The 115,343-nt window shown below is 36.0% G+C and carries 111 protein-coding genes, 1 other RNA gene, 1 riboswitch and 2 other annotated features (1 of these 115 running past the window's edge); of the genes, 15 read left to right on the forward strand and 97 right to left on the reverse strand.

Annotation, left to right across the window (positions count from 1 at the left end; translation table 11 throughout):
• From HCJ45_RS01565 to HCJ45_RS01595, 7 genes are all read right to left on the reverse strand, one after another.
• Positions 1-668, reverse strand: partial view of an Nramp family divalent metal transporter gene (locus HCJ45_RS01565; protein WP_187123825.1) — the 5' portion only. It extends 679 nt beyond the left edge of the window; the window shows 668 of its 1,347 coding nt (coding positions 1-668); it begins with the start codon at positions 666-668; the stop codon falls past the left edge of the window.
• A 111-nt stretch (positions 669-779) separates the two neighbouring features.
• Positions 780-1,451, reverse strand: a complete 672-nt coding sequence (locus HCJ45_RS01570) for an ABC transporter permease (protein ID WP_185348117.1) — start codon at positions 1,449-1,451, stop codon at positions 780-782.
• A 14-nt stretch (positions 1,452-1,465) separates the two neighbouring features.
• Positions 1,466-2,392 carry an osmoprotectant ABC transporter substrate-binding protein gene (locus HCJ45_RS01575; protein ID WP_185381154.1) on the reverse strand — a complete coding sequence of 309 codons (927 nt, stop codon included), beginning with the start codon at positions 2,390-2,392 and terminating at the stop codon, positions 1,466-1,468.
• A gap of 1 nt (position 2,393) precedes the next feature.
• Complete coding sequence (locus HCJ45_RS01580; RefSeq protein WP_185348121.1) at positions 2,394-3,050, reverse strand: ABC transporter permease; 657 nt, start codon at positions 3,048-3,050, stop codon at positions 2,394-2,396.
• 3 nt (positions 3,051-3,053) lie between these two features.
• Positions 3,054-4,247 (reverse strand): betaine/proline/choline family ABC transporter ATP-binding protein, encoded by a 1,194-nt coding sequence (locus HCJ45_RS01585; RefSeq protein ID WP_187123826.1) that lies wholly within the window; start codon positions 4,245-4,247, stop codon positions 3,054-3,056.
• Between the two features lie 301 nt (positions 4,248-4,548).
• Positions 4,549-5,109, reverse strand: coding sequence for an energy-coupled thiamine transporter ThiT (gene thiT, locus HCJ45_RS01590; protein WP_187123827.1), 561 nt, complete (start codon positions 5,107-5,109; stop codon positions 4,549-4,551).
• A 67-nt stretch (positions 5,110-5,176) separates the two neighbouring features.
• A riboswitch (TPP riboswitch) is annotated at positions 5,177-5,287 on the reverse strand.
• A 69-nt stretch (positions 5,288-5,356) separates the two neighbouring features.
• Positions 5,357-5,740, reverse strand: coding sequence for an MmcQ/YjbR family DNA-binding protein (locus HCJ45_RS01595; protein WP_185381153.1), 384 nt, complete (start codon positions 5,738-5,740; stop codon positions 5,357-5,359).
• Positions 5,741-5,879: 139 nt separating this feature from the next.
• Between HCJ45_RS01595 and HCJ45_RS01600 the strand changes: the two genes are divergently transcribed.
• A complete protein-coding gene (locus HCJ45_RS01600; RefSeq protein WP_185381152.1) occupies positions 5,880-7,481 on the forward strand; it encodes an ABC-F family ATP-binding cassette domain-containing protein in 1,602 nt (533 codons plus the stop codon).
• A 39-nt stretch (positions 7,482-7,520) separates the two neighbouring features.
• On the opposite strand, the gene HCJ45_RS01605 is transcribed toward HCJ45_RS01600, so the two are convergent.
• From HCJ45_RS01605 to HCJ45_RS01640, 8 genes are all read right to left on the reverse strand, one after another.
• Entirely contained in the window at positions 7,521-8,168 is a 648-nt protein-coding gene (locus tag HCJ45_RS01605) for a hypothetical protein (protein ID WP_185348139.1), read from the reverse strand.
• Positions 8,169-8,220: 52 nt separating this feature from the next.
• Positions 8,221-9,561: a dihydrolipoyl dehydrogenase family protein gene (locus HCJ45_RS01610; protein ID WP_187123828.1), complete on the reverse strand. Its 1,341-nt coding sequence runs from the start codon at positions 9,559-9,561 to the stop codon at positions 8,221-8,223.
• A 92-nt stretch (positions 9,562-9,653) separates the two neighbouring features.
• Positions 9,654-11,321: a ribonuclease J gene (locus HCJ45_RS01615; protein ID WP_187123829.1), complete on the reverse strand. Its 1,668-nt coding sequence runs from the start codon at positions 11,319-11,321 to the stop codon at positions 9,654-9,656.
• 19 nt (positions 11,322-11,340) lie between these two features.
• Complete coding sequence (dapA, locus tag HCJ45_RS01620; protein ID WP_185348145.1) at positions 11,341-12,222, reverse strand: 4-hydroxy-tetrahydrodipicolinate synthase; 882 nt, start codon at positions 12,220-12,222, stop codon at positions 11,341-11,343.
• Positions 12,223-12,236: 14 nt separating this feature from the next.
• Positions 12,237-13,448, reverse strand: a complete 1,212-nt coding sequence (gene dapG / locus HCJ45_RS01625) for an aspartate kinase (protein WP_187123830.1) — start codon at positions 13,446-13,448, stop codon at positions 12,237-12,239.
• A gap of 21 nt (positions 13,449-13,469) precedes the next feature.
• Entirely contained in the window at positions 13,470-14,513 is a 1,044-nt protein-coding gene (locus HCJ45_RS01630; protein ID WP_187123831.1) for an aspartate-semialdehyde dehydrogenase, read from the reverse strand.
• A 198-nt stretch (positions 14,514-14,711) separates the two neighbouring features.
• Positions 14,712-16,877: a penicillin-binding transpeptidase domain-containing protein gene (locus HCJ45_RS01635; RefSeq protein ID WP_187123832.1), complete on the reverse strand. Its 2,166-nt coding sequence runs from the start codon at positions 16,875-16,877 to the stop codon at positions 14,712-14,714.
• 129 nt (positions 16,878-17,006) lie between these two features.
• The gene (locus HCJ45_RS01640; RefSeq protein WP_187123833.1) at positions 17,007-17,615 is read right to left on the reverse strand and encodes a superoxide dismutase; all 609 of its coding nucleotides are present in this window, start codon (positions 17,613-17,615) and stop codon (positions 17,007-17,009) included.
• A gap of 306 nt (positions 17,616-17,921) precedes the next feature.
• Between HCJ45_RS01640 and HCJ45_RS01645 the strand changes: the two genes are divergently transcribed.
• The 3 genes from HCJ45_RS01645 (at position 17,922) to HCJ45_RS01655 (ending at position 19,888) form a co-directional block, all read left to right on the forward strand.
• Positions 17,922-18,719 (forward strand): DUF1189 domain-containing protein, encoded by a 798-nt coding sequence (locus HCJ45_RS01645; RefSeq protein WP_187123834.1) that lies wholly within the window; start codon positions 17,922-17,924, stop codon positions 18,717-18,719.
• Positions 18,720-18,863: 144 nt separating this feature from the next.
• Positions 18,864-19,571, forward strand: coding sequence for an AzlC family ABC transporter permease (locus HCJ45_RS01650; protein WP_187123835.1), 708 nt, complete (start codon positions 18,864-18,866; stop codon positions 19,569-19,571).
• Entirely contained in the window at positions 19,562-19,888 is a 327-nt protein-coding gene (locus HCJ45_RS01655) for an AzlD domain-containing protein (RefSeq protein ID WP_187123836.1), read from the forward strand. The genes HCJ45_RS01650 and HCJ45_RS01655 overlap by 10 nt, the downstream gene beginning before the upstream one ends.
• A gap of 82 nt (positions 19,889-19,970) precedes the next feature.
• On the opposite strand, the gene prsA1 is transcribed toward HCJ45_RS01655, so the two are convergent.
• The 16 genes from prsA1 to recO all read right to left on the reverse strand — a co-directional run bounded on the left by prsA1 (position 19,971) and on the right by recO (position 37,004).
• The gene (gene prsA1, locus HCJ45_RS01660) at positions 19,971-20,858 is read right to left on the reverse strand and encodes a post-translocation chaperone PrsA1 (protein ID WP_187123837.1); all 888 of its coding nucleotides are present in this window, start codon (positions 20,856-20,858) and stop codon (positions 19,971-19,973) included.
• A gap of 146 nt (positions 20,859-21,004) precedes the next feature.
• Positions 21,005-21,430 carry a transcriptional regulator ZurR gene (gene zurR, locus HCJ45_RS01665; RefSeq protein ID WP_003721950.1) on the reverse strand — a complete coding sequence of 142 codons (426 nt, stop codon included), beginning with the start codon at positions 21,428-21,430 and terminating at the stop codon, positions 21,005-21,007.
• Positions 21,411-22,289, reverse strand: a complete 879-nt coding sequence (gene zurM, locus HCJ45_RS01670; RefSeq protein ID WP_187123838.1) for a zinc ABC transporter permease ZurM — start codon at positions 22,287-22,289, stop codon at positions 21,411-21,413. Before zurM ends, zurR begins: the two co-directional genes overlap by 20 nt.
• Positions 22,264-23,037 (reverse strand): metal ABC transporter ATP-binding protein, encoded by a 774-nt coding sequence (locus HCJ45_RS01675; protein WP_187123839.1) that lies wholly within the window; start codon positions 23,035-23,037, stop codon positions 22,264-22,266. Before HCJ45_RS01675 ends, zurM begins: the two co-directional genes overlap by 26 nt.
• 144 nt (positions 23,038-23,181) lie before the next feature.
• On the reverse strand, positions 23,182-24,108 hold the full coding sequence (locus HCJ45_RS01680; protein ID WP_187123840.1) for a manganese-dependent inorganic pyrophosphatase: 927 nt from the start codon (positions 24,106-24,108) through the stop codon (positions 23,182-23,184).
• A gap of 15 nt (positions 24,109-24,123) precedes the next feature.
• A complete protein-coding gene (locus HCJ45_RS01685) occupies positions 24,124-25,017 on the reverse strand; it encodes a deoxyribonuclease IV (RefSeq protein ID WP_187123841.1) in 894 nt (297 codons plus the stop codon).
• A 15-nt stretch (positions 25,018-25,032) separates the two neighbouring features.
• Positions 25,033-26,340: a DEAD-box ATP-dependent RNA helicase CshB gene (gene cshB / locus HCJ45_RS01690; protein WP_187123842.1), complete on the reverse strand. Its 1,308-nt coding sequence runs from the start codon at positions 26,338-26,340 to the stop codon at positions 25,033-25,035.
• Positions 26,341-26,502: 162 nt separating this feature from the next.
• Positions 26,503-27,624, reverse strand: a complete 1,122-nt coding sequence (locus HCJ45_RS01695) for a Nif3-like dinuclear metal center hexameric protein (RefSeq protein ID WP_187123843.1) — start codon at positions 27,622-27,624, stop codon at positions 26,503-26,505.
• Positions 27,621-28,325, reverse strand: a complete 705-nt coding sequence (locus HCJ45_RS01700) for a tRNA (adenine(22)-N(1))-methyltransferase TrmK (RefSeq protein WP_187123844.1) — start codon at positions 28,323-28,325, stop codon at positions 27,621-27,623. The genes HCJ45_RS01695 and HCJ45_RS01700 overlap by 4 nt, the downstream gene beginning before the upstream one ends.
• A gap of 70 nt (positions 28,326-28,395) precedes the next feature.
• Positions 28,396-29,520 (reverse strand): RNA polymerase sigma factor RpoD, encoded by a 1,125-nt coding sequence (gene rpoD, locus HCJ45_RS01705; RefSeq protein WP_185334743.1) that lies wholly within the window; start codon positions 29,518-29,520, stop codon positions 28,396-28,398.
• A 95-nt stretch (positions 29,521-29,615) separates the two neighbouring features.
• A complete protein-coding gene (gene dnaG, locus HCJ45_RS01710; RefSeq protein WP_187123845.1) occupies positions 29,616-31,496 on the reverse strand; it encodes a DNA primase in 1,881 nt (626 codons plus the stop codon).
• A gap of 19 nt (positions 31,497-31,515) precedes the next feature.
• Entirely contained in the window at positions 31,516-31,956 is a 441-nt protein-coding gene (locus HCJ45_RS01715) for a YaiI/YqxD family protein (protein ID WP_185397651.1), read from the reverse strand.
• A gap of 189 nt (positions 31,957-32,145) precedes the next feature.
• Positions 32,146-32,970: a pyruvate, water dikinase regulatory protein gene (locus tag HCJ45_RS01720; protein ID WP_187123846.1), complete on the reverse strand. Its 825-nt coding sequence runs from the start codon at positions 32,968-32,970 to the stop codon at positions 32,146-32,148.
• Positions 32,971-33,004: 34 nt separating this feature from the next.
• On the reverse strand, positions 33,005-35,071 hold the full coding sequence (gene glyS, locus HCJ45_RS01725; RefSeq protein WP_187123847.1) for a glycine--tRNA ligase subunit beta: 2,067 nt from the start codon (positions 35,069-35,071) through the stop codon (positions 33,005-33,007).
• A complete protein-coding gene (gene glyQ / locus HCJ45_RS01730; protein ID WP_187123848.1) occupies positions 35,064-35,954 on the reverse strand; it encodes a glycine--tRNA ligase subunit alpha in 891 nt (296 codons plus the stop codon). The genes glyS and glyQ overlap by 8 nt, the downstream gene beginning before the upstream one ends.
• Before the next feature lie 67 nt (positions 35,955-36,021).
• Positions 36,022-36,196: a binding site (T-box leader), on the reverse strand.
• A 40-nt stretch (positions 36,197-36,236) separates the two neighbouring features.
• Positions 36,237-37,004 carry a DNA repair protein RecO gene (gene recO, locus HCJ45_RS01735; protein ID WP_187123849.1) on the reverse strand — a complete coding sequence of 256 codons (768 nt, stop codon included), beginning with the start codon at positions 37,002-37,004 and terminating at the stop codon, positions 36,237-36,239.
• Between the two features lie 136 nt (positions 37,005-37,140).
• Here recO and HCJ45_RS01740 point away from each other — a divergent pair, with 136 nt between their 5' ends.
• Positions 37,141-37,752, forward strand: a complete 612-nt coding sequence (locus HCJ45_RS01740; protein WP_185348882.1) for a DUF4352 domain-containing protein — start codon at positions 37,141-37,143, stop codon at positions 37,750-37,752.
• Between the two features lie 37 nt (positions 37,753-37,789).
• Here HCJ45_RS01740 and era read toward each other — a convergent pair whose 3' ends face one another.
• From era to lepA, 16 genes are all read right to left on the reverse strand, one after another.
• Positions 37,790-38,695: a GTPase Era gene (gene era, locus HCJ45_RS01745; RefSeq protein ID WP_185348884.1), complete on the reverse strand. Its 906-nt coding sequence runs from the start codon at positions 38,693-38,695 to the stop codon at positions 37,790-37,792.
• Complete coding sequence (locus HCJ45_RS01750) at positions 38,692-39,087, reverse strand: cytidine deaminase (RefSeq protein WP_185348886.1); 396 nt, start codon at positions 39,085-39,087, stop codon at positions 38,692-38,694. Before HCJ45_RS01750 ends, era begins: the two co-directional genes overlap by 4 nt.
• Positions 39,088-39,111: 24 nt before the next feature.
• The gene (locus tag HCJ45_RS01755; protein WP_185397647.1) at positions 39,112-39,507 is read right to left on the reverse strand and encodes a diacylglycerol kinase family protein; all 396 of its coding nucleotides are present in this window, start codon (positions 39,505-39,507) and stop codon (positions 39,112-39,114) included.
• Positions 39,485-39,970, reverse strand: a complete 486-nt coding sequence (gene ybeY, locus HCJ45_RS01760) for an rRNA maturation RNase YbeY (RefSeq protein ID WP_185348890.1) — start codon at positions 39,968-39,970, stop codon at positions 39,485-39,487. Before ybeY ends, HCJ45_RS01755 begins: the two co-directional genes overlap by 23 nt.
• Positions 39,971-39,987: 17 nt before the next feature.
• Positions 39,988-42,144, reverse strand: coding sequence for an HDIG domain-containing metalloprotein (locus HCJ45_RS01765; RefSeq protein WP_187123850.1), 2,157 nt, complete (start codon positions 42,142-42,144; stop codon positions 39,988-39,990).
• A 15-nt stretch (positions 42,145-42,159) separates the two neighbouring features.
• Entirely contained in the window at positions 42,160-43,119 is a 960-nt protein-coding gene (locus HCJ45_RS01770; RefSeq protein WP_185348894.1) for a PhoH family protein, read from the reverse strand.
• A 187-nt stretch (positions 43,120-43,306) separates the two neighbouring features.
• Entirely contained in the window at positions 43,307-43,753 is a 447-nt protein-coding gene (locus tag HCJ45_RS01775; RefSeq protein WP_185348896.1) for a GatB/YqeY domain-containing protein, read from the reverse strand.
• A gap of 19 nt (positions 43,754-43,772) precedes the next feature.
• Positions 43,773-43,946 (reverse strand): 30S ribosomal protein S21, encoded by a 174-nt coding sequence (gene rpsU / locus HCJ45_RS01780; protein WP_003719762.1) that lies wholly within the window; start codon positions 43,944-43,946, stop codon positions 43,773-43,775.
• A gap of 197 nt (positions 43,947-44,143) precedes the next feature.
• On the reverse strand, positions 44,144-44,911 hold the full coding sequence (locus HCJ45_RS01785) for a 16S rRNA (uracil(1498)-N(3))-methyltransferase (protein ID WP_187123851.1): 768 nt from the start codon (positions 44,909-44,911) through the stop codon (positions 44,144-44,146).
• The gene (prmA, locus tag HCJ45_RS01790; RefSeq protein ID WP_187123852.1) at positions 44,912-45,856 is read right to left on the reverse strand and encodes a 50S ribosomal protein L11 methyltransferase; all 945 of its coding nucleotides are present in this window, start codon (positions 45,854-45,856) and stop codon (positions 44,912-44,914) included. It lies immediately after the preceding gene.
• Between the two features lie 72 nt (positions 45,857-45,928).
• Positions 45,929-47,056: a molecular chaperone DnaJ gene (gene dnaJ / locus HCJ45_RS01795; protein ID WP_185397644.1), complete on the reverse strand. Its 1,128-nt coding sequence runs from the start codon at positions 47,054-47,056 to the stop codon at positions 45,929-45,931.
• Between the two features lie 141 nt (positions 47,057-47,197).
• Positions 47,198-49,039, reverse strand: coding sequence for a molecular chaperone DnaK (gene dnaK / locus HCJ45_RS01800; RefSeq protein ID WP_187123853.1), 1,842 nt, complete (start codon positions 49,037-49,039; stop codon positions 47,198-47,200).
• 32 nt (positions 49,040-49,071) lie between these two features.
• Complete coding sequence (grpE, locus tag HCJ45_RS01805) at positions 49,072-49,647, reverse strand: nucleotide exchange factor GrpE (RefSeq protein WP_185381133.1); 576 nt, start codon at positions 49,645-49,647, stop codon at positions 49,072-49,074.
• Positions 49,648-49,688: 41 nt separating this feature from the next.
• A complete protein-coding gene (hrcA, locus tag HCJ45_RS01810) occupies positions 49,689-50,726 on the reverse strand; it encodes a heat-inducible transcriptional repressor HrcA (RefSeq protein ID WP_187123854.1) in 1,038 nt (345 codons plus the stop codon).
• A 146-nt stretch (positions 50,727-50,872) separates the two neighbouring features.
• Positions 50,873-52,030, reverse strand: coding sequence for a radical SAM family heme chaperone HemW (gene hemW / locus HCJ45_RS01815; RefSeq protein ID WP_187123855.1), 1,158 nt, complete (start codon positions 52,028-52,030; stop codon positions 50,873-50,875).
• Between the two features lie 206 nt (positions 52,031-52,236).
• Positions 52,237-54,063 (reverse strand): translation elongation factor 4, encoded by a 1,827-nt coding sequence (gene lepA, locus HCJ45_RS01820; RefSeq protein WP_187123856.1) that lies wholly within the window; start codon positions 54,061-54,063, stop codon positions 52,237-52,239.
• 244 nt (positions 54,064-54,307) lie between these two features.
• Between lepA and rpsT the strand changes: the two genes are divergently transcribed.
• Positions 54,308-54,562 (forward strand): 30S ribosomal protein S20, encoded by a 255-nt coding sequence (gene rpsT, locus HCJ45_RS01825; protein ID WP_003726526.1) that lies wholly within the window; start codon positions 54,308-54,310, stop codon positions 54,560-54,562.
• A gap of 85 nt (positions 54,563-54,647) precedes the next feature.
• Here rpsT and holA read toward each other — a convergent pair whose 3' ends face one another.
• The 12 genes from holA to HCJ45_RS01885 all read right to left on the reverse strand — a co-directional run bounded on the left by holA (position 54,648) and on the right by HCJ45_RS01885 (position 64,458).
• Complete coding sequence (gene holA / locus HCJ45_RS01830; RefSeq protein WP_187123857.1) at positions 54,648-55,679, reverse strand: DNA polymerase III subunit delta; 1,032 nt, start codon at positions 55,677-55,679, stop codon at positions 54,648-54,650.
• Between the two features lie 133 nt (positions 55,680-55,812).
• Positions 55,813-58,035 (reverse strand): DNA internalization-related competence protein ComEC/Rec2, encoded by a 2,223-nt coding sequence (locus HCJ45_RS01835; protein ID WP_343068866.1) that lies wholly within the window; start codon positions 58,033-58,035, stop codon positions 55,813-55,815.
• A gap of 33 nt (positions 58,036-58,068) precedes the next feature.
• Positions 58,069-58,629 carry a ComE operon protein 2 gene (locus tag HCJ45_RS01840; RefSeq protein WP_185349339.1) on the reverse strand — a complete coding sequence of 187 codons (561 nt, stop codon included), beginning with the start codon at positions 58,627-58,629 and terminating at the stop codon, positions 58,069-58,071.
• Positions 58,630-58,700: 71 nt separating this feature from the next.
• Positions 58,701-59,306: a helix-hairpin-helix domain-containing protein gene (locus HCJ45_RS01845; protein ID WP_187123859.1), complete on the reverse strand. Its 606-nt coding sequence runs from the start codon at positions 59,304-59,306 to the stop codon at positions 58,701-58,703.
• A 104-nt stretch (positions 59,307-59,410) separates the two neighbouring features.
• Positions 59,411-60,142 carry a class I SAM-dependent DNA methyltransferase gene (locus HCJ45_RS01850; protein WP_187123860.1) on the reverse strand — a complete coding sequence of 244 codons (732 nt, stop codon included), beginning with the start codon at positions 60,140-60,142 and terminating at the stop codon, positions 59,411-59,413.
• A 59-nt stretch (positions 60,143-60,201) separates the two neighbouring features.
• Positions 60,202-60,558: a ribosome silencing factor gene (gene rsfS / locus HCJ45_RS01855; RefSeq protein ID WP_185349353.1), complete on the reverse strand. Its 357-nt coding sequence runs from the start codon at positions 60,556-60,558 to the stop codon at positions 60,202-60,204.
• Between the two features lies 1 nt (position 60,559).
• Complete coding sequence (gene yqeK, locus HCJ45_RS01860; RefSeq protein WP_185349355.1) at positions 60,560-61,138, reverse strand: bis(5'-nucleosyl)-tetraphosphatase (symmetrical) YqeK; 579 nt, start codon at positions 61,136-61,138, stop codon at positions 60,560-60,562.
• Entirely contained in the window at positions 61,125-61,691 is a 567-nt protein-coding gene (locus tag HCJ45_RS01865; protein ID WP_187123861.1) for a nicotinate-nucleotide adenylyltransferase, read from the reverse strand. Before HCJ45_RS01865 ends, yqeK begins: the two co-directional genes overlap by 14 nt.
• A gap of 17 nt (positions 61,692-61,708) precedes the next feature.
• Positions 61,709-61,999, reverse strand: a complete 291-nt coding sequence (gene yhbY / locus HCJ45_RS01870; RefSeq protein ID WP_185349359.1) for a ribosome assembly RNA-binding protein YhbY — start codon at positions 61,997-61,999, stop codon at positions 61,709-61,711.
• Positions 61,999-62,820 carry a shikimate dehydrogenase gene (gene aroE, locus HCJ45_RS01875; protein WP_187123862.1) on the reverse strand — a complete coding sequence of 274 codons (822 nt, stop codon included), beginning with the start codon at positions 62,818-62,820 and terminating at the stop codon, positions 61,999-62,001. The genes yhbY and aroE overlap by 1 nt, the downstream gene beginning before the upstream one ends.
• Before the next feature lie 19 nt (positions 62,821-62,839).
• Positions 62,840-63,940, reverse strand: a complete 1,101-nt coding sequence (gene yqeH, locus HCJ45_RS01880; RefSeq protein ID WP_187123863.1) for a ribosome biogenesis GTPase YqeH — start codon at positions 63,938-63,940, stop codon at positions 62,840-62,842.
• On the reverse strand, positions 63,937-64,458 hold the full coding sequence (locus HCJ45_RS01885) for a YqeG family HAD IIIA-type phosphatase (protein WP_185349364.1): 522 nt from the start codon (positions 64,456-64,458) through the stop codon (positions 63,937-63,939). Before HCJ45_RS01885 ends, yqeH begins: the two co-directional genes overlap by 4 nt.
• 162 nt (positions 64,459-64,620) lie before the next feature.
• On the opposite strand from HCJ45_RS01885, the gene HCJ45_RS01890 reads away from it, so the two are divergent.
• Positions 64,621-66,429, forward strand: a complete 1,809-nt coding sequence (locus HCJ45_RS01890; RefSeq protein ID WP_187123864.1) for a M3 family oligoendopeptidase — start codon at positions 64,621-64,623, stop codon at positions 66,427-66,429.
• Between the two features lie 35 nt (positions 66,430-66,464).
• Here the strand turns inward: HCJ45_RS01890 and HCJ45_RS01895 are convergent, their stop codons facing one another.
• The 6 genes from HCJ45_RS01895 to mltG all read right to left on the reverse strand — a co-directional run bounded on the left by HCJ45_RS01895 (position 66,465) and on the right by mltG (position 71,004).
• Entirely contained in the window at positions 66,465-67,169 is a 705-nt protein-coding gene (locus HCJ45_RS01895) for a 5'-methylthioadenosine/adenosylhomocysteine nucleosidase (RefSeq protein ID WP_187123865.1), read from the reverse strand.
• Positions 67,170-67,220: 51 nt separating this feature from the next.
• Positions 67,221-67,847, reverse strand: a complete 627-nt coding sequence (locus HCJ45_RS01900; RefSeq protein WP_187123866.1) for a DUF1510 family protein — start codon at positions 67,845-67,847, stop codon at positions 67,221-67,223.
• Positions 67,848-67,904: 57 nt separating this feature from the next.
• Positions 67,905-68,387: a transcription elongation factor GreA gene (gene greA, locus HCJ45_RS01905; RefSeq protein ID WP_185349368.1), complete on the reverse strand. Its 483-nt coding sequence runs from the start codon at positions 68,385-68,387 to the stop codon at positions 67,905-67,907.
• 190 nt (positions 68,388-68,577) lie between these two features.
• Positions 68,578-69,207, reverse strand: a complete 630-nt coding sequence (udk, locus tag HCJ45_RS01910; RefSeq protein WP_185349369.1) for a uridine kinase — start codon at positions 69,205-69,207, stop codon at positions 68,578-68,580.
• Complete coding sequence (locus HCJ45_RS01915) at positions 69,204-69,857, reverse strand: O-methyltransferase (protein WP_185349371.1); 654 nt, start codon at positions 69,855-69,857, stop codon at positions 69,204-69,206. The genes udk and HCJ45_RS01915 overlap by 4 nt, the downstream gene beginning before the upstream one ends.
• Positions 69,858-69,933: 76 nt before the next feature.
• On the reverse strand, positions 69,934-71,004 hold the full coding sequence (mltG, locus tag HCJ45_RS01920) for an endolytic transglycosylase MltG (RefSeq protein WP_185349373.1): 1,071 nt from the start codon (positions 71,002-71,004) through the stop codon (positions 69,934-69,936).
• 202 nt (positions 71,005-71,206) lie between these two features.
• On the opposite strand from mltG, the gene HCJ45_RS01925 reads away from it, so the two are divergent.
• Positions 71,207-71,833 (forward strand): DedA family protein, encoded by a 627-nt coding sequence (locus HCJ45_RS01925; RefSeq protein ID WP_185381125.1) that lies wholly within the window; start codon positions 71,207-71,209, stop codon positions 71,831-71,833.
• A gap of 45 nt (positions 71,834-71,878) precedes the next feature.
• On the opposite strand, the gene HCJ45_RS01930 is transcribed toward HCJ45_RS01925, so the two are convergent.
• From HCJ45_RS01930 to HCJ45_RS01955, 6 genes are all read right to left on the reverse strand, one after another.
• The gene (locus HCJ45_RS01930) at positions 71,879-72,181 is read right to left on the reverse strand and encodes a DUF1292 domain-containing protein (RefSeq protein WP_185349335.1); all 303 of its coding nucleotides are present in this window, start codon (positions 72,179-72,181) and stop codon (positions 71,879-71,881) included.
• Between the two features lie 14 nt (positions 72,182-72,195).
• A complete protein-coding gene (gene ruvX, locus HCJ45_RS01935) occupies positions 72,196-72,612 on the reverse strand; it encodes a Holliday junction resolvase RuvX (protein WP_185349333.1) in 417 nt (138 codons plus the stop codon).
• Positions 72,609-72,881, reverse strand: coding sequence for an IreB family regulatory phosphoprotein ReoM (reoM, locus tag HCJ45_RS01940; RefSeq protein ID WP_011702306.1), 273 nt, complete (start codon positions 72,879-72,881; stop codon positions 72,609-72,611). The genes ruvX and reoM overlap by 4 nt, the downstream gene beginning before the upstream one ends.
• Before the next feature lie 91 nt (positions 72,882-72,972).
• On the reverse strand, positions 72,973-75,612 hold the full coding sequence (alaS, locus tag HCJ45_RS01945; RefSeq protein ID WP_187123867.1) for an alanine--tRNA ligase: 2,640 nt from the start codon (positions 75,610-75,612) through the stop codon (positions 72,973-72,975).
• 306 nt (positions 75,613-75,918) lie between these two features.
• On the reverse strand, positions 75,919-76,614 hold the full coding sequence (locus tag HCJ45_RS01950; RefSeq protein ID WP_185349328.1) for an ABC transporter ATP-binding protein: 696 nt from the start codon (positions 76,612-76,614) through the stop codon (positions 75,919-75,921).
• A gap of 8 nt (positions 76,615-76,622) precedes the next feature.
• Positions 76,623-78,134 carry an ABC transporter permease gene (locus tag HCJ45_RS01955; protein WP_187123868.1) on the reverse strand — a complete coding sequence of 504 codons (1,512 nt, stop codon included), beginning with the start codon at positions 78,132-78,134 and terminating at the stop codon, positions 76,623-76,625.
• Between the two features lie 166 nt (positions 78,135-78,300).
• Between HCJ45_RS01955 and pieR the strand changes: the two genes are divergently transcribed.
• Positions 78,301-78,987 carry a two component system response regulator PieR gene (gene pieR, locus HCJ45_RS01960; RefSeq protein WP_187123869.1) on the forward strand — a complete coding sequence of 229 codons (687 nt, stop codon included), beginning with the start codon at positions 78,301-78,303 and terminating at the stop codon, positions 78,985-78,987.
• On the forward strand, positions 78,984-80,423 hold the full coding sequence (gene pieS, locus HCJ45_RS01965) for a two component system sensor histidine kinase PieS (RefSeq protein ID WP_187123870.1): 1,440 nt from the start codon (positions 78,984-78,986) through the stop codon (positions 80,421-80,423). Before pieR ends, pieS begins: the two co-directional genes overlap by 4 nt.
• A gap of 45 nt (positions 80,424-80,468) precedes the next feature.
• On the opposite strand, the gene recD2 is transcribed toward pieS, so the two are convergent.
• From recD2 to HCJ45_RS02000, 7 genes are all read right to left on the reverse strand, one after another.
• Positions 80,469-82,862, reverse strand: a complete 2,394-nt coding sequence (gene recD2, locus HCJ45_RS01970) for an SF1B family DNA helicase RecD2 (RefSeq protein ID WP_187123871.1) — start codon at positions 82,860-82,862, stop codon at positions 80,469-80,471.
• 25 nt (positions 82,863-82,887) lie between these two features.
• Positions 82,888-83,526, reverse strand: coding sequence for a tetratricopeptide repeat protein (locus tag HCJ45_RS01975; protein WP_185349337.1), 639 nt, complete (start codon positions 83,524-83,526; stop codon positions 82,888-82,890).
• Positions 83,527-83,576: 50 nt separating this feature from the next.
• Entirely contained in the window at positions 83,577-84,308 is a 732-nt protein-coding gene (locus HCJ45_RS01980; protein ID WP_187123872.1) for an alpha/beta hydrolase, read from the reverse strand.
• Positions 84,309-84,426: 118 nt separating this feature from the next.
• Positions 84,427-85,542 (reverse strand): tRNA 2-thiouridine(34) synthase MnmA, encoded by a 1,116-nt coding sequence (gene mnmA / locus HCJ45_RS01985; protein ID WP_185349318.1) that lies wholly within the window; start codon positions 85,540-85,542, stop codon positions 84,427-84,429.
• Between the two features lie 18 nt (positions 85,543-85,560).
• Complete coding sequence (locus HCJ45_RS01990) at positions 85,561-86,709, reverse strand: cysteine desulfurase family protein (protein WP_187123873.1); 1,149 nt, start codon at positions 86,707-86,709, stop codon at positions 85,561-85,563.
• 114 nt (positions 86,710-86,823) lie between these two features.
• A non-coding RNA gene (ssrS, locus tag HCJ45_RS01995) (6S RNA) lies at positions 86,824-87,019 on the reverse strand.
• A gap of 71 nt (positions 87,020-87,090) precedes the next feature.
• On the reverse strand, positions 87,091-88,374 hold the full coding sequence (locus HCJ45_RS02000; RefSeq protein WP_187123874.1) for a replication-associated recombination protein A: 1,284 nt from the start codon (positions 88,372-88,374) through the stop codon (positions 87,091-87,093).
• A gap of 147 nt (positions 88,375-88,521) precedes the next feature.
• Here HCJ45_RS02000 and cymR point away from each other — a divergent pair, with 147 nt between their 5' ends.
• The 4 genes from cymR to HCJ45_RS02020 all read left to right on the forward strand — a co-directional run bounded on the left by cymR (position 88,522) and on the right by HCJ45_RS02020 (position 91,303).
• Positions 88,522-88,944, forward strand: coding sequence for a cysteine metabolism transcriptional regulator CymR (gene cymR / locus HCJ45_RS02005; RefSeq protein ID WP_185349315.1), 423 nt, complete (start codon positions 88,522-88,524; stop codon positions 88,942-88,944).
• Positions 88,945-89,187: 243 nt separating this feature from the next.
• A complete protein-coding gene (locus HCJ45_RS02010; RefSeq protein ID WP_187123875.1) occupies positions 89,188-90,393 on the forward strand; it encodes an ammonium transporter in 1,206 nt (401 codons plus the stop codon).
• Positions 90,394-90,406: 13 nt separating this feature from the next.
• Entirely contained in the window at positions 90,407-90,772 is a 366-nt protein-coding gene (locus HCJ45_RS02015; protein ID WP_185380675.1) for a P-II family nitrogen regulator, read from the forward strand.
• A 150-nt stretch (positions 90,773-90,922) separates the two neighbouring features.
• Positions 90,923-91,303: a hypothetical protein gene (locus HCJ45_RS02020; protein WP_185347481.1), complete on the forward strand. Its 381-nt coding sequence runs from the start codon at positions 90,923-90,925 to the stop codon at positions 91,301-91,303.
• Between the two features lie 37 nt (positions 91,304-91,340).
• On the opposite strand, the gene aspS is transcribed toward HCJ45_RS02020, so the two are convergent.
• Both aspS and hisS read right to left on the reverse strand, forming a co-directional pair.
• Positions 91,341-93,116 (reverse strand): aspartate--tRNA ligase, encoded by a 1,776-nt coding sequence (gene aspS / locus HCJ45_RS02025; protein WP_187123876.1) that lies wholly within the window; start codon positions 93,114-93,116, stop codon positions 91,341-91,343.
• Complete coding sequence (hisS, locus tag HCJ45_RS02030; protein ID WP_187123877.1) at positions 93,117-94,400, reverse strand: histidine--tRNA ligase; 1,284 nt, start codon at positions 94,398-94,400, stop codon at positions 93,117-93,119. It lies immediately after the preceding gene.
• A gap of 62 nt (positions 94,401-94,462) precedes the next feature.
• Positions 94,463-94,689, reverse strand: a binding site (T-box leader).
• A 159-nt stretch (positions 94,690-94,848) separates the two neighbouring features.
• On the opposite strand from hisS, the gene HCJ45_RS02035 reads away from it, so the two are divergent.
• A complete protein-coding gene (locus HCJ45_RS02035; protein WP_187123878.1) occupies positions 94,849-96,132 on the forward strand; it encodes an N-acetylmuramoyl-L-alanine amidase family protein in 1,284 nt (427 codons plus the stop codon).
• 47 nt (positions 96,133-96,179) lie between these two features.
• Here HCJ45_RS02035 and dtd read toward each other — a convergent pair whose 3' ends face one another.
• The 17 genes from dtd to glpK form a co-directional block, all read right to left on the reverse strand.
• A complete protein-coding gene (gene dtd / locus HCJ45_RS02040) occupies positions 96,180-96,632 on the reverse strand; it encodes a D-aminoacyl-tRNA deacylase (protein ID WP_185347474.1) in 453 nt (150 codons plus the stop codon).
• A gap of 13 nt (positions 96,633-96,645) precedes the next feature.
• The gene (locus HCJ45_RS02045) at positions 96,646-98,862 is read right to left on the reverse strand and encodes a RelA/SpoT family protein (protein ID WP_185380670.1); all 2,217 of its coding nucleotides are present in this window, start codon (positions 98,860-98,862) and stop codon (positions 96,646-96,648) included.
• A gap of 203 nt (positions 98,863-99,065) precedes the next feature.
• Entirely contained in the window at positions 99,066-99,587 is a 522-nt protein-coding gene (locus HCJ45_RS02050) for an adenine phosphoribosyltransferase (RefSeq protein ID WP_187123879.1), read from the reverse strand.
• Complete coding sequence (gene recJ / locus HCJ45_RS02055) at positions 99,577-101,928, reverse strand: single-stranded-DNA-specific exonuclease RecJ (protein ID WP_187123880.1); 2,352 nt, start codon at positions 101,926-101,928, stop codon at positions 99,577-99,579. The genes HCJ45_RS02050 and recJ overlap by 11 nt, the downstream gene beginning before the upstream one ends.
• A gap of 105 nt (positions 101,929-102,033) precedes the next feature.
• Entirely contained in the window at positions 102,034-102,378 is a 345-nt protein-coding gene (locus tag HCJ45_RS02060; RefSeq protein WP_185347468.1) for a LapA family protein, read from the reverse strand.
• Between the two features lie 96 nt (positions 102,379-102,474).
• Positions 102,475-104,739, reverse strand: a complete 2,265-nt coding sequence (gene secDF / locus HCJ45_RS02065; RefSeq protein WP_187123881.1) for a protein translocase subunit SecDF — start codon at positions 104,737-104,739, stop codon at positions 102,475-102,477.
• Positions 104,740-104,811: 72 nt separating this feature from the next.
• Positions 104,812-105,123, reverse strand: a complete 312-nt coding sequence (locus HCJ45_RS02070; RefSeq protein ID WP_185347464.1) for a post-transcriptional regulator — start codon at positions 105,121-105,123, stop codon at positions 104,812-104,814.
• Positions 105,124-105,265: 142 nt separating this feature from the next.
• Positions 105,266-105,595 (reverse strand): preprotein translocase subunit YajC, encoded by a 330-nt coding sequence (gene yajC / locus HCJ45_RS02075; RefSeq protein ID WP_187123882.1) that lies wholly within the window; start codon positions 105,593-105,595, stop codon positions 105,266-105,268.
• Between the two features lie 32 nt (positions 105,596-105,627).
• Positions 105,628-106,767 carry a tRNA guanosine(34) transglycosylase Tgt gene (tgt, locus tag HCJ45_RS02080; protein WP_185347460.1) on the reverse strand — a complete coding sequence of 380 codons (1,140 nt, stop codon included), beginning with the start codon at positions 106,765-106,767 and terminating at the stop codon, positions 105,628-105,630.
• An 85-nt stretch (positions 106,768-106,852) separates the two neighbouring features.
• Entirely contained in the window at positions 106,853-107,881 is a 1,029-nt protein-coding gene (gene queA / locus HCJ45_RS02085) for a tRNA preQ1(34) S-adenosylmethionine ribosyltransferase-isomerase QueA (RefSeq protein WP_187123883.1), read from the reverse strand.
• Between the two features lie 3 nt (positions 107,882-107,884).
• Positions 107,885-108,892 (reverse strand): Holliday junction branch migration DNA helicase RuvB, encoded by a 1,008-nt coding sequence (gene ruvB / locus HCJ45_RS02090; RefSeq protein WP_185347456.1) that lies wholly within the window; start codon positions 108,890-108,892, stop codon positions 107,885-107,887.
• 15 nt (positions 108,893-108,907) lie between these two features.
• A complete protein-coding gene (ruvA, locus tag HCJ45_RS02095) occupies positions 108,908-109,513 on the reverse strand; it encodes a Holliday junction branch migration protein RuvA (protein ID WP_187123884.1) in 606 nt (201 codons plus the stop codon).
• A gap of 122 nt (positions 109,514-109,635) precedes the next feature.
• Positions 109,636-110,571 (reverse strand): L-lactate dehydrogenase, encoded by a 936-nt coding sequence (locus tag HCJ45_RS02100; protein WP_187123885.1) that lies wholly within the window; start codon positions 110,569-110,571, stop codon positions 109,636-109,638.
• A gap of 77 nt (positions 110,572-110,648) precedes the next feature.
• The gene (locus HCJ45_RS02105) at positions 110,649-111,374 is read right to left on the reverse strand and encodes a YebC/PmpR family DNA-binding transcriptional regulator (RefSeq protein WP_185347450.1); all 726 of its coding nucleotides are present in this window, start codon (positions 111,372-111,374) and stop codon (positions 110,649-110,651) included.
• Positions 111,375-111,483: 109 nt separating this feature from the next.
• A complete protein-coding gene (pheA, locus tag HCJ45_RS02110; protein WP_185347448.1) occupies positions 111,484-112,332 on the reverse strand; it encodes a prephenate dehydratase in 849 nt (282 codons plus the stop codon).
• Between the two features lie 67 nt (positions 112,333-112,399).
• On the reverse strand, positions 112,400-113,689 hold the full coding sequence (obgE, locus tag HCJ45_RS02115) for a GTPase ObgE (protein ID WP_187123886.1): 1,290 nt from the start codon (positions 113,687-113,689) through the stop codon (positions 112,400-112,402).
• A 145-nt stretch (positions 113,690-113,834) separates the two neighbouring features.
• The gene (gene glpK, locus HCJ45_RS02120; protein ID WP_185347444.1) at positions 113,835-115,328 is read right to left on the reverse strand and encodes a glycerol kinase GlpK; all 1,494 of its coding nucleotides are present in this window, start codon (positions 115,326-115,328) and stop codon (positions 113,835-113,837) included.
• Positions 115,329-115,343: the final 15 nt, after the last annotated feature.

Consider the following 115,343-nt stretch of genomic DNA (forward strand, 5'->3'; position numbering starts at 1 on the left):
TAAAGTATCGCTGGATTGGTTATGATTTCAGTTTGTGGAATAAATCCTTTGGCGATCGCTTGTACATCTGGGTGGGACATAATCATTTCCGCTCCAAAACAAACTAAAATGGTGACCATTAAGGTAATGACAATAACTTCGATGTAGCGAAAACCTTTGTGCTGCAAAAATAGGACAAGAAAAATATCTAGTGCTGTAATACAAACGCCCCAAATTAATGGAATACCAAATAATAAGTTAAGAGCAATTGCACTCCCTATTACCTCCGCAACATCTGTCGCAATAATCGCAAGTTCAGCTAAAATCCATAAAACAAATCCAAATGGTTTAGAAAAGCTGTCGCTAGAGGCTTGTGCTAAATCTCGCCCAGTAACAATACCTAATTTTGATGCCAGTGATTGTAATAAAATAGCTAAAATATTAGAAATTAAAATAACTGATAATAACGTATATCCAAATTCTGATCCCCCAGCAATTGATGTTGCCCAGTTTCCCGGATCTACGTACCCTACTGCAATAAGCGCTCCTGGACCCATAAATGCTAGTAATTTCCGGAAAAATTTCGCGTCCTTTGGTATTTTCACGGAATTATTTACTTCGCTCAAGCTGGGAGCATTCTGTGCTTTTCTCCAGCTTTCTTTTGTTCGTTCTGTTTTCTCTTTTTTCATGCTCCCTGACCTTCTTTCGTTTATGGTAAAAAGTTTACTACGGGAAACATTCTTTGTCAAATGAAAAAACACAACCTTTTAAAAAATAATAGGTTGTGTTTTTCAGTATGACTATAAGGCTTCTGTTAGGGTTTTTCGTTTGTTTTTCACAGGATTTAATTTACGTTCCAGCCAACCAAGTAAGAGGTCCGCTAAAATTGCCATAAATGCTGTTGGGATAGCTCCAGCAAGGATAATCGCTGTCCCATTCGTGGCATTTGTTCCCCGAACGATAATATCACCTAATCCGCCTGCTCCAACGAATGTTCCAATTGCAGCTACACCGATTGCGATGACTAATGCGTTTCGAATACCTGCCATAATAACAGATAATGCAAGTGGCATTTCTATTAACCGGAGAACTTGCCATTTAGTCATTCCCATTGCTTTACCAGATTCAAGAAGTGCCCCATCGACATTTCTAATACCTGTGTAGGTGTTTTTTAGAATTGGCAATAAAGAGTATAGGAATAAGGATAAAACAACAGTATTCGTTCCTAGCCCCATGACTAGCATTAAAACCGCAAGCATTGCCAGTGCGGGAATCGTTTGGATAATATTAGCCGTTTGAATAACCCAGCCAGCTAAACGTTTTTTCCTAGCAATATATACTCCGAGTGGTATCGCTACGATTGCTGCGAAAATAACTCCGTAAGCACTCATTAAGAAATGCCGCCAGAACTCTTCCATGACATAACTTCCATTTGTTTGATAATAGTCAATTAATTGGCTTAATGTGTCCATCTTTTGGCACCTCCTTAGTTTTTACCTTCAAAGTAATTATTTTTTTCTAGGAACTCTTTTGCTACAATAGATGGTTCTTTGAGTTCTCCATCTGCTGCATAGTTAAGTTTTTGCATTTGTTCTGTAGAAATTTTGCCTTTTAATTTATTTATAGTAGATTTTAATTCAGGGTGTTTTTCTAAAATTTCATCTGTTGCAAGCGCTGAAGCATCATAAGGTGGAAAGAATTTTTTATCATCTTCCAATAGTTTAAGGTTGTAAGTTGGAATCCGACCATCTGTAGAATAACCAAGCGCTACATCCATTTGTTTATTTTTTAGCGCTGTATAAATTAAGCCAATTTGCATCGGAAAGATTTTTTTGAATTCGATGTCATATGCATCAGAAAAAGCTTTATAACCATCTCCAGCACGTTCCATCCAAGAGTTGTCAACGCCAGCAGTTAGTTGGTCTTCCACTTTTCGCATGTCACTTACGGTAGATAAATTATATTTTTTTGCTGTATCTTGACGCACCATAAACACATAAGTATTAGCGAAACCATAGGAATCAAACCAAGTCTGTTGAAAACGGTCTTCAAAACCTTTTTGGACAGCTGCTAAGGCTTTATCTGGGTCTTTAATAGCTTCTTCCCCAAGTGGACCAACTAAATCTGTTCCAGTGTATCTTGTGGCTGTAATATCAACATCACCATTTAGCATTGCTTGATGTTGAACGATGGTGGAACCTAGGTTATTTACAATTTCTACTTTTAAGCCAGTATCATGTTCAATTAATTCTTTTAAAATATTTGATACGATTTGTGATTCTGTGGTGGCCATTGCACCAATTCGTATGGTATCTTTGGAACCTCCGCCAAGGCCAGGTAATGCACAGCTTGATAAGAAGAGCGAACTAGTTATAAGTAAAACGCTCACTAAAGCAATAAGTTTTTTCTTCATGTTATTCTCCCCCTTCCCGAGCTTCGCGGATGGCTTTAGGTGTTAAACGATACTCTAATTTTCCAAGTGCGAATTCTACTAAAAGGGCTAAAATAGTAACTGGGATAGCTCCACCGAGTATTAAATCAGGACGATATAAATTTAATCCGTTGAAAATAAAGTCTCCTAATCCACCTGCGCCAATATAAGAAGCAAGCGTTGCCCAAGCAATAACATACACAGCGGATAAACGAATCCCGGCCATAATAACGGAAATGGAGTTGGGAATTTCGACATTAATAATTAATTGCCAGTTGGTCATTCCCATGCCGCGCCCAGATTCAATCAAATTTTTATCTACACCTCGAACACCAATAAAGGTATTACGTAAAATTGGTAGTAAGGCATAAATAAACAGTGCGACAATTGCAGGTAGCGTCCCTACGCCAAGAAACGGAATAATAAACGCTAAAATAGCAAGCGATGGTACAGTTTGAAGTACACTAACAATACCAATAACAAAATTTGCTACTTTTGGAGATCTTGTTAGTAGAATACCGGTCGGAACAGCAACAGCGATACCTAAAATCACCGCAGAAAGAGAGATAAATAAATGTTGCCATGTTTGAACGAGCAAGTTATGGCCGTTTTCTTGAAAAAAAGTAACAATAGCGTCCATAGCTTATCCCTCCTGCTTCATTTCTGGTTCTGTCGTTTCGGAATCCGTTTGTTCCTCCTGATTTACTGACTCCGCGTCAAATGAACCCCAAATGGAATCATAGACTATATCAACTAAACTAGCTCGTGTTACAATGCCGACTAGTCGATTTTCTTTATCTACTACTGGAATGTATTTATAACCACGTTTTAAGATGCGCTGAACGGTATCACGTAGCAAAGTATCTTCATGTACATAAAAGACATTTTTCTCAATAATATCCATTACTGAGGTTGCTGTGCGGCGATTTAAATCAATTTGTTCTACATCAATAAATCCTTTTAATACATTTCCTTCATCTACTACAAGTAAAGTATCAACACGTTTTTCTTTCATAATTGTAATCGCTGCTTGTAATGATTTATCGGCTGTAATCGAAACTGGATTTGTATTCATAATTTGGGCAACTTGCGTGACATCTGGTTTTGCTTCGATTAAGCGATCTTTTCCAATAAAATCTTCTACAAATGAATTTGCTGGATTACGCAAAATAGCGTCTGGTGTATCAAATTGAACAATTTCACCAGCTTTCATAATAACAATACGATCAGCTAATTTAATAGCTTCATCCATATCATGAGTGACAAAAATAATTGTTTTTCCAAGTTCTTTTTGTAAGTTTTTAAATTCTTCTTGCAAAGAATCACGAGTAATTGGATCAAGTGCTCCAAATGGTTCATCCATTAAAATTAAGTTTTGTTCCGCTGCAAGTGCTCTTAGAACTCCGATACGTTGTTGTTGTCCGCCACTTAGTTCATATGGATAGCGATCTAAAAATTCTTCAGGTAAATCCACAAGTTTAATTAGCTCTTTAGCACGTTCTTGTTTTTTCTCTTCTGACCATTTAAGTAATTTTGGTACGAGGACGATATTTTCACGAATCGTCATATGTGGCATTAGACCGATTTGTTGAATAACATAACCGATAGAACGCCTTAATTTAACTGGATCTTCTGCCATAATGTCTTTATCATTTATGAATATTTTTCCTTCTGTAGGTTCAATAAGCCTATTAATCATCTTCATTGTTGTTGTTTTCCCACAACCACTTGGACCGATAAAACAAACAAATTCGCCTTTATCGATGTTAAGTGTTAGATCATTAACTGCTTTTTTGCCCCCTTTATAAGTCTTCGTTACGTGTTCAAATTTTAACACGCTTACACACCTCCATTTTTTTCTTTACCACTACCAAAAAATTGGCAATCAATAAATCTTTTCCCTAACTAGGATGATTGAAACTTTAAAATACAAAAAAACAGGTTAAAAACAAGTGATACATTCAAATGGAAGTCGCTTATGAGGTGTTTTTGTACATATGTATGTGGCTGGCGCTAAACTTCTATTCATCGTAAAAATGAGCATTATTATTAAACTGCTTAAGAGTATAACTTTTATTATAACATACTTATTTTTCGTAAAAAAAAGGTCTGCAAGCAAATGCTCACAAACCTGTTCCTTATTTTGGTAAGAATAGCTTAGGTGACGTTTTTAATAATATCGTAATAACTATTCCACTAACAGCTACGGTGGCAAGGCAAGTAGCTCCGTTCATTACTAGCGAAAATAATGCAGCACCCCAACCTTTAAAAGCATAAGCACCCCAAAATAAAACACCAGCAACATAATGCCAGAAATATCTAGCAACCCCACCAATAATCATAGTACCCCATGCCCACTGTATGGCTTTTTTTAGTTCTCCAGCTGTTAAATTACTCCGGACTTGCTTACTAAATACGCCACTAAAAGCAACAAAGCTAAAGGCGATAACATATTCAATCAATGCTTGAGACGGCATTAAAATATATGCTTTCCCAGTTAAGAAATGTAGTAACCCCCATAATAATCCGGCAAATCCCGCAGCCCAAAAACCTCGACGAATGGCAATCACATACATTGGTATCATTCCTAGTGAAATTGAAAAGCTTGATCCAATATCTAGTGGAATAAAGCTTAATACCATTGCAATTGCAGCAAAAATCGCACACTCCAGTAAAATAATCAATCGTTTGTTTTGCATAAAAAATAAACTCCCCTCTTCTTTTTGGTCAAAAACGTACCCCAGAAGAAAGCAGTTTCTATTGTTAGAAATGCAATCGCCACAATCCCTACGCTCGTATTAACGAACAGGTTCAAAGGGTCAGAATCCAAAAACATGCGGATTCAATCTCAGCTAAGAAGCCCCCCCTGTGGTAACGTCTATGAAATTAATTGTACAACCATTATTATAGCATGGCTTTGTTTTTTGTAAAGAATTTTTTCTTTTATTAGTCATTAGTAGAAAATCGTACGGTATTTTGTGCTTTTTTAGGAAGTTTTTGAAAAATAAGTTGATAACTATTTTGGATTAAAGCAAATTCTGTTTCTGCTTCTACATCATATTGTTCATTGATAACTAATGTAATCCAATGTTTTTTATTTAGATGATAGCCAGGTTTGATACTGTTATACTCATCGCGTAATTGGTCAATTCTTTCTGGTTGGCATTTTAGGCTAACATATAAATCTCCATGATACATATGAATAAGCGCAAAAATCTTGCCACCAAGCGTTAGCGCATGCATTTTTTTATCAAATGGAAATGTTTCCTTAGCTCCTTGCAAAGTTAAGCAAATAGCTACTTTTTCTTCTAGCATTTGTTGATAATTCATGCTACTTCCCTCCTTATTCTAGTATTATAACATTTATTTATGTGTGTATACTTTCTTTGCATCACTAACCGTGTTAAAATAGTAGTAATTGTGTTTTTTCTGAAATTAAGAGAAAACAACTTAGTATTGGAGGAAGAAAATGTTAACTGTAAATAATGTCGGCTTACGCTATGGCGATAAAAAGCTATTTGAAGATGTTTCTATTAAATTTTTACCGGGTAACTGTTATGGTCTTATCGGAGCAAACGGAGCTGGGAAATCTACTTTCCTAAAAGTTCTTTCCGGTGAGCTTGATTCACAAAGCGGAAATGTGCATATTGGTTCTGGTGAGCGTCTTGCTGTTCTTCGCCAAGATCATTTCCAATATGATGAAGAATTAGTTTTGAATACTGTAATTATGGGACATGAACGTCTATATAAAATTATGGACGAAAAAAATGCCATTTACATGAAAGAAGATTTTAGTGATGCAGACGGAATTCGTGCTGCTGAACTAGAAGGTGAATTCGCTGAGCTAGACGGTTGGGAAGCAGAATCAGACGCAGCTGTTTTACTTAATGGTTTAGGTATTTCAACAGAATTACATGGTAAATTAATGAAAGATTTAACTGGTGGAGAAAAAGTAAAAGTACTTCTTGCCCAAGCATTATTTGGTAAACCTGATATTTTACTATTGGACGAACCAACTAACCACCTTGATATTCGAGCAATTCACTGGTTAGAAGAGTTTTTAATCAACTTTGATAATACTGTTATTGTTGTATCACATGATCGTCACTTCTTAAATAAAGTGTGTACGCACATTGCTGATCTTGATTTTAGCAAAATTAAGCTTTATGTTGGTAACTATGATTTCTGGTATGAATCAAGTCAATTGGCGCAAACAATGATGGGCGATCGTAATAAGAAAAAAGAAGAAAAAATGAAAGAATTACAAGACTTCATTGCTCGCTTTAGTGCCAATGCATCTAAATCAAAACAAGCAACAAGCCGTAAAAAAATGTTAGAAAAAATTACACTTGAAGACATTCAACCTTCCAGTCGTCGTTACCCTTTCATTCAGTTTAAACCAGAACGAGAAGTTGGGAACGACCTTCTAACAGTAACCAATCTTTCTAAAACGATTGATGGTGTGAAAATTTTAGATAATCTTTCTTTCTCTATTAATCGTAATGATAAAGTGGCTTTAGTTGGTGATGATGAAGTAGCGAAAACAGTATTATTTCAAATACTTGCTGGTGAAATGGAGCCAGATGAAGGCAGCTATAAATGGGGAATTACAACCAGTCAAAGCTATTTCCCAAAAGACAACTCTGAGTTCTTTGAAGAAAATGATATGAGTCTTGTGGAATGGTTGCGTCAATTCTCTCCTGAAGATGACAGTGAAGCTTTCTTACGCGGTTTTCTTGGGCGTATGTTATTTAGCGGAGATGAGGTATTGAAGAAAGTTCGTGTCCTATCTGGAGGCGAAAAAGTGCGTTGTATGTTATCAAAAATGATGCTATCGGGATCTAATGTGCTTCTTTTGGACGAACCTACTAATCACTTGGATCTAGAATCTATCACAGCGTTAAACAATGGCTTAGAAGCTTTCAAAGGTGCGATAATCTTTGCTTCTCATGACCATCAATTACTACAAACAATTGCAACACGTATCGTTAACTTATCTAAAGACCAATTTTATAACAAAGAAATTTCTTATGATGAATATTTAAAAGAAGTTATGAATGTAACAGAATAAAAAAGTGTCCATACCCTTTTGATAGGATATGGACTTTTTTTATTTTAATTCTATTTTGTCAGTTTTTGTTGTAAGTGGTGTGGAAGAATCTTTAAAGTAACTAAGAAAACTATATGAAATCCAAGTAATATCAGAAACATTATCTAATTTTTCTACTGGGAAAACAATTTTTCCTTTGACAGTTTCTCCTGGCTGAACTTCAGTTTTCTCAAATTCCGATAATACCGCATCTCCTCCGTTTATTTCCATCTTATTAGTCTCAAGTTGTCCTTGATTTGGGTATGTTTCCAGTATTTTATCAGCATTATTCGTAATTTCCAGCGCTAACGTAATATTACCTGGAACTGATTTCCCTTCAATAGTTGAGTAAGTTTCTTTCTTTTCAACTGTAACAGAGCTGATTTTTTTCTTAAAATTATCTGCTGTATCTTCATAATTGATTTGATAGGTTTTTGTTTCTGTGGCAGTTTGGTTAGAGCCAGCAGAAGAATAATTAAATACATCATTTTGGACTTGCTGATAGTGTGAGAAACTAACAATAATACCAATGATTGAACCAACTAATAACAGCATTCCAGCACTAGTCATAATCGCGCCTATTTTTCGTTTAGCTGGGAAGAATAAAATCACAATTCCTGCGATAAAAATTAAGAAAGCTGCTATTCCGACAATAATCCAAAGTTCCATCTATTCTGCTCCTTTTATGCGAATTTCTCCCCCACTATACCATATTTGACGTTTAGTTCAAAGCAGTTAAATCACTTGCTGGAGATGGATATGCAAAAAGAACGGATTGTAAATCGGTTAATGTAAGATTTGCTTTCATTAAGAGAGCCATATAGTTAATCATATAATCTGCTTCTTCGCTTAGAAAATGTGCACCTTTTACCTGCTGCGTATTTTTATCGGTTATTATTTTTGCAAGTGCAAGTGATTCATTAGTTCGTTTATAGGTGTACCATTCTGTTGTGTCATGGCTTTTTATTTCATATTTGTCAGGTTGTTCTTGTGCTTCTGCTATACTAATACCAATGCTTGATAGTTTAGGGCTAGTGAATACAACACTTGGTATCGCTGGATAGTCTATTGCAACTTGTTTACCAAGAATATTTTCGGCTACAACTGCTGCTTCCATGCTAACAACTGGGGTAAGCGCTGCCCCATTGGATGCAGCAACATCTCCGCAAGCATAAATATGTGGATTATTTACAGTTTGCAAGTTTTTATTTACACTAATACCTTTTCTAGTATATTCAATCTGTGCATTTTCTAGGTTTAAATGTGCAATATTAGGCGCTCTTCCTGTGGCTCCAATAATTACATCTGTTCGAAGAGAAAAGGAATTTGGACCTGAAATTTCTAATGTATCTGCTTTTTTCTCCACTTTAGAAATATCTGTATCAAAATGAAAATGAACACCTTCTTCTTTCATTAATGAAACTAGCGCGGCAACAAAATCAGGATTGAATTTTTTTAGAGGTTTACTATTGTGATGAATTATATGTACCTCTTTCCCAGCAGCTAAAGCAATAGAGGCAAATTCAAAGGAAATATAGCCCCCACCAATAAAAGTGATACTGTCAGGGAGTTCCTGTAAAGACAAGAAATCATCACTTGTTTGGATATATTCGTTTCCAGGTATTTTCATTTTATTTGGTGCTGCTCCGGTAGCTAGGACAATATTTTTAGCTTTTAATATATCTTCTCCCACTTGTAATGTATTATTTGATTGGAATGCTGCTTTTCCAAAGAAAGTTTCGATTCCACTATCTTGAAAACTCCGCAAACGCTGCTCTGGAACATCTTCCACAAAGGTTTCTTTAAAAGCCATTAATTCAGTCCAACTTATTGTTGCAGCTTGTTTAATGCCTTTTCCACGTAAGCGTTTTGAAAAATTGGTAGCTTCTGCAGCACCAATAAGTACTTTTTTTGGATCGCATCCTCTAAGTACACAAGTTCCTCCCCAGCTACGTTCTTCTACAATAGCTACACTTAAACCTCTACTCCTAGTTTCAAAAGCAACCGTAGTTCCACTTGCTCCGCTTCCGATTACGACAACGTCATATGTATATTCTGTCAATTGAATCACTCCTTCTAAATTAGTTTTCCCGTCTATTTTAGTTTTAAACGAAAAAACTGCTGCACATTCATGTATGTACAACAGTTTTATTACTATACTTCCATAATGATTGGTAAGATCATTGGACGACGCTTGGTTTGTTCAAATAAATAGCGATTTAATTGATCGCGAATATCTTGTTTTAATTTAGCCCATTCAAACCCTGCTTCTTGTAAATTTTTCTCCACTATTTTTGTCACTACTTTGGATGACTCTTCAATTAAATGCTCGGATTCGCGCACATAGATGAATCCGCGAGAGATAATTTCTGGTCCAGAAGTAATTGTTTTTGTTTTTCGATTTAATGTTACTACTACAATAAAAATCCCATCTTCTGAAAGTAATTTGCGGTCTCTTAGGACGATATTACCAACATCTCCTACACCTAATCCATCAATGAGTGTATTACCAGAATATACACGGTTTCCGGCAGTCATTTTATCATTTTTATATTCTAGGATTTCTCCTTTACCAACGATAAATACATTTGATTTTGGCATGCCAACTTCATGAGCTAGTTTTGCATGACTGATAAGCATACGATATTCACCGTGAACAGGAACAAAATAACGTGGTTTTAGTAAATTTATCATTAATTTTAAATCTTCTTGACTCGCATGACCAGAAATGAAAAGTGTATTACTCATAGTTAAAACTTTTGCTCCAGCTTTATAGAGCATATCCATTGTTTTAGCCATCATTGTTTCAAGTGATGGAGATGGGGTTGTTGTAATATAAACAGTATCACCAGGTTTGATATTAAACTGTGGATGATTTCCTTTTGTCATCAATTGTAGGGATTGGATTGGTTCCCCTAAATTCCCTGTTTCGATAATCGTAATTTCATCATCATTATATTTTTTTACATCTTTTAAAGGAATGATTAAATCTTCCTCAATAATTATTTTATCTAAGCTACCAGCAATCTCAAAAACGCGTTCTAACTCTTTACCGACGATAGCTACTTTTCGTTTAGTTGCAACGGATGCATCAAGAACCTGTTGTAAACGAATTAAATTGGAAGCAACACAGGCTACAATGATTCTGCCATCTGCCATTCGAAAGGCATGTCTAATTTCCTCTTCAATCAAGCTATCACTAGAAGTAGTTCCAGGATGTTCTGCTTCAGAGCTATCAGATAATAAGGCAAGTACTCCTTTTTCACCAAATTCAGCAATATGGCTTAAATCTGATGCATAACCATCTTGTGCTGATTGATCAAATTTAAAATCTCCAGTGTAGATAATAGAGCCTTCGCTTGTTTCCAGTACAATCCCAACAGAATCAGGAATAGTGTGTGTTGTGCGGAAAAAAGATACATCAATTTTAGAAAATGATAAAGTAGTGTCCGCATCAACAATATGGAAATTTTTAAATCTTAGTTTACGATGTTCTTTTAGCGCAGATTTAGCTAGGGCAATAGTTAATTCTGTACCATAAACAGGCGCTTTTACTTTTTGAAGTAAGTAAGGCAGTGCGCCAATTGCGTCTTCATGGCCATGTGATAGGAAAATCGCTTTAATTCTATCTTTATTTTCTTCTAAATATTTAAAATCTGGGATAACAATGTCGATTCCCAGTAATTCATTTTCTGGGAACATTAAGCCAGCATCTAATATAAAGATATCTTCGTCTATTTCTACCACATACAAATTTTTGCCACTTTCATCGACACCGCCGAGTGGAATGATTTTTATGTTTTTCGCTTTTTTTATTGTCAAAGCGTAGACCTCCTTTGAACTATTTAGAAAGTCCTTCTAATATAGCTTGTAATTTCGTTCCTTGTGCAGCGTTTAAATCTACTAGGGGCAATCTAACTGGACCAACATTAACTCCTTGTTGGTTTAATAGATATTTTGTTGGCGCTGGATTTGGTACAGCAAAAAGTTCATTCATTAGTGGAAGTAAATTGCGATGAATACTCGCAGCTTTTTGAACGTCCCCTTTTTCAAATGCTTGTATCATTTCCTGCATTTCATTTCCAACAAGATGGCTTGCAACAGAAATAACACCATGTCCGCCAACTGATAATATTGGTAATGTTAAGCTATCATCACCACTATATACTAAGAAATCATCGGAAGTTCCAGCAATAATCGCACTAATATTATCTAAATTACCGCTTGATTCTTTTACCCCAATAATATTAGGTAGAGCAGCTAAACGAATAATTGTTTCTGGTTCAATATTTACAACACTACGTCCAGGAATATTGTAAATAACAACTGGTAGGTCAGATGCTTCTGCTACTGCAGCAAAATGAGCATATAAACCATCTTGATTTGGTTTATTATAATATGGCGCAACAATTAATACGGCATCAATTCCACCTAGTTCTGCTACTTCATTCGTAAATGCAATTGTTTCTGCTGTATTGTTTGAACCAGTACCAGCGATTAATTTTGCACGTCCATCATTTGTTTCAATAACTTGACGGAATAATTTTATTTTTTCATCATGTGATAAAGTGGGTGATTCGCCAGTCGTACCAGCAATTACTAAACCATCTGAGCCATTTTCGATTAAGTGGTTCACAAGATGATGAATTCTTTTTTTGCATACTTTATTTTTTTCTGGGTGAATTGGTGTCACCATTGCTGTAATAACTTTCCCTAAATCCATCTTTCTTTTCCTCCTTACTTAATTTCTAAACAAAATATGTCATGAAGGGCATTGACTGCCGAAATTAAGTCCTCTTCTCTTACTAATACCCAAATAGTAGTGTGACTATCCGCTGATTGTAAAATTGGTATATTTTTTTCAGATAATGCAGCTACTATTTTAGCTGTTACTCCAGGAACTCCAGTTATTCCAGCTCCAACAATAGAAACCTTCGCACAAGATTCACGGACATTTGTTTGTAAACCGGCTTCTGCTAAAAGTACCTTTACTAGTTGACGTTTTTCTTCTGGAACCGTGAAAACAACGGAATTCGTTGATATATTGATAAAGTCCAGACTTATGCCAGCATCTGCCAGTATTTTGAAAGCTAATTGTTGTGTTTTTACAGTGTCTGTTAAAATTGATACTTGTGTTAGATTTGTTACATGAGCCACTCCTGTTACCAAGCGCTCTTTGACATCAAAATGATCAACTTCATCTGCTAAAGACGTAACAAGTGTTCCAGTAGACTCTAAATAAGTAGAACGAATCCGCATTGGGATCTTAGCAGTCATAGCAATTTCTACAGCACGCGGGTGAATAACTTTGGCACCTTGATAGGCCATGTTGCTTACTTCATTATAGCTTACTCTTGGAAGTGAACGAGCATGCTCCACAATACGAGGATCTGCCGTCATCATTCCGTCTACATCAGTAAAGATATCAATATAGTCAGCTTGTAAAGAAACGCCAAGGGCAGCAGCAGAAGTATCGCTACCACCACGACCAAGTGTTGTAATATCGCCGTTCTCTGCCATACCTTGAAATCCAGCAACCACTGCAACATCAAGTGATTTAAGTGCATTTTGGATTCTAGCGGTATCCACTTTTGTAATTTTAGCATTTAGATGGTTACTTGAGGTAATAATACCTGCTTGGCCGCCAGAAAATGATTCGGCTTTAATATTTGCTTCTTTTAACATATTGGTAAATACTGAAGCAGAAATAGTTTCACCAACCGAAAGCAGTGTATCCTGTTCTCTAGCAGACAATTTTGTTTCCTTTGCACCAATCAATTCTAATAGTGTATCTGTTGCATAAGGGTCACCATATCGCCCAATTGCAGAGACTACAACCACAACTTTGTAGCTATCTTTAAGTGCACGTTTTATGTGATCAAATGCCATTAACCTAATTTTTTCATTTTGGACAGATGTACCGCCAAATTTTTGTACGATGATTTTCATTTCTTACACCTCAAAATAGCTTTAAATAATCGCTAATTTTACTAAACTTTCAGCGATTTGAATAGAATTCCAAGCAGCCCCTTTTAGTAGATTATCGGAAACAATCCACATATGGAAGCCTTTTGTGTCATCTAAGTCAGCACGAACTCGACCAACAAATACTTCTTTTTTTCCAGCGGCATAGATTGCTTGCGGATATAGTTGGTTGGCAGGATCATCTTCTAAAATAACTCCAGGAGCAGTTTTTAGGATGTTTTGAATAGCTGTAGCATTTACTCCTTCTTTGTCTACTTCAATATAAACACTTTCGGAATGTCCACTCACTACTGGAATACGAACACAAGTAGCAGCTACTTTCATGCTAGCATCTTCCATGATTTTTTTCGTTTCATTGATCATTTTCATTTCTTCGTATGTATAATCATTTTCCGTGAAAACATCAATTTGTGGTAGAGCATTAAAGGCGATTGGATAGTGTTTTTTATCCCCTTTTACTGGCATAATTTCAGGGGTGAATGCTTTATTGTCTAACACAGCTCTACTACCTTCTTGTAATTCTTGAATGGCACTTACTCCAGAACCAGAAACAGCTTGATAGGTGGAAACAATCACTCTATTTAAACCATAAGCTTTTCGAATCGGTTCGAGCGCTGTCACCATTTGAATTGTAGAACAGTTTGGATTCGCGATAATCCCATTATGTGAATGAAGTGCTTGTTCGTTTACTTCAGGAACTACCAACGGAACAGTCGGGTCCATTCGATATGCACTTGTATTGTCAATAACAATTGCTCCACGTTGAACAGCTTCTTTAGCTAATGCTTTAGAGACAGAACCTCCAGCACTAAATAAAGCAATATCAACACCTTCAAAACTTTCTGGTTTCGCTTCTTGAATCGTTATTTCTTCATCACGGAATGTTAATTTTTTCCCTGCAGAGCGAGCTGAAGACAAGAACGAAACTTGCTTTATCTTAAAAGTCGCCGCCTCTTCTAGTAATTCAATCATTTGAGTACCAACTGCACCAGTAGCGCCTACAACTGCGACATGATAACTTTTTGTCATTGTTTACAATTCCTCCTTCAAATTCATCCTCTTATCTCTGCATTAAAACAGAAATCTGGTTAATTTTACACTTACTTCATCATACCATAAAAGGAGCTATTTCGCAGTTTTTTATGTGTGTTTGCGTTTATTTTTTTAATTGTTTGTCAGTTTATATTAAAAAAAACCACTTTCGCAAAAATGAAAGTGGTTTTTTGGTTAATTTTCGGTTTGTTTTGACTGAGCTTCTGCTGCTTCTTTTTTGTTATTGATAGGTTGTTCTACTTTAGAATCGCTTTTATTTGCTTTTGCGCGTTCTTGTTTTAGTTCAAAATATTTATCGAATACTTCTTTGGAAATGGTCATATTCGTTTTGTGATCTGTACCATACGGACGATAAATCCAAGGAACAACAACGGATATAGCAATTTCTGGTTTTTTGACTGGTGCGTAACCTACAAACGTAGTATTCCACACACTAGCCATTTTATTTCCTTCTTTTGGTCCATCATAAAAGGCATCCGCAGTCCCTGTTTTACCAGCAACATCGTATTCGCTAGAAGTAAAGACTGTTCTAGCAGTACCTGTTGAACCATGTGTTACTTCATAGAATCCTTGTTGTACGGTTTTCATATCGCTCTCTGAAACGCCAATTTTGTTTAATACTTTAGGCTCATTCGAGGTTGCGAGAGTTCCGACAGTATCACCATTTGTACTTGGATTTCTAATTTCTTTTAACATACTTGGGGCAATTCTTGAGCCGCCATTAGCAATAGTTGAAACGTATTGTGCCATTTGTAGTGGTGTATAGGAATCGTATTGTCCAATAGCAAAGTCGAGAATTTTACCAATTGTTTGGTCGTCCCCTTTGTAACCAGTTTGTTCTCCTGGTAGGTCGATTCCGGTTTTTACACCTAGCCCAAATTGATTGTAATAATAACGCATATCATCAAAAGTACTTAATGGTGCTTTTAGCGGGCCGTTTGGAACATATTTAGCGCCCCCCATTTTCATAGCTACTTGATACATATAGGAGTTAGATGAAATTTCTAGTGCACCAATTGGATCAAGCGGTCGGTTCCCAGCTCCAGTTCTGTTAAACCAAGAACTCTTTGGTTTCGTTCCTTTTAGTGCAATTGGTTTATCAGTAAATACTGTGTCTTTTGTGATTGCACCATCCATAATACCGCCTAAGATGGTAGAGCCTTTCACTGCCGATCCCATGGCATATGCAGTTGTAAATGTCCCAAGCGAGTAGTCTTCAAATTTGCCTTTTTCGTTTAGTTTTTGTCCAGCAAGCGCAAGAACTTCACCAGAATATGGATCCATAGCAACAACAAAAGCACGATCAAATAAATCAGAACCGCCATATTGTTTTCCTTGTGAAATATTTTTACGCAAGATTTCTTCTACTGCTTTTTGGAACTCAACATCTACAGAAAGAACTAAATCTTTTCCTTTAGAACCTTCATATTTGCTGACTGTTTCAATAATATTCCCTTTAGAATCTAGTACGCTTTCTGATTGTGATTTTGATCCTGCAAGAACGCTTTCGTATTGTGCTTCTAAATAACTTTTACCTACACGATCATTGCGACTATACCCCTGCGATAAATAGTATTCCGCCTTATCTTTTGGTAAACCTTCTTTTGCACTAGATACGGAACCTAAAATAGAGCGTAATGTTTCATCGTATGTGTAATAACGATTCCAGTCTGTTGTTGTATCAACTCCTGGCAAGCTATCCATGTTTTCACTAACACGTGCAATTTCTTCATCAGTAACATCTTTATTCTTCACTACTGATTCAGTCATTGCATATCCAGTAGTCATTTTTTTATAGATGGTCGCCACTTTTAAGTCTTCTTTACTAAGACTGTCAATATCTGCTTGTGTAACATTGTCTACTTGAATCTTGTATGCTTCCGAAGCTTCTAGTGCTTGCTCCTTGGCAGATAGACGATTTAAAGACTCTGTTTGGTGTGTTAAAATCCAGTAATCTTGTAAATCACGCTCTGTTAATTTCTCTGGCTCAACAGTTATTAACTTTTCAAGCGTTTGAGCAACATGTAGCGTTTCTGATGTTTCTGTTTGCTGACTTCGTGTGTAAGTAATTGATTTAACCGCTGAATTTCCAACTAATAAATTGTAGTTGCGGTCATAAATACTTCCACGTGGAACATTTTTTGAAACAGTTACGTTATCTGTCTCTTCTAATTGCCGTTTGTACGTATCCCCTTGAACGATTTGAACAATACCTAATCGTAAAATTAAAACAGAGAATAATATAAAAATAATAAAGAATAGAATATTTAAACGTAATGGAATAATGGCGCGTTTTTTCTTAGTGGAATCTTTTTTCTTTTTTCTAAAATTTAGTTTCACGCATAGTTACCTCACTTTTCAATAATACCTTTCCCTATTGTAGCTGAAAAACCATCATTTTTCCACTGTAAGTTTATTAGAAATTCATTAGAAATAAAAAAAGACCCACCTAAGTGAGCCTTCTAGTTATTATTTTGCTGCGTCAAAGCGTTTGTTTGCTTCATCCCAGTTAATTACATTCCAAAATGTGTCAATATATTCAGGACGACGATTTTGGAATTTAAGGTAATAAGCATGTTCCCAAACATCTAAGCCAAGAACAGGAGTTTTACCTTCGCTAAGTGGAGAATCTTGATTAGCAGTTGAAACGATTTCTAGTTTACCGTTGTTCACTACTAGCCATGCCCAACCTGAACCAAAACGCGCTGCTGCTGCCGCATTGAATTTTTCTTTGAAATCATCAAATGTGCCAAATTCGCTTTCGATTGCTGCTTTTAAGTTACCAGTTGGAGCACCACCACCATTTGGGCTAAGAATAGACCAGAATAAAGTATGGTTAGCATGACCACCACCATGGTTACGTACAGCACCACGAATTTCTTCAGGAACACTATTTAAATTGGCAACTAATTCTTCTGCAGTTTTGTTTGCAAGGTCTGGATGTCCTGCAACTGCTTCATTTAGTTTTGTTACATAAGTATTGTGGTGCTTTGTATAATGAATTTCCATTGTTTCTTTGTCAAAATTCGGTTCCAAAGCATCATAAGTATAAGGTAATTTTGGTAATTCGTAAGTCATAAAAAATTCCTCCTCGGATAGTTTATTATTTATGTGAAAAGAAATTAGCTTATAAGGCGAAAGTTATAGAACCTATTTCCATAGAACTATGTAACACCTTAAATAACGTTTCTCTTTACACCATTTAGCCTACCACGACCTAGATATGCTTGCAATTTTTCTGCTTAGTGATGTTTCAATATTGATTTTGCAATCATTTCAAGCTATGATTAAGGTTAGGTGGAAAAGAACATCCTTTTGCACATACAGGTATCTTTTTCCCGAAAAACGAAAAGTTAAACCATTAGGCGAGGTGTTGAAAAAAGAATGAATATTTTTAAACGCTTCTGGAAAAGTTTATATTCCCCTGCGGATATTGCATCGTTCCGAAATGATAAAATCAGAAAAAGCATTGTCTATATCATCGTTTTATCATTTGTTACTTTCCTTCCATTAGCATACTTTACGAGTGTTACAACAAAAAATGCGTTAAAAGTTGGCGAAGAAACTATTACAAATGAAATTCCGGATTTCAAAGTGACAGACGGAAAACTTGTTTTAACAGATAGCCAAGTAAAAAACTTACCTATCTCTATCGATCAAGATCAATTACATATTTATTTTGATGCTTCTGGAACGCTTGATGAAGATGATGTGGATAATAAAATAGCTTCTTATGATAGTGCAGTTGCCTTTCTTTCAGATGGTATTTATATTACTGCTGCTGGGGTATCACAATCATTTAGCTATGAAACGGCTGGTATTAGTGATAAAGGTGATTTGGTTAACTTATATACATCAATTGAATCTCTCGCGAAGTACTTTATTCCTATCGCTCTACTAGTGTTATTTATTTTTACGTTAGGTTCCGTTTTCTTCCGAGTGGCACTTTATGCACTCTTTGGTTTTATATTATCAGGTTTTGGAAGAACTGGAATTGTTTTCCGCCAAAATTGGATGATGGCCTCTTACAGTATTACTTTAGCGGCTGTTTTCACAATGGTCATGGAAGCTCTACAAATAATTGTCCCATTTGGAATGGAAATTAATATGGTTGTTAGTATGATTTTTGTTTTCCTTGCGATCCGTTCTATTCCACCAAATGAAACAACACTAGAACAGTAAAAATGGACCACTTGTGCTTTTACAAGTGGTTTTTTTATTTGAATGAAGCTAATTTTAAGTGGTATGATTAAAAAATCAATGTTATCAATGAATGATTACATTGGATTGTTATAGCCGCATTTGTTTTGAGGGGAGAGATATTTTTTGGATAAAGAAGTGGAATTAAATTTTTATGATGGTGTAAAAGCTTGTTTACCAACTGTGTTAGGTTATGCTGGGATTGGTATTGCTGCTGGTGTAGTTGGAAAAGCCTCGCATTTAAGTGTACTTGAAGTAACTTTACTTGCAATTATTGTTTATGCAGGAGCTGCTCAATTTATTATATCTGGTTTATTATTATTACAAAGTCCAATTTCTGCTATTATATTTACTACTTTTTTAATTAATTCGAGACATTTTTTAATGGGAATGGCTGAAGCACCGCACTTTAAGCAATACTCTCTTTGGAATAATATTGGAATTGGTTCATTACTAACAGATGAGACATTTGGCGTTTCAATGAATCAGATTGGAAATAAAAAACCAGTGAATGCCAAATGGATGCATGGAATCAATGTGACAGCTTATCTTTCTTGGATTATTGCATGCATTGTTGGCGCATTTATTGGAAATTGGCTTCCAAATCCAGAAAAATTTGGGCTTGATTTTGCCTTATCAGCTATGTTTATAGGGTTGCTTTATTTACAAGTTATCAGTGATAAGAGTAAAAAAATTAGTACTAGCTTATTTGTTATGTTGATGGTTGCATTGTTTTTAGTAATTTTTATGCGATTTACGACACCTGAAATAGCTATTTTAATTGCAACACTGTTGGGTTGTTTGATTGGAGTGATAATAGAAAAATGGCAATAAGTACATATACATTATTTGTGATTATTGGTTGTGGAATTGTTACCTTTATTCCTCGAGTACTTCCTTTTATTTTTGTGCGCAAATTAGCCTTGCCTGATATCGTCATTCGTTTTTTATCTTTTGTTCCATTAGCAATTTTAACTGCTCTTTTTGTTCAAAGCTTGCTTACAACGAGTAAAAATGCTTTTCCAGTCATTAATATGGAAAATTTACTCGCATCTCTACCTACTATTATAACTGCTATTTTAACTAAAAATTTAATGTGGATTGTAATTGTTGGCATTGTTTCTATGGCAGTTATTCGATTGATTTTATAGAAAAACCCTTTACTGGCGTGTGTTTTTGACGGGAATCAAAGCCAGTAAAGGGTTTTTATTTATGGGTAGATCAGAAGTAAGCTTAATTGGATGTTGTGGTACTTGTTGTTTCCGTGCTAGTACTTGTATAATCAGAAAATGCGTCTTTTAAATCACTATCTTTTATATCTATGTTAGCTGCTTTTAATTCTTTTTTTAGGGCAGCAGTCATATTTTCAGAGGTTAGTTGTGATTCGATATAGGAAGCTTTTACGGCTGCTTTGTCTTTTGCATACGTCGTTTTATCGGTTTTCTTCACTAATTGAATTAAATGATAACCATAGCTAGATTTAACTATTTCGCTAACATCATTTGTATTCTCTAATGCATAGGCAGCTTTTTCGAATGTTTCATCCATTTCACCAGTACCAAATGGATCAAGTAGTCCACCATTTGTACTTGTTGCTGTGTCTGTCGAATATTCTTTTGCTAAATCAGTGAATTTTTCTCCATTTTTTAATTTTGTTTGTATTTCTTTTGCTGTTGCTTCGTCATCGACTAAAATATGGCGGACAGTAATATCCGGTTGCCAAGTTTTATAATATTTTTTTAGCTTACTTTCGCTAACATTCATATTTGCTTCTGTTGCTTTTTGAATAAGTAAATTATATTCAATATTTTCTTTAAAAGAAGTTTTCGTTAAATTACTTGAAGCAAGCGTTGATTCAAAAGAATCGCCATATTGTTCCTCGTATTTTTTATATTCTGCATTAACTTCTTTTTCTGAAACAGTGTATTTATCCTCTAGTATTTTTTTAAAAGTTAGTTGTTGCACGACCTCATTCCCATATGTAGCTTTCATCGCTTCATAAAGATCATCTTGTGTTACACTCCCAGCATCTGTTTTTACGACAGCGCTACTACCACATCCTGCGAGAATAAGTAATGTTGCTGTTATAACTGAAATAATCATTTTTTTTAATAGTGTCAAACTGTTCCTCTCCTTCTACTTTCGGCTACTTCTTACTTTAACGCTAAAAAGTGTCTAGAATGAGAAACAAATATGAAATAATTATGAACATTCTCGGCAAAATAAAAATGGTACGAGTTTCATAAAGTTCCTCGTACCATTCACTATTAAGAAGCTTGCAAACACTCTGGGCATTCACCATAAACTTCAAATTTATGACCATCAATCTGATAACCAGGTAATGCTTCTGTTAAAAAGTCCATTGGGCACATCATAATTTCTTTTGTTTTACCACATTTCATACAAATAAAATGATGATGATGATGCTCATGTGTACAAGCAAGACGAAAATTCCGCTCCCCAGAAAGATCCGTTTCTTCAAAAATACCTAACTCAACAAATAACGAGAGGTTTCGGTAAATCGTATCAAAACTTATTCCAGGAAAATCATCTTTCATATTTTCTAATACATCTTTGGCAGTTAAATATTTATTTTTGCGTGCTAATAAATTAATTAGAAATTCACGTTTATCTGTGTGTTTATAACCTTTTTCCTTCATTTTCATCAATGCTTCAGTTGCTGTAAGTCCCATTTTCTTCACCTCGATTAGCAATTAAGATTTTTTGACGTATTTTTTGGTATAGTATCGTGACGATTAAAATTAACACGGAAATAATAACGATTGCTCCACCTGGTGCTAAGTTTAAATAATAAGCAATAAATAGACCACCGATAACAGCTATTTCCCCAAATAATATGGATAAAAGAATTGTTTGTTTAAACCCTTTTGCAAGTCGAATTGCTGCGGCAACTGGTAATGTCATTAGTGATGAAATAAGCAAAATACCAACAATTCTCATGGAAGATGCAATAACAAGTGCAACTAAAACCATAAAAATAATATCAAATACTTTTGCTTTTAAACCAGAGACTTTTGCATATTCTTCATCAAAAGACAATAAAAATAGTTCTTTGTATAGAGATAAAATGACGATAAACACAATAATTGCTATTACAACAATTGTAAGCATATCTGTGCGACTAACGGCACTTACACTTCCAAATAAATAACTAAATAAATCTGTGTTAAATCCATTGGCAAGAGAAATAAAAATAACTGAAAAACCCATACCAGCGGACATTATTATCGGAATTGCTAGTTCTTCAAAATGTTTATATACAGTCCGTAATTTTTCCATTAATAAGGAGCCAACAACCGAAAAACCAAATCCAAGGTATAGTGGATTGAGTGTCGCAAGCGGTAAATACATTTTACTTAAAAATAAACTAACCGCAATTCCTCCAAGTGTCACATGGCTTAATGCATCTGCCATCAATGATAGCTTTCTAACTACAATAAAACTACCTAATAGCGGTGCAATGATCCCAATTACTAACCCCACTACAAACGTATTTCGGATGAAATCATATTGGAAAAGTGTCGCAATCAATACAATCTGCCTCCCTTCTACGCTGTTCTGCTAATATTTCAAGTTCTCGGTCTGCTAAATAATGTTGGTATTCATGGGCAGTACCATCAAACACAATTCGTTTATTAATACTAATTACATGATTAACGTAGGTGTTAACAGCCATTAAATCATGTGTCACTAATAAAAGTGTCATTTGCTCTGTTTGATTTAATTCTTGAAGTAGTTCATAAAATGCTTTCACATTCTCGACATCCACTCCGACTGTTGGTTCATCTAAAATAAGTAACTTTGGTCGACTAACTAATGCACGAGCAATAAAAACACGTTGTTGCTGTCCACCAGAAAGTTCACCAATATTTCGATGTAAATAATGCGTCATCTCTACTTTATTTAGCGCATAGTCAATGGCTTCTTTATCTGCTGTATTTAATGTTTTAAATAATCCCTTTTTTTTCGTTAAACCACTTGCAACCACTTCTTTGACAGTTGCTGGAAATGCGGAGTTAAACGCATTGGATTTTTGGGAGACAAAACCAATTTTCACCCAATCTTTAAAATCTGCTTGTTTTTCACCAAATAGCGAGATACTGCCTTGTTGTTTTTTTAGAACGCCTAAAATTAGTTTTAGCATAGTAGATTTTCCTGAGCCATTCGGACCTATCAAGCCGGTAAAACTGCCTTTCTCTACTTGAAAATGAATGTTTTCTAAGGCATGCTCTTTATCATAATGATAGCTTACATTATTAATTTCTATGATTTTATCCATTCATTTGCTCCTTTGGCAGTATTTGCTTGTCGCTTGTACTAGTATATAAAATAATTGCTTAAATGTAAATCGGAATAACTTCGAATTAAAAAAATCTACAAAAAACCTGGAAATGAATGGCGCTCATCTCCAGGTAAGTATTTATTATTTTGCAAAATTCTCTGTAAGAATAGGTACTACTTGTTTTTTACGAGATACTACACCTTGTAATGGTGCTTGGTTATCGATAAATTTAACACCATAGGCTTGCTCCACAACATTAGTTTTCTCACCGATAGCTATACCAACAGAATCATTAGTAAGAATGTTGGTAATTACAAATAAGTATAAATCTAATCCTTTTTCAGCAATAATATTTGTCATAAGTGCTTCTACTTCTGCTCTGCGACTTAAAACATCGTCTACATCAACCACATTAATTTGGGCGATTTCGACTTTATTATCATTCATATTAAATTCTTTTGCATCAAGTAATAATTCAGCGACCGTTTTTTTACTAACATCTGCGCCAGCTTTTAGCATATCCATTCCAAATGTTTGAATATCTACATCAGCAATAAGTGCTAATTTTTCAGCAGCTATTTTATCTTCTTTTGTACAGGTTGGTGATTGGAAAAGTAATGTGTCAGAGATAATTGCCGAAAGCATCAATCCAGCAGTTGATTTACTTACTTCTATTTCACTTTCGCGGAACATTTTTAAAAGTATGGTTGTTGTGCATCCAACTGGTTCAGCGCGATAATAAAGTGGATCGGCAGTTTCGAAATTGGCAATCCGGTGGTGATCAACAACAGAAATAACGGTTACGTCGGCAATATCATCTGCACTCTGTTGACGCTCATTGTGATCCACAAGCGCTACCTGTGAAACTTCATTTGCAACTGTTTTTACTAAACGAGGAGCTGTTACTTGGAAGTAATCTAGAACAAAAGCAGTTTCACTGTTAAGTTCCCCTAAACGAACTGCTTCAATATCTGCTCCTTGTGCTTTTTTTAATTCTGCATAACTAATGGCAGAACAAATCGTATCTGTATCTGGATTTTTATGACCGAATACAAGTGTTTTTGTCATTATTTTCGTCTCCTTTTAGTCATTTAAAATTTTGTTTAATAAATCCGGGTCAAATTCGCCACTTTTTAGCATGGCAATTTCCCGTTTGTAAGGCGGTTTTTTAGATGCTTTATCTTCACCAACATAAGGCGTTTCTAATATTTTTGGAATATCAGCTAGCTGTGGATGATGGACGATATAATGAAGTGCATCAAAACCGATATGGCCAAACCCAATATTGGCATGTCTATCTTTATGAGCGGCACATTCATTTTTGCTGTCATTTATATGTAGCACTTTTAAGCGATCAATGCCAATAATTTTATCGAATTTATTTAATACGCCATCAAAATCATTCACAATATCATAACCAGCATCATGTGTATGACAAGTGTCAAAAGTGACAGATAATAATTCATTATGAGTCACGCCATCAATAATTTGCGCTAATTCTTCAAATGTACGACCGCATTCAGAGCCTTTTCCAGCCATTGTTTCTAATGCGATTTGAACTTCTTGGTCATGAATAAGCGCTTCATTTAAGCCTTGAATAATTTGTTTTATTCCTTTATCAGCACCCTCACCTACATGGGCTCCGGGATGAAGTACCATTTGCTTAGCTCCAAGCGCACGCGTACGGGCTATTTCAGATTGTAAAAAGGTAACGCCCAACTCATATGTTTCTGACTTTACAGAATTACCGATATTGATAATATAAGGAGCATGAACGACGATGTCTGCCATATCATGAGCTTTCATGTGTTCTAAACCGGCTTCAATATTTAATTCTTCTATTGGTTTTCTTCGCGTATTTTGCGGAGCACCAGTATAAATCATAAACGTATTTGATCCGTAAGAAGCAGCTTCTTCACTCGCACCTAGAAGCATTTTTTTACCATTCATAGATACATGAGAACCAAGTCTTAACATAAATTCACTCCTCGTTTATCTTTTTTTCCGTCTTTCTCGACGTTTAATTTCGTTCATTTTATAGTTGATTTTCTTTTTATAATTTGGTTTTCCTTTTTGTTTTGCTTTTTTTCGCATACCAATTTCACGTGGATCTGCTGTTTCACGTTTTGCTTCACGTTTGGCACGGCGATTACGGTCTTCAAGTGTAACGAATTCTTTGTTTTTCCAATCGACATGTTTAAACTCAATGCCCATTTTTTCTAATTGATTGAGACGATCTTCATCAGCCGGCTCAAATAATGTTAAAGCAATACCGGAATGGCCAGCACGTCCTGTCCGACCTGTTCGATGGATATAAAAATCTAAATCGTCAGGTAGTTCATAGTTAACAACATGACTAATACCTTGAATATCAATACCACGCGCAGCTAAATCAGTTGCAACGACATATTGATAATCTAAGTTTTCGATTTGTTTCATTGTTCGTTTACGCTCACGTGGATTCACATCACCATGAATCTTGGCAACTTTTAATCCGCGTTCTGTTAAACCATTAGCCACTTCATCAGCAGTTGTTTTTGTATTGGTAAAAACAATAGCCAAATAAGGTTGCGAACCAACTAAAACATTTTTAAGTAAGTCTAGTTTATTTCGACTACGTGTCGCCATAATTCGATGTTCTACGGTTTTAGATGCAGCAACTTTTGGTTGAATATGCTCATAACGTGGATTTTCCATGTATTTGCTTAAAAATGGTTTTAGTTTTTGTGGAATGGTTGCAGAGAAAACAAGCATCTGCAAGTTAGCCGGCATTTTTCCAGCGATATGATCCACATCATTTAAGAATCCCATATCAAGTGTCATATCAGCTTCGTCGATTACTAATGTTTTTGCAGTGTGCACAAATAAAGCTTGCTCACGAATTAAATCATTAATACGACCAGGTGTCCCAACAATGATTTGTGGTTGTTTTTTTAGTTTATCAATTGCTCGTTGTTTATCCGTGCCACCAATAACAAGTTGAACAGCTAGTTCTTTCTCGCTGTATTTGGTTACTTTGCGAATTTCATTATAAATTTGTGTAGCAAGTTCACGGCTGGGTGCTGTAATAACAGCTTGTACGGCGTCTTTTTCTGGATTCACATTATTAATTATTGGCAAAATAAAAGTATGGGTTTTTCCAGTACCTGTTTGAGATTGGCCAATAATACTTTCACCTTTAAGAATCCCTGGGATGAGCTTTTGTTGTACTTCTGTGGGTTCGTAAAATCCTAATTTATCTATTGCAACCCCAATAAAAGGTTGAAAGCCAAATTGGTCAAACCTTGATTTCTTCGTCATAAAATATTTCCACTCCGTTCTATACCTAATTGCCATTATAGCACAGATTAAGTCATTCGTGCGTGCTATAAGACAACTTTATCAAAACAATCAAATAGCGTTTGGTAAAACAGAAAAATAAAGCTGGCTATTTCTTGATTTAATCAAAAATAGCCAGTTTTATTAGCAAAATTGAAAAGGATCAGTATTAACTTCCGAAACAATAAAATCCCCTTCATAATCTAAAATTTTAGCTTGTTCTTCCATTTTTTCTTTTAAATAGCCTTTCATTACTTTTTCAATGTTATGGCCAGGGTCAATTGTTGGTAAATTAATCGCCAGTAAATCATGTGCTGTGTGGTAATAAATATCTCCTGTTATATAAACATCTGCACCAGTTGCTTTCACTTGATGAATAAACTTGTTGCCATCGCCACCGATAATTGCTACTTTTTTAACAGTTGATTTTAAGTCACCAATAAAGCGTACATTCTCTACTGCATAAGCTGTTTTTAGTTTATCTATAAACGATACCATTCCAACTTTTTTTGGAAGGGTACCAACTCGGCCAATACCTTCTTTATAAGTTAAGTTTTCTAACATATACACATCTATTGCTGGTTCTTCATATGGATGAGCAATTTTAACAGCTTTTAGAATAGTTTCTGTTAAATGTTCCGGAAAAACAGCTTCGATTTTCACTTCAGGGACTTTCGTTAATGTTTCTTTTTTACCAATAGTTGGGTTTGCATTTACACTAGGTTTAAATGATCCTATACCGTTTACTTGAAAGGTACATTCTGTATACTCTGTACCAATTTTGCCAGCCCCATTATTAACAAGTGCTAAACGAACGGATTCCAGTTCATTCTCTGGCACATAAACAGCCATTTTGCAGTAGGGTTCTGTGTAGGTTTCTTCAATAATTGTTGTGTCTTGTAATCGTAGTAAATCTGCTAAAATATCATTAACACCGCCTTGTGCTACATCTAAATTCGTATGAGCAGCAAAGACAGTTATATCATGCTTAATCAGTTTCTTAATCATTTTTCCTTGTTGTGTTGTTGTGTCAATTTGTTGTGTAGGACGATATAAAAATGGGTGATGCGCAATGATTAAATCAATATTTTTTTCAATTGCTTCATCTACTACTTCTTCCAGAACATCTAGAGTAAACATGACTTTTCTTACTTTTCTAGATAAGTCCCCTACTTGCAGGCCGATTGGGTCACCTTCCATAGCTAATTTTTTAGGGGCGATTTTTTCAAGAATTGCAATATATTCATAACCATTGGCAACTTTCATTTTAGCACATCCTCTACTAATGCAATTTTATGTTTTAATTCATGGATTTTTGCTTGGTTTTCGTCTGATATTGGTTGGTTATTTGAAATGGTTTGGATAATGTTTTGCCAAGTGTTGGCTTCATGGCGCCATTTGCTTTTAAATATGGCACTTTGTTCTTTTAATAAACATGGGCCAAAAAAGATTTCTTGCGCTGTCCATTCTACTGATTCTTTGGAAGGTTGAAGAACAATAATTTCATAAATTTTATTATCTTCTCGTAAAATAGCTTCCGAGGTAATTGTCCAATTATTTTTTTCAGACCACTCTCTTAGTTGAAATGCTGCGATATTTGGTTGGAGAATCAGCTTAGTTACATTTGTAAGTTTTGCCGCACCTTCTTCTAAAATTGTCCGAATTAAAGTGCCACCCATCCCTGCAATTACAATGGTATCAATAGCATCATCAGCAGTAATTACCTCTAAACCGTTTCCTTTTCGAACATCAATTTGAGAAGTGAGGCCAATTGACGCGACTTGTTTTTGCGCAGATTTAAATGGACCTTCTACCACTTCTCCTGCTACCGCGAATGAAGCCATTTTATTTTTGATAGCAAAACACGGCAAGTATGCATGGTCGCTGCCAATATCAGCAATGCGTTCATTATTTGTTATGTATGAAGCGACTTTTTCTAGCCGCTTAGAAAGTTGTTCTTCATTCACTTTTTAATTCCCTACTTTCTGTTTCATTAAAAAGGCAGGAGAACGATTTGTCCTCCTGCCTGGTTATGCTTTATTCTAGGAAGTCTTTTAATTGTTTGCTACGGCTTGGATGGCGCAATTTACGTAATGCTTTTGCTTCAATTTGGCGAATCCTTTCACGTGTTACTCCAAAGACACGACCAACTTCTTCTAAAGTACGTGTTCGACCATCATCTAAACCGAAACGAAGACGAAGGACATTTTCTTCGCGATCTGTTAGCGTATCAAGCACATCTTCTAGTTGTTCTTTTAGTAACTCATATGCCGCATGGTCAGACGGAGAAGTAGCATCTTGGTCTTCAATAAAGTCTCCAAGGTGCGAGTCATCTTCCTCACCAATTGGCGTTTCAAGTGAGACTGGTTCTTGCGCAATTTTTAAAATTTCCCGAACTTTTTCAGTTGGTAAATCCATTTCTTCCCCAATTTCTTCAGGTGATGGATCACGTCCTAAATCTTGTAGCAAGGAGCGTTGAACACGAATTAATTTGTTGATAGTTTCTACCATATGCACTGGAATACGAATAGTTCTAGCTTGGTCAGCGATAGCACGGGTGATAGCCTGACGAATCCACCATGTTGCATAGGTACTGAATTTAAATCCTTTATTGAAATCGAATTTTTCAACGGCTTTCATTAGTCCCATGTTTCCTTCTTGAATTAAATCAAGAAATAGCATTCCACGACCAACATAACGTTTGGCAATACTTACTACTAGACGAAGGTTGGCTTCTGCAAGACGACCTTTTGCTTCAATATCTCCAGCCTCAATGCGTTTTGCTAAAGCGATTTCCTCATCAGCAGTTAATAAGTCTACTCGACCAATTTCTTTGAGATACATACGCACAGGGTCATTGATTTTTACACCTGGTGGTACACTCAAATCTGTTAAGTCAAAGGATTCGGTTTCCTCTTTAACAAGTTCTGTTTCATCTGGATCTTCATCATCAGCATCATCGGAAACTTCAATTCCTGCTTCGCCAACGTGTTCTAAATACTCATCCATTTGATCGGAATCTAATGTGAATGGAGCTAATCTGGCAGCGATTTTTGCATAAGTTAAAATCCCCTTTTTCTTGCCTTCCTCTATTAGGGCTTCTTTTACTTGCTCAACATTTAGTTCAGCAACTGGTTTTGTGTTTTGTGTTTTATCACTCATAACTGCCTGTATTCCTCCTTCCAAAAATGCCGCTAACCTTATTAAAAGGCCTCTCTTAGGTAATAATACCATCATTTAGCGGTTTTAAAACTTCTTTAATCCAATTGACCACTGTTTAATTGGCGATTGAGCTGGACGATTTCAAGCATCACTCGAATTTCGTTTTCTTTGTCATTATCTCGGTTGTATCCAGCGAGTTCTTGTTCCAGTTCTTTCTTCATTCGCTCTAACTTAAATCGTTTTAGACTTTTAATATAGTCTTCAAATTGTGCTCTGCCTTGTTCATCCGGGCTAACAACCATTTCAAGACTACTAATAAGCCCTTTCATTGCAATATCTTGCACGCTATCCATAAACTTATTGGGATCTGCTTCGTTACCTTCTGCAAAATAGCCAATCAAATGAATATAAAGCGTTTGATAGTTATCGTGGTAAAATTCTGTATCACCAAGCAATTGTTTAATTAACATAAAACTATCACGACTTTCTATCATTGCTTTCATCAATTGTTGTTCTGCTGTTGTGTGCGCTGATAACGTTTGTGTTGGTTGTTCAAAAGAAAACAGCATTTCCGAATTCTCTTGCGGGACAAGTCCCATAAAAGCGTCATCTATTGGTGGTTCATTATAGCTAGGTGTTTGACGTGTTTTTTGGTTTGTTTTAATTGATTGTTGTAGCTGTTGTTTTAAGGTCTCTATTGTTAATTCAAACTCATCAGCAAGTTGTTTTAAATATAGTTCTCGCTCTACTGCCTGATCAAGTTTAGCAATTTCCCGTAAACAATCATCAATATAAGCGATTTGATCTGTTTCATTTTGCAAATTACGTTCTCTTCGCAAATAATGAATTTTGAAAGCAGTCCAAGTCATTCGCTGTTGTTTATATATTTCTTTGAATTTATCAGCACCACTTGCACGGATAAAGTCATCTGGGTCTTTTCCAGCTGGTAATTGAAGGACAAATACATCTAATCGATTTCGCTCTACTAAAAGTGTCCCTGCTTTATAAGCTGCTTCTATTCCGGCTCTATCGCCGTCATAACAGATAATTGCACGACTAGTGAGCCTTTTAATTAAATCGGCATGTTCTTCGGTAAGACTTGTGCCCATCGAAGCAACCGCATTTTGAACACCAGCTTCTTCAGCCGAAATAACATCCATAAAACCTTCCATAAGGGTAATTTCTTCTTGTTTTCGAATTGCTTGTCTAGCTTCCGAAAAATGAAATAATGTACGCCTTTTATTGAAAATGGGTGTTTCTGGACTATTTAAATATTTCGGTCCATCATCCCGGTCGAATAGACGACCAGAAAATGCAATTATTTGGCCACGATCATTCGAAATTGGAAACATAATTCGATTACGAAAGCGGTCCACCATTTGACCATCATCTCGTTCTGATAAGAGACCTGCTGTATTCGCAAGTTGTAAATTCATCCCTCTTTTTTCTAGAAAGGATGTGATAGTTGCATGATGATTTGGTGCAAATCCAATTTGGAAAGCAGCCATCATTTGCTCGGACATACCACGCTCTTTTAAATAGGCAAGTGCAGTAGCCCCTTCTTCTGTCTCCATCAAAATGTAATGATAGAGTTTAGCAGTGAGTTGATGCATTTCCGTCATTTTGGATGTGTCTGAATTTTCTTTTGGTAAGTGCGCCGTGTCACGTTCTTCTGGAAGTTCAATAGCTACATCTAAATGACTCATATCCGCGACTTTTTTTACCGCTTCTACAAATGTTAATCCATCATGTTCCATTAGAAAAGAAAAAACATTTCCGCCTTTTCCGCACCCAAAACAATGAAAAATTTGCTTTTCTGGTGAGACAGAGAAAGAAGGTGTTTTTTCACCATGGAAGGGACATAAACCAGCATAATTACGACCTTGTTTTTTTAGTTGAACGTAATTACCAATAATATCGACAATATCCGCTTGATTCCGGACTTGATCAATTACTTCTTCAGGAATCCGCGCCATGTTGACAGTCAACTCCTATTTACTTATTTTGCAAAAATGTTGTCATTCGATCTTGAAATAATGACCTATCTTGATCACTCATTGCTTTTGGACCTTTACTATATTTGCCCTGTTGCCTATCTTTGGCATGTCTATAGCGAATATCTAACATTAATGACATTTCTTCTTCTCGGTAAAGCTCTCCGCGATTTGAAAAAACGTAGGTGCCTTTTGCAAGTAAAATGCTAGCAAGACCAATATCTTGTGTAACGATAATATCGCCTTTTTTTGCTATGTTCATCATTCGCATATCCGCCGACTCTTTTCCAGTATCTACAAAAATCCAATGCTCTCCATTTGTATTTAGAGAATAATGATTAAAGGAAGCTACAAAAATAACTTCTAATTGAAATTTTTCTGCAACTTGTTTTATTTCTGCTTTAACTGGGCAGGCATCCGCATCAACCAAAATTTTTGGCACACATTCCATCCTCTCTCCTAAAATCTCTGAAGACAAGTTAAAAAACGAGTTTTTAACCCGTTTTTTAATATATTATTCATAGATTCAGCATTTTATTCGCGATGTTAGATTATACGGGAAGAAGCTAATTTTTACAAGCTATTTTTCCCGTATAATATATATATTCGACACAAAAACCAAAAGTCCTTCTTATAATTCTAAATTTTCATCAACAATTTCACCAATATGGATTAAAATCTCATTTGCTGTCTCTTCAATTGCTTTATTAGTAACATCTAAAACAAAACAATTTAGTTTACTTGCGAGTTTATTGAAAATAGCTAGTTCTTCATCAATACGTTGATTACTCGCATAAGTACCCGCCCCTGGTAATCCAATGGAGATTAATCGTTCTTGTCTAATTTTAGTTAACTTTTGCTTACTAATTTTTAAACCTATAATTTTTTTAGAATCAATTTCGAATAGTTCATCAGGAATTTGCGCTTCTGGAACGATTGGAATATTAACGATTTTCACCCCTTTTAGCGCTAAATATTGTGATAATGGTGTTTTGGATGTTCTAGAAATACCAATTAACACGTAATCTGCCTGTAAAATACCACGTGGATTTCGCCCATCATCATTTTCTACGGCAAATTCAATTGCAGCCACTTTGTTAAAGTAAGCTTCATCCATCGAACGAACACGACCAGGTTCTGAAAGTGGTTTAATTTTGTAAGTTTCTTCTAACTGATTTAAAAGTGGACCAAATAAGTCAATAATTGGCACACCAAAAGCTTGCGCAGTTCGATTTAACTCTTCACGAACGCTTTCTAAAACAATTGTATGCACAATAATACCATTGTTTACAGCTACCAAATCAACTATTTCCTCAATCATATGAGCAGAGTCCACGTGGTGAAAACGATGAATGAATTTAGGTGTTTGACCAAACTGACTAAGTGCAGCTCTTGTTACCAGTTCGGCCGTTTCTCCTGTTGAATCGGAAACTACGTATACGGCTGGTTGTGTCATATACTCATCCTCCTCTTTTATCGATTTCTTTTCTTTATTTTACATTAATTTCATCCATTTGAGCAAACTCTTTAATAAAGCTTGCTAATTCAAAAAGTAGTGCAAGACGATTGTTTTTCAGTTCGATATTATCACTCATCACAAGTGTATTGTCGAAATAATCATCAATAATCGTTCTAAGCGCAGCAAATTCTTTTAATCGCTCTACAATTGTTAAATTGGCATAATTGCATTTTAGCTTTTCTAATGCATCAAAGAGCGCTTGTTCATATTCATTTTCAAATAATGCAGGGTCTACTTCTATGCCTTCCTCATGTTTTTTGGAAATATTTACCACACGTGTTAGGGCTTCTATTGTTGGACGGAACCAGTCGGATTCTACATGTTTATTAAGGATTTGCGCACGATCAACTAATTGTGGAATAACATTAGGATCTCCACCAATAACTGCATCAATAATATCATGACGAATATGGTGATTTTGTAAAACAACCCGCAAGCGATTTTTCAAGAAGGTTTGTACTTCTTTTTTCACTTCTTCTCCTGGAAGTTCGACTGCACCTTCTGCACGTTCCATATCTACAATGCGAGAAATAAGCTCAAGCACTGGAATATCCCATCCATTTGCTTGGATAATCCGCATTGCTCCAAAAGCACTACGACGTAAACCAAATGGATCAGCGGAACCAGTTGGAACGATATTCACACAGAAAAATCCTACTAAAGTTTCTAATTTGTCCGCAATCGCAATCAGAGAACCTAAATCAGTTTGTGGTAGCTCTCCTTCAGCTGAATTCGGTAGATAATGTTCGCGAATAGCTGTTGCAATCGCAGGTTTCTCTCCTTGTAATAAAGCGTATTTCTCTCCCATTATTCCTTGCAGTTCTGGGAATTCACCTACTACATTTGTAACCAAATCAAATTTGTAAATATCGGTTAAGCGAATAATATCTTCTTTGTCTTCTTCTTTCCAATATAAGTAGTCCGCAAGCATTAATGCCACTTTTTGAACACGTTTCATTTTTTCTGTTAACGTTCCTAGTTTTTCATGAAATACAATATTTGGAAGTTTAGCAACTGCTTCATCAATAGTCATTTTCAAGTCTTCTTGGTAGAAGAAATCGGCATCAGATAAACGAGCGCGCAGTACTTTTTCGTTTCCTCGAGCAACCGTTTCTAGATTTTCATGATTTCCGTTTCTAACTGTTACAAAATGTGGTAACAGTTTATCATCTTGACTGAAAACTGGGAAATAACGTTGGTGTTCTTTCATTGTCGTAATTAATATTTCTTCGGGCAATTCTAAATAAACTTTTTCAAAATTCCCTGCTAAAACAGTCGGATATTCAACTAAATTTGTAACTTCTTCTAGTAAATCATCATCATTTTTGATTTGCCAATTTTCTAGTGCTGCTAGTTCTTTTAATTGTCCGGCGATAGCTTCTTTTCGCTCTACTGCATCAACTACAACAAATTGTTCTAATAAAGCGTTTTGATAGTCGCTAGGTTGTGTGATTGTAGCGGTTTTTCCAAGGAAGCGATGACCACGAGAGCTATTACTTGTTGTTACACCAGTAATTTCAAATGGAATTATTTCTTCGCCAAACATAGCAATCAACCATTTGATCGGACGAATATAGCGTAAATCATTGGTACCCCAGTGCATACTTACAGGAAAAGTCATGCTTGTTACTACTTTTTGAAGCTGTGGTAGTAATGTAACAGTTTTTTCACCAATAATTTCTTTTTTTATATAAATGTATTCCACGCCTTTGATTTCGCGGAATGTTAAATCAGCAGGGTCAACTTGTTGGCTTCTAGCAAACCCTAATGCTGCTTTTGACCAATTACCTTCTTCATCTAAGGCAATTTTTTTTGCGGGTCCCTTTGCTTCTTCCACACGATTAGCTTGTTCTTCTGCCATATTCTCAACAAGAACAGTTAGGCGTCTTGGTGTAGAAAAAGTTTGTATATCGGAAAAAGTGATTTGCTTTTCATGAAGCCAATCAGTCATTCTTTTTTTTAGTTGTGTTACGGAGCTAGTCACATATTGCGCTGGCATTTCTTCTAAACCAATTTCTAATAGAAAATCTTTACTCATGACGTTTTCCTCCCTCTTCTTTGACTAATGGGAAGCCAAGTTTTTCACGTGATTCATAAAATGTTTTTGCGATACGTCTTGCCAAGTTTCTAATTCGACCGATATATTGGGCACGTTCTGTAACGGAAACTACCCCACGTGCATCAAGCAAATTAAATGTATGCGAACATTTTAAAACGTAGTCATATGCCGGAAAAACAAGTCCTTCTTGCATTTGGCGAGCCGCTTCTCTTTCATACGTATCAAATAAAGTTAATAGCATATCTGTGTTGGACGTTTCAAAAGCATATTTAGAGTTTTCAAATTCTGCTTGGAAAAAAATGTCACGGTAACTAATGCCTTCCGTCCATTCTAAATCAAATACATTTTCTTTATCTTGAATATAACTAGCTAAACGTTCCACTCCATATGTGATTTCAGAAGTAACAGGGGAACATTCCAGGCCACCCACTTGTTGAAAATAAGTAAATTGAGTGATTTCCATTCCGTCTAACCAAACTTCCCAGCCAAGTCCTGCACAACCTAGAGAAGGATTTTCCCAGTTATCTTCAACAAATCGAATATCATGTTCTAATGGATTAATTCCCAGTTTTTCTAGTGAACCAAGGTAAAGTTCTTGAATGTTATCAGGAGAAGGTTTCATCACTACTTGGAATTGATGATGTTGAAATAATCTATTGGGATTTTCTCCGTAACGACCATCTGCTGGACGACGAGAAGGCTCCACATAACCTGCTTTCCATGGTTCAGGGCCAATTGCTTTTAAAAATGTATATGGACTCATTGTTCCCGCACCTTTTTCCACGTCGTAGGATTGTAACATGATACAACCTTGTTCAGACCAATAATCTTGCAGTGTTCTAATCATTGTTTGTAAATTCATTTCTTCCACCTCCAGAATTAATTCAGACAATATAAAAACTCTCGTCTCTATATGCTGATTTAAAGCATATAGGGACGAGAGCTATCTCGCGGTTCCACCCTATTTGGAATTAAAGTAATTCCCACCTTGATTTCGTTGTACTCCAGAACGCCTTCACAAAAAGATAAATACTCGGCTCACACCAAATTCCGAATTCGCTTTAAATAGAGCTTTTTGTTACTATTTTCCTTCAATGTACCTATTAGTTGATATATTAAAAGATACTGTATTTTAGCCGAAAAGTCAATCATCACTATCTTTTTTTAGCATATTTTCCCATTTATTCATATCTCGTAAGAATTTGCGGCTTTTTAGATATAGTCCGGAATATTCATCATAATAAGTATCAATTGCTTTTTGTAACCATTCTTTTGTTTCTGGTTTTACATCAATATTACCTAATCTATCCAGTTGGAAAATAAAAAATAGCCGTAATAATTTCACTACATTTTCTGGCAAGTGCATGCGATAAGGGTCCTTATCAAAGCAGCGATGACAAATTATCCCATTACTCCGAGTAGAAAAATCGAAATGTCCGGTCGTTTCCCCGCAAATAGCACATTTATCCATTGTTGGATAAAGACCAAGTACCGGAAGCATTTTCATTTCAAAAATTTGCGTCAAAATTTGGGGATCATAGCCTTCATCAATATCACGTAATATTTGAAAAGTTAACTCATATAAATAAGGATTTGGTTGCCGTTCTTCCGTAGCTTTATCAAGTAATTCGCATACATAGGTAGCATATGCAGTCATAAAAATATCTTGTTGAATAGATGAGAAATTTTCGATTACTTCTCCCTGCTGGAGTGTACCAAGTCCATTTCCACCAAAAAAAGTAAAATAGCCATTTGTAAATAATTGTGTGACTGCGGCTAATCTACTTTTCGTTTTTTTTGCACCACGAGCCACCACACCAATTTTTCCGAATTCACGCGTATACATTCGAACAATTTTATCAGATTCGCGGTAACTAGTTTGGCGTATAACGATTCCCTCGCATTTTTCCATGTGGTTAGCCCCCTTTGCATTCGTCTTATTATATCATTTTCTAAAGGAATATGTCTTTTATTATTTTGCACTATCTTTCCTAGGTCAGCTATTGTAAAATAAAGAAAAAAGGTGAAGCAGAAAGGGAATTGATGTGATGAATTTTTTACTTATATTTGTTGGTTTATTCTTTCTTACATTCATAGGTTTTATTGTTGGGATTATACTACTTATTGTAAGGAAAGAAAAATGGGCTGGAATTATTGCAGCTGGCCTATCAATGGGAATTGGTTTTTATATTATACTAGGAGGTTTAAACCTGATTACCAGTAGTCTTTTGCAAAGTTTTAGTAATCCTTTCGCGTTTACTTATGATTTAGAAGGTTATGCAGATGACTATTCTGATGAATATTCCGATGACTTTGTTGATGATTTTATTAATGTAAAATATGGCGAAACTGTAACAATGACTGATGAAAGTTTAGTTACTGTCTACAAACCAGTCATGTCTCGCGAACAAACAGGTTATGATGTTTATGCTGTAAAAGTTAAAGTGGAAAATCCAAGTACAGAAAAAATAACTTTCTACTCAGATGATGTATCTTTATTTGATCTTGCGGATGAAGATTATGGAGAAGATGTTACAGAAGAGTATTTAGAAGAAACTATTAATCCAGGAGAAACAAAAAATTTAACACTATATTATGAAGTTTACAATTTTGGTCCATACGATGTGGAGTATGGCGATTACAATTGGACGGAACAGTAAAAAAATCCCGTACGCCATTTGGTGTACAGGATTTTTTTTAATATTCTTCTCTATCGAAACCATAATCTTGTAAATAATGTTCTTTATCGCGCCAATTTTTTTGAACTTTTACCCAAATTTCTAAAAATACTTTTGAACCAAGCAAGCGTTCAATTTCTTTTCTTGCGCGCATACCAATTTGTTTAAGCATTTGTCCTTGTTTTCCAATGATAATCCCTTTTTGAGTACTTCTTTCAACAATGATAGTTGCATTAATCGTTAGTTTTTCTGTTTTAGGATTTTTCTCAATACCCTCAATTACGACTGCAACGGAATGTGGTACTTCTTCTCTTGTTAATTGCAATACTTGCTCACGAATTAACTCGGAAATAATAAACCGTTCAGGATGATCAGTAATTTGGTCTTTCGGATAATACATTGGTCCAATCTCTAAGTTAGCATTCGTTTGGTCTAACAAATTAGGAACATTATTCCCTTGAAGCGCAGAAATCGGGATAATTTCTTCAAAATCTAGCAATTCTCGGTATTGTTCGATTAATTTGAATAACGCTTCTGGAGAAATTAAATCAATTTTATTTATTAATAAAAAGACGGGTGTTTGTACATTTTTTAATTTTTCAATGATAAATTCATCTCCACGACCAAACCCAGTAGATGCATCAATAACAAAATAAATTAAATCCACTTCTTGAAAAGTATTTAAAGCAATTTTTACCATAAAATCGCCTAGTTTATGTTTTGGTTTATGTATTCCTGGTGTATCAATAAAAACAATTTGTGATTCGTCTGTTGTGTAAACACCTTGTACTTTGTTTCTAGTAGTTTGCGCTTTATCACTCATAATTGCAATTTTTTGACCAATAATATGATTTAACAAAGTTGATTTCCCAACGTTAGGTCGCCCAACAATAGCTACAAATCCTGATTTAAATGGTTCACTCATAACATATCCTCCGATGCAAATGCGCCTGGTAAAAGTTCTTTCACTGTTACCGTCGCTGTTTTTCCTGTTAAATTTGTTAAAATTACTGGCATATCTGGTGCACAAAATTCACTAATGACTTGTCTGCATGCTCCACATGGTGAAACAGGTCCTTCTGTATCCGCCACAACAACTAATTGCTTGAAATCACGTTTTCCTTCTGATATTGCTTTGAAAATTGCTGTTCGTTCGGCACAATTGGTTAAACCAAAAGAGGCATTTTCAATATTGCAACCTAAAACTACTTCATCATCAGCTGTTATAAGCGCAGCCCCAACTGGAAAATTGGAATAAGGAACATATGCAAATTCTCTAGCTTGTTTAGCAAGCGAAATAAAATTATTTTCTTTCATTGAGCAAGTCACAATCCCTTCTTTTTATAAAAACATCTGGCAAAAGTATGGTATAAAAATAATTAAACCAATAAAACTAGCTACAACAGCTGCTAGTAACACTGCTCCTGCTGCAACATCCTTTGCTTTCTTTGCTTCATCTATATATTGTTCTGTAGCTACATCAACAGCCCTTTCAATTGCTGTATTGACCATTTCAAGTGTTAATACACCAAAGATGGAAAGTGTTAATAAAATCCATTCTGATTTAGTGACATGAAAGAAGAAACCACAAATAACAACGGCTAGCGCTGCAAATGTATGAAAACGCATATTCCTCTCTTCTAAAAAAGCTGTTTTTAGTCCAGTGAATGCATGCTGAAATGATTCTGCATAATTTTTACTACGTTTATACTTTCTATCTTTCAAGTCCATAAGCATCCAACACTTCTTTTTGTAAGCCAAACATAATTTTTTCTTCTTCTGGCTCCATATGATCATAACCAAGCAAATGTAGTAGGCCGTGAACTGCTAGAAATCCTAATTCTCTTGCTTTTGTATGTCCGTATTCTTGTGCTTGCTCTTCTGCTTTTTCAGTGGAAATAATAATATCTCCAAGCATTTTTGGTGTTTCTAAATCAAAATCATCCCAGTCAATTTCTGTTTCTCCTTCACCAAGTTCTTCTAGCGCAAAAGAAATAACATCCGTTGCTTGATCCTTATTTCGGTAGTCACGATTAATTTCTCGAATACCCTCATTAGTCGTAAAAGTTAAAGATAGTTCGGTTCCTTCATCAATTTTTAAATACTCTGCGGCAAATTGCAAAATATTTTCTACCAGTTTTTTATCGTCTGTTGGAAGTTCTTTTGTTTCATCTATTAAATCAATTTCTAAGATTGGCATTTTTTTGCCCTCCTCTTTTACTCTTTATCATCAGGATATTGAATTCGTTGATGGTATATTCCATTTAATGTGGCAATTAATGTATCACGAATCATTCTAATTTCTTTTATCGTAATATCACAATCTGTAAACTGATTATCAAGAAAACGATCTTTAATAATGCCATCAATAATTTCTGTTATTTTCGCCATAGTTGGTTCAGCGGCAGAACGCACTGCTGCTTCTACGCTATCAGAAATATTTATAATCGCAATTTCTTTCGTTTGTGGTTTTGGACCACTATAACGGTAATCACTCTCTTTTATGTCTGGATTGGTTTCTTTAGCTTTATAATAAAAATATTTTAGTAGTGTAGTTCCATGATGTTGTAATGCAATATCAATAATTGGCTGTGGCATATGATTCTCTTTTAAAATTTCCGCACCATCTTTTGTATGCGAGAGAATTATATCACGACTTTGTTCTGGTGTCAGCCTATCATGTGGATTAATTCCTTGTAGTTGGTTCTCCACGAAATATGGTGGTCTTAAAGTTTTGCCGATATCGTGATAAAAACAACCAACCCGAACGAGTAAACTATTTGCCCCAATTTTATCTGCACATGCCTCCGCTAAGTTGGCTACCATCATACTGTGGTGATAAGTTCCTGGTGCTTTCATTAAGATTTTTTTTAGTAATGGATGGTTTGGATTGGCAAGTTCTACTAAACGACTAGTAGTTAGCAACCCAAAAATCGTTTCAAATAATGGAATAATTCCTATACCTAAAATAAATGCTCCAAATCCGCCAACAAATGCATAACCAAGCGACATCACGGTAGAAAATTGCAAGAGCGAGTTGTTATTAATAAATAATAAAGTAAAGACATATCCCATATTAATTAACCCAACCATAAATCCAGAAAAGACAATGGCAGAACGTCTGCTATAATCACGTAATGCTACAACACTTGTTACACCACTTAATAAAATGAAAATGGTGATGCCGCTGGTGGAATCATTTTGGAAAACAAAAAGACTCGTTGCTGCGATATAAATAACACTTAAAAAGGCATATTTTTCGTTGAGCAAAATTTTAAGTATCATCGGAGCAAAGGCAGCTGGGAAAAGATAGGAAATATTAGATATTCCTTGGGTTTCTAAGAATAAAATAATCATAAGCATCACAAGTGACGTTACATAAACTGAAGAAAAAATAAGCATTGTCTGCATTTTTTTTGCTTTTGGTTGTGTTTGTTTTTTGGTGTAAAGAAATAGTAGTGCAGCTAACGCAATAATAAATACAGCAAAGCCAGCGTATTGTTTTATAGGCATTTTTTGATCAAGCAAATGTAACATATTTAATTGACGATAGGTTTCTCTATCCACAATTTGCCCTTCTTGCACGATAACCTGTCCTTGCAAGATTTTCACAGGAACAACTGCTTGTGAAGCTTCTTTGCGTCGGTCTTCTGTTTGCTCTTCGCTATAAGTTTCATTCGGTACAATGGCATAGGAAACTAAAGCCTTTGAAACGTTTTTATAATAGGAAGGTATTGCAGAAAGCTCAATATCATCGCGCGCTCTAATTTTAGCAGCATTAAGGTTTTCGTCACGAATATTGTCTTCCATTGTTTTTGCTACTTCTGTTGTAATAACTTCTTCCATCGTATTGAAATCTTTGCTATCAGCTTCAAGTAACGTGATAAAAATTTCATCCGAAAGATTGGAAGTGATTTTTTCAGATACATTACTAGATAATTTTGTTTTTAAGCTTTTTAGTTTTGTTTCAGTTGAAACTGGTGCTGGTGTGGGCTTATTTTCTTTTGCTGCTTTTTCTTTATTTTTAGTATCGGTCTCTTGTGCCTCTGTGTTCACTTCATTTACATATGCAAATAAACTTTTAATGAGAGCCACTCGATTTTGTCCTGTTTCACGATTGTAGACATAAACATCTTCCACATCATTACTAGCTTTTGTGCGTTCTTCTTTTGTTTTCTCGGTATCCTCTACGGTTTGTGGAGAACGAATTGTTTTTTCAGCAACTTGGAATAATTTGACATTATAAGACTCTGGTTTGGTCATTTGGCAAATAAGCAAATATGCTATGACAGCGAAACAAATTAGGAGTACTGGAAAAAGGTATTTCTTTCCATTTTCGATGTACCAATGTCTCCATTTTTTTGGTAACTTCACATCTTAGTCTCCTCTCTAACTTTGTTTCCCTTCATACGCTTTAATAATTTCAGCAACAAGAGGGTGTCTGACAACATCATGGTGTTCAAAATAAACAAAACCGATATCTTTTACATCTTTTAAGACTTGCTCTGCGTTAACAAGACCACTTGTCGCGCCTCTTGGTAAGTCGATTTGCGTCATATCTCCATTAACGATCATTTTAGAATCATAACCAAGTCGAGTTAAAAACATTTTCATTTGAGCGATGGTTGTATTTTGTGCTTCATCAAGAATAACAAAAGCATGATCAAGGGTACGACCTCTCATATAAGCTAGAGGAGCGATTTCAATGACGCCTCTATCCATTAATCGTGTTGTATGTTCTGTGCCAAAAATATCGTATAACGCATCGTATACAGGCCGCAAATAAGGATCTACTTTTTCTTTTAAATCACCTGGTAAAAATCCTAAACTTTCGCCGGCTTCAACAGCAGGTCTAGTTAATATAATTTTGCTGACATTGCCTTTTTTCCAAGCATCTACAGCCATAACAACAGCTAAATAGGTTTTCCCAGTTCCAGCTGGCCCGACTCCGAACACAATATCATGTTTTTTTATCATTTGAATATACGTTCTTTGGCCAAATGTTTTTGGTCTAATCGGTGTTCCTTTTGCATTTTTAGTAATTTCTTCTTCAAATAATGTATGGAAATATATCAGTGTTCCATTTTTTTGCATTTTTACAGCTTGCGCAATATCGCGTCCATCAATATGAATGCCGCGTTTCACTGTTAAGATTAATTCTTCTAAAACTGCTGTTGTGTGTTGGACTGCTTCTTCATCACCGGTAATTGACAGGGCTTCCCCTCGTGTAATAATTTTTACTTGAAGTAATTCTTCTAAAAGTTCTATATTCTTATTGTTAGTGCCGAATAAATCTTGGATATTAGTATCATCTGTTAATTCGACTATTTCATTAAATTCATTTAGCATTTGCTAACCCCTTCACCTGTTATAAGTGCCTTGTTTAGTTACATTATACACGAAACTTACGTAGTTGAAAAACGAAGCGATGATAATAAACGAATTCTTCATAAAAACAAACACAAAAAAACAGGAATCCCTCGTAAAATACGAAGGTATCCTGTTTTTTTACGTTTCAAAACTAGATTGAATTAGTTTATGAAAGATATTTTTTTACGAATTGGTTCACTGCACCACCATCAGCTTTGCCTTTTACTTTAGGCATAATAGCAGACATTACTTTGCCAAAATCAGCTTTAGTAGATGCGCCAACTTCATCGATCGTTGCTTTCACAATATTCTCAAGCTCTTCAGGAGTCAATTGTTTTGGCGCGTAGTCCTTAACAATGACAATCTCGGAACGGACTTTATCAGAAAGGTCGTCACGTCCAGCTTTTTCAAATTCAGACAGAGAATCTCTGCGTTGTTTGAGTTCGCGGGAAATAACGGTTACTTCATCATCCGAAGTAAGATCTTTCACACCTTGGTGAATTGCTTCGTTTTGTAAAGCTGCTTTCAACATGCGAATAACAGAAAGTTTTTCTTTCTCTTTATCGCGCATCGCTTGCTTCATATCTTCATTTAACTTGTCAAGCAGTGTCAACGAAATCATCGCCTTTTAATTAGAATTTGCGTTTTCTTGCTGCTTCGGATTTTTTCTTACGTTTTACGCTTGGTTTTTCATAAAATTCGCGCTTTCTGGATTCTTGCAAAGTTCCACTTTTGGAAACAGTACGTTTAAAGCGACGAAGAGCATCTTCAAGCGATTCGTTTTTACGAACTACTGTTTTTGACATCTCTCTTTCCCTCCCTCCGGCACTTACATGCACTCACTTAAATCCTTCATTTAAGTTCCAGAATAGGACATAACGGAAAATAAATTATGAATTATTCTGAAGTAATGCAGATAAGCATTCACTCATTAAAAATTATATACGAAACATCGGGCATCGTCAACATGAAATCGTTAACTTTCGCATAAAACTTTGAAATGTTAGCTGTTTTTATTTTTAGATAGATCAAAATAGAATGATGCTGCTGATAAAACATAAAGCGGAGCGGTTTCTGTTCTTAAAATTCTTGGTCCAAGTCCAGCAAGTTTTGTGTTTATTTGTTGCATTAATTGTAGTTCTTTTTCGCTAATACCGCCTTCAGGTCCAAAAATACATAAAACTGACTGTCCGGGTTGGATTGTTTGAAACAGATGAAAGAGCGTGCTATCCTCGCCTTCTCTAGCACTTTCTTCATATGCTGCGATAACATAGTCGTAATCAGCATGCATAGTTATTAAATCTTTCAAACTCGCTGCATACTGGACTTGAGGGATTACTGTACGGTGTGATTGTTCCGCTGCTTCTTGAGCAATTTTTTGAAGACGCTCTACTTTTTTGACGACTTTTTTTTCGTCCCATTTTACTACAGAACGTTCTGCTTTAAAAGGGACAAATTTGTGTGCTCCAAGTTCTGTGCTTTTTTGGATGATGAGTTCGAGTTTATCACCTTTTGGCAAACCGCTTGCAATCGTGATTTTAATAGGTAATTCTGTATCTTCAGTCAACCATTTGACTAGACTTAATAATACTTCATCCTCATTAATAGCTGTGATAGCAGCAATACAAGTTTTTTTGCTAGGAAAAACGATAAATACTTGGTCGGATACTTTCATTCGCATAACTCTTGTAATATGATGAAAATTTTCTCCTGCTATACTTAATGTGTCATGGTCATTTTCCAACTCATTTGCTACGAAATAACGCTGCATTTATTCCACTCCTCGTTTGGAAATAATCGCAACCCAGTCCCCTTGTTGCTCGATTTTTTCGATAATCAGTCCAGCGTTTTTTAATGCTTCTTCTACTACATCTGCTTTTTCTTTAATAATTCCGGAAGCGATAAAAATCCCACCTGGTTTAAGTGCCATATATACATCTTCAGGGAAAAGTAAAATGACTTCTGCTAAAATGTTAGCGACAACAATATCGACATTTGTTTTATTGATATCTTGGAGAAGGTTATTTTGTTTCACTGTAATAATATGTTCTGTTTTATTTAAACGAATATTTTCTTCCGCTGAGCGAGTTGCAATTTCATCCAGATCTGTTGCTAAAATTGACTTGGCGCCCAGTTTAGCACTAGCAATACTTAACACGCCAGAACCTGTTCCTACATCAATAATGACATCATCTGGCTGCATATAATCACTCAAAGCACGGATACAAAGTTGGGTTGTCGGATGAGTTCCGGTACCAAATGCCATTCCCGGGTCTAATTCAATAATTAGCTCATTTTCAGAAGGTGTATAGGATTCCCAACTAGGTACAATTGTAATTCTATCTGTAATTTGAACGGGATGGTAATATTTCTTCCAGGCAGTAGCCCAATCTTCATCATTTACATCATTTACTACGAATTGGAACTTCCCAAGTGGAATATCAAATGAAGTTAAATTTCTAAGCGTTTTTTCGATTTCTGGGATTTGCTCTACGAATTCTGTCGTTTTTAAAAAATAAGCTTTAATAATAACGCCATCTTCTGGATAATCTTCTCGTTTTAATGCATAGATTTCACCGAATTTATCTTCTCGTTCACGCAAAAAATCAGCTATATCTTCAATGGATACTCCCGCTGCTCCATATTCAGTAAGGACATTTGCAACAGGTTCTACTGCTTCGTTTGTTGTATGAACTTCAACTTCTGACCATTCCATTTTTTAACACTCCTTTAGTATGTAGAAAAGGTCGATGGTTGCTTTTCACACAACTATCGACCTCACCGTTCATCAATCGCCTTTAAAAGCTCGTTTCATTTTGTCAAAAAATCCGGATGTTTGCTCATCTACTTTATCTCCAGTAGTGGAAGCAAACTCACGTAGAATTTCTTTTTGTTTATCGTCTAATTTTTTGGGAACGATTACTTTGACAATGACATGTTGATCGCCAGTACCATTACCACGAAGATGTGGAACACCTTTACCACGCAGGCGGAAAGTCGTTCCCGTTTGTGTACCATTAGGGATTTTTAAACGAACTTTTCCGTGAACAGTAGGTACATCAATCTCATCGCCTAATGTAGCCTGTACAAATGTAATTGGTACTTCTACATAAATATCATCTGCTTCTCGTTCGAAAAATTCATCTGGAATGACCACAAATACAACATATAGGTCGCCACTTGGTCCACCGTTAATGCCAGCTTCACCTTCACCAGATACGCGCATTTGTTGACCGTCATTCACACCAGCCGGAACTTTAACTTTAATTTTCTTCGTTTTAGTTACACGGCCTTTACCGTGACATGTGGAACATTTTTCTTTAATTTCTTTCCCTGTACCATTACAGTATTGACATGTACGTTTGTTTACTACGCGGCCAAATGGGGTATTTTGTTCAACGTTGATAGAACCTTTCCCACCACAATGGCTACATTTTTCTGGTGAAGTACCAGGTTTTGCGCCAGAACCATGACAAGTATCACAATTTTCTTCGCGAGGGATTTCGATTTCTGCATCTTTACCAAAAATAGCTTCTTTGAATTTAAGACGCATTGTATATTGCAAATCGCTACCTTGTCTGGGTGCATTAGGATCTTGTTGTCGCCCTCCGCCACCAAAGAACGTATCAAAAATATCTTCAAATCCAGAGAATCCACCACTGCTATAACCACCAGCGCCACCGCCAAAACCTTGATTTGGATCTACATGACCATATTGATCATATTGCGCGCGTTTTTGGGTGTCACTTAAAACTTCATAGGCTTCAGATATTTCTTTAAATTTTTCATCGGCGCCTGCTTCTTTATTTATGTCCGGATGATACTGTTTGGACAGTTTCCGGTAAGCTTTTTTTATTTCGTCCGCTGAGGCGCTTTTGGAAACACCAAGCACTTCATAATAATCTCGTTTTGCCATCCGCCATCACTCCTGTCCATAATATATTTTATAGTCCTAACGTATTGTAACATTTGAAAGAGATGTTGTAAAAACTTTATTTCAGATAAAAAGCCAAAGCCACAGTAGACTTTGACTCATTATCCTTAGCTTTTTTTAATATTATTTGTTTTCTTTATCGTCGTCATTTACTTCTTCAAATTCAGCATCTACTACATCGTCATTTTGAGGAGCTTCTTGTCCTTCTGCACCAGCAGCTGCTTGTTGTTCTGCTGCAGCTTGTTCGTACAATTTAACAGATAGATTTTGAACGATTTCGTTTAAGCTGTCTGTTTTTTCTTTGATTACATCGAAATCTTCCCCTTTAAGGGCTTCTTGTAGTTCATCACGAGCTGCTTCTGCTTTTTTCACTTCTTCTTCGTCTACTTTGCCTTCTAGTTCTTTCAATGTTTTATCTACAGTGAATACTAATTGGTCAGCATTGTTACGAAGTTCTGCATTTTCTTTGTTCTTTTTATCTTCTTCTGCATTTGCTTCTGCATCTTGAACCATTTTTTCGATTTCTTCGTCTGTTAAACCTGAAGAAGATTTAATAACGATATTTTGTTCTTTACCAGTTCCAAGGTCTTTCGCACGAACTGTTACGATACCATTTTTATCAATATCAAAGGATACTTCAATTTGTGGAATTCCACGTGGTGCTGCTGGAATATCTGCTAATTGGAAGCGACCTAATGTTTTATTATCTTTCGCCATTGGACGTTCACCTTGAAGCACATGGATATCTACGGCTGGTTGATTATCAGCTGCTGTAGAGAATGTTTGTGATTTAGATGTTGGAATAGTTGTATTACGTTCGATAAGTGTAGTCATCACACCACCCATTGTTTCAATACCAAGAGATAATGGAGTTACATCAAGTAGGACAACATCTTTTACATCACCAGTGATTACGCCACCTTGAATTGCTGCGCCCATTGCTACAACTTCATCCGGGTTTACACCTTTATGAGGTTCTTTGCCTAATTCTTTTTTGATTGTTTCTTGAACTGCAGGAATACGAGTAGATCCACCAACTAAAATTACTTGGTCAATATCGCTTGCAGAAAGGTTTGCATCTTTTAACGCTTGACGAGTTGGTGCGATAGTACGCTCTACTAAGTCATGTGTTAATTCATCAAATTTAGCACGAGTAAGGGTTACTTCTAAGTGGAGTGGACCGGCTTCTCCAGCTGTAATAAATGGTAAGGAAATTTGTGTGCTTGTCACGCCAGAAAGATCTTTTTTCGCTTTTTCAGCAGCATCTTTCAAACGTTGTAGCGCCATTTTATCTTGGCTTAAATCAATGCCATTATCTTTTTTAAATTCAGCAACTAGATAGTCAATGATTTTTTTATCAAAGTCATCTCCACCTAATTCATTGTCACCAGCAGTGGAATGTACTTCGAATACGCCATCACCTAGTTCTAAGATAGATACGTCAAATGTACCACCACCAAGGTCAAATACAAGGATTGTTTGGTCTGTTTCTGTTTTATCCATACCATAAGCAAGTGCTGCTGCTGTAGGTTCGTTAATAATACGTTCTACTTCAAGTCCCGCAATTTTACCAGCATCTTTTGTTGCTTGGCGTTGTGCATCGTTAAAATAAGCAGGAACAGTAATAACAGCTTTATCTACTGTTTCACCAAGATAATCTTCTGCATAACTTTTTAGGTATTGAAGGATAATGGCGCTAATTTCTTGTGGAGAATAGTCTTTTCCTTCAATTGTTTCTTTATAATTGGTACCCATGTGGCGTTTGATGGAACTTACTGTATTAGGATTTGTAATAGCAGCACGTTTCGCTACTTCCCCTACTTGACGTTCGCCATTTTTAAAACCTACAACAGAAGGAGTAGTACGTGCGCCTTCTGGATTTGTAATGATTTTTGCTTCTCCGCCTTCTAATACTGCTACTGCAGAGTTTGTTGTACCTAAGTCAATTCCGATAATTTTACTCATTGTTATTTCCTCCTGTGAATTTAGTAAGATTTTTATTGGTTTACTTTTACCATGGATGGGCGAATTACCCGATCTTTTAATTTGTAGCCTTTTTGAAGTTCAGCAGTAATTTCATTGCTCGCTGCACTTTCATCGCTATCTTGCATAACTGCTTGATGGAAATTAGGGTCAAATTGCTCCCCAATAGCAGGAATACTTTCAATACCTTCTTTTTCAAAAGCGACAAGGATTTGGTTGTACACCATTTCCATCCCTTTTAAAATTTGTTTTACTTCTTCATGCTCAACGTCTGTTTGAAGTGCTTTTTCAAAACTATCAAGCGCAGGAAGTAAATCTTGGGCTAGACTTTGTGACCGATATTTTTGCTTAGCATCAAGCTCAGCAGCATGTCTTTTTTTGACATTTTCAAAATCGGCTTGCGTTCGCAAATAACGATTTTCCATTTCATCTAGCTTGTTTTCAAGTTCTAACATTTTTGCTTGATCTTCAGTTAAAGATTCTTCTTTCACTTCTTCTTCGGTTGAATTGTCTGATTCATTCAAAACATTTAATTCTTCTTGTTCGATTTCCTCAGCAAGTTTTTCTTTTTTGCTTTTTTTCTCAGACACATTTGCCACCTCCTGAAAAAACGGTTGCTTTTTCAGCCTTTCTATTTTTGGTTATCACGATAAAGTTTCGTTAACACATCGGTTAAATCTCGACTCATTACATCAACTAATCCCATCATACGGCTGTATTCCATTCTTGTTGGACCTAGGAGAACAATACCACCAACACGTTCCCCAGCGATATTGTAAGTTGCTGTAATGATACTACAATCTTCCATTAGACTATTATTGTTTTCTCGCCCAATTTTTACTTGTAAGCCATCCGGGATATCTCTGAATAGCTCATAAACATCTTGTTCTTCTTCCATCAAACTAAGCATTTCACGGACCTTATTAATATCATGAAATTCCGGCTGATTGAAAATGTTTGTTTTTCCACCAATATACACTTTTTGTTGACTTGCTTGAGCGAAAGAATCGGAAAAAACATGCATAAAGCTTTCATAATTTCTAACGTGTTTTTCGAGTAATTCTTTCACTTCCATTGGTATTTGTACTTTTAAATCATCCAGCGATAACCCAACTAATCGTTCATTTAGAATATTAACCATGCGCTCAATATCCGAAAGTGTTGTCCCTTCTGGAATCGTAACAAGATGATTATCTACATGCCCTTGATCAGTGATTAAAATAAGCATTGCTTGAAAATGATTAATTGGTACAAATCTAAAGCCACTTAAATGATTTTTTGTTGCTTCTGGTCCAAGCAAAATGGATGTGTAATTGGTTAAATCGGATAGCATTGAAGCCGAATTTTGAATTAGCCCTTCCATTTCGTAATAGTTTTCTGAAAAGAAGGAACGAATCATTTGCCTGTCAGATTTATCTAGTTTTTTAGGCTTAAGTAGATAATCGACATAAAAGCGATAACCTTTTTCTGATGGAACGCGTCCTGAGGAAGAATGAGTTTTTTCAATAAAACCATATTCTTCTAAAACGCCCATCTCATTTCGTATTGTAGCTGAACTGTAAGGTAAAGCTTTCTCTTTCAGCAGATTTTTCGAACCAACCGGCTGAATGGTCCAAGTGAAATGATCGATGATGGCACGGAAAATCAAAAGTTGTCTTTCAGTTAACATATCTATCACCTCTTTTAGCACTCAATAAGGTCAAGTGCTAAATACAAGTATAAATTTACCAAACAATTCCCGCTTAGTCAACCGAAAACACTCGATTTCAGACTAAAGTAGGATTGTTTGGTCAAAAAAGGTCAAATGGTGCGGTTTTAGAGAAATTCTTGAAAAACATTATTCCCTAAAAATCGTCCATTTCTCGTAAGCGCCACATTTTCTCTGTTATTTTCTAGCCAGCCTTTTTCCATTGTTTTTTGAATTGCTTTTGGAAAAATAGTTTCTAAATCTTGGCCAAATTTTTGGTAAAAAGCCATTTTGTCTACACCACGTACTTTTCTAAGCCCTAAAAACATTTCTTCTTCCATTTTTTCTTTTAATGTTAGTTCTTTTTGTTGAAAAATGGGTAGCTTGTTTTCTTGTAGTGGTTCCATATATTTTTTTATTGGACCAAAGTTGCTATAACGGGTATTTCCAATATAGCCATGTGCCCCTGCTCCAAAACCATAGTAATGTTCATTGCTCCAGTAAGTAATATTATGTTTACTCTGGAAACCTTCTTTGGCAAAATTACTAATTTCATATTGTTTTCGACCATGTTTTTCCATTTCATTTAAGAGTAAATCATACATATTTGCCTCTGCATCCTGTCCCGGAAGGAAAAGTTTCCCTTTTTGCATTAAATTATAAAAGATTGTTTTTGGTTCAATAATGAGTGAGTACGCGGAATAATGCGGCAAATCGAGTGCCAAAGCTTGATTTAAAGTGTCTTTGAAATCTGCTTCGGTTTGTCCTGGTAAACTAAAAATCAAATCAATGCTAACATTTTCAAATCCGACTGCGCGCATATTTTCTACGGATTGGTAGACATCTTTTACAGTGTGAATTCGGCCGATTTTTTTAAGTAATTCATTATTAAAACTTTGTACTCCCATGCTGATTCGATTAACACCATAATCTTTCATCGTTTGTAACTTACTAATCGAAAGGTCACCTGGATTCGCTTCGAAGGAAAATTCTGCTCCTTCCTTTAATGAGAAAATTTCTTGAACTGCTGTACAAAGTTTGGCAATTTGCGATTCGTTTAATGTAGTAGGCGTTCCTCCACCAACAAAAACGGTATCTACTGGCACAACACCCGTTTTATTCGCAGTTAATTTCATTTCTTTTATAAGTAAATTAACGTATTCGTCGACCGGTTGTCCTTCAAGGAATACTTTATTAAAATCACAGTAATAGCAAATATGTTCGCAAAATGGAATATGAATATAGATTGCAGACGAACTATTACTTGATTGGTTTTCGTTTATCATTATTATCAATTCCTTTAAAATTAAAATCCAGCTAGTTTTATTAAAATACTAGCGCCAATGTTCCATAGACAGTTTACCATATTTTTGTTTTTTTATGTGTAGAACAAACCAAGTGGCATGGGCTTTTTTGAAATGGCAACGAGTCTCTATATTAAAAGGGTTGTGTCTTGTGGCATATAGCCCAAAACGCAACCCTTCATTCTTTATTATTTGGTTTCGTCCATTTTTAGAATTGCCATAAATGCTTCTTGCGGAACTTCAACGGAACCGATTTGTTTCATTCGTTTTTTACCTTCTTTTTGTTTTTCAAGAAGTTTTCGTTTACGTGAAACATCGCCACCGTAACATTTTGCAAGTACGTTTTTACGGAGAGCTTTGATAGTGGAACGAGAAACTATTTTTGTTGCAATTGCTGCTTGAATAGGCACTTCAAACTGCTGTCTTGGGATGAGTTCTTTTAATTTCTCTACGATAATTTTCCCACGTTCGTAGGCAAAATCACGGTGAACAATGAAACTTAATGCATCAACTTTTTCAGCATTTAGAAGAATATCCATTTTTACAAGTTTGGATGCTTTATAGCCAATTAACTCATAATCAAAGGAAGCATAACCCTTGGTAGAAGATTTTAATTGATCAAAAAAGTCATATACAATTTCAGATAATGGGATTTCATAAACAATGCTAACTCGTATGTCGTCTAAGTATTCCATTGTAATAAAGTTACCGCGTTTGTTTTGTGCGAGTTCCATAACCGCGCCGACATAATCATTAGGTACCATGACAGTGGCTTTTACATATGGTTCTTCTACGCTTTCAATGACACCAGGTTCAGGCATTTCAGCAGGATTATCCACAATGATATTCGAGCCATCAGTTAGGTTCACATGATAAATAACACTTGGCGCAGTTGTAATTAAATCGATATTAAACTCGCGCTCGATTCGTTCTTGAATGATTTCCATATGAAGTAATCCTAAGAAACCACAACGGAATCCAAATCCTAAAGCTTGAGAAGTCTCAGCTTCAAATTGTAAAGCGGAGTCATTCAATTCTAGTTTTTCAAGTGCATCACGAAGATCGTTGTATTTAGATGAATCTATTGGATAAAGACCACAATAAACCATTGGATTGAGCTTACGGTAACCATCTAACGCTTCTTCTGCCGGATTATTAGCAAGTGTAATTGTATCACCGACACGCGTATCACCAACATTCTTGATAGCGGCAGTTAAATAACCAACGTCTCCAACTAATAATGCATCTTGTGGTGTAGCTTTTGGTGAAAAGACACCCACTTCTGTTACTTCAAATTCTTTCCCATTAGACATCATTCTGATTCTATCGCCAGCTTTTACGACACCATCCACAATTCGAATGTTAGCAATAACTCCACGATACGCATCAAATACAGAGTCAAAAATGAGTGCTTTTAATGGTTTAGTAACATCTCCTGTTGGTTCTGGAACTTTTTCTACAATTTGCTCTAAAATTTCTTCAATCCCGATACCAGATTTTGCAGATGCTAATACCGCTTCAGATGCATCGAGACCGATAACATCTTCAATTTCTTCGCGAACTCTTTCTGGATCTGCAGCAGGCAAATCAATTTTATTAATGACTGGTAAAATTTCTAAGTCATTGTCTAGCGCTAAATAAACATTTGCCAGTGTTTGCGCTTCAATCCCCTGTGCAGCATCTACAACGAGGATAGCACCTTCGCAAGCAGCTAAACTTCGAGATACTTCATACGTAAAATCGACATGCCCTGGCGTATCAATCAAATGGAAGATATATGTCTCCCCGTCTTTTGCTTTATATTTTAATTGTACAGCATTTAATTTTATGGTTATCCCGCGTTCACGTTCTAAATCCATCGAATCTAGTAGCTGATTTTTCATTTCACGATGCGTCAATGCACCCGTTTTTTCTAAAATCCGATCAGCGAGTGTAGATTTACCATGATCTATATGCGCGATAATCGAAAAATTTCTAATTTTCTTTTGTCTTGCATTCATTTCTTCTTTATTCATTTCCCCAGCTCCTGATTAGAACTCATCGCATAAATCCGATGGCAAGCTATCCTTGATTATATCAGTAGAATGCTTAACATTCAATGACTTCTTTATTAATTATAGATAAATTTAAAATTAAATGGAAAGTATTATTGCAATATGGCTGTGATTTCGGTATAATAGCATTTGTTCTGATATATTTTAAAAAGGTATGTTATATGAAATAAATACTACCTCATTAGTTTGGACGGAGGTGAATGGAATGCCAAATATTAAATCTGCAATTAAACGTGTAAAAACTGCTGAAACTCGCAACAGCCGTAATGCATCTCAACGTTCTGCAATGCGTACTGCTATCAAAAAATTTGATGAAGCAGCTGCAAACAACGCGGACAACGCGAAAGATCTTTACGTAGAAGCTTCAAAGAAATTAGATAGCGCTGTGAGCAAAGGATTGATTCACAAAAACAATGCTGCTCGCAACAAATCTCGCTTAGCTGCTAAATTAGCTAAATAATACCGATATCGGTATAAAACATCACACCTTGTGTGGTGTTTTTTGTTTGTAAAATAAGCTTTGTCTGTGGAGACAAAGCTTATTTTTATACCATTTTTTGTCGATTATCTTGTAATTCAAATAAAAACCATTCTAGTTTCTGTTCTTTATCACCAAAGCCAGTTTTCATTTCATAGTCTATTTCAGCTAATCGTTTTAATGCTTGCTTTAGTTGCATTTCCGAAAAATTCTTTGCTTGTTTGGATGCCAATTTTACTCGAAATGGATGCACTTTTAACTTAGTTGCTGCTTGTTGTTGTGAATATCCTTGCTGTTCAAGTAATTTTAGTTGGTTTAACAATCTAAATTGACTTGAAATTAGTGCGAGAATTTTGATTGGTTCTTCTTTTTGTTTTAATAAATCATAATAAATTCGAAGTGCACCAGCGATATCCATTGCAATCATTTTATCTAACAATAAAAAGATATTTTGTTCTAGTGATCGGACTACTAAAGATTCAACATCTTGAATCGTAATTTCTTTCGTTTCAAAACAAAATAACATTAATTTTTGTAATTCATTCATCGCCGTCGTAAGTTGTCCGCTTGTTAATTCAATAAGCCGAGTAATTGCTACTTGGGACATTTGCATTTGGTTTTCACTTAATTTGCTTTCAATCCACTTCTTTAGTTCATTTTCACTTGGTCTTTTAGCTTCAATTACTGTGGCAGTTTTTTTAAGGAGTTTAGTCAGTTTTTTTCGTTCATCTAATTTCTCCACTCGCGCCACAAAACAAAGTACGGAATAGTCCACTGGTTCTTTTAAATATGCTTCTAATTTAGCAATATCATGCTCGACTTTATTTTTGCTTTTTTCTGATGTTAAAAAAATCGGATTATTTGCCATTACTAAGCGTTTATCTCCAAAAAATGGCATGCTTTCTGCTTCTTGAACAACTGCTTCTATCGGCATTTCTTCTAAATCAAGATTAGCATAATTAAATTCTACATCTTCTCCATCTAAAATATTATCTATTAAAAGTTGTTTTGTTTCGTTAATAATATAATCTTCCGTACCAATAATTAAATAAACAGGGGCTATTTTTTTGGAACGAATCTGTTTCCATTCTGGCAGCATCATTTTCGCCTCATTTCACTCTTAGTTACCTTTCTATGGTAAAACATGAAATAAGAGATAGCAAGTTTTATTTCTGCATTTTTTAACGACCAATCAAGCAAACCGGAAAGATAATAGTCTTAATTTGTACTTTTTATTTAAGCACAGTTTTAAAACCTTTTCCAAATGTATACGTTATTTCTCCTTGTAAATCTGTTCGGATAATTGTTGCACCTGCTTCTTGTAGTGTATTTAGCGTTTCTGTGTGTGGATGCCCAAAACGATTTTGAACTCCACACGAAATGATAGCAAAAGTTGGTTTTACTTTATCAATGAAACTCTTAGTAGTAGAAGTTTTACTGCCATGGTGCCCTACTTTTAATATATCAGCTTTTATAGGTTGACTTAGCAAAACTTCTTCACCACTAGCTTCTATATCTCCTGTAAAAAGCCATACTTTATTGTCTAACTGCGCCTTTATAACAAGTGAATCGTTATTTCCGCCTTCTCCAGCATGCAATGGGAAGAGATATTCAAACGTACTATCACCAATTTGCCAATTCATACCTGCTAATACAGTGGTTTGTTTCACTTTTGGCATAGCTTTTAATGTGTCTTTCATTATTGTTTTCTTGTCAGCCCCTTTGGCAAATACTAGTTCTTTAATCGCTATGTTTTTTTGTAACTCTACTAGCCCTTCCATGTGATCTGCATCGCTATGAGTAATAATCACTTTGTCTAGAGTACTAATTCCTTTTGATTTTAGTACTGGTGTCAAAATACTAGATCCAATTGTAAAAGGTTTTCGCCTTTGTGCCCAAGCTTCTTTAGTAAATGGAAGTTGTCCCCCAGTATCAATTAAATAATTACCTTGATTATTTGGTAATTGAATTAAAATACTGTCTCCTTGGCCGACATCAATAAAACTAATTTTCCCAGTAAGGTTAAAACTTGAGATATAACATAAACATATAAAACAGCTAAAGAGAATTTTGGGGAATGATTTTCTTTGCCAATGATAAAAAAATAATGTTATGACAAGAATAAATAGGCAACATAAGACAGTATTTGGTCTGCCTGTAGTGATAATTTGTTTTGGAAGCTGCGCAAAAATGTTAGTCAAAAATTCCATTATTTGGATACATACTGCAAGAATAGTTTCTGGAACTGTAATTAATAAGGGAGAAATAAATGATAACAATAATACTATGAAACAACCTGGCAAAAGAATAATTGTAAATATTGGGACATATAGTAAGTTGAAAAATACACCTACCCAAGAAAAGGAATAAAAATGATACATCATGACAACCGAGGACATCACAGTTGAAATTAAAGATATCGAAAGTGATTGAATTAGTGGGTGTTTTTGTTTTTTTAAAATAATAGATGAGGAAATAATGATACCAAATGATACAGCATAAGAGAGTTGAAAACCAACTTCATAAATAACATAAGGTCGTATAAGAAAAAACAAAATAAAAGAGAGGCTTATAACAGAAAAGGAGCTGCATTTAATAGAAAATTTTTCGGTTAACAATAGTAATCCAGTCATCATTGCAGCACGAATAACCGGCGCATTCATCCCTGTTAATATACTGTAAAATGGCAAAAAAATTAATAGTAGTGTGGCAGTTCGCTCTCGAGTAATACCTATTTTCACTAAAACAAAATAAATTGCTCCAATCAACAAGTTAACATGAAGTCCTGAAATTGCCAGTAAATGCACTACTCCCATTTGTTGATAATCTTCATAAAGTTCTGCTGAAAAACCACTCTTATCACCAGTGATTAATGCAAGAAAATAGGGATTAATTTTAGGTGAGATATTTGTATTTATATGTTCGATTAATTTTAAGCGAATGTTTTTAATGTATAGTAAAAAAGAGGATGATTTATTTTGGGAAATATGGAGTGTTGTCACTTGTATGGTATAGTTAATTCCTTGTCTATAGAGATATGCTTTATAGTTAAACTGATCTTGGTTACGATTCACTTGAGGTTCTTCTAACGTTCCAACAATTGAAACAAAACTTCCATAAGTGAGCTGTTTTAAATTTTGCTGCTCTTTTTCAGTAAGGATTTTATAGTTTAACTGTAATTTTTCATTATTGCAATAAACAACTGATTGAAAACTATCACCATCCACCTTTAAATCATCTGTTATTTGACAAGTTGCTGCAAAATCTAAAGTAGTAAACTGTGAAGTATTTCGACTATCCATAAAATTGAAGTAAAAAGTACTAAAAAGATAAATGAGGATTAAGAAAAGAAGTAGCTTGGATTTCTTTTTAAAAGCAATGATAGCGAGCAAACAGATACACATGGGAACGAAAGAGCCTCCAATGGCTGCACAAATAATAGCTAAAATGATAATAGCCAAATAACGCTCGATAACGTCCCCTCCCTATTAAGTTAATTTTTCTGCGATGTTTTGAAAGAGTAGTTCTGCTTTCTCGGATTCAATATCCGCTTCAATTGCGGCTTCTTTTACTAAAGTATGCATTTTTTCTGAATTCCAATTGTTTATTTGGAGAACAGATTCATCAAATTCTACTTTTTGTAATTCTACACCCGCTAAATCAAATAGTTCTAATGCATAAGGATGATTTTTGTAGTCCTCCGCAAAATATACTTTCTTTATACCTGCTTGAATGATGGATTTAGTGCATGCTAGACAAGGGAAATGTGTCACATATAATTCCGCGTTATCTGTTGAAGCACCAAATTTAGCACATTGTAATATTGCATTCATTTCGGCATGAATGGTACGAATACAATGTCCATCCACTACATAACAACCATGTTCAGCACAATGATCTCCGCCAGCTATAGAACCATTATATCCACCAGCGATAATGCGCTTATCTCGAACAATAGTTGCACCTACCATTAACCTTGTACATGTGCTTCGTGATGATATTAAATGACTTTGTGCCATAAAAAACTGATCCCATGCGATTCTTTGCACTCTAAAAACTCCCTTATGATTTGATAAATATTAGTATAGGTGTTCAATAGGAAGTTCGTCAACCACTTTTATTATTTTACATCCAAATATTCTTTTAGTTTTTCTACTGTTTTTTCTCCAATGCCTGTGACCTTTTGTAAATCTTCTATAGTCTGAAATAATCCTTCTTTTTCACGATATTCAATAATGGCTGTCGCTTTTGACGCACCAATCCCCGGAACTTGTTGTAAATCAGTTGTAGTAGCAATGTTGAGATTAATCTTCTTTTCCGTAGCCGTGTTTTGTTGGTTTTGATTTACGTTGTCTGCTTCTGCTGCTTCTTCTCCTTTTTTATAAACATAAATACTCATTTCATCTTTTAATTTCTCTGCTAAATTCAAATGGGCATTGTTGGCTTCTTCAGTGAGTCCTCCAGCAGTTTTAACAGCATCTTGCACTCTTGCATCTAAAGGAAGCTTATAAACACCAGGAGAACGGACAGCCCCTTTGATATCAATATAAATATATGCTGACTTTTTTATTTGTTCGCTTTCTGCTTTTGTTTCAGTAGCATCTACTGGAGTTACTGTTACTTCAGCTATTTCTTCATTCGGTAAAAATAGATAGATAAGCCCAATGCAAATAATAGCGAAACCAATTAACAAATAATTTTTATATTTTTTCATGTACGTAACCATTAATGTCACCATCCTTAATAATAATATTCGCCATGCGCTTCGAAATTCCTTTTTAATCATTAAGAGGAAAAAAGGCAAAAAAAAAAGAAAGCAATTAATTAAAATTACTTTCTTGCTACAAAAAAGATTCTTTCACTTGTATCAGTTGGTTTTTCTTGACTGAAATCTGCATAAACCTCTATTTTTGTAAATTGATATTTTTTTAGAAGTTTTTTATAGGTGGCAATTGGAAAAGTTCGTTCTTTATGTAGTTCGTCTACACGATGATAAGTTTCATCTTCATCTAAGATAAAGAAAGTAAGTTCATGTTCTACTGAATGCGGATATTTTCCAGGAAAAGAATTCCAAATGGTTGAAATTTCTTCTTCGCTATCTCCATAAGAGTAATCTTTGAAACCTGTATCTATTTTATAGACAGAATGGACATCAAATAAAAAAAGGCCATTTGGTTTTAAGTGTGCTGAAACAGCTTGAATTGTATCTTCCAATGCTTTTTCAGTTTCTAAGTAATTAAGTGAATCACAAAAGCAAGTCACCACATCAAAAGTCTGTTTTATGGAAAGATTAGACATATCTTGCTCTAAAATGGGCAATTCTATTTCTGCAGCGGCAATTTTCTCTTTTGCAACAGCGACCATTTCTTTGGAAAAATCTACCCCTGTTACACAATGCCCTAAAAAACTTAAACGAATAGCAAATTCAGCAGTTCCGCATGCAACATCAAGAATATCTTGTGGTTTGTCGCCAATAAAATTAGTAGAAAATTGAACCCATTCATCATAAAGTTCTGAGTCCATTAGTCGATCATAAAATCCTGGGAAATATTCATAACTCATTATACTTTTCTCCTTAAAAAAACAGGCGAGAAAAATTTCCCCGCCCATTTTATAATTATTTAAGAAACAAACGCAGCAGAAATATCTACAAGCGGCGCATCTCCCCATAGTTTTTCTAGGTTATAGTAAGAGCGCTCTTCTTTGTGGAACACATGGATAATCACATCACCTAGATCGATTAAAATCCACTGTGCTGCATCAAATCCTTCTAAGCGTTTTACATCCACTTTGTTTTCTAGTGCTTTTTCTTTAATTTCACGAGCAATTGCTTGCACTTGTTTGTCCGAATTACCGTGACAGATAACAAAATAATCGGCAAAACTTGATAACCCCTTCATATCTAGTGCTAAAATATCCTCTGCTCTTTTATCGTCTGCTGCCTTTGCGGTCAGCATTAATGTGTCATAACTGTTCAAATTATTGATAGTCTCCTTCCAAATTTAAATTAACAAAATAATTATAAGCATCAAGCGTATCCGGGAAAACGGATTGTTGCTTTTTGATTAAATGCGTGATGGTACTTGATAAAGCAAATAACATTGCTGCATCCAGTGATTTTACTGCCAACCTACGTGCTTTATATACTCCTGGGAAGGTTCTGCCTGGCTCTATATAATCCGCCAAATAAATTAATTTATCAAAATCAGACATGGACGCACTTCCTGTAGTATGCACACGAATTGCTTCTAGTATTTCGTTATCTGAAATACCAAATTCCGTCTCTGCTAAATAAGCACCAACAGGGGCATGCCATAATGAACGATGAAATGCAAGTAGTCGTGGATCGTAATGTTCGTTTTCGATGATTTTTTTTGCTTCCTCATCTGGATAGTACTTTGCATAATCATGTAATAACGCAGTAATTCTCGCTTTTTCTACATCCATATGATAATGTTCTGCAAGTTCTACAGCTGCTTTTTCTACGCCTAATGTGTGTTTAAAACGTTCACTTGGCATAGCTGCTTCTACTTTTTTTAACATTTCATTTCTTTCCATAAAGTTGATGCTCCTTTATATATGACCAAACTTTTTCTGGTAAAACAGCTTGCGCATTTTCGATATCATTTCGAATTTCTGTAGAAGAAATGGTCATTTCTGGCATAGTAATTTGGAGAACTTTATACGGAACCTCGGTTTGATAACAAGGGCGATTAATCCCCACAAATGTCACCATTTTTACTAAGTCATCTATATGATACCACTTTGGCAAATATTCTACCATATCGCCGCCGATAATAAAGTAAAAATCCATATCAGGCTGTTCGCTTATCATATCACGCATTGTATCATACGTATAGGATTTTCCCGCACGTGCTAATTCACGTGCATCCACTTCAAAAGTCTCATGGTCAGCTATCATTAATTCAAGCATTTCTATACGAGCTTGATTTGATGCCATTCCACTAATTTGTTTGTGTGGCGGAATTTTATTTGGTAGAAAAAGAATTTTCTCAAGTCCTAGTTGTTTTTTTGCTTCTTCTGCCATTCGTAAATGCGCTAAATGAGGTGGATCGAATGTACCGCCTAAAATACCGATTTTATGTTTCATGACGCTTTTCCTCCAAATTACGGTAACTTAATTTGTTGTTTGTTAACAGAAGTCTTATAAAGAATAATTGTTCTGCCAATAACTTGGACAATATCTGCACCTGCTCGGCTGCTAATTTTTTCGGCAATAGTTTGTTTATCTTCATCACAATTTTGAAGAATGGATATTTTAATTAATTCCCTTGCTTCAAGCGCTTCTTTTACTTGAACAATCAAGTTTGGCGATACGCTTCCCTTTCCAACTTGGAAAATTGGTTGAATACTATGAGCTTCTTTTCTTAAAAAACGTTTTTGTGTAGCTGTTAACATTAGTTTCCTCCTAATTGTTCGAGTACTGCATCTTTCATCAGTGAACGATTTGGTTTTACGCCAGTCCATATTTCAAAAGCAAGTGCTCCTTGATTAACAAACATCGGTAAACCATTTTGCGTGATTGCGCCGTATTTTTTTGCCTCTTTCAAGAAGGCAGTTTCGGCTGGATTGTAAATAATATCTGAACAAATTGTTCCTTTCGTTAAATTAGCTAACGAAATGGGGCTTTTGTTTTTGGAGGCCTCTAAACCAATCGAAGTTGTTTGGATGATTATTGTAAAATCAGCTAAGTTTTTTTCGGCTTCATCTAGTGTCATTGCTTGATGATTGCTATGATTTTTTGTCATTTCCACCGCTTTTTCCGATGTACGATTGGCAACTGTTATTTTTGCGGTTGTATAATTTTTTAGTGCCAGATAAATAGCTTTACTTGCGCCACCTGCTCCTGTAATTAAAATGGAGTCATTTTCGGTAATCAATCGAATTTCTTCTAAGCCTTCTAGGTATCCTTTGCCATCTGTGTTGAAACCATACCATTTTTTATTTTTTCGAAGGACTGTATTTACTGCACCCGAAGCTGTTGCCAGACTATCAAGCTCATCTAAAAATGGTAAAATCCGCTCTTTAAAAGGGGTGGTTATATTAAATCCAACGACTCCTGAATCCATTAGTTTTGTTATTTCTGTTTCAAAATCAGCTTCGTCTATTAAAACAGAATCATATTTAGCGTTCATTCCAAGTTCTTGGAAAATCCGGTTCTGCATAGCTGGCGATAAAGAGTGTCTGATCGGATTTCCGATTACTACATATTTTTCCAAATGACAAGCCTCCTTTATTTTAAACGAGTGATGTCCGGATAGTTGCGCTAACGCCTTCTGGGACCCAAGCAGTAATTTTCGCGCCACCTTCTGGAATCGTTATCCAGCCAAGTCCAGAAAAGACGATATCGGCTTTTTCTTTGACATTAAACGTATATGGAACTAGTTTTGGCAGTGTTTTCATTCCTTCTTCGGTAGGTGGTTGAAGGACTAACCCAGCTTGTTTTTCATATAGTGCATCTGCTTTTTCTAATTTTGTTCGGTGAATTGGCAAGTTGTTTGATACATAGACAACTAGTGATTTTCTGCCACCGGAAACATAATCTAGTCTAGCAAGCGCGCCTAAAAATAGCGTTTGTTCTTCATTTAATTGAAAAACGGCTGGTTTTATTTCTTTTTTAGGTGTGACTGCTTTTAAAGTGGCGGTATCAATGAAATGAGCCATTTGATGATGATTAATAATCCCTGGTGTATCTACTAATTCACTTCCATCCGCAAGTGGAATTTCAATTTTATCAAGTGTTGTTCCTGGGAATTGTGATGTAGTAATTACATTGTTTTCACCAGAAGCTTGTTTAATAATCCGATTAATTAACGTTGATTTTCCAACATTCGTACAACCAACAACGTATACATCTTGCCCTTTTCTAAGCTCGTCCATTTTTTCTAATAAGACATCGAATCCGTGTCCCCGTTCTGCGCTGACTAATACAACATCTGCGGCTGTTAAACCTTGCTCTTTAGCACGTGTTCGCATCCACCGCGTTAATTTATCACGTTTTAATGATTTTGGTAAAACATCTTCTTTATTTCCTACTAATAAAACCGGATTATTTCCAGCAAAACGTGGTAATCCTGGCAACCAACTGCCATCAAAATCGAAAATATCTACTACATAAACAATTAAAGCTTGTTTAGAGCTAATTTGATTTAAAATGCGCAAAAAATCATCATCCGTTAAAGCTACATCTTGAATTTCATTATAATGCTTCAACCGAAAACATCTTTTACAAATTACTTGTTCATTATTTAGAGATGATTTTGGCGCGTAACCAATTTCGTTCGGATTATCGGTTTGAATAACTGCTCCACAACCAATACATCTAATTTCTTCTGTCAAAGTGATTCCTCCCACTTGAGTTTGTTTTTCTTAGCTAATCGTTTCAAAATAATGCTTTCCATCATTCGGTTTAATTTCGTTGCCATACCATCTGTTTGTTTTACTGGACGAACAAAAATAGTAGTTAACTTTTGCCGATTTCCGCCGAATATATCTGTCATAATTTGATCTCCAATCATCACAGTCTCTTCTGGCGTTGCATTCATTTCTTTTAATGCCCAGCGGAAATTACCCCCAAGTGGCTTTTTTGCTCGAGCTAAATAAGGGACGTCAATTGCTTTTGCCACACGAGCAACTCGTTCTTCATTATTGTTAGAAAAAATCATCACTTTAATTCCTTCTTCTTTCAATATCGTAAACCAGTTGATTACTTCATCGGTAGCATCTAATTGATCCCATGCGAGCAGTGTATTATCTAAATCAGTTAAGATCGTGGTTTTACCCATTTTCCTAAGTTGTTCTGCTGTTATTCCAAATGGAGTATTCAACATTTTATCTGGTGAGAATTGCTTTAGCACGTATTGGCACCTCATTCTTTTATTTAGTACAGTCTATTCTATCATACATTCAATTAGACTAATAATCTATAAATTTTACCATCTTTCTGTTTATTTTACAAAAAAAGCTGAGAAAAATGGTATAATACCTAAAGAAATGTTATTTTTCAAGGAGGAATACAAATGTCGAATAATTATGCATTAACCTGGGATTTAGAAAATATATATGCTGGAGGTAGCGGCTCAGAAGAATTGCAGCAAACACTTAAAGAAGTAAAGGAAGATTTAGATAGTTTTGTTGCGAATGTTTCTGAATGGAATATTCCCGAAAATGTTGAAGCTTCCGTAGAATTCCTCTTACTAGTCAACCAAAATGCGGATATCTCTAAAATCTTATTAACAGCAGGATCTTTCTTAGAATGTCTTGCTTCCGCGGATATTAATGATACACGTGCGAATGAAATTTCTGCACTTATTTATCAATATGTTGCTACACTCGCAACCGCAGAAGATGAATGGCATGATAAATTTGCTCAAGTTTCAGACCGTGTATGGGATGAATTAATGGAGCAAAATGGTTTATCTCAAATTAGTTTTATTTTAAGCGAGGCAAGAACAAACCGTCGTAAAAAAGGAACTAAAGAGCAAGAAGCTGCTATTAACGCACTAGCTGTAGACGGTTATCGTGGCTGGTCTGATCATTATGATACAATTGTTGGAAAATTACGGATGAAAGTAACAATAGATGGTGAGGAAAAAGAAGTTTCTGCTGGTCAAGCGCTTAATTTATTAAACCATCCTGACCGTGAAGTTCGTCAAACTGTTTTTAAAGAATATACACGTGTTTGGCAACAAGAGTCTCGTCTTTTCAGTGATACATTAAACCATTTATCCGGCTTCCGTCTTGCTACATACAATATTCGTAAATGGGATAATACATTAGATGAACCCCTTTCAATTAACCGCCTTGATGAACAAACACTAAAATCAATGTGGAATGTCATTCAAACACATAAACCCACATTTGTTCGTTTCTTAGATAGAAAAGCAAATTTACTTGGTCTCGAAAAATTAAGCTTTTACGATGTGGAAGCTCCACTTGTATTCTCCAGTGAGCCAAAAACATACACTTATCAAGAAGGTGCCGAGTTTATCATCGAGCAATTTAATAAATTCAGTCCTAAAATGGCAAACTTTGCTAAAAATGCTTTTGAAAAAGGCTGGATTGAAGCAGAAGATCGTGATAATAAACGTCCAGGCGGCTTTTGTACCGATTTTCCTGTTGAAAAAGAGAGCCGGATTTTTATGACCTATGATGGGGCTCCTGGAACTGTAGCTACACTTGCTCACGAACTTGGTCATGCATTCCACTCACACGTTATTCGGGAAGAACCTTTTGAAAACACAGATTATGCAATGAACGTCGCCGAAACTGCTTCTACTTTTGCAGAAATGATTATAGCAGACGCTTCTGTCAAAGATGCTAAAACAAAAGAAGAAAAAATTACTTTGCTAGAAGATAAAATTGGTCGAAGCATTGCATTCTTTATGAATATTCATGCACGATTTATTTTTGAAAACAATTTTTATGAAGCTCGTAAACAAGGAGTTGTCTCGGTAGATCGACTTAATTCCTTAATGGAAGAAGCACAACGAGAAGCTTATTTAGATGCTTTAGATGAGTATCATCCACAATTCTGGGCTTCTAAACTGCATTTTTATATTGCGGATGTGCCATTTTATAACTTTCCTTATACTTTTGGTTACCTATTCTCTCTTGGTATTTACCATAAAGCGCAATCAGCTGGTGCAGGATACGAAGATGAATATATTGCCTTACTAAAAGATACTGGTTCTATGACTACGGAACAACTTGCTGCCAAACATTTAGGTGTTGATTTACGTAAAGCTGATTTCTGGGAAGAAGCTGTTCAACTTGCTGCCAAAGATGTAGAAGATTTCCTTTCTTTAACAGAAGAATATGTAAAATAAAAAAACATCCTGGAGCCTAAAACTCCAGGATGTTTTTAAATTATTTTAAGTAACTCTATAATACAAGTAGCCGACTGTTTGGCTGCTAAATGGATAAATTCATCAAATGACATTGTTGCTTCTTGGTTTGCTAAGTCTGAAATAGCACGGATAATTAAAAACGGAATATCAAATTGATAGGCCACTTGCGCAATCGCAGCAGCTTCCATTTCAACAGCTTTGACATCTGGGAAAAATGTTCGAATAATCTCGTGCTGATCAGGACGCATAATAAATGAGTCATTAGTAATCACTAAACCAAATACAGCTTTGTTTTCACTTGTTGAAAAGTAATCACGGTAAATGGTTTCTGCTTTTTTCAAAAGAACCGCATCCCCTTGATAAAAGGCAGGCATGCGTGGTACTTGCCCATAGGTATAACCAAATTCTGTTACATCAACATCCCCATAAGCTAATCTATCTGAAATAATCACATCCCCGATAGCTAAACCTTCGCCCATTCCGCCAGCAGAGCCCGTATTAATAATTAGCTCGGGTTTAAATCGATCTGCCATAAGTGTTGTTCCTAATGCAGCATTTACTTTGCCAATACCCGATTCAAGTAAAACCACTTCCTTGCTGGCAATTTCACCCGTGTAGAATTTCGCACCAGCAATCGTTATTACCTCTGGATTATTCATAGTAGCTTTTAATAGTGCTACCTCTTCTTCCATTGCTCCAATAATACCAATTTTTTTCATTATGTAACCTCCAAAAAAAAGCACAGTAAGCTTCAAATTAACTTCTGTGCTTTATCTCTTATCGTTTGTTTTAAGTTCTTCTACTTTTGTTGGTTGCCAGCCTTCACCATCTACCCAAGTAATATAGACACGATAAGCTTTATCGGGAGTTTCTTTAGTAGAAAGCGTTCCGATTGCTTGTGTTGCCGGATCAGCACCTTGTTCTACAAACCAAAGTGAAGTATTTTCGATTGGGATGTCTGTTGCTAAAGAAAATGCTTTTCGCTTTTCTTGCCAGTCGACGCTGGTTGAGCTATAGGAGTTCACGTGTTCACCAGTTTGTTCTGTACCAATTGGTTCCCAGTCTTTTGTAATCACTTTTGCCACATTTGGGTCATCACTATCGGTAGTTTCTGTTGTATCTTTTGCTGCTTTTTCTTTTTTGCTGGCTTTGTTTGATTTGGCGGCATCTTCTTTTTTCGCAGTGGGAGATGCCGTTTGATTCGGTTGATCTGCTGGGTCGCTTTCTGTTTTAAACAAAACAAAATACAAGCTACCAATGATAAGTAAGCTTACCACGATAATTAAGATATTTAAGATCAGATTGGTTTTTTTTCGCTTGGTATTTTGCTGTGAGCGCGAACCTTCTACCATATTTTGTTTAATACGACGATTATTCGATTGTCGATTATCTGCCATTTGCATTCACCACCTTATAAGTAACCGCTGTAAAAACACAACTAGCAAATTGCTAAATTAGGATGCAGTGATTTTTTGAATCTTCACGCTCATATCGCCAGCTGGTGTTTGAATAGTTACTTCTTCTCCTTCTTTATGGCCAAGTAAACCTTTGGCAATTGGAGAATCATTGGAAATTTTCCCTTCAAACGGATCTGCTTCTGCACTACCTACAATTGTGTATGTTTCTTCATCGCCATCAGGTAATTCAATGAAAGTAACTGTGTTTCCAAGTGTTACAATACCAGTATGTGCTTCTGCTGCATCAATGATTTGTGCATTACGAATCATATTTTCGATAGTAGTGATACGGCCTTCTACAAAAGCTTGTTCATCTTTTGCCGAATCATACTCGGAGTTCTCAGATAAATCCCCAAAACTACGGGCAATTTTAATTCGCTCAACTACTTCTTTACGTTTTACAGTTTTCAACTCTTGTAGTTCATTTTCTAATTTTGCTTTCCCATCTAGGGTCATTGGAAATACTTTTTCTGTCGCCAATCTATTTCTCTCCTTTTGTTGGTTCATTATAGTATAGAAAAGCACGGAGGTATCTCTCCGCACCTTCACCAAATATTACTACTCGTCAGAAAGATTAACATGTCACGCTTGAAATAGCAAGCAAATGTCTCTCTATTTACTAGAAAAATTTTACCTTACTTTTGCGGGTTTGACAAGTGATACCTTCATTTTACACATGTTTTTGTAAGATGGATTCAATTTTAGTGGTCATTAAGTCAATAGCAACGTGATTTTCGCCGCCTTCTGGAATAATAATATCTGCAAATTTTTTAGTTGGTTCAATAAATTCGTTATGCATCGGTTTAACAACAGAAAGATATTGTTCAATGACGGAATCCATCGTTCTTCCTCGTTCTTTCATGTCTCGTAATAGACGACGAATAAAACGAATATCATCATCTGTGTCCACATACACTTTAATATCCATTAAATCTCTAAGCCGTTTATCTTCTAGTATTAAAATGCCTTCTAAGATAATTACTTCTCGTGGCTCTTGAATTTCTACTTCTTTTTTCCGGGTATATTTTGCGTAATCGTAAATCGGTTTTTCAATGGTTTCATATCGCCGAAGTGCTGCAATATGGGAAATAAGCAGTTCAGTATCAAAAGCAAGCGGATGATCATAGTTTACTTTTAAACGGTCTTCAAAACACATATTTGCTTGATCATGGTAATAAACATCTTGCGCAATCATTAAAATGGAATGTCCGCTAAAATGATCACAAATTGCTTTTGTTACGCTTGTTTTCCCAGAACCGGAACCACCTGTTACACCAACTACAATGGGTTTTTTTGTCATGATTCGCCTCCAGTTTTCTTTCTTTTTGATATAGATAAGCCATCACCAAGAGGAATGGTGGTTGTCGTGAAATCAGGGTGAGTTACTAGAAAATCATTAAAATGACGCATTTTCCTAGCTACGCGAAGTTTTCGCTGCTTTTCAGGCGACATATCTAGCGCTAATCCTTTGAAAAGAACATTATCACTATAAATAACACCATCTGCGGCTAAAGCATCGGTATAAATATGGAAAAATTTCTCATATTGCGCTTTGGCAGCATCTATAAATATCGCATCAAATGGGCCATATGCCAAAATTTCTTCCGCCCCTTCAATAGCATCGGTTAATAGGACTTTTATTCTGTCAGAAGCTCCATATCGCTCAATGTTATGTATTGCTTTATTATAGCGTTCTTCATCACGCTCAACTGTGATAATTTCTGTATTTGGTAGTTTATCAGCCATTTTTAAAGCGGAGTAACCAATTGCCGTCCCTAGTTCTAATATTTTTTTTGGTTTTTGAATATCTAAAATTTGAAGTAAGCAATAGAGTGAGTCTGGCTCCATAATTGGTACTTCATTTTCTTTCGCATATGTTTCTAGCTCCACAAAAAAAGGGCTGCTCTCAGGAATATGTTTTAATAAATACTCATGGATCATATCATTCACTTTTCATTTCACCTATCCTTACAAACAAAGCACCTGTCAAATAACATGCAAAACATGTATCTGACAAGTGGTTGTTTTAATTATTTTTAGTAATATGCTCTTCCTTTAATTTATTATGCTCTTCTAATGTCTTAGAAAAGTATACTTGTCCTGTTTTTGTGTTAGCTAAGAAGTAAAGATAGTCCGTTTTTTCAGGATATAAGGTTGCTTCCATTGAAGAACTACCACTATTTGAAATTGGTCCTGGTGGCAATCCTTTATTTTTGTATGTGTTATATGGTGAATCTACTTTTAAATCTTCATAGGTTGTTTTACTTTTGTGTTTTCCAAGTGCATAAAGAACAGTTGGATCAGTTTGAAGAGGCATATCTTTTGCTAAACGATTATAAAAAACGCTGGCAATTTTGTTTCGGTCGACATTTTCTGTTGCTTCTTTTTCGATAATAGAAGACATAGTTAGAAAATGGTGTACGGACATTTTTTGTTTGGTTAATTCATCGCGATATTTAGCAATATTCAATTCCGTTGCTTTGACCATTTCCTCAATAATTGTTTCGGCTGTTGCATTTGTTTCCTTAAAGGTGTAAGTTGCTGGGTATAAATATCCTTCTAGTGGATGTTTAATCGCTTTATTTAAAACGTCATTTGTCACTGTTTCTGGGTATTTATCCATCATAGTTGCAATAAAGTCAGGGTTATCCATCGTTTCTATAACATCCGCTTTTTTAAGTTTAGGTTGATAGCTAACGATTCTTTCAGCAATTTGGTCTAGTGTATAACCTTCAGGAATAACTAGTTTTTCAGGTGCAATGGTTTTGCCCTCTTGCATTTTTTTTACGATTTCGTCTGTGTTCATTGCTGGGCTAAGTTCATAATTACCTGCTTTTAAATTAGTATCATTATTATATTTTACATAAAAAGAAAAAATCGAAGCGTTGTTAATTACTTTTTTATCTTCCAAAATAGTAGAAATATCAGAAATGCTCGATCCAGCTGGAATTTCTACGACCATTTTATCTTTACTTGCTTCATCCCTTGGTTCCAGTTGTGATTTTACATAATAATATCCAGAAAAAGTAGCTATAACTAAAATTAAGACAATAATAGAAATAATGATTGTAATTTTCTTTCCTTTTGTATTTTTCATTTTAGACCTCATTTCATTGAAAACAATTCTTATCTATTATACCGATTATCTAATTAAAATGCTATTCAATATAGAAAAATTTCTTAAAAAGTGACGTTTTTATGTTTTTTCGGTATAATGAATAGCGTGATTTATCGAACAAGACAGAATCGGTCAAAGACTTGCTTCTGCCAATTAAATATCGTTTGAAGGAGTCTTTTGAATGTTACATACATTAATACAAAGCTTACAAGATTTTACTATGTGGTTAGTTGATTCACTTGGGCATTGGGGTATTTTTCTTGGAATGTTGATTGAAAGTGTTTGTATTCCGCTCCCTAGTGAAGTGATTATGTTATTTGGTGGTTTTATGGCGGAGGCTGGAAAATTAAATTTCTGGCTAGTCGTATTTGCTGGTATTGCGGGCAATCTTGTTGGTTCTCTAATTGCTTATTATATTGGTAAATTTGGTGGTAGAGCGCTCGTACTGAAATTTGGAAAATATATATTTTTAAATGTTAAACATTTGGATAAAGCAGAACTTTGGTTTGGCCGTTATGGTGCTAGAGCCGTTTTCTTCGGTCGTGTTTTACCAGTTATTCGAACATTTATTTCTTTACCAGCTGGTATTGCAAAGATGAATGTATGGAAATTTGTTATTTATACGATTCTAGGTTGTATCCCGTGGAATATTTTCCTCACTTGGCTTGGTTATTCGCTTGGCTCCAATTGGAGTGTAGTGGAAAAATATACGCGGCCTATTAGTTATTTAATGTTAGCGTTAGTTATTGGAATTATAATTTATCTTGCTTATAAAGTATGGAATAAACGAGCAAGAAACGCAAAATAAAAAAGCATGTCTTGACAATAAGCTGTCAGGGCATGCTTTTTTTTATTATTCTTCGTCTTCGTCCGCTAAAAATGTTGCTAGGATTTCTTCAATCATATCCCACTCATCATCTGTTTCTACAGGTTGAAGTTGACCTTGTTTGCCTTCTTCATCTTGAATGTAGCTAGATGCCAAAATCTCGATTTCTTCATCTTCGCTTTTGCCTGCTGGGAAGTAAAGTACATAAGATTTCTCAAAAGCTTCGGAATCAAAATCAAAAAGAATTTCGTATGCTTCTTCTTTGCCTTCTTCATTAGTAATCCAAATAATATTTTCTTCTTCGTGGTTATGGTTATGTTCATCTGCCATCAAATTCACCTCAATTAATTAGTAGTGTCCAAATAGGACTGTAAAATCATTACTGCAGCCAGCTTATCAATAACTTCTTTTCGTTTTTTACGCGAAACATCTGCTTCGATTAAAGTTCTTTCCGCAGCAGTAGTTGTTAAACGTTCATCCCAGAGTACAACAGGCAAATCAATTCTAGCCTCAAGTACTTCTGCATATATTTTAGAACTTTCTGCACGTGGTCCAATCGTATTATTCATATTTTTTGGAAGACCGACAACTACTTTTTCAACTTCGTATTCAAGAACAAGTTCTTTAACACGATCATAGCCGAACTGTTTTCGTTTCTCGTCAATCTGTATTGTTTCCACACCTTGTGCAGTCCAACCTAGTGGATCACTTATCGCTACGCCAACTGTTTTAGAGCCGACATCTAAACCCATTATTCTCATTTCTCACCAATTTCGTTATTTTTCAGATACGCTTTGACAAGTTCCTCGATAATTTCATCTCGTTCTAGGCGGCGTATCAAACTTCTAGCATCCTTATGACGAGGAATATATGCAGGATCACCTGAAAGTAAATAACCAACGATTTGATTAACAGGATTATAGCCTTTTTCTTCCAAAGCAACGTAGACTTGTTTCATTAATTTTTTTACATCTTCTTCAATTGAATCATCACCGAAGTTGTAAAACATTGTTTGATCTTTTGAATCCATAATCGAAGCACCTCATTCCTTCATGTATCTTCATCCATTTTACACTATGTGAACGAAAATAACAAAGAAAAATGAGGCGCTTTATTGAAATTTATGCTTGTTGTTCTTTTACCCAAATAGAAACGTAATCAAGGGCACTTCCAAGTTCTGCTGGATTTTTACCACCAGCTTGTGCCATATCAGGACGTCCTCCGCCGTTTCCACCACATCTAGTAGCAACTTCTTTTAACAACTTACCTGCGTGATAACCTGCTTTTATAGCGTCTTCTGATACTGCTGAAATTAAGTTTACTTTATCACCTTGTACAGCACCTAAAACAAGGATACCACCGATTTTTTTATCTTTCCAATTATCGACAAATTGACGTAATTGGTTCATATCTTTAGCATTTACTTGTTTAGCAATCACTTTTACATCACCTATTTTTTCTGGTGATTCAAAAATATCTGCACTTGCTGCACTTGCCAATTTGCTTAATAGCGATTCGTTTTCACGTTTCACTTCGCGTAAATCAGCTTGCAATTGTTCTACTTTTTGCGGCGTTTCTTTTGTAGTAGTTTTTAATAAATTGGCTGTATGTTTTAGTGTGTTTTCTTGTTCAGTTACAAAGCGATATGCTTCTTTTCCTGTAACGGCTTCGATACGTCTAGTTCCAGCTCCAATACCTGTTTCAGATACGATTTTAAATAATCCAATATCTGCTGTATTGCGTACGTGCACACCACCACAAAGTTCAATGCTATATTTACCTACTTGAACGACACGAACAACATCGCCATATTTTTCACCAAACAATGCCATAGCTCCAAGTTCTTTCGCATCTGCAATTGGCATTTCCTCAATCACTACATTGATTTGTTCCCATATTTTTTCATTGACTATTTCTTCCATTTTTGTTAATTCTGCTTCTGTAATTTGACCAAAATGAGAGAAGTCAAAACGTAAACGATCTGGTGAAACAAGGGATCCGGCTTGATTAACGTGCTCGCCAAGTGTGTCTTTTAATGCTCGATGTAATAAATGAGTTGCAGTATGGTTTTTGATTGTTTCTCGACGTTGTACGATATTTACAGATAATTTTACCGTATCACCTGTTTTTAATACGCCTTCTTGGACGATAATCCGGTGAATGTTTTGCTTATTAGGAGCTTTTTGAACGTCTTCTACATAAGCTAAACCTGTTTCACTTTGGATTGTTCCCTTATCTGCTATTTGTCCACCGCTTTCCGCATAAAAAGGAGTTTCTTTGAAAATCACTTGAGCTTCACTGCCAGATGAAACTTCATCCACGAGTGCATCATTTTGAATAATATAAAGAACTTCGGATACATGTTCTGTTGTATTATATCCAACAAATTCACTTTTTTCGGTTAGATTTGCTAAAAGCTCTCCTTGAACTTGCATGGATTTCACATCTGCACGTGCAGCACGAGCTCGGTCACGTTGCTCTTTCATTTCTACTTCGAACCCAGCGTGATCCACTTTTAAGCCATGGTCTTCTGCATACTCTTCTGTTAGCTCTACAGGAAAACCGAATGTATCATACAATTTAAAAATATCTGCTCCATGGATGACTTGTTCTTTTGTTTCTTTGGCATTTTTTAAAATTGTTTCAAGGATGGCTAAACCTTCATTTAAAGTCTCATGGAAACGTTCTTCTTCTGTACGAATAACTTTTTGGATGAAATCAGTTTGATTTTCTACCTCAGGATAAAAACTATTCATGATTTTTCCAACAATAGGAACTAATTTATACATGAATGGTTCGTTAATGTTTAAAACTTTTGCATAACGAACTGCTCGGCGAAGTAAGCGACGTAAAATATATCCACGCCCTTCATTGGAAGGTAAAGCTCCATCACCAATTGCAAAAGCAACGGTCCGTATGTGGTCGGCAATAACTTTAAATGCGACATCATTTTCTTTATCGCTCGCATATTTCACACCCGAAATTTGTTCTACTTCACGAATAATTGGCATAAATAGGTCTGTTTCAAAATTGGTAGGTGCATCTTGAATAATGGAGACTACTCGTTCTAGCCCCATCCCTGTATCAATGTTTTGTTTTGGAAGTGGTGTATAGGTATTATCTGGATTGTGGTTGAACTGAGAAAATACTAGATTCCAAATTTCTAAATAGCGTTCATTTTCGCCACCTGGATATAATTCTGAATCACTTTTATCATCTCCAAAAGCTGGTCCACGATCATAAAAAATCTCGCTATCTGGACCACTTGGACCTATACCAATATCCCAAAAATTATCTTCAATTTCGACTATATGTTCTTCTGTTAAACCGATTTTCTCACGCCAAATCGTTTTAGCTTCTTCGTCTTCTGGGTAAACTGTTACATATAATTTATCTGGGTCAAAACCAATCCATTTCGGACTAGTTAAAAATTCCCAAGCAAATTCAATTGCCCCTTCTTTAAAATAGTCGCCAATCGAAAAATTTCCTAACATTTCAAAAAATGTATGGTGACGTGCTGTTTTACCAACATTTTCAATATCATTTGTACGAATTGATTTTTGAGCATTTGCCATTCTTGGATTATCTGGAATAACAGAACCATCAAAATATTTTTTCATTGTTGCTACACCGCTGTTAATCCAAAGAATAGTTGGATCATTGTTAGGTACAAGCGGCGCACTAGGTTCGATAGTATGGCCTTTTTCTTTAAAGAAATCTAAAAATAATTGTCTTACTTCAGCGCTTGATAGTTGTTTCATTTTTATTTCCTCCTCTTGGTTTTTACCACAAAAAAAGCCCATATAATTGCTCACAGGGACGATTTTAGTGAAATCGCGGTACCACCCTGTTTGCAATGATATAGACTTTGTATCATTACCTCTTCAATTATCTGTTAACGTGGATAAGACGGACCATCTAATAAGAGAGCAACTTTGGTGCGAGCGTGGTTTTCCTTCCAGCCAAGGGAAAACTCTCTAATCACGTGAAAGCCAAAATCATATTCCTACCATGTATCAAATATTTATTAACAATACACTAAATTATAAAGAACAGACTGTCTGTTGTCAACTGTTTATTAAGCTGTTTGGAGATTGTTTTTTTTCTACAAATTTACCATTTTTCAAGGTTAATTTTACATCAGATACCTTAGCAATTTCTGGATCATGAGTGACCATAATAACACACTTACCTTCTTTATGTGCTAAATCTTGGAACAAAGTAACTACTTCTTTACTAGTCCGTTCATCTAAATTTCCAGTTGGTTCATCTGCTACAATTAGCTCCGTTTCACAACATAATGCACGTGCAATGGAAACACGCTGTTGCTGTCCGCCACTTAATGTTAGGACTTTTTGGCGAGCCATTTCTTCTGTAATACCAACTTTTTCAAGCATTTTAAGTGCAAATCCTTTTTTATCTGGTTGGTTAACATGGGTAATTTCCATAGCAGTTGTCACATTTTGTAATGCAGTCATATAGGTCAGTAAATTATAACTTTGGAAAACAATCGATACATATTGATTTCTAAAATTTTGAAGTCCGATGCTTTTTAAAGAACTTCCTTTATAATAAATATCGCCTTCTTTTTGCGTATCAAGCCCACCCGCTAACGATAAAAAGGTTGTTTTCCCTGATCCCGAACTTCCAACAACTGTATAAAAAACACCAGATTCAAAATCATAATTAATATCACTTAAAATAGATTCTTCTTTTGTTTTGTACCAATAATGAATATTTTCGAAGGTTAATACTTTAGTCATCTCGTCACCTACTCCTGTTTCGTTAATATAGTTTTTGGATTCATACGAAGCACAAATGCTGCTGGTAATAATACAGAAATAAAGGCGATTCCAATGCCAATTCCACCCATTTTCAGCATATCTTCTAATGTTACTTGAATATCTAATTCTTTAATTTGTTCAGTGTTTTGCGTCAAATTACTTACACTTTGTGAAAATCCACCTGGTCCACCTTGACCGCCACCGCCTCCTGGACCACGATTTTCTGACGTATTAGTTGTTTCTGTTGTAGCTGAATTTTGTTGTTCAAGTAGCTGGTTTCCTGCTAATTGTGCTACATAATGACTACTTGCAACAGCTAAGCCAAATGAAACAAGTGCTACGATTAAGATTTCTACAAAAAATTGTGCAATTAATTTACTACGTTTTTCGCCAATAGCTAAAAGTACACCCATTTCATATTTGCGGTCACGTACTTGCATCATCACAAGTAAGCCTAAAATCAATGCACCTGCAATACTAACGATATATACTACATTTTTTGAAAATGAGGCTACACTGTTAATTGGTCCAATCATTTGTTGATAAAGAGTATCGTTGGCATCTAGTTTAAAGGTATCCCAATCAATACTAGCTACATTTTTTGCTTCTTTTTCAAAAGCAGAAATATTTGCTGCATCGTCCATGGTATAAACAGCAGAATCAACTGTATTTTTATAGTCAGCACCTTTAATAGTATTGGCAACTGTATAAGGAACGTATACTTTGTTATAAGGGTTTAAAAAGGAGAAGTTTTGAGCCATATCGCTACCTGAATCACTCGTTTTATAAATACCAACAATTTTTAGTTTTACTTTTGTTTCGCCGTCACTTGAAGTTACAGTAAAAGAATCGCCCACTTTCCAATCATTTTGTTCTGCCAATGTTTCTTCTACCATGGCAACATTTTTATTGGTATCATCAGCTGTAATTGCTACACCACTAGTTAATTCACTTGTACCAGCTTCAAAGTCCGTAGAAGTTGCTGAATCAAGAAGACCGCTAATGCTTAAGTCTGCATCCATCATTTGTGGAGCATTGCTATCGCCTTCACTACCTGGACCTTGATTAGTTGCGGAAGATTCATCACTTGAAGAAGTAGATGATGAAGTATCGCCGGAAGATTCGATTGGATCAAAGCCCGATGCAAGCGCTTGTGTACTAGAATAATAATTAAAACTTGCAACATGTGTTAATTTTGCTAAATCATTTGCATCACTTACATCAATTGGATTGCTTTCAAATTTCGGTTTTGATTCTTCTGTGTTACTACTACTTTCTGCTTCCTCTTGCATTGCTTTCATTTGTTTTTCCTGGTCTACCGTAAGTGTCACTGTCCCACCAAGCTGTTCTCTCGCAAGTTCGCTAGCTTTATCTGCTGCGGATTGAATTGTAAATCCTGATAAAATAAGTACACAGACGACTGTGAAAATAATCAATTGTAATACCGATCTTCCTTTTCTTGCTTTCATGCTGAGCCATGCCCGTTTAAAAAAATTCATGTATTTTCCTCCATTCGGTTTCTACTCCACTAAGATTACTGGGGAGTTATGAAGAAACTATGAACAAACTATGATACATGTTTTAAACTTTTGCGAAAATAATAATTTGGCTTGATTATTCCCTCTTTTTAGTCTAATTTTAATGTAAGAGGAGTGAATATATACGATGAAACTACTAATGATAGAAGATAATGTGAGTGTATGTGAAATGATTGAAATGTTTTTTATGAAAGAAGAAATTAATGCGACTTTTGTGCACGATGGCAAACTTGGCTATGAAGCTTTTTTAAAAGATGATTTTGATATTGCCATCATTGATTTAATGCTGCCTAATATGGATGGAATGACGATTTGTCGAAAAATCCGTGAAGTTAGCGATATGCCGATTATTATTTTAACGGCCAAAGAATCAGAGTCTGATCAAGTGCTTGGTCTTGAAATGGGTGCGGATGACTATGTTACTAAACCATTTAGCCCCCTTACTTTGATGGCGCGAATAAAAGCTGTCACTCGTCGTAAAAATGGTTCAACTGTAGCTGAAACAGATGAAGATATTTTAGAAACAACTTATTTTAAAATTAGCAAACGAACGCGGGAAATTTTTTATCAGGGAGAATTGTTGGATGCACTAACACCAAAAGAATTTGACTTGCTTTATTTCTTGATGAAACACCCAAGACAGGTATTTTCAAGAGAACAGTTATTGGAGCAAGTTTGGGGTTACCAATTTTACGGGGATGAACGAACAGTCGATGTTCATATTAAACGTTTACGACAAAAAATCGCTACAGAAACAAAGCCATTTTTACACACTATTTGGGGTGTAGGCTATAAATTTGATGAAACGGAATGAAGCGGATGAAATTTAAATATGCCTATCAACTCTTTTTTACGCAATTTATCATTTTATTGATAGCTTGTATTATGATTGGGCTGCTCGTATCCCACTCACTTAAAGAATATTTCTATCAAAGTCAAGTGGATGATTTAACAAGCTATGGGGAAACTATTGCGATGGATATTCGTCATTCCCCGCAGGATGCCACTGCCCAAGTGTTAAATACTTATCAGCGGATTCTTGATGTCAAAAGAATTCACTATACGATTAAAAATGCGGATGATGAAACTATTTATCCCACGCAAATGAATCAACCACTTCCAAAAGATTTCTCTATTTCTAGCGAAGATAAGCAAAAATTAGAAAGCGGCGAAACAGTAAGTAAAAAAATTGATAATCGTTTTAATCAAGAAATGACGATTGTTTATGTGCCATTAATGAATGGGGATGATTTTGTAGGTTCTATAGTATTAAATTCGCCAATTAGCGGTACAGAGCAAGTACTCGGGACCATAAACCAATATATGTTTTACACTATTTTACTTTCCATTACCGTAGCTTTAATTCTTAGTGCATTTATTTCTAAATTGCAAGTGAATCGGATTAACAAGCTTCGTGCTGCAACAAAAGATGTTATTCAAGGAAATTATCAAACCCGTTTGAAAGAGAATAATTTTGATGAAATTGGCGCTCTAGCTATTGATTTCAATAAAATGACTTCCACACTAGAAGCCTCTCAAGAAGAAATCGAGCGTCAAGAAAAACGGCGACGTCAATTTATTGCAGATGTATCCCATGAGATGCGTACCCCACTTACAACAATTAGTGGTGTAACAGAAGGTTTAGTAAATGATATTATTCCAAAAAGCGAAACAGATCGTTGTATTGCATTAATTGATACTGAAGCAAGACGATTAACAAAACTTGTCAATGAAAATCTCGATTATGAAAAAATTCGTAGCAATAAAATTCGTTTGCAAAAAACTCGTTTTAATGCACGAGATTTTCTAGAGTTAATTAAAGAACAGTTAGACTATGTAGCCACCGAAAAAGGCAACACGATTACACTAGATATAGATAATGAACTACAAATCTATGCCGATTATGATCGTTTAACCCAAGTATTTATTAATATAGTTAAAAATAGTGTCCAATTTACCGAAAACGGTCTAATAACTTTAGCTGGTTATCAAGATTATAAAGAAACCATTTTAACTATTACAGATACTGGTATCGGCATGAATACAGAAGAACTCGAACAAATTTGGGAAAGGTTTTATAAAGCAGATATGTCGCGAACAAATACCGCATTTGGTGAGTCTGGCATCGGTCTTTCCATTGTTAAGCAGTTAATTGAATACCATGATGGGTCCATCGGCGTGACTAGCGAACCTAATAAAGGAACAACTTTCACTATTCGTCTCCCATTTTTCCAAGATAATGAACAATAAAAAAGAACTACTTTCCTCGGTATAATCAATGGAAAGTAGTTCTTTTTACCCTGCCATAAATTGTTCTGGTGTAATGCCAGCCATTCCAATCATTGGATCAATCTCTGTAATATTTTCACTAGTTAATATTCGTTTATTTGTCATTTCCTCAAGCATAACATCTTCACTCGTTAAACGTTCCATGAGTGTGGTGTTACGTTTATTTTCGTCAACACGTTCGACACCCATTCGAAAAGCTTCTTCTTCCCCGCAAAGGATCAAAAACTGTTTACTTCGTGTTATCCCAGTATATAGCAGGTCGCGTCGAAGCATTCGGTAATAACTGCGAACAATTGGCATAATTACAATTGGGAATTCGCTGCCTTGTGCTTTATGAATAGAACAGCAATAGGCATGTGTCAATTGATTAAATTCTTGGCGATAATAAGATACTTCCGTTTGGTCAAATTGTACCACAATCATATCCTGCTTTTCCGTGTTCTCTTTCGCATAAATAATAGAGACAATTTCGCCAATATCTCCATTAAATACGTTTTTCTCAGGTTGATTAATTAATTGCAAGACTTTATCATGCACTCGGTATTTCCATTCACCAAATTGCACTTCTTTTCGTCGTCCAGTATCATTAGGATTAAAAATTTCTTGCAGCTTTTTATTTAAAACGTCGATTCCCGCAGGTCCACGATACATTGGCGCTAAAACCTGGATATCTTTTGCTCGGAAACCTTTATTTTTAGCGTTTTTTACAACTTGTTCAACTACTTCACCAATTTGATTGACCGTACAGTGAAAGAAAGAGCGATCGGCGCTATTTTTCGCAAAATCTGCTGGTAACATGCCTTCTTTAATATTGTGTGCCATTTCGATAATAGAAGAACCATCTTTTTGTCGATAAATATCTGAAAGTGCGACAGTAGGAATTTGTTTTGATTGCAATATATCTTTTAATACTTGTCCGGGACCAACAGAAGGTAGTTGGTCTTGGTCGCCAACTAAAACTATTTGCATATGTGCCGGTAAAGCGCGAAATAGTTGATTAGCTAACCAAATATCCACCATAGACATTTCATCCACAATTAAAAGTCGTCCATCAATCAATCTTTCTGCATCATCATCCATTTGTTCTTGGCCATTCATTCCTAGTAAGCGGTGAATGGTCATTGCAGGAAGTCCAGTTGACTCAGACATCCGCTTTGCTGCTCGACCAGTTGGAGCCGCTAACAAAACAGGGAAAGTGGCACCATCTTTGTAGGCATGCGGATCGAGACTTACACCGTTTAATTCCGCATATAATTCAACAATCCCTTTAATAACAGTCGTTTTCCCTGTCCCCGGTCCACCAGTAAGTACAAGCATTGGTGACATTAAAGCTTGCTCTAGTGCTTCACGCTGAGAATCTCCGTAATGTACACCAATTCTCTCTTCCAATTCTCCGAGTGCGAGTAAAAACTCTGACTTTGGAAACTGTTCTTGATACTCTGTTTGTTTTAGCATTCGTTTCACATGATAGGCAAAACCGCTTTCCGAATAATAAAGTGATGGCATATAGACGCGCGTATTTTCTGTAATAACTTTTTGCTCTTCTGCCAGTAGTTTTATTTGCTCTAGCAGTATTGCTTGCTCAATTCGAATTCCTTCACTTTCTTCTAACAAATAAGTCACTTCAGCAAGTAGCGCCTCTTGTTCCATATAGACATGACCTTGCTGCATACAGACAGAATCTAACATAAATAAAATTCCGGCACGAAGGCGTTCAGGATGATTTCCACCTAAGCCAAGTTTTCGTCCCAACTCATCTGCTCGGTGAAAACCAATGCCTTTTACATCTTCAATTAACTTATAAGGATTGTTTTCAAGTACTTCAATGGCATTTTGTTTATACACTTGAAAAATTTTCATTGAAAGTTGTGGCCCAAATCCATATTCATTTAGTCCCACCATCACATGTTCTAACCCTTGATTTTCTCGCAAAGAAGCTAGTAGACTTTCCGCTGTGCCAGATGGAAGTTTTGGCACCGTATTTAGTAAACTTGGGTCTGATAAAATCCGTGTAATAGCATCATCACCAATTGTATCAACAATATTTTCTGCTGTTACCTTGCCAATTCCTTTAAATAGCTCACCTGATAAATAATTTATTAACCCTGCTCGCGACTGAGGCATTTCTTTTCTAAATCGTTCCGCTTTGAACTGTTGACCAAACTTGGCATGTTCCTGCATTTTTCCATAAAAAGTGTATACTTCTTGTTCATGTAATGCCGGGAAAAAGCCAGTCACAATAATATCTTTTTCATCCCAGTTTGCATTGGTTTCTTTGACTAGAATTCGAACAACGGAAAAGAGGTTTTCGGCATTAAAAAAAATGGTAGACAGCATGGTGCCTTTCATAAAAAGCTCTTCTGGTGTATCAAATAAAGGGAGAGATTCTTGTTCAGCCATCCTATAGCCGCCTCCTTTCTAAAGTTTATTCTGCTTCGTTTTCTAAATCTTGAATTGCGTTTAGGGCATTTTCTGCTAGTTCATGTGAAGTTCCTGTTGCAAGCGCACGTTCAAAGTAGCTTTTCGCTAAAACAATATCTCCTTGCCATGCAAGATAAGCCGCACCAATATTATATAGAGCATCCGGGTCTTCTGATTTTATTTGTAAAACTCGTTCTAGCATTGTAATGGCATCTTCATAAAATCCGCTCCGTGCCAGTACAATTCCATATTGAAATAAAGCTTCTCCATCTTCTGGGTTTAATTCTACACTTCTAAGTAAATAAGGCATTGCAAGCGTCAACTCTTCCATTTGTACAAAACTCATACCCAACATAAAAAATAAATCTCCATTTTCCATGCCTTGTTTTGTAGCATTTTGGAAACTATCAGCAGCTTCTTGATACCTTTCTAATTCATAATATAAATTCCCTAAACTATAATAAGCTGCTGGAACTGTATCATCTAGCTCAAGTGCACGTTTAAAAAACAACTCCGCACGTTCAAAATCATCCATTGATAATAATACATTTCCAAAATTTATATAACCAACAGGGTCACTTGGATGTTCTTCAATGACTTCAGTAAATAATTTTACAGCTTCTTCTAAGTTACCTTCTTGCATTTGTTTAATTCCTAATTGATTTTTATCCATGTCGTTCTCCTTCTATTTTCTTAATTTTGTACAGATGTTTGTAGCCAAGCAATCATCGCATTTGCAACTTGCTCTGTTTGCGCTTCTCCACTAATCGTTGCTTTTCCATCCCCATGCTGAGTACCATAAGAACCAAATTGCGCGTGATTCCCACCATCAATTGATACAAAAGTCGTGTCTTTTGGTAAATATTTTTTATTTTCATTGTAGGATTCTTTATTTAGAACCTGATCATTTGTTGCTGTTATCGATAAAACTGGAAAAGGCGCATTTTTTAGAGAACCTTTTTCGTCAGGATAACTAGCTAAGAAAAAAACACCTTGAATTTCTTCCTCATTCTCATGTGCAAATCGAGCGGACATAACACCACCAAGCGAGTGTCCACCAATCACAAATTTTTCATCAGACGCTTCATCTATGACATCCGCTGCACGATTCTTACCAAAAACTGCTAAATTTAGCGGCATTTCAACAATATATGTTTTATATCCGCTACTAGCAAGTTTATTTGCGAGTGGCGCGTAACTTAGGGCATCAATAAATGCTCCTGGATATAAAATAACACTCATTTTCGCATCCGTTTTACGTGGAGTGAAGACAAGAATATCATTTTCCTCAAGCACATCTACAGCATTAGTTGAGTTTGCGGCATTCTCCGCTACCTGAGATGGTTCCGAATTAAAATAAAAATAAACCCAAACCATTAACCCTAGCAACACAATGACACTACTAAAAATCGCTATCTTTTTCATAAAGAACCTCTTTTCCCTGTTTCGTATAATATTTTACCATAAAACTTCTTTAAAAAAACACAATTAGACAGGAAAAAACCGGAGTCTTGTTTATAACAAGATTCTCCGGTCCAAATTGTTAACCAACATAGTCAAGTTTTGTACCATTTTTCCAAACAGTATCAATCGTACCTCCACCAAGACAAATATCTCCATCGTAGAAAACAACTGCTTGACCAGGAGTAATGGCACGAACTGGTTCTGCAAAAACGACTTCAGCTGTATTATTATCACGTAGATGAACTGTTACTTTTGTGTCAGTTTGACGATAACGGAATTTTGCTGTACATTCAATTGTTTTTGGCTTTACTGCGTTTGTTGTAAAAGAAATATCTGTTGCAATTAAAGAATCTGAGTACAAACTTTCATGATGAAAGCCTTGTTCTACAAATAAAATATTTTTTGCAAGATCTTTTCCAACAACAAACCAAGGCTCACCATCGCCACCAATGCCTAAACCATGGCGTTGACCAATCGTATAATACATTAAACCATCATGTTTACCTAATATTTCGCCACCAAGAGTTTGCATGTCCCCTGGTTGTGCGGGAAGATACTCACTTAAAAATTGTTTAAAATTTCTTTCGCCGATAAAACAAATTCCCGTACTATCTTTTTTATTAGCCGTCGCTAGTCCAGCTTCTTTTGCAATTGCTCGAACTTCTGACTTTTCCATGCCTCCAAGTGGAAACATCACTTTTTGGAGTTGTTCTTGGGAAAGTTGATTTAAAAAGTAGGTTTGATCTTTATTATTATCCACACCGCGAAGTAATTCAATTTCGTCGCCAACTTTTTTTACTTGCGCATAATGTCCAGTTGCCACAAAATCCGCACCTAAACTTTCAGCATGTTCTAGAAATGCCTTGAATTTAATTTCTTTATTACACATTACATCTGGATTGGGGGTACGACCAAGTTTGTATTCATCTAGGAAATAGGTGAATACTTTGTCCCAATATTCTTTTTCAAAATTAACCGCATAATACGGAATACCAATTTGATTAGCTACTCGGATAACATCATCATAATCTTCTGTTGCGGTACAAACACCAAATTCATCAGTATCGTCCCAATTTTTCATAAAAATTCCAATGACATCATACCCTTGTTCTTTTAGTAAATGAGCTGTGACCGAAGAATCCACTCCGCCCGACATGCCAACTACTACACGAATGTCACTATTTTTTGTATTCAAAGCTAGCTCCTCACCTTCTTATAATTTCATTAAACGTTTGACAACTTCACTTATTTTTGTAGCTGCTGTCTCTATCTCTTCTAAATGATTTCCGAGACCAAAGCTTATCCGGACTGTTTCTTGAATCGCAGGATGACCTTCACCAAAAAGTGCAACTAAAACGTGCGAAGGATCCACTGTTCCTGCAGTACACGCCGAGCCACTAGAAACAGCAATTCCTTCTATATCTAAGTTCATTAATAGTTGTTCAATGGAAATCCCTGGAAAACGCACACTAAATACATGTGGTAATGTCTCCGTTTCAAGTCCATTTATTTCAAAATCTAGTCCAGCCTCTCGCCAAACCTCGGCCATTCTTTTTTTAAAGGAAATATACTCATCTGTTTTTACAACTCGTTCATTTGTCATAATTGTCGATGCTGCGCTAAAACCACAAATTCCAGCAAGATTTTCAGTCCCAGCACGACGCTTTCTTTCCTGTTCGCCACCGTGCATTTGGTAAGCAAGACGTGTACCATTTTTAACGTATAAAAAGCCTACGCCACGTGGCCCATTTATTTTATGCGAAGAAGTAGTTAATAAATCTACTCCTAGCTCTACTACATTTATATTTAATAACCCATAAGCTTGAACTGCATCTGTATGGAAAAGTGCTTGGTGATCTTTAAGAATCAAACCAATTTCCGCTAGCGGTTGGATTGAGCCAATTTCATTATTACCATACATTATAGAAACAAGAATTGTATCCGGACGAATAGCAGCAACTAAATCTTCTACAGATACTATTCCATGCTTATCTACTGGTAAATAAGTGACTTCAAACCCCTGCTCTTCTAAATATTCACATGTTTTTAAGACAGCATGATGTTCGATTTCAGAAGTTATAATATGTTTGCCATTTTCTTGCTGGGCAAGTGCAGCTCCAACAAGTGCAAGATTATCTCCTTCTGTACCACCACTCGTAAAAATAATTTCTTTTTCATCCGCATGAATACTTTTTGCAATAGTAGCTCGCGCCGTATCCAAAGCTTTGCGTGCCTCTCGTCCAGCATAATGAATACTTGATGGGTTGCCATACGTATTTGTAATTGCGCCAAGCATCGTTTGGACAACTTCTGGATGAATCGGACTTGTCGCAGCATGATCTAGATAAATTCGGTTTTTCATTTTTATCGCGTCCTTTTTTGTAGACGATTTCCTGTTCGCCGTTAATCGTTTCTTATTGTAACAGCTATGCTCCAGTAAAGTAAAGAGGAATAACTCTTATTTACAATGCAAAAAAGAAACCCCAATCGTACCGTTTAGGATTCCCTTCCTTTGAACCCGCTATCAATTAAAGCAGGTGGGTGCTCTGTCTAACGGTTTGCACTTCCTCGTGTGAAGGCATGTGCGCCGCGCCGGAACTCCAAGCTCCCTAGGTATAAAAAATTGTTCGGTTCAAAAATATCAGGAACTATATCGAATACATTAGGGTTTCTTTTATGTTCTTAGAATACCACATGAATGAGGAAATTTCAATATTAGCGACTTTGCTTCATATGGTTTCTTTTATTCTGTTTTCTCTCTGTTTTCGTTGATTTTTTGGTAAACACCGGCAATTGTTTGCTCAAATTTAGATGTAAGTTTTGGTTCGTAATATAACTTATCTTTTAATCTATCTGGTAAATATTGTTGATCTACCCAACCATTTTCATAGCTATGAGGATATTTATAATCTATTGCTCGTCCAAGCTTTTCTGCACCAGCGTAATGACCATCTCGAAGGTGTGCTGGAACTTCGCCACTATTTCCTTTCCGAATATCTGCCAAAGCATTATCTATCGCCATAATAGCCGAATTTGATTTAGGAGAAAGACATAATTCGATTACCGCATTTGCCAAAGGAATTCGCGCTTCGGGAAAGCCGACTTTTTCTGCTGTTTGAATCGCAGCTAATGTGTGCGCTCCTGCTTGTGGATTTGCAAGACCGATATCTTCATACGCCATCACTAACATTCTTCTACTTATACTAACTAAATCACCTGCTTCGATTAAACGCCCCATATAATGAAGTGCTGCATTTGTATCACTTCCGCGAACAGACTTTTGAAACGCGCTTAACACATCATAGTGAGCATCCCCATCTTTATCATGAGTTAAACTCTTTTTTTGCAAGCATTCTTCTGCGACATCTAATGTGACATGAATTACCCCATCTTTATCTGGTTCAGAAGAAATCACTGCAAGTTCAAGTGCATTTAGCGCACTACGTACATCGCCATTACTCGCTGTGGCAAAATGTTTTTTCGCAAACTCGTCCAAATTCACTTGATAATTGCCTAGACCTCTTTCTTTATCTGCTAGCGCTCGGTCTATAGTTAGCATAATATTTTCTACAGTTAAAGGTTTTAATTCGAAAATTTGTGTCCTACTTCGAATGGCAGGATTTATTGCAATATAAGGATTACTTGTGGTAGCTCCAATTAATATAATCGCTCCACTTTCAAGTAAAGGTAATAAAAAATCTTGTTTAGCTTTATCTAAACGATGTACTTCATCTAAAAGCAAAATAACAGTACCGCTCATTTTTGCTTCTGCTGCTACGACTTCCATATCTTTTTTATTATTTGTAACGGCATTTAAAGTTCGAAATGCATATTTTGTACTTCCTGCAATCGCACTCGCAATGGACGTTTTTCCAATTCCAGGCGGTCCATATAGTATCATAGAAGATAATTGTTTTGCTTTTACCATCCGATAAATAATTTTATCTCTACCTACTAAATGGGTTTGCCCAACAATTTCTTCTAGAGATTTTGGCCGCATCCGGTAAGCTAAAGGTTGAATTGCCATATAACCGCTCCTTCTCTTTTACTGTTTTTATTATAACATAAGAACATCTGTACGTTCACCTACTTATTTCCTTTGCCTTCTTTTGGTAATTCCGATATAATAGATGAGGTATAGGTGTTTTCCTTAAATTAATGGAGGTTAAATGAAATGAAAATTACAACTAAAGGCCGTTATGGCTTAACAATAACACTTGAACTCGCTAAACGAATCGGTGCAGGTCCCATCTCTCTTCGTAGTATTGCGAAAGAAAAAAATTTATCAGAGCATTATTTAGAACAATTAATTGGCCCTTTGCGTAATGCCGGAATTGTAAAAAGTATTCGCGGAGCTCATGGCGGATATGTATTAAATGGTGATCCTGAAAAAATTACAGCGGGTGACATCATTCGAACATTAGAAGGACCTATTGTTCTTGTAGAAAGTATGGAGGATGAAGAAGCAGCACAACGCGAATTATGGACGAGAATGCGAAATGCTGTACGTGATGTGTTAGATCAAACAACACTCGCAGATTTATTAAAACACACTTCCGATACTGAATTGGCAGATGGATATATGTTTTATATTTAAAAAAAGAGCCTGTTTTCGGATAGGCTCTTTTATCTGTCATCAAAGTGGAATTTAGCGTATCTATATATCTGATTATTCTGAATAAATCAGCCGAATTAAACAATTGAAATCGTTTCATGTTAGATTATCTAACCAATTTAACCGAATTGATAAATAATTCTTGCCTTTATTTAAAAATAGTGTATTATAAACGCATAAATAAAATAATTTATGTTAGCTTATCTAACAAAAGGAGAGTTGAGTATGGAATCAGTATTTATGTTCTTTTGTACTTTATTGGTTTGGTTAATGACACCAGGAATTGCTTTATTTTATGGTGGGATGGTTAGACGCAAAAATGTGTTAAGTACAGCAATGTATAGTTTTAGCTCGATGGCACTTATTTCCATCCTTTGGGTTATAGTTGGTTACTCCTTGGCATTTGCACCAGGAAATGGTTTTATCGGTAGTTTTGATTGGACTTTCCTTCATAATGTCGGATTTGCCGCAAATGATACTTACTCAGATGCTATTCCACACATTTTATTTATGATGTTTCAAATGACTTTTGCTATTTTAACGGTAGCTATCATTTCTGGGGCATTTGCAGAACGGATGAACTTCTCCGCTTATTTATTATTTATCATTTTATGGTCATTACTCGTTTACTCCCCTGTTGCTCATTGGGTTTGGGGCGATGGTGGTTGGTTAAGAGAACTTGGCGCACTAGATTTTGCTGGTGGTAATGTGGTTCATATAAGTTCTGGGGTTACTGGTTTAGTCCTTGCAATTATGATAGGACGTCGTAAAGAAGCGGATTCTGCTTCTCCTCATAATTTACCTCTCGCTTTAATCGGTGGAATTCTCGTATGGTTTGGTTGGTATGGATTTAATGTTGGTAGCGCCTTAACAATTGATAATATAGCGATGACGGCTTTTGTCAATACTAATACGGCAGCTGCAGCGGGTATCATTGGTTGGGGACTAGTCGAGTGGTTAACTAACAAAAAACCAACCATGCTTGGTACTATTTCAGGTGCAATCGCTGGTTTAGTTTCAATCACACCTGCTGCCGGATTTGTCACGGTTTCAAGTTCACTAATTATCGGTTTTCTTGGTGGCGCACTTTGCTTCTGGGCAGTATTTTGGCTAAAAGGAAAAGTGAAATATGATGATGCGCTTGATGCGTTTGGATTGCACGGAATTGGTGGTATTTGGGGAGGTATTGCAACTGGACTATTTGCTACCACTAAAGTAAATGAAGCTGGTGCAGACGGTCTATTTTACGGCAACGCTTCTTTACTAGTGAAGCAATTCATCGCAATTGGTTCCACAGTGGCTTATGTAGCTATTATAACCGCCTTAATTGTTGTAGTAATCAAATTATTCTTGCCAATCCGTGTAAATGAGGAGCAAGAATATAGAGGACTTGATTTAACATTACATGGTGAAAAAGCGTATCAAGAATAAGGGAGGTAACAATATGTTAGGATTAACTAAAATCGAAATTATTACACGTCCAAACCGTTTTAACCTTTTCCAAAAAGAACTTGCTAAAATCGGAGTCAGTGGTTTAACCGTGACAAAAGCACTTGGAACTGGTCTAGAAAAAGGATTTATCGAGCTCTACCGAGGTACAAAAAAAGAAAGTAACATTCATGAACGAATGAAAATTGAAATTGTTGTATCTACCGTACCTGTAGAGGATGTACTTCGAGTTGTAAAAGAAACACTTCGAACCGGCGAACCTGGCGATGGAAAAGTATTTATTTATCCACTTACTGAAGTTGTAAAAATTAGCACTGGCGAAACAGGTGTGGATGCATTACAAGATAAACCACAAAAATAAAATAGTTAAAATGGTGAATTAATTAAAAATGGGGCCTCTTTTCTAAAAAATCAATGAGAAATGGCATTTACCACTTCCCCTTCTAGGTTTTTACACTTATAATGAAAAAGGAAGAACGTTAAGTACAGATAAGGAGGCGCAAATTTCCCTATGCGTAAAATCCCCATTTTCACCCTTCTAGCAGCCATACTTCTTTTTGGCGGTTATTATCTTTATCAACATGCATCGTCTAAAGTAGATATTACCTTCAATTTCGTTGTGGATGATAAAGGAACAGACAATACTGTCACAGGCACAATTGATGGCGCTGGAAACAAAGCAGTTACGCTACCACTTTCTAAGGAGAGCTGGAATGCTGTAAAAAAAGGGAATCGCTACAATGTGGAAGCCACTTTTTATAATAAAAATAAAATCAGCTCCGATGAAGCGAAAGAACTGGACGGTCCTTTTTGGTCCAATAATTCCAATCAAGGATTATTAGTAAATAAAGTTCAAGTGGAAAATATTCAAGCATTAAGTGATGATTTTTAATAAAAAAGAATCCGAGTGGTGAACTCGGATTCTTTTTTTAGTTTGATTCTTTTTTTACTGTTTCCAGTTTTAACTCAGCAAGTTGAGCTGCACTAACCTCACCCGGCGCATTAGTAAGAGGATCTACTGCACTTCCTGTTTTAGGAAAGGCGATTGTATCTCTCAAGTTGTTTCTTCCGGCTAAAATCATCACAATACGATCTAAACCAAGTGCGATGCCACCATGCGGAGGTGTACCATACTCCAACGCTTCCATTAAGAAGCCAAATTGTTCCCTTGCCGCTTCATCTGTGAAACCAAGCGCGCGAAACATTGATTCTTGCACTTCTTTTTTATAAATACGAAGCGAACCGCCACCAATTTCATAACCATTTAACACAATATCGTAGGCCTCTGCCATCACTTTGGAAGAATCGTTTTCAAGCAATGGAATATCTTCTTCTTTTGGCAATGTGAACGGATGGTGTGCTGAAACATAACGTCCCGCTTCTTCATCGTATTCAAATAATGGCCAATCAGTTACCCATAAAAAGGCTAATTCTTCTTCATTAATTAAATGTAACTCTTTTCCGAGTTTATTACGTAATGCGCCAAGAGAAGCAGCAACAATATCTGCTTTATCAGCAGCAAATAGCAATAAATCTCCGTCTTCTGCTTGTAAAACTTTCATTAATTCTTGCGCTTTTTCCGCTTGGAAGAACTTAGCGATCGGGCCTTTTAATTCTCCAGCTTCCACTTTGAGCCACGCAAGGCCTTTAGCACCGTAGCTAGCAACGAATACACCTAGCGCATCTAAATCCTTACGAGAAAAATTAGTTGCCGCTCCTTTAGCATTAATGGCTTTTACCTCGCCACCACTCTCTACCGCTGATTGGAATACTTTAAAATCGACGTCTTTTACAACCTCTGAAACATTTTGTAATTCCATATCAAATCGTATATCAGGTTTATCGCTTCCGAAACGATCCATTGCTTCTTTATAAGTCATTCGTGGGAAAGGTTTTTGAATTTGAATACCTTTTGCTTCTTTCACTACTTCAATAAGCATATCTTCCGTGATAGCTTGGATTTCTTCTTTTGTTAAAAAGCTTGTCTCTAAATCTATTTGGGTAAATTCCGGCTGGCGGTCCCCACGTAAATCTTCATCACGGAAACAACGAACGATTTGGTAATATTTATCAAATCCAGCAGTCATTAACAATTGTTTTAAAATTTGTGGTGATTGTGGCAATGCATAGAAATTACCTGGATAAACTCGGCTTGGTACAAGATAGTCGCGCGCCCCTTCTGGAGTGCTTTTGGTTAAATAAGGGGTTTCAATATCAAAGAAACCAAGCGCATCTAATTTATTTCTAAATGTTCTAGTAACAGTATGACGCATTTTGAAAATATTATTCATTTCAGGACGACGTAAATCTAAATAACGATATTTTAAGCGAAGTTCATCTGAAACATTCACGCCATCTTCTATATAAAATGGTGGCGTTTTCGATGTATTTAAAATAGTAATTTCTTCTGCAAAAATTTCAATTTTCCCAGTTGCTAATTTTTCGTTAATGGCATTTTCAGCACGGGCACTAACCTTCCCTTTAACTGTAACCACAAATTCATTTCTTACACTATCTGCAACCTCGAGCGCTTCTTTAGATGCTTCTGGGTTAAAGACCACCTGTACAATGCCTTCTCGGTCACGCAAATCAATGAAAATCAATCCGCCTAAATCACGGCGTTTTTGTACCCAACCATGAAGGATGACGCTTTGCCCAATATGAGCTTCATTTAACTCTCCGCAGTAACTTGTACGTTTCTCCATTTACTTCTCCTCCTTGGTATCTATTAACTTCTTTTGTATTACTATATCTAAATTATCTTCAAAAATAGATTCTTGTTCACCAGTTTCCATGTTCTTCAATTGGTATTTACCGGATTGCAGTTCTTCCTCACCAAGAATAATCGTATAAACAGCATTTTTTCGGTTTGCATCTTTGAGTTGCGCCTTTAATTTTCGTTTTAAATAGTCTTTTTCTGCACTAATACCATTTTTCCGAAGTTTATTTACAAGTGTGACTGCCTTTAATTCTGCTTCTGGTTGCGCAGTAATAACATAAACTTCTAATGGTTTTTTCGCTGGAGTTTGGATATTTGCTTTTTCAAGAGCTAATAAAATACGTTCTACACCCAGACCAAACCCAATTCCTGGTGTATCCGGACCACCAAATTCTTTCACTAAGCCGTGGTATCTCCCACCGCCACAAAGGGTTGTCTTAGCACCAAATCCTTCTTCCTCACTCATAATTTCGAAAGTAGTATGGTTATAATAATCAAGTCCGCGAACCATTGTTGGATCAATTTCAAATGGAATCTCTAGCGCATGCAAATATGTTTGGACTTTATTAAAATAAAAAGTGGATGCTTCATTTAAATAATCTAAAATAGAGGGTGCTGTTTGGATAAGTGGATTGTCATGATCCTTTTTACAATCTAAAATACGCAGTGGATTTTTGTGTAATCGCACTTGGCATTCAGAACAAAATTCATCTATATGAGGCTCAAAATGACTTACTAATGCCTCACGATGTTTTAAGCGGCTTTCTTTATCGCCTAGACTATTAATGACCAATTTGATATTCTGCAAACCAATGCGAGTAATAAACTCCATCGCAAGGGAGATAACTTCTACATCAATTGAGGCATCATCACTACCGATTGCTTCTATTCCCATTTGAGTAAATTGGCGTTGTCTACCTCCTTGTGGGCGTTCGTAGCGGAACATTGGTTCATTATAATACATTTTGATTGGCTGGCTCACATCACCGTATAATTTATGCTCAACGAAAGCACGAACAACCGAAGCAGTTCCTTCTGGTCGTAAAGTGAGGCTTCTACCGCCTTTATCTTGAAAAGTGTACATTTCTTTTGAGACAATATCAGTAGAATCGCCAACTCCTCGTTCAAACAGCTCAGTATGTTCAAAAATAGGTGTTCGAATTTCTTGATATTGGTAGTTTTCACAAACTGTTGCAAATTCACGCTCTAGAAAATGCCATTTTGCTACCTCTTCTGGTAAAATATCACGTGTCCCTCTTGGTAATTGCATAATTCTTTCCCTCCTTATTTACTTCAACATATAAAGAAAAACCCCCGCCCCTTGTTATAAAAACAAGGGACGAGAGTTTATTTACACCCGTGGTACCACCCTAATTAGAACTAAAAAAGTCCTCACTTAAGTCAGTTAACGCCTGAATACGTTCTTGTTTACTACTATTCAACAAGAAACCTCGAGAGTGTCTTTTCAGAAAATATGACTATCTTTATCCTTTCAGCCAAATGGGATAAATTCTCTTTATAGCAGGGATTTCCTTACTTTTCTCTGTCGCTAGTTTTAAATATGAATTATTCTAAGATTACTAAAAACACATAGAAAAGTCAACATTTTGTCAAAATTTTTATAAAAACTTACTTTCTAGTTCCATGAAAGCGCATTTTATGGTAACATTTTACTGTCAGATAAAAGTTAATGAGTATATAGGTGGTGTCAGCTTTAAATGAAGAATAAATTCATTTTTATTACCGTTGTCTCCATTTTATTGATTGCAGCAGGTATTGTTACAACAATTGCTATGGCGAACGCAAATTCTGTCGTCGTAAAAGCAGAAGTCATAAATGTCCGCAGCGGTCCTGGATTGGCCTATGATGTAACAAGCCAAGCCAGAAAAAATGAAGTACTCCGGGTAGTCGGTGAAGAAAATCAGTGGTACAAAGTCCAATTAGATAATGGTAACAGTGGTTGGGTTGCAAGCTGGTTAGTTGAAAATACAGAAGTCAGTGCAGCAAGTAACAGTGTCGCTATTGTCACTTCGGATGGCGGTTTAAATGTACGTGAAAAACCAAGTACCTCAAGTAAATCACTCGGCTTACTTAATAACGGTGATCAAGTAACCGTTACAAGTCAACAAAATGGTTGGGCACAAATCCAATATCAAGGAAAAAGTGCTTGGGCTAGTTCCACCTACTTAGATATTCGTGAATCTGTAACAAAAGTAGATGATAGTAATCTGCAAACTGTTACAATTCGTGAAGACTCCACTAATATTCGAAGCGATGCAAGCCGAAATAGTGCTGTACTTGAAAAAGCTAATTCCGGTCAAAGTTTTGCTATTCAAGGAGTTCAAGGTGACTGGTATCAAATCAGAACAACAAGTGGCACAACCGGTTATGTCGCTAACTGGGTTGTCGATGTCTCGAATAAAGGACAAACAGCTACGCCAAAAAGTAAAACGACCAAATTATCCGAAGCAACTATTGTGATTGATCCTGGTCACGGAGGTAATGATCCCGGTGCAAAAGGCGCAGCAGGAACCATTGAAAAAGAAATGACGTTAAAAACAGCCAACAAAGTGAAGTCCAAACTCGAAGCTAATGGTGCGAAAGTAATTTTAACTAGAGATAGCGATGAATACATTTCTTTAAAATCACGCACAAATAAAGCGGCTAAAAATAATGCCGACGTATTTATTAGCCTTCATTTTGATAGTTTAGAAGACAACAAATCTGGTGTAAGCGGTCAAACGACTTATTATTATGATAATAATGATAAAGCGCTCGCTAAAAGCATTAATACAAGCCTTGGCAAAGAACTCCCTACTTCTAACCGTGGGGCAAGGGTTGGCGATTATTATGTTTTAAGAGAAAACTCTCAACCTGCTGTACTTCTAGAACTTGGTTATCTAAGTTCTACAAAAGATGAACGAAATATTAATTCCGCCTCTTATAGAAGTAAAATTGCAGATGCAGTAGTAGACGGCTTATCCGATTATTTCTCTAACTAAAAAAAGCAATCATTTAGAAGATTAGTTTCTTCTAAATGATTGCTTTTTCATTTACCCATTTCTTCTGAATCGAGCAAAATCGTAACTGGCCCGTGATTGATAATTTTTACGTCCATAAAAGCGCCGAATACGCCTGTCTCAACGACGAACCCTGCTTCTGCAAGTTTCGTATTAAATAAGTCATAAAGTGCTTCTGCTTTCTCTCCTGGTGCTGATTTTGTAAAGCTAGGACGTTTCCCCTTACTTACATCGGCATATAAGGTAAACTGAGAGACGCTTAAAATCGCCCCACCTTGTTCTGCTAAAGAGATATTCATCTTCTCTGAATCATCTTCAAAGATTCGTAATCCAGTCACTTTTTTCGCCATATAATCAACGGTTTCTGGAGTATCACTGTGTGTAAATCCAACTAGCAAACAAAGCCCTCCAGCAATCTCACTAATTACTTCTTCTTCCACACTTACGGAAGCCTCATAACACCTTTGCAGTAGCACGCGCATCTCTTTCACTCCTTTAATTCATTAAACGTCTCACTGTATAGACATCTGGAATTTGTTTGATTTTATCTACCACTCGTTGCAGATGATTGATATTATGAATTTGAAGCGTAACAACTAGTGTCGCCATTTTATTATTATCTACCTTGGCATTAACGCCATTAATATTCGAAGTTAAGCTATTAATAACTTGCAGAATATCATTTAGTAGACCATTACGATTATATCCGAAAATTTCGATATCCACGTTATAATCATTTTTCGCTTGAGAATCTGCGTCTTCCCAATCTACTTCAATTAACCGTTCTGCTTCAATTGTTTGGACATTGGGACAATCTTGGCGATGAATAGAAATTCCACGACCTTTAGTAATATAACCAACTATTTCATCTCCTGGTACGGGATTACAACAACGCGAAAGTCGAATGAGTAAATTACCCACACCTTGGACGACAACACCTGCATTATGTTTGATTTTCAATTTTTCATTATTGGCGTCTGAATTAGAAGGTTTGTTTTCGGTTTGAGTGAGTAGTTTCTCTGTTTCCGCCTCAAGTTCACGTTCTTTTCGAAGCTTTTCAGTTAATCGATTAGCAACTTGCAATGCTGTAATACCGTTATATCCAACAGCCGCAAAAAGATCATCTTCATGAGAAAAATTCAGCTTATCTGCAAGCTTACGAAGATTTTCTGGTAACATAATTTTTTTAGGCTCAAATCCAAGTTGTCTAATTTCTTTTTCTACTAAGTCACGTCCCTTTTCGACATTTTCTTCTTTAGCTTGTCGTTTAAAGAACTGTTTAATTTTATTTCTAGCTTGAGATGTCTGGACGAGTTTCAACCAATCACGGCTTGGTCCATAAGAATGTTTGGAAGTTAAAATATCAATAATATCGCCTGTTTTTAGCTTATAATCTAAAGTGACAATTTTACCGTTAATTTTTGCGCCAATTGTCTTATTACCAATTTCCGTATGCACGCGGTAAGCAAAATCAAGTGGCACAGAGCCATTTGGCAGCTCATACACATCTCCTTTGGGCGTAAACACATACACAACATCTGAAAATAAATCGAGTTTTAAACTTTCCATAAATTCTTCTGCATTATCTGATTCATTTTGATATTCTAATATTTCTCGGAACCAAGTTAATTTATTATCAAAAGAAGTTTTTGAATTAACTACTTTTCCTTCTTTATAAGCCCAATGTGCTGCAACCCCATATTCAGCGATTTGATGCATTTCATGTGTTCGAATTTGTACTTCGAGTGGCTCGCCTTGAGGACCAATTACAGTCGTATGAATTGATTGATACATATTTGATTTAGGCATCGCAACATAATCTTTAAAGCGACCTGGCATTGGTTTCCAACGTGTATGAATGATTCCAAGCACCGCATAACAGTCCTTAATGCTGCTAACAACAATCCGAACGGCTAATAAATCATAAATTTCATTAAATTGTTTATTTTGTTCCGTCATTTTTCGGTAAATGGAATAAATATGTTTTGGTCGTCCAGAAATGTCTGCTTGAATATTAAGTTCATCGAGGTTTTCATTAACACCATCAATAACATCATTCAAATAACGCTCTCTTGCATCTCGCTTTTGTTTCATCAAGTGAACGATACGATAATATTGCTGTGGATTTAAATAACGCAGCGCTGTATCTTCCAGTTCCCATTTTACGCGAGAAATCCCTAAGCGATGTGCAAGTGGTGCAAAAATTTCTAAAGTTTCATTCGCAATTCTACGCTGCTTTTCGACTGGTAAATGCTTTAATGTGCGCATATTGTGTAGACGATCAGCTAGTTTAATGAGAATAACACGAATGTCTTGTGCCATTGCAATAAACATTTTCCGGTGATTCTCAGCCTGTTGCTCTTCATGCGATTTATATTTTATTTTACCAAGTTTAGTAACCCCATCTACAAGCATGGCCACTTCACTACCGAATGCTTCTTCCAAATCGGCAAGTGTGACTGGAGTATCTTCAACCACATCATGTAAAAAACCAGATGCTACTGTGGAGGGGTCCATTCTTAATTCTACTAAAATGCCGGCAACTTGAATTGGATGAATAATATACGGCTCACCTGATTTACGAAATTGCTCTTTATGAGAATCGCGCGCAAATTCATACGCTTTTTTTACAAGCGCAAGATGTTCCTGATTCATATAATGAGAAGCCAAATCAATGACTTGCTCAGCTGTCAGATTTTGTTCTTTCGCCATTTACATTCACCCTCTTATCTACTTGTCATGTACACAACTTAAAAACACCCATAATTGAGTGTTCGAAAAAGATTCTTGTCTAATATTATAGCATGAGGCTACTTTATTTATAAAGCACTTTTCCTTGCTTTTTCACAATTTCTAATTGATTTGGTATTTTTCTTAAAAAAACTACCCCTAAAATATCAGGAGTAGTTTAAATTTTATAATTTCATTAAGATTAAGCGATCGCAACCATTTAATTTTTTATGGCCTTCTAATTCTTTTAGCTCAATTAAAAATGCACAACCTGCAACAATTCCACCCAGTTCTTCTACTAATTTTATAGTAGCTTCAATGGTTCCGCCTGTTGCAAGTAAATCATCTGTAATTAACACACGTTGACCCGGTTTGATAGCATCACTATGCATTGATAATTTATTAGTACCATATTCTAAATCATATTCCATTTCAATGGTTTCACGTGGTAATTTACCAGGTTTACGAACTGGTGCAAAACCGATTCCAAGCGCATAAGCAACTGGACAGCCAATAATAAATCCACGTGCTTCAGGTCCAACAATAATATCGATTTTTAATTCTTTGGCATATTCAACAATTTTATCTGTAGCAAATCGATAAGCCTCTCCATCATTCATTAAAGGAGTAATATCTTTAAAAACAATCCCTTTTTTCGGCCAATCATTAACAATCGCTACGTAATTCTCTAAATCTTTAATTTCCATTTTCAAGTTCCTCCGCATTCGGGTAAATTGATGTTTCCATCATTGATTTCATCCAACTATGAATTTCGTTGTAGTTAGAGTATAACAATTTTTTACGAGTAGTAATTTCTGCTACTTTTTGTTGATAAACAAGTGACTCATCCAGATTACGTTTTCCAACTACTTGATTGACGATAATCTGACCACTTTCCATTTTAGCAAATTCTAAATCAAAAAACACGTTTGACATAAAATCAATTTGTTCTTTGTTCCAACCAAATTTTTGCATTAAACGAGGGGTGTATTTTTCAATAGGAAATGGTTGGAATTTTTTTATTAAGCTATATAACTCAGCAAATGCTGTACGATCCGGGATTGCTGGGATTTGATTCCCTTCAACCGCGTCAAAATGAACAAAGATGCGCGCCGGTTTTATCTCGCGTACAATTGCTTCAATTATTTCGACGTTTGCTGGAATATCTGCAAAAACAAGTTCATCCGCTTGAATCGCTAATTTGAAATCCGTATTTTCATCGACTAAAAGGTAGTTTTGATCCTTTAGTGTTACCGTTGTTCGCTCTTTAAAACAAATATATATACGTGAATCTGTTTTTTCTTGGAGAATTCGTGACCACTCCGCCTTGTTTCGCACATCGAAAAGTTGCCAGTGTGGAATACGAACATCCATCATTCTAAGTTGCGGTTTTTTAATATTATTCCATTCATTTATAGATAACTCACCGACAACATCCACTTCTGCTGAAGGAGCAATTTTTTCTACTAAGTCCCCTACACCAAAACCAATTGCATCAAGGGTAACATCGCTTTTCTTACTACCAAGCATTGTTTTTAAATGTGTTTTATCCGCACCAATTCGCTTTGTCCCTTTTAAATGCATGCCTTCTAGTAGAAATATTGGTTTTGGATTGTCCATACCAAAGGGTGCTAGTTTTTCTAATTGCGTAATGAAAGAAACTGAAACATCAGCTAAATGGATACGCTCTTCTATTTGTAGTGCCTGACGAAAATCTTCCTCTTTAAGAAGATTTGCTTCCTCTTCTAACTTCATTTCTAGCTCACTTAAGTTTTCTACTGGCAAAGTAAGCCCAGCAGCCATCGGGTGACCACCAAAAGCAGTCATTAGCTCTCTATGATTATTAAGCGCTTGATATAAGTGAAAAGAGGCAATACTACGACCAGAACCTTTTGCAACTCCAGTAAGCGAATCTATCCCTAATACAATTGCCGGTCTTGAATAAATATTCACTAATTTAGAGGCAACAATCCCTAAAATTCCAGTATTCCAATCTTCACCACTAACTACTAAAACTTTCCCAAGATGGTCCTTTGCTTCAATGGCTTCAATCGCTAGTTTTGTAGTATCTACCACAATTTGTTTGCGTTCATTATTGGCATCATCAATTTCTTCTGCTAGAAAAAGAGCTTCTTCGGGATCTTCTGTTAACAGCAAGTCGGCTGCTGGATCAGCTGGGCCAAGCCGTCCAACTGCATTCAGTCTTGGAGCGAGTCCAAAGCCAATAGTTTCTTCTGTCGCTTCTTCTAATTTCAAACTAGCTTTTTTAGCTAAAACAGCTAAGCCGATGTTCGCTCCTTCACGCAATTGACGCAAACCTTGTTGCACAAACATTCGATTTTCATCTGTTAAGGAAACCAAGTCGGCAACCGTACCAACTGCAACTAAATCGAGCAATTCTTTAGGTTCTTCCCCAAGAAGCGCATGAGATAATTTATAAGACACCCCCACACCAGCTAGTTCGTCAAATGGATAAGCTGATTTAGGATGTTTTGGATGAATAACGGCGACTGCTTCTGGCATCACTTCTCTTGGCTCGTGATGATCCGTTACAATAACATCTAATCCAATTGCCTTAGCATGCGACATAACCTCGAGTGCGGCGATACCATTATCTACTGTAATGATTAAATCCACACCTTGATTTTTCGCCATATCAAAAGCCGCGATATTAGGACCATAACCTTCTGTAAATCGATTGGGAATATAAAAATCTACATTCGCACCTAAATGCCGCAATGTTTTCATAAGTACTGCAATACTTGTAACACCATCCGCATCGTAATCACCGTAAATAAGCATTTGTTCATTTAATTCGATTGCTTTCTTAATTCGAGCAACTGCTAAATCCATTTCAGCAAATAAGAATGGATCGTAACTTTGATATTTTTCTGGGTGGAAAAATTTATCGAATTGTCCTTGCGTTGTAATCTTTCTTTTCCAAAGTAATTTTGCAAGTGGAAGTGAAATTTTTAGTTGTTCAGCTAATTGAATAGCTTTCTCTTCTTCAGCTTCCTCGATATTCCATAAGTATTTTGAATCAATCACATTACCCCACCTCTCAACCTTCCTATTATATCGAAAATCACTCGAAAAACCAAGAGGAATCTGCAAAACAAAAAACGCCAACATTAAAAGTTGACGTTTTACTATTTATTTAGTCGTATTTGCATTTTTATCCGGTTCGCGTTTTTCTACTTGGGACGAATGAGTTTTCATTGCCTTTGCAGCTGCTAGTTGACGCTCTAATTCTGTTTTTTCTGTCGTTAATTGTTTTAATTTTTTCTTCATACTGCGTGATTTAGTAATATTTAAGAAGAAAATAATCAAACAACCACAAAGCACTGAGCCTAAAATAATTAAAATAAGTGGCCAATCTGCTTGAAGAAATAAGAAATTAACTTCTACTGGATCTACATTAATAACAGCGAATATCGCAATAATAAGTGCTAAAATAATTCCGACAATCACTTGCCATTGAATTTTGTTTTCTTTCATCTTTTTCTCCTCCTCGCCATGATTATCTTAGTATTTACCCGTTTCCATCCTAATAAAAACAGCCGAATTCCCTTCTTTGAAATTCGGCCATCTTTTTTAAATTACAGGTTGTCCATTATTACGTTGTTTTTTCTTTTTAACTGTACTAATTGGACCTTTTTTGCGTAGTTGTCTTGCTTTAAATACGTACCAAAGTTGCATCGCCATAAATATCGAGGAGAATACACTAGATACAAGCCCAACAAGTAAAGCAATCGAGAAGTTTAGTATGGATTCACTACCGAATAATACTAACGCAAGAACTGTGAAAACAACTGTTAGAATAGTATTAATCGAACGAGTGAAGGTTTGACGTAATGCCTTATTAACAGCATCGGCAATCTCTTCTTTCGTTTTGAAACGCTGCATTTTCGTACTAATATCCCGTATTCGGTCAGCGGTGACTATTGTATCATTTATCGAATAACCGATAACTGTTAGAACCGCAGCAATAAAGGTTAAATCTACCTCCAGCCTTGTTATACTGAAGAAGATAAAGATAATAAATGCATCAAATAGTAAGGATAAAATCGCAGCAATTCCCATATAAAACTCAAAGCGGATTGCAATGTAAATAACGATTAATATCGATGCAATTCCAAGCGCTAAGAAACCATTTTTTGCAAGTTCTTTTCCGACAGTTGGCGACACGGTGCTAATACTTGGTTCATGCTTATATTTGTCTTCAAAATAATTTTTAAATTTAGCTACTTCATCTTGTGATAACGTTCCTTTATAAGAAACAACGGCTGTTTTTGAACCAGAGCCTTGAAAAACAATATCATCAGATGGCATGCCAATATTATCTAGGTCTTTTTTAATTTGTGTTTCTGTTAAAGTATGGTCAGCAGTGACTTCTGCTCGAGTCCCACTGGCAAAATCAATACCCAAATTCAATCGGAACACAGAGAGTATAACGATCCCAATAATGACTATTCCAGCGAAAATAGATAAGAATAATCGGTGATGTTTAACAAAATCAAAACGATCAAAATGTGTTTTTAAGTTAAAGCTGTTAATGCCTTCATGTAAATTATGAATATCTTTACGTCTAACTGCAAAGAAAGCAGGTTTATTATTAAGCCAGTTACTTTTCACTAGTAGTCCAAGAAGGAATCTTGATCCCCATACCGCAGTCAAGAAACTCACTAAAATACTAATAATCAGCACTGTTGCAAAACCTTTAATCGAGCTTGTACCAAAATAGAATAGTACTCCGGCTACAATTAATGTTGTTAAGTTCCCATCCAAAATTGCACGGAACGCTTCTTTTCCACCAACTTCAAAGGCAGCTTTTGTCGACCTTCCAACTTTGATTTCCTCTTTTATCCGCTCGTAGGTGATTACGTTCGCGTCAACAGCCATACCTATCCCCAGAATCAATCCTGCAATCCCTGGAAGAGTTAGTGTGGCATGAAGTAAACTTAGTATTAGTAGAACTAAATAAGTGTATGCAATAAGTGTCACTGAAGCAATCACACCTGGTAAACGATATACAGCCATCATGAAAATAAAGATTGCAATAACACCAATAATACCAGCTAAAATAGTTTCTTGTAATGCATCTTGGCCGAATTGTGCACCAACAGAAGTAGAATACACTTCTTTCATTTGAACAGGAAGTGCCCCAGCATTAAGAAGATCTGCTAAATCTTTCGCTTCTTCTGTTGTAAAATTACCAGAAATCTCCACTTTATCTGTATCAAGAACACTACTTACATTTGGTGCCGATAAGTAAGCTGGATTTTCCTTTTCACGTTCGACTTTATATTTTTGTCCTTCTTTCCAATCTAGCCAAATAACTAATTGATTATCAGGTGCTTCTGCTAAAATGGTTTTGGTTACATCAGCAAATTTATCTGCACTTTTTAGTTTTAAGGTAACGATTGCATTGTTATTTGCATCAAATGCTTGTTTTGCTCCCCCTGCAACAAGGTCACTACCATTCATCATCATTTTGTCATTTGCATCTCTAAATGATAACTGGGCGGTGGTGGATAACATTTTTCTTGCTTCTGCTTGGTCAGTTACCCCTGCAAGTTGAACTCGAATACGGTTATCTCCCTCGATTTGAATACTTGGTTCCGCCACTCCTAATGAATTAACCCGTTTATCGAGTGCTGTTACAGTATCTGTTAGCGTTTGCTTAGATACAGTTCCTTCTCCATCAGCAGGTGAAACTTCATAAAGAACTTCAAAACCACCTTGAAGATCTAGACCAAGGTTAATGTTTTGCATAACCATTTTTGCGGTGCCAAATACAGCACCAAAGATAATTGCAACTACTAGAAAGAATATAATTATCTTACTCTTTTTTACCATTTTTGTTTCGTTCCTCCCTCATCTAAACCATAACAAATCCAGTCTATCAACAAATTGTTACGCTTTATGTACTCATTTGTCAGCAGACTGTTCATCTTCCATATTCGGTTGAAGCTCGCTTTCTACTGTTGAAATATGGCTATTTGATTGTTGTTCAGCTGTCTTCGTAATAAATTGCATTAATTGTCCAATTTTCATTTGCATAACGTCATTTATTCTTTCATGCAAAGCTGGGGCAGGTCTATTTTTCCATTTTTCTTCTGTTAAAAATGCCCAAATGTGGCTGGCCTTGATTTCTCGGTAGCCTAATATATGAAAATCCTCCACTTTGATTAAAATCGCTGGTTCTAAATCCTCATACCAAGCTGAAAATGAATCCGTCATCAAGTCATCCCCTTTCTTAAACAATAAGCATATTCCCATTTTATCTAAAAATCAGCTAAATGGGAAGTATAAGCTCTAAAATATGATGATTAAAAAATGCCATTTCACCGTTTAAAGGGAAATGGCATTTTTAGTTTGCTTATTATTTGTTGTCTTCAGTAACTTCAGTGTCATCAGAAGTTGTTTCTGCAACAGCTGGAGTAGAAACCGCGCTGCCTTTTTCAAGTACAGTTCTTACTGCATTACGGTCAAATGTTAATTTGCTGTTTCCGCATTTTAAAATAACTGTGCCATCTTCAATTGCTTCTACAACACCATGAAGTCCACCAATAGTGATAATTTTATCACCTTTCGCTAAACTACTTTGCATATTTTGTACTTCTTTTTGACGTTTTTGTTGAGGTCTGATTAATAGGAAATAAAACAGAACAATCATCAAAATAATTGGTATAAATGTTACAATACCGCCCATATTTTCCAACTCCTTTCGATACTTTATATATATTAGAAATTTTTTGCATCAGGACGATTAAATCCGTATTGCTCAAAAAATTCTTCCCTAAAATCAGCAAGACGATCTTCCATAATAGCGGAACGAACTTGCTTCATTAAGTTTAACAGAAAATGAAGATTATGATAAGTTGTAAGTCTAATTCCAAAAGTTTCTTCACAACGAATCAAATGTCGAATGTATGCACGGGAGTAATTCTTACAAGTATAACAATCACAATTTTCATCAATTGGACGGAAATCATGTGTAAACTTAGCATTTTTAATTACCAAGCGCCCATTGGATGTCATACAAGTACCATTACGTGCTATACGAGTAGGTAGAACACAATCAAACATGTCAATCCCACGAATCACACCATCAATTAATGAGTCAGGTGAACCTACGCCCATTAAATAACGTGGTTTATTAGCTGGCAATAGCGGTGTAGTGTGTTCCAAAACACGATTCATAACATCTTTTGGCTCACCAACCGATAACCCGCCGATTGAATATCCTGGAAAGTCTAGCGAAACCAAGTCTTTGGCACTTTGAGCTCTTAAATCTTCGTAAGCTCCACCTTGGACGATACCAAACAAACCTTGGTCTTCTGGTCTTGCATGTGCTTTTAAGCCACGTTCAGCCCAGCGAGATGTTCGCTCTACTGATTTTTTCATATATTCATGTGAAGCTGGATATGGTGGGCATTCATCAAAACTCATCATAATGTCTGACCCAAGTGCATTTTGAATTTGAATTGCTTTTTCTGGTGATAAGAAAAGTTTGTCTCCATTTAAGTGATTACGGAAATGAACGCCCTCTTCTTTGATATCACGCATTTTACTCAAACTAAACACCTGAAAACCACCTGAATCGGTTAAGATAGGTTGATCCCAGTTCATAAATTTATGTAGTCCGCCTGCTTCCCTAATTAGCTCTTCACCAGGACGTAACCATAAGTGATAGGTGTTGCTTAAAATAATTCCTGCGCCCATCGCTTTTAACTCTTCAGGCGACATTGTTTTTACCGTTGCAAGTGTTCCAACTGGCATAAACATAGGCGTATCAAATGTGCCGTGCGGTGTATGGATTTTACCGAGACGAGCACCTGTTTGTTTATCTGTTTTTATTAGTTCATAACGAATGGCAGACATGTGTTACCTCTTTCTTATTTACTCTATTCACTAGCATAACGAAAAATGCGTACGAAAACAAGCTTTTATATTATTTTTTCGCAATTTAATGAATAAACATCGCATCACCAAAACTAAAGAAGCGATATTGTTGCTCTACAGCATGGTTATAGGCTGTTAAAATTTTATTCCGATCTGATAAAGCGGATACAAGCATAATTAATGTAGACTTTGGTAAGTGAAAGTTAGTAATTAAAGCATCTACCGCCTGAAAAGTATAGCCTGGGGAGATAAAAATCTCTGTCCAACCAGATTCAGCGACTAACTTTCCGTTATGACGGCTTGCAATAGTTTCTAAAGTTCTTATTGAAGTAGTTCCAACTGCCACTACTTTCCCACCATTTTCTTTTATCGTATTAATTCGCTCTGCCGCTTCTTCTGTTAAGCGATAAAATTCGGAATGCATTTTATGATTTTCCGTATCTTCCACATCCACCGGCCGGAAAGTCCCGAGCCCAACATGGAGCGTTACAAAAATAATTTCAATGCCTTTTGCTTTAATTTTATCCAGTAAATCTTCTGTAAAATGAAGTCCTGCTGTAGGTGCCGCAGCAGAGCCATTTTCTTTTGCATAAACGGTTTGATAACGATCTTGATCCGCCAGTTGTTCTTTAATGTATGGCGGTAGTGGCATTTCTCCAAGCTGTTCTAAAACTTCATAAAATATCCCTTCATAAGAGAACTCTAAAATTCGTCCGCCATGTTCTAATTCTTCTAGACATGTGGCAGTTAATGCGCCATTTCCAAAAGTAATTGTCGCGCCTTGACGAATTCTTTTCGCTGGTTTTACTAAAGTTTCCCAAGTATTTCCTGCTTTTTGTTTAAGTAGTAGCACTTCGATATGCGCACCTGTCTCCTCTTTTATACCATGAAGTCTTGCTGGAAGGACACGAGTATCATTTAGTACTAGTGCATCTCCTTTATTCAAATAGCTTAATATATCTGTGAAATGCCGATCTTCTATTTCACCGGATACTTTATCTAACACCATTAATCGGCTTGCTGTTCGATCAAGTAATGGGGTTTGTGCAATTAATTCCTCTGGTAATTCAAAATCAAAATCTTCTACTCTCATGCTTTATACCTCTTTTTCATAACTTATTCCTAAATGTTTATAAGCAATTTCCGTCGCAATACGTCCTCTTGGCGTTCTTTGTAAAAAGCCAATTTGGAGTAAATAGGGTTCTTGCATATCTTCAATGGTTTCACGTTCTTCACCAATACTTGCTGCAATTGTATCAAGTCCAACAGGCCCACCTCGAAATGACTGAATGATTGTATGAAGTAATTTTTGGTCAATTGTATCTAATCCTCGTGGATCCACTTGAAGTAAAGTGAGTGCTTCTTTTGCTAATTTTTCTGTAACGGTTCCATTTCCTCTAACTTGTGCAAAATCTCGAACACGCTTTAATAACCGGTTGGCAATCCGTGGGGTTCCTCTTGAACGTCTGGCAATTTCTCGAGCGCCTAAATCGTCTATTTTTGTATCTAAAATATTCGCTGTTCTTAAGACTATTTCAGTTAATTGTTCTTCTGTATAAAACTCTAAATGGTCAATCACACCAAATCTATCTCGAAGTGGCGCTGATAACAAACCAGCACGAGTAGTTGCACCAATTAGTGTAAACGGAGGCAAATCAAGTCGTACTGATCGCGCTGTTGGACCAGTTCCAATGACTATATCAAGGCAATAATCTTCCATTGCCGGATATAACACTTCTTCAATTGCTCGTGATAAACGATGAATTTCATCAATAAATAAAACATCACCTGGCTCTAAACTTGTTAGAATGGTTGCGAGATCACCTGGTCGCTCAATCGCTGGTCCACTTGTTGTTTTAATTTGGCTGCCCATTTCAGAAGCAATCACCATTGCTAAAGTCGTTTTACCAAGTCCTGGTGGTCCATATAAGAGAACATGATCCAATGCTTCATTTCGGAGTGTAGCCGCTTCAATAAAAACAGTTAAATTATTTTTCACTTTGTCTTGTCCGATATATTGTGAAAGGGTTTGTGGCCGCAAACTAGTTTCAAAAGATACTTCTTCTGAATCTACCGTTTCACTTGAAATAATTCGTTCATCCATGCCACAAGCTCCTCTCTATTTTGTCATTAATCTGAGTGCTAACTTAATATATGAGTCACTCGTTAAGTTTTCTTCTTTAGCTAATTTTGGTATTACTTTTTTTAATTCTCTTGAACTATAACCAAGTGCCTCTAAAGCTAAAACAGCTTCTTCTAACGATGGTGTTAGTCCTGCAACCATATCATTTTCTGGTGCATTATAAACAATCTCATTTGTTACAACATCCGCTAATTTACCTTTTAAATCGAGGATAATTTGGCGTGCTGTTTTTTTGCCAACACTTGGGAATTTCGTTAGATAAACATCATCTTCTGACTCTATCGCAGTAATTAAAGGTACCACGTCCCCAGAAGCAATAATAGCAAGCGCGCTCTTAGGTCCAATACCAGAAACACTTAGTAATTTTTTAAATAAGTAACGTTCTTCTGTTGATTGAAAACCAAAAAGTGAAATATTATCTTCACGAACATGCTGATATAAAAATACCTGTGCCTCTGTTCCTTCAAGGCGCTGAAAGGAAAACGGATTTCCTGTAATAATTTGATAGCCAATTTGCCCAGTTTCGACAACGATATATTCTGGTGTAATTGTGGTGATAGTTCCTTTTATGTAATCGTACAATTTTTTCGTCCCCTTTTCGTTTCACGTCATACATTATATGATAGCATAAAATGGAACATCTGTACTAGTTTTTGTTAATAAAAGAAATTGGTTTTTGTTTACATAATATTATTATTGTCATCTTATAAGGATTGAATACTTTCTTTAATAACCTCGATAGAATGATTCCATGCTTTTTGTTCTTCCTTATTTAGTTTTAAGGATATTATTTCCTTCACACCATTTTGACTTAAAACTGCTGGTACGCCGATTGCTAAATTACTCTGCCCATATTCTCCATCTAAAATACAAGATACTGTGAGCGCACGCTGACTACCACTAAATATATGACGACAAATCTCCACAATTGTTCCAGCAATTCCGTATTCTGTACAACCTTTTTGATGATAAATCTCAAAGCCAGTATCACGAGCAGCTTCACCTATTTGTTTTAAATCAAGTGCATATTCTAGTTTTTCCATGCTATACTCATTCACTGGTTTTCCATAAATCGATGAATGTGACCATACTGGGAACTGAGAATCTCCGTGTTCTCCAAGAATAAACGCATCAATACTTTGAGCAGCAATGTCTAATTTCTCTGCTAATAAACGTCGTAATCTAGTCGTATCAAGCCAAACCCCAGTCCCAAGCACTCGTTCTCTTGGTAACCCTGAAAGTTTCCACACTTGATATGTAATAATATCGCAAGGATTCGTTGCAACTAAGAAAATCCCTTTAAATCCGCCTTTCATCATTTCAGGAATGATACTACTAACGATTCTAGAAGTACTTTTTAACTCATCCAATCTAGTTTGCCCTTCTTTAAGTGGACCAGCTGTTACGGTAATTACAGCAATATCAACATCCGCACAATCACTTGCCTCACGTACAGAAATATCCATTTTCCCAGGCATAAACGCCGCTGCATCCGCCAAATCTTTCCTATTTCCTTCAGCTCGATCTTTATTTAAGTCAACTAGAATTAACTCTTCTATAAATTTTTGATTAACAAAAGCATGTGCTGCTGCAGTTCCTACATTCCCCGCACCAATTATCATAACTTTACGTGATTTCATTTTTTTGTTCCTCCTACTTATTCATTTAAAACACCCCTATTCGGATTTTTTCAGAAAGGGGTGTGTTTATTTAGCGCTTAATTTATTTCAGCGTTGGTATAAACTTCTTGTACATCATCATCATCTTCTAATGCTTCCATCATTTTATCAAATTGTGTTTTGTTCGTTTCCGCAATTTCATTATATACGGTTGGAAACATAGATAGTTCTGCTGTTGCAAAAGTATATCCAGCCAGTTGTAAGGCATCTTTGACTTCTGAAAATGCTCCAGGATCAGTAAAAATTTCAAAAACATCATCATTAACTTCTACATCATCTGCACCAGCTTCAATCGCCTCAAGCATAAATTCTTCTTCATCTACAGTTAATCCCTCTCGTAAAATCACTAAGTATCCTTTACGGTCGAACATATAACTAACGCTTCCAGTCTCTCCCAAACTACCTCCGTTCTTATTAAAAGCTACACGAACGTTTGTACTTGTTCGATTTTTATTATCTGTAAGTGTATGAACTAAAACGGCAATTCCGCCTGGTGCATAACCTTCGTATGTTACTTCATCATAATTTTCTCCATTTGTATTGCCCGCAGCTTTATCAATCGCACGTTTAATATTATCATTAGGCATATTAACAGCCTTTGCTTTATCCATGACTAAACGTAGTGATGGATTCAGATTCGGGTCGGGCCCTTTTTTTGCTGCAACAAAAATTTCTCTTGCTAACTTTTGAAATACTTTGGAACGCTTAGAATCTTGCGCATTTTTACGACCTTGAATATTATTCCATTTTGAATGACCTGACATCTGTTTCACTCCTTTTAGTAAAGATAAAGTTTTTCTATTAAAATTCTAACGTAAAAGATAACTATTCGCAACAAAAAAAGTTACCACAACAAGTGTGATAACAGTTGATTTAGGTTGTTTGTAATCGGTGAACATGATACGTTCCTAATTTGTTCGCTGTTCCACCTAAAAGAGTAATTTCCTCCAAAGCATTCATAACTAGCACTTCCTTTTCATCAGAAAGCACATCAATTAAGAAAAAGTATTCGCCAAGTGAGGTTTTAAGAGGTCTTGATTCAATTTTGCTTAAATCAATATTCCGCCAAGCAAAAGTGGATAATACTTTATGTAATGCACCCGGTAAATTATTAGGTAAGATAACTGAAATAGATGTTTTTTCTTCTTCTTTTGGTAACAACAAGTTGACTGCTTTTCGACTTAAAACAAAAAATCTGGTTTGATTTAATTCTAAGTCTTGTGCATCCTCCTTCACAATTTCAAGCCCATATTCAGTGGCCGCCATACGTGGAGCAATGGCTGCAACAAGCTCGCTAGGATTGTTACTGACCCACTTTGCAGCATAAGCAGTAGAAGGCGTTACTTCTCGCTCTACCCCATACAATTCAGCCTGTAAAAAAGTATGACATTGTGCTAAGGCTTGCGGATGCGACATCACTTTTTGAACTGACTTCCAAGCTCCCGCATGCGCAGGGTGTACCATTAAATGTTGCGCAATTGGTAAAACAATTTCTGCTACTACAGGAACACTTGAAAAATGAAATAAGTAATCTAGTGTAATATTGACACTTCCCTCAATTGTATTTTCAATTGGAACAACTGCCACATCTACTTCTTCTTTTTCAATCGACATAATACAATCAGGAATTGTACTTTTTGCAATCATTTCCTCTTTTGGAAAAGCTTTCGCTGCTGCTGCATGTGTAAAAGAAGCAGCAGGACCTAAATAAGCAATTTTCATTTTCAACTCTCCTTTTTAGTGTAGCTAGGAAAAAAGCGTGCACCAAATGAATGGCGCAGCACTTTGTTTAATCCATAAATTCAAATTCATAGTCAAGCAGGCGAACAATATCGCCGTCTTTGGCACCACGTTTTCTAAGTGCTTCATCTACGCCCATCGCACGAAGTTGACGCGCAAAACGACTAATAGAAGCATCTCTTTCAAAGTTGGTCATTGTGAATAAGCGTTCAATTTTCGTTCCACTTAAGACAAATGTACCATCAGGTTCTCTTGTAATTTCAAAATCAGGTTCTTCCGCAACATACTTATAAAGAACCGTATCTTCATCTTCTTGTTCCAAAATTTCGTTAAGGGGAAATTCTGATGTTGTTTCTAATTTATCTGCAATAGCAAGCAGTAATTCGCGAAGCCCTGTTTTCGTTACAGCTGAAATCGGAAACACTGGAATATCTTCCGCTATTTTAGTTTTAAATTCTTTTAAATTTTCTTCTGCATCCGGCATATCCATTTTGTTTGCTACAATGATTTGTGGACGCTCCATTAAACGTAAATTATACTGTTCTAGTTCATTATTTATTGCCACATAGTCTTCAAATGGTACTCGTCCTTCTGAACCAGACATATCGATTACATGCACAATAACACGTGTTCTTTCAATATGGCGTAGGAATTGATGACCTAAGCCAACACCTTGACTTGCTCCTTCAATAAGTCCTGGTAAATCGGCCATAACAAAACTACGCCCATCACCAGCATCTACCATACCTAGATTAGGAACAATCGTAGTAAAATGATATGCCGCAATTTTGGGTCTTGCTGCGGATACTACTGATAATAAAGTCGATTTACCAACACTTGGGAAGCCTACTAAACCAACATCTGCTAATACTTTAAGTTCTAATTGAACATTTCTTTCTTGCCCTGGTTCACCATTTTCGGAGAGTTCAGGAGCTGGGTTTGCTGGTGTTGCAAATCGTTTGTTTCCGCGTCCGCCACGACCAGCTTTGGCAATAACTGCACGCTGACCATGCGCAACTAAATCAGCAATAATTTCTCCTGTATCTATATCTTTTACAATCGTTCCTTGTGGTACTTTCACGACTAAATCTTGTGCCCCGCGTCCATGCATACTTTTACTCATGCCATGTTCACCATGTTCTGCTTTAAAAATTCGTTTAAAGCGAAAATCTACTAATGTTCGTAAACCTTCATCTACAACAAATACAACATCTGCACCTTTACCACCGTCGCCTCCAGCAGGACCACCGTTTGGTACAAATTTCTCGCGACGGAATGCCACCATACCGTCCCCACCATTACCAGCTTTCACATAAATCTTTACCTGATCTACAAACATAATTTTATATTCTCCCGTTCCTTAAAAGTCTTATCTTTCATTATAACGAATAAACTATACATCTGTCACTATATTTATTTTTATTTTTTGAAGCATAAAAAAAGTGTGCCAAATGAACAGTCTCATTTGGCACACTTTCAACGTATTATTTAAAGGCTTGCGCTGCTTTAACTGCTTTATGCCAGCCCTCATATAAACCTTCTCGTTCTTCTTCCTTCATTTCTACTTCAAAACGATTATCCAGTTTCCAATGTTTTTTGATTTCGTTTTTATCTTTCCAAACACCTACTGCAAGTCCTGCTAAGAAAGCAGCTCCTAGTACTGTTGTTTCTTTATTTTCTGGACGCTCCACTGGAACACCTAGAATATCAGATTGGAATTGCATTAAGAAATTATTGGCAGATGCTCCACCGTCTACACGTAATGTTTTTAATTTTATACCGGAATCTTGTTCCATGGCATAAAGTACATCTCTTGTTTGATATGCAAGTGATTCTAATGTCGCACGAATAAATTGTTCCTTTTCGGTACCACGAGTTAAACCAAATACTGCACCACGAACATCTGAATCCCAGTACGGCGCACCAAGGCCAACAAATGCTGGCACAACATAAACACCATCTGTAGACTCAATACGACTAGCATAATTTTCAGAGTCACTTGATTGTCGAACCATTCGTAAGCCATCACGTAACCACTGAATTGCAGAACCGGCAACAAAAATACTACCTTCTAATGCATATTCTACTTTGCCGTCAATTCCCCAAGCAAGTGTTGTAAGTAAACCGTTTTCGGAACGTACTGCTTTTTCTCCTGTATTCATTAATAAGAAACAACCAGTTCCATAAGTATTTTTAGCCATCCCTTTTTCAAAACACCCTTGACCAAATAATGCAGCTTGTTGGTCACCAGCAATACCAGCTACCGGAACTTCCTCACCAAAGAAGTGATAAGGAACCGTATTCGCATACACTTCTGAAGATGGGCGAACTTCTGGCAACATTGCTTTCGGAATATTAAGCATTTCTAGAAGTTCATCATCCCATTCTAAATCATAAATATTATAAAGTAGTGTACGAGAAGCATTGGAATAGTCCGTAATATGAGCACGACCACCAGTTAATTTCCAAACTAACCAAGTATCAATCGTTCCAAAAAGTAATTCACCTTTTTCTGCGCGTTCTTGTGCCCCGTCCACTTTATCTAAAATCCAGCGAGCTTTTGTCCCAGCAAAATATGGATCAATTAAAAGCCCAGTTTTAGAGCGAATGGTATCTTCATAACCATCTTTACGAAGTTGTTTACAAATATCCTCTGTTTGACGAGATTGCCAAACAATGGCATTATATATTGGATTTCCGCTTTCTTTGTCCCAAATAACAGTTGTTTCACGTTGGTTTGTAATACCAATACCAGCGATTTCTTTGGATGAAATATTTGTTTTTAATAAAACACCAGCAATTACAGCTAAAATGGAGGCCCAAATTTCATTGGCACTATGTTCTACCCAACCTGGTTTAGGAAAAATCTGATCAAATTCTTCTTGTGCAACGCCAATTACTTCTCCTTCTTCATCAATAATCATCGCTCTTGAACTTGTTGTCCCTTGATCAAGTGCTAAAATATATTTCTTTTCCATGTAAAATTCCTCCTC

The sequence above is a fragment of the Listeria immobilis genome (assembly GCF_014322845.1).
Taxonomy (GTDB): Bacteria; Bacillota; Bacilli; order Lactobacillales; family Listeriaceae; genus Listeria; species Listeria immobilis.

Excerpts from the sequence above, each read along its gene's own strand:
- HCJ45_RS01570 (WP_185348117.1), bottom strand. The coding sequence starts at position 1,451 with ATGGACACATTAAGCCAATTAATTGACTATTATCAAACAAATGGAAGT.
- HCJ45_RS01575 (WP_185381154.1), bottom strand. The coding sequence starts at position 2,392 with ATGAAGAAAAAACTTATTGCTTTAGTGAGCGTTTTACTTATAACTAGT.
- HCJ45_RS01580 (WP_185348121.1), bottom strand. The coding sequence starts at position 3,050 with ATGGACGCTATTGTTACTTTTTTTCAAGAAAACGGCCATAACTTGCTC.
- thiT (WP_187123827.1), bottom strand. The coding sequence starts at position 5,109 with ATGCAAAACAAACGATTGATTATTTTACTGGAGTGTGCGATTTTTGCT.
- HCJ45_RS01595 (WP_185381153.1), bottom strand. The coding sequence starts at position 5,740 with ATGAATTATCAACAAATGCTAGAAGAAAAAGTAGCTATTTGCTTAACT.
- HCJ45_RS01600 (WP_185381152.1), top strand. The coding sequence starts at position 5,880 with ATGTTAACTGTAAATAATGTCGGCTTACGCTATGGCGATAAAAAGCTA.
- HCJ45_RS01605 (WP_185348139.1), bottom strand. The coding sequence starts at position 8,168 with ATGGAACTTTGGATTATTGTCGGAATAGCAGCTTTCTTAATTTTTATC.
- dapA (WP_185348145.1), bottom strand. The coding sequence starts at position 12,222 with ATGGATTTAGGGAAAGTTATTACAGCAATGGTGACACCAATTCACCCA.
- dapG (WP_187123830.1), bottom strand. The coding sequence starts at position 13,448 with ATGAAAATCATCGTACAAAAATTTGGCGGTACATCTGTCCAAAATGAA.
- HCJ45_RS01630 (WP_187123831.1), bottom strand. The coding sequence starts at position 14,513 with ATGACAAAAAGTTATCATGTCGCAGTTGTAGGCGCTACTGGTGCAGTT.
- HCJ45_RS01640 (WP_187123833.1), bottom strand. The coding sequence starts at position 17,615 with ATGACTTACGAATTACCAAAATTACCTTATACTTATGATGCTTTGGAA.
- HCJ45_RS01645 (WP_187123834.1), top strand. The coding sequence starts at position 17,922 with ATGAATATTTTTAAACGCTTCTGGAAAAGTTTATATTCCCCTGCGGAT.
- HCJ45_RS01655 (WP_187123836.1), top strand. The coding sequence starts at position 19,562 with ATGGCAATAAGTACATATACATTATTTGTGATTATTGGTTGTGGAATT.
- zurR (WP_003721950.1), bottom strand. The coding sequence starts at position 21,430 with ATGGGACTTACAGCAACTGAAGCATTGATGAAAATGAAGGAAAAAGGT.
- HCJ45_RS01675 (WP_187123839.1), bottom strand. The coding sequence starts at position 23,037 with ATGGATAAAATCATAGAAATTAATAATGTAAGCTATCATTATGATAAA.
- HCJ45_RS01680 (WP_187123840.1), bottom strand. The coding sequence starts at position 24,108 with ATGACAAAAACACTTGTATTCGGTCATAAAAATCCAGATACAGATACG.
- HCJ45_RS01685 (WP_187123841.1), bottom strand. The coding sequence starts at position 25,017 with ATGTTAAGACTTGGTTCTCATGTATCTATGAATGGTAAAAAAATGCTT.
- cshB (WP_187123842.1), bottom strand. The coding sequence starts at position 26,340 with ATGACGAAGAAATCAAGGTTTGACCAATTTGGCTTTCAACCTTTTATT.
- HCJ45_RS01695 (WP_187123843.1), bottom strand. The coding sequence starts at position 27,624 with ATGAAAGTTGCCAATGGTTATGAATATATTGCAATTCTTGAAAAAATC.
- rpoD (WP_185334743.1), bottom strand. The coding sequence starts at position 29,520 with ATGAGTGATAAAACACAAAACACAAAACCAGTTGCTGAACTAAATGTT.
- dnaG (WP_187123845.1), bottom strand. The coding sequence starts at position 31,496 with ATGGCGCGGATTCCTGAAGAAGTAATTGATCAAGTCCGGAATCAAGCG.
- HCJ45_RS01720 (WP_187123846.1), bottom strand. The coding sequence starts at position 32,970 with ATGACACAACCAGCCGTATACGTAGTTTCCGATTCAACAGGAGAAACG.
- glyS (WP_187123847.1), bottom strand. The coding sequence starts at position 35,071 with ATGAGTAAAGATTTTCTATTAGAAATTGGTTTAGAAGAAATGCCAGCG.
- glyQ (WP_187123848.1), bottom strand. The coding sequence starts at position 35,954 with ATGAATTTACAAACAATGATTAGAACACTGCAAGATTATTGGTCTGAA.
- recO (WP_187123849.1), bottom strand. The coding sequence starts at position 37,004 with ATGGAAAAATGCGAGGGAATCGTTATACGCCAAACTAGTTACCGCGAA.
- HCJ45_RS01740 (WP_185348882.1), top strand. The coding sequence starts at position 37,141 with ATGAATTTTTTACTTATATTTGTTGGTTTATTCTTTCTTACATTCATA.
- era (WP_185348884.1), bottom strand. The coding sequence starts at position 38,695 with ATGAGTGAACCATTTAAATCAGGATTTGTAGCTATTGTTGGGCGACCT.
- HCJ45_RS01750 (WP_185348886.1), bottom strand. The coding sequence starts at position 39,087 with ATGAAAGAAAATAATTTTATTTCGCTTGCTAAACAAGCTAGAGAATTT.
- HCJ45_RS01755 (WP_185397647.1), bottom strand. The coding sequence starts at position 39,507 with ATGCTTATGGACTTGAAAGATAGAAAGTATAAACGTAGTAAAAATTAT.
- ybeY (WP_185348890.1), bottom strand. The coding sequence starts at position 39,970 with ATGCCAATCTTAGAAATTGATTTAATAGATGAAACAAAAGAACTTCCA.
- HCJ45_RS01770 (WP_185348894.1), bottom strand. The coding sequence starts at position 43,119 with ATGCTAAATGAATTTAATGAAATAGTCGAATTAACAGATGATACTAAT.
- rpsU (WP_003719762.1), bottom strand. The coding sequence starts at position 43,946 with ATGTCAAAAACAGTAGTTCGTAAAAACGAATCGCTTGAAGATGCTCTT.
- HCJ45_RS01785 (WP_187123851.1), bottom strand. The coding sequence starts at position 44,911 with ATGCAGCGTTATTTCGTAGCAAATGAGTTGGAAAATGACCATGACACA.
- prmA (WP_187123852.1), bottom strand. The coding sequence starts at position 45,856 with ATGGAATGGTCAGAAGTTGAAGTTCATACAACAAACGAAGCAGTAGAA.
- dnaJ (WP_185397644.1), bottom strand. The coding sequence starts at position 47,056 with ATGGCAAAACGAGATTATTATGAAGTGCTTGGTGTTTCCAAAAGCGCC.
- dnaK (WP_187123853.1), bottom strand. The coding sequence starts at position 49,039 with ATGAGTAAAATTATCGGAATTGACTTAGGTACAACAAACTCTGCAGTA.
- hrcA (WP_187123854.1), bottom strand. The coding sequence starts at position 50,726 with ATGTTAACTGAAAGACAACTTTTGATTTTCCGTGCCATCATCGATCAT.
- hemW (WP_187123855.1), bottom strand. The coding sequence starts at position 52,030 with ATGATAAACGAAAACCAATCAAGTAATAGTTCGTCTGCAATCTATATT.
- lepA (WP_187123856.1), bottom strand. The coding sequence starts at position 54,063 with ATGAATAAAGAAGAAATGAATGCAAGACAAAAGAAAATTAGAAATTTT.
- rpsT (WP_003726526.1), top strand. The coding sequence starts at position 54,308 with ATGCCAAATATTAAATCTGCAATTAAACGTGTAAAAACTGCTGAAACT.
- holA (WP_187123857.1), bottom strand. The coding sequence starts at position 55,679 with ATGCTGCCAGAATGGAAACAGATTCGTTCCAAAAAAATAGCCCCTGTT.
- HCJ45_RS01845 (WP_187123859.1), bottom strand. The coding sequence starts at position 59,306 with ATGGTTACGTACATGAAAAAATATAAAAATTATTTGTTAATTGGTTTC.
- HCJ45_RS01850 (WP_187123860.1), bottom strand. The coding sequence starts at position 60,142 with ATGAGTTATGAATATTTCCCAGGATTTTATGATCGACTAATGGACTCA.
- yqeK (WP_185349355.1), bottom strand. The coding sequence starts at position 61,138 with ATGGAAAGAAATGAAATGTTAAAAAAAGTAGAAGCAGCTATGCCAAGT.
- HCJ45_RS01865 (WP_187123861.1), bottom strand. The coding sequence starts at position 61,691 with ATGAAACATAAAATCGGTATTTTAGGCGGTACATTCGATCCACCTCAT.
- yhbY (WP_185349359.1), bottom strand. The coding sequence starts at position 61,999 with ATGTTAACAGCTACACAAAAACGTTTTTTAAGAAAAGAAGCTCATAGT.
- HCJ45_RS01890 (WP_187123864.1), top strand. The coding sequence starts at position 64,621 with ATGTCGAATAATTATGCATTAACCTGGGATTTAGAAAATATATATGCT.
- HCJ45_RS01895 (WP_187123865.1), bottom strand. The coding sequence starts at position 67,169 with ATGAAAAAAATTGGTATTATTGGAGCAATGGAAGAAGAGGTAGCACTA.
- HCJ45_RS01900 (WP_187123866.1), bottom strand. The coding sequence starts at position 67,847 with ATGGCAGATAATCGACAATCGAATAATCGTCGTATTAAACAAAATATG.
- udk (WP_185349369.1), bottom strand. The coding sequence starts at position 69,207 with ATGACAAAAAAACCCATTGTAGTTGGTGTAACAGGTGGTTCCGGTTCT.
- mltG (WP_185349373.1), bottom strand. The coding sequence starts at position 71,004 with ATGAAAAATACAAAAGGAAAGAAAATTACAATCATTATTTCTATTATT.
- HCJ45_RS01925 (WP_185381125.1), top strand. The coding sequence starts at position 71,207 with ATGTTACATACATTAATACAAAGCTTACAAGATTTTACTATGTGGTTA.
- HCJ45_RS01930 (WP_185349335.1), bottom strand. The coding sequence starts at position 72,181 with ATGGCAGATGAACATAACCATAACCACGAAGAAGAAAATATTATTTGG.
- ruvX (WP_185349333.1), bottom strand. The coding sequence starts at position 72,612 with ATGAGAATAATGGGTTTAGATGTCGGCTCTAAAACAGTTGGCGTAGCG.
- reoM (WP_011702306.1), bottom strand. The coding sequence starts at position 72,881 with ATGGATTCAAAAGATCAAACAATGTTTTACAACTTCGGTGATGATTCA.
- alaS (WP_187123867.1), bottom strand. The coding sequence starts at position 75,612 with ATGAAACAACTATCAAGCGCTGAAGTAAGACAATTATTTTTAGATTTC.
- HCJ45_RS01950 (WP_185349328.1), bottom strand. The coding sequence starts at position 76,614 with ATGACTAAAGTATTAACCTTCGAAAATATTCATTATTGGTACAAAACA.
- HCJ45_RS01955 (WP_187123868.1), bottom strand. The coding sequence starts at position 78,134 with ATGAATTTTTTTAAACGGGCATGGCTCAGCATGAAAGCAAGAAAAGGA.
- pieR (WP_187123869.1), top strand. The coding sequence starts at position 78,301 with ATGAAACTACTAATGATAGAAGATAATGTGAGTGTATGTGAAATGATT.
- pieS (WP_187123870.1), top strand. The coding sequence starts at position 78,984 with ATGAAGCGGATGAAATTTAAATATGCCTATCAACTCTTTTTTACGCAA.
- recD2 (WP_187123871.1), bottom strand. The coding sequence starts at position 82,862 with ATGGCTGAACAAGAATCTCTCCCTTTATTTGATACACCAGAAGAGCTT.
- HCJ45_RS01975 (WP_185349337.1), bottom strand. The coding sequence starts at position 83,526 with ATGCAAGAAGGTAACTTAGAAGAAGCTGTAAAATTATTTACTGAAGTC.
- HCJ45_RS01980 (WP_187123872.1), bottom strand. The coding sequence starts at position 84,308 with ATGAAAAAGATAGCGATTTTTAGTAGTGTCATTGTGTTGCTAGGGTTA.
- HCJ45_RS01990 (WP_187123873.1), bottom strand. The coding sequence starts at position 86,709 with ATGAAAAACCGAATTTATCTAGATCATGCTGCGACAAGTCCGATTCAT.
- HCJ45_RS02000 (WP_187123874.1), bottom strand. The coding sequence starts at position 88,374 with ATGGCAATTCAACCTTTAGCTTACCGGATGCGGCCAAAATCTCTAGAA.
- cymR (WP_185349315.1), top strand. The coding sequence starts at position 88,522 with ATGAAAATTACAACTAAAGGCCGTTATGGCTTAACAATAACACTTGAA.
- HCJ45_RS02010 (WP_187123875.1), top strand. The coding sequence starts at position 89,188 with ATGGAATCAGTATTTATGTTCTTTTGTACTTTATTGGTTTGGTTAATG.
- HCJ45_RS02015 (WP_185380675.1), top strand. The coding sequence starts at position 90,407 with ATGTTAGGATTAACTAAAATCGAAATTATTACACGTCCAAACCGTTTT.
- HCJ45_RS02020 (WP_185347481.1), top strand. The coding sequence starts at position 90,923 with ATGCGTAAAATCCCCATTTTCACCCTTCTAGCAGCCATACTTCTTTTT.
- aspS (WP_187123876.1), bottom strand. The coding sequence starts at position 93,116 with ATGGAGAAACGTACAAGTTACTGCGGAGAGTTAAATGAAGCTCATATT.
- hisS (WP_187123877.1), bottom strand. The coding sequence starts at position 94,400 with ATGCAATTACCAAGAGGGACACGTGATATTTTACCAGAAGAGGTAGCA.
- HCJ45_RS02035 (WP_187123878.1), top strand. The coding sequence starts at position 94,849 with ATGAAGAATAAATTCATTTTTATTACCGTTGTCTCCATTTTATTGATT.
- dtd (WP_185347474.1), bottom strand. The coding sequence starts at position 96,632 with ATGCGCGTGCTACTGCAAAGGTGTTATGAGGCTTCCGTAAGTGTGGAA.
- HCJ45_RS02045 (WP_185380670.1), bottom strand. The coding sequence starts at position 98,862 with ATGGCGAAAGAACAAAATCTGACAGCTGAGCAAGTCATTGATTTGGCT.
- HCJ45_RS02050 (WP_187123879.1), bottom strand. The coding sequence starts at position 99,587 with ATGGAAATTAAAGATTTAGAGAATTACGTAGCGATTGTTAATGATTGG.
- HCJ45_RS02060 (WP_185347468.1), bottom strand. The coding sequence starts at position 102,378 with ATGAAAGAAAACAAAATTCAATGGCAAGTGATTGTCGGAATTATTTTA.
- secDF (WP_187123881.1), bottom strand. The coding sequence starts at position 104,739 with ATGGTAAAAAAGAGTAAGATAATTATATTCTTTCTAGTAGTTGCAATT.
- HCJ45_RS02070 (WP_185347464.1), bottom strand. The coding sequence starts at position 105,123 with ATGACGGATTCATTTTCAGCTTGGTATGAGGATTTAGAACCAGCGATT.
- yajC (WP_187123882.1), bottom strand. The coding sequence starts at position 105,595 with ATGGGCGGTATTGTAACATTTATACCAATTATTTTGATGATTGTTCTG.
- tgt (WP_185347460.1), bottom strand. The coding sequence starts at position 106,767 with ATGTCTGCCATTCGTTATGAACTAATAAAAACAGATAAACAAACAGGT.
- queA (WP_187123883.1), bottom strand. The coding sequence starts at position 107,881 with ATGAGAGTAGAAGATTTTGATTTTGAATTACCAGAGGAATTAATTGCA.
- ruvB (WP_185347456.1), bottom strand. The coding sequence starts at position 108,892 with ATGGATGAACGAATTATTTCAAGTGAAACGGTAGATTCAGAAGAAGTA.
- HCJ45_RS02100 (WP_187123885.1), bottom strand. The coding sequence starts at position 110,571 with ATGAAATCACGTAAAGTTATGATAATTGGTGCGGGGAATGTAGGAACT.
- HCJ45_RS02105 (WP_185347450.1), bottom strand. The coding sequence starts at position 111,374 with ATGTCAGGTCATTCAAAATGGAATAATATTCAAGGTCGTAAAAATGCG.
- pheA (WP_185347448.1), bottom strand. The coding sequence starts at position 112,332 with ATGAAAATTGCTTATTTAGGTCCTGCTGCTTCTTTTACACATGCAGCA.
- obgE (WP_187123886.1), bottom strand. The coding sequence starts at position 113,689 with ATGTTTGTAGATCAGGTAAAGATTTATGTGAAAGCTGGTAATGGTGGG.
- glpK (WP_185347444.1), bottom strand. The coding sequence starts at position 115,328 with ATGGAAAAGAAATATATTTTAGCACTTGATCAAGGGACAACAAGTTCA.